The following is a 115,343-nucleotide window of genomic DNA, read 5'->3' on the forward strand; positions in this document are numbered from 1 at the left end:
AGTGCCAGAGCTGTTGGATAAGTTTGTCGAGATTATTTTTGGAAAGTCTGATTTGAACAAGCTAAGTGTGTCCTTCGACAAGCTCAGGATGAGGGAGGTCGGTTGATTGCAGGGCGCCAACTCTTGCAACTATTGCAACGTTAGCAAGTTGTCGCTGCAACCCAAAAAACTTCCCTCATGGTGAGCGTGTCGAACCACGCACACCAGCAAATGCAGCCAAAAGACAAACACTGCCATCAAGACAGATCGCGACGGGTCATCTCGCGGGCAATGCGGTTACTCCCCCTTGTGGGGTCTGAAGGACGGAAGAGACAAGTGACTCGCCCCGGGGCGCGAAGCGTCAGGGAGGGGAATTTTATGAATCAAACATGCCACCCAACTGACACCCTCCTGACAGAAGGTTGTCAGGAGCCCTGCGTTATAAATGTGCGCGAAACGGGCGGGAGGCGCGGACATGGACGGATCAGCACAGATCAATGGCAGTGCGACGGATTTTGATTTCCTCATTGGAAACTGGAACATTCGCAATTTGCGGCTGAAGGAGCGCTTTGCCGGATGCCATATATGGGATGAGTTTCACGCCACATCGACCGTGCGCAAGCTTTTGAACGATACTGCCAATCTTGAAGAAATGGACATGCCGAGCCAAGGTTTTTCCGGCATCACGCTGCGCCTGTTTAACCCGCGCGATGGATCATGGTCGCTCCATTGGGCCGACAGCCGCAGCAACTTCCTGTTTCCGCCGGTCATCGGCCATTTTGACGATGGCAAAGGCGTGTTTTACGGCAATGATACGGATAATGGCACGCCGGTGCGCGTGCGCTTTCACTGGACGCCCTCGCCCAAAGCTCCGCTCTGGGAGCAAGCCTTTTCCAAGGATGGCGGCGAGACATGGGAAACCAACTGGGTGATGAAATTTACGCGCATGCCCGCATAGGCTTCGCCCTCAAATCAAAAGACCCCACCATGGCATCCAGGCACGACAAGCCGAAAAGTAATGGGCCAGCGGCTGAAGATGAGGGAAAAGGTGGAGGCATTTTTCTTGCCTCCGACTTCCCCACCCTCACCCTGAACTTGGCAAGGATTGAGCCTGCCAAACGGCAGGCCGTGCACTGCCATCAAGCAGATTAGCGGCGGGTCATCTCGCGGGCGATGCGGGTGAAATCCGCCTGTTTGATACCGATATCGGCACGGTCTGCCGCGCTCATGCTGTTCAGCAAAGCCAGTGCATTGCGATAATCCGCATCATTGCGGCGACGCCCACGTGTGGCAAAATCAAAGATAAAACTCATGGCCTGATCCTATGGCACTGTTTGGTTGACCATAGGATATGCGGAGATGGCCGGATTGTGCAGTGCAATATTGGAATGGCAGGTATGCTGCACCTTATCGCCCATCACTCTAAATCTTATAAAAAACCAATTAAGACCATAAATGCTGGAACTATCAGTAAAATAATAATAAAATACCCATATACATCGAAGAAGTACTTTATCTTATGCGATATAATAAATGACTTTTGTGATTTATATTTGGGAAATTCATCTATATTTTCTGATATAAAATGATCAATATCAATGCGATCATGATTATATGGATACTTATCAATTATCCGATCGTATTCTTTTGAAAATTCCTTGATATCGACACGCGCACCTGCACCCTCGGCCATAATGTGGACTTCAGCATCGTGGTAGACTATGCTTATCTCGCGTGCGCAAGAATGCATCGCTATAGCCCTCAGCGCAAAGTTTCGGCCACCCTCAATTAAGCTAAAACATATTATCACTATAGATATGAATACAGATAACGCATTTAGTAACTTATACTGTTCTACATTATAAATGTGTAGATCAATCATTCCAATAATTGTTATAAGAATTACATATGCAGAGCCTATCGAGATAGCGTACGATATCCAGACGTTCTTCTTCTCAAGCCGATGATGGCAGGCAAAGCGCGCGCCCCTAGTAGACCACATACGTGCAATTTCAGGATAATCGGCCCAGTTGATCATTTTACCCTCTCCCAAATAGCTTGTAGTGACAGCCTGAGCGCCCTGTCATTTTCCTTGGCAATTCTTTTACTAACCAACAATTGTAGCAACCGCTTTAGTTTAGGATCTGTCGTATGAGATGCAATCCATACCACACCTATCCAGTCCTTCAACCTAAACGGCGCTGATGAGCTAAATGCATAGCTGAGGAACCCTTTCGTGAAACTGCTATTCACACATATTCTCTTTATAAACTGCACGACATCAACTGATGAATGGTGCGGTATTTTTCTCAACTCTTGTATGATTTTTCTGAAATTTACACTGTTATACTGACTCAATAAAGTTATGTATGTAGCTATGCAATGCATATCCTTTTCTCTCTTATAAATTGAATGTATTTTATTTAACTGCAATAATGTAAGCTTAAATTTAGAAATGTACTTAATAGCAGCAATCTTAACGTTATATGAATTATCTTTTTCTAATATACTAAAACATCTCTCGAAAATCTTGTCGCTTTTTCTCGACATATATCGAAAGGCTTCAAGTATCGCACACTCGTGGAATTCATAAATATTCAATTCGCTATCCAAATACGAATATATTGACGTGACGTCGTACGTAAAATCCGGAAATCTTCGGCAACTTCTAATAAATATATCCGAATACCTAGGGTCAGCATTCCTCGTTATCGTATAGTTTAAATTAGGTATATAAGCGGTAGACCCGTATAACAGAAGTGAATTCATCCACATACGTGTTGCACGCTCGAAAAGCCCATCTCTTTGGATAAATCTCTTGTCAATTGCCTGATTCTCGGGCGCGTAAGTACTTCTACCTATTCTTTGTAAACGTTTAATCGCGAGCGAACGATCATTCCCAAAGTTGCGGTACCGAGCTCTAACCTCTATTATTTGATCAATTCGGTCGTCAAACAGGAGCTTCCTGATGTCTACTTGAGACAATACTTTCGTTTTTGCAGTCTGAACACTTAAATGCAACCTTCGCAACGCTGACTCTAACAGCAATATTGATCTGCTTGCATCAACTTTATTCTTACAAAAGACGCGTATATCATCCATATACCTAAGATATATCGTATCATTTAATTCGCCATATTCACTAAGCTTATGATCTACCGGTGAAAGAAATATATTTCCCAGAAAGCTGCTTATACCTGATCCTTGTGGAATTCCCCGACGAGGGCGATGCCCATTTGGAGCAGCCACTGTCCACGAGCATAAGCTATCGATCAAGAAGTTTATTAGCCGAGCCTCATTTGGATGAACCTCGACCATTTGATCTTTTAGGATATCCAAATTTATATTTTCAAAGTAGGCAGCAATGTCTGTTACCGCTAGAAAATGATATCCCTTATGATAGGCCTCTTTAGACTTCTCATCAAACTCTCGCCAATTATACTGCCAAGACGTGAAGGGCGATATTGTTTGGCTTATGAATGTACCCTTAAGGAAAGGAATAGTTATTTCATCCATTTCTTCGAATAGGTTCTCTGGGTCAAATTGTGACTTCAAGCGATAGCTAAGGACTCCACTTAACAGAGTTTTATCAATTTTTGGCGCAAGCAATGAGATTGCGGACCACAGCGAAACGCGATCTCTTATCGATAAGATTGATCCCGGACGGGTGCCGTGGGGGCCTTTAGGAATAGAAATCAAAGCACTTGATGAAAATCTATACTGATCCAGCTGAAGGGAGCGACTAATCTCACCTATATGACTCTGCAAGTTTGCAGCAAAGCATTCTAATCCAAAGTCATCTAGATAAAAGTCTTTCAGCACGTCTGAACGCGTCAAGTGCCAACCTGCATATAGCGTTCTAGGGCGAAGCAAATTGTCAAATAGTTGATTAGCGGGCGCCAAATTATTGCATTACTCCAACTTACTATTGGAACTGTGCTTGAAAATCCCTGATTAAAAACTAACGGCAGACTTTTTCAAACGCTTAGAGCATAAATAGCTAACTATCCCCCCCATTCCTCCTGCTCCACCGTCAGGGGTTTAATACCCGGCGTGGCAGGTTCGGGGCGTTGCGGGTCGATGACGACCGGCGTGGGGGCTGGGCGTGGCGTGGTGCAGGCTGTGGCGGTGCACAGTACAAGCGTGCCGAAAAGAAAGCCGCAGAGAAGGCGCAAGGGCCTTTGGCCGAGGACAATAGCGCGAGGGAAGCGCGGATAGCGGCTCGCCGCTATCCGGTTTTGTCTGGTTTGTGATCCCGGCAATGCGGTTCCACCATCCGGCACAATATTAGTTATCGCTCATCTTCAGCGCCTGAATGAAGGCTTCCTGCGGAATTTCGACCTTGCCGAACTGGCGCATGCGCTTTTTGCCTTCCTTCTGCTTTTCCAGAAGCTTGCGCTTGCGCGAGACGTCGCCGCCATAGCACTTTGCCGTCACATCCTTGCGCAGGGCCGAGATGGTTTCGCGCGCGATCACCGTGCCACCAATGGCCGCCTGGATCGGGATTTTGAACATGTGCTTGGGGATGAGGTCCTTGAGCTTTTCGCAAAGATCACGGCCTCGCTTTTCGGCAGCGCCGCGATGCACCATCATCGACAGAGCATCCACAGGCTCGCCATTGACCAGCACTGACATCTTGACCAGATTGCCCTCGCGGTAATCCGACAGATGATAATCAAACGAGGCATAGCCTTGGCTGATCGATTTCAGGCGGTCATAGAAATCGAACACAACTTCATTGAGTGGCAGGTCATAGGTGACCATGGCGCGCTTGCCGACATAGTTGAGATCGATCTGGATGCCACGGCGGTCCTGACACAATTTGAGGATCGAGCCGAGATAATCATCCGGCGTGAGGATGGTTGCCCTGATCCACGGTTCCTCGATGGTGGCGATCTTCATCACGTCCGGCATATCGGCTGGATTGTGCAGCTCGATCTGCTTGCCGTCGGTCATGTTGAGCTTGTAGACAACGCTCGGCGCGGTGGCGATGAGATCAAGATTGAACTCGCGCTCCAGCCGCTCCTGAATGATTTCCAGATGCAGGAGCCCAAGGAAGCCGCAGCGGAAGCCGAAGCCCAGAGCGGCGGAGCTTTCCATCTCAAACGAGAACGACGCATCATTGAGCCGCAGGCGGCCCATGGCAGCGCGCAAATCTTCAAAATCCGCGGCATCGACGGGGAAAAGGCCGCAGAACACCACAGGCTGCGCAGGCTTGAAGCCGGGCAGGATGGAATCTGTCGGGCGCTTGTCCTCGGTGATGGTATCGCCAACGCGCGTATCGGCCACTTCCTTGATCGAAGCGGTGATGAAGCCGAACTCGCCGGGTCCAAGCTCATCCATGGCAACCATTTTCGGCGTGAACACGCCGGTGCGCTCAACCGGATATTTCGCGCCGGTGCCCATCATGCGGATGGTCTGGCCCTTTTTGAGCACGCCATCAATGATACGCACAAGCACGATGACGCCGAGATAGGAGTCATACCAACTGTCAACCAGCATGGCCTTCAGCGGCTTGGTGCGATCTCCTTCGCGCGGGGGCGGCAGCTGCTTGACGATGGCTTCCAGTACATCAGGAATGCCAAGGCCGGTCTTGGCCGAAATCAGCACAGCCTCGCTGGCATCAATGCCGATGACATCTTCCACCTGCTCGCGGATACGCTCCGGCTCGGCGGCGGGAAGATCGACCTTGTTCAACACCACGACGATTTCGTGGTTATTGTCGATGGCCTGATAGACATTGGCCAGCGTCTGCGCCTCAACGCCCTGCGAGGCATCGACCACCAGCAGCGAGCCTTCGCAGGCCGAGAGCGAGCGCGACACTTCATAGGCAAAGTCGACATGGCCGGGCGTGTCGATCAAATTGAGGACATAGGTCTCGCCATCATTGGCCTTGTAGTGCAGCCGGACGGTCTGCGCCTTGATGGTGATGCCGCGCTCGCGCTCGATATCCATCGAGTCGAGCACCTGCTCCTTCATGTCGCGCAGTTCCAGCCCGCCCGTCGATTGGATCAGGCGGTCAGCAAGGGTGGATTTGCCATGGTCGATATGGGCGACGATGGAGAAATTACGGATGTGATCTAGTGGAGTGCTCATGCGCGCCACATAGAGCATTTTCAGGCGATTTGGAAGGGCGAGCGTAGCGGCAGGCAATATTCGCTGCGAATAGTTTTACCCGGGTATATTGACGGCAGAGTTTTATCCGGGTAAATCCAGGGCGACGTTTGAGCAATGGATGATGATTATGAACAGTGTGAGCGCCTTTCAGGGCAACAGGAAAATCGCAAGTGGAACGCCAGCGGAGGTGGCTCTGACGCTGAAGCGTCTGGACGATAATGGCGAGGCGGTTCTTGTTTTCGATGATGCAACAGGCAGGCAGATTGAATTTGATCTGCGCGGCACCGATGCGGAGATATTGGCGCGGCTGGACAATAGTGAACCGCGCAAGCCGGGCCGCCCGAAACTTGGCGTTACGGCACGCGAGGTAACGCTCCTGCCGCGCCATTGGGACTGGCTCGCAGCGCAACCGGGCGGCGCCTCCGTTACGTTACGCAAGCTTGTGGAGGCGGCGCGGGCCGCAAATGGTGGGCGCGAGGCAAAGCGTCAGGCGCAGGAAAGCGCCGACCGCTTCATGTTGGCCATGGCCGGCAATCAGCCGCATTATGAAGAGGTCACCCGCGCGCTTTATGGCGGAAACTACCAGCGCTTCGCCGAACTGACGGAGGACTGGCCGCGGGATATCCGCGACCATGTACGCGCTCTGGCAGAACCAGCGTTTGATTGGCCGGACTGAACCAGCCTAATACGTTCGTTGAATAAGTGCCTTTTTGGCACGTTTATTGCTCTGTTATCGGCATCCACTTGGCGCGAGGCCCTCAGCCGACACGCCAGTGAATGCCGATTTTTATTTTAAGCGCGTGGCTGGAATATTTTAGCAGCCTAATAATAAGGATTACGTGTTTCATGAAGGATATTTTTCGAGAACGCATTATTCGATCATGCATAATTTCAGCGCTGTTTGCCGTTTTATCAGGCTGCAGCGAGAGTAACGATACAACTTCCGAAACTGCGTCGACCTTTCCAGCCAGCGTTGCGGAAAAGATCGTCGCATCTCCTGCCTTAGTAGATAGCTCGGACGAAGTAGTCGTGGGGATAGTAATGGCAGTTCCCGGCACGTCATCTGCTGTCCCGCCCGAGGCGAGTGTCGTGGTCCAAGACCCGCTCGTTATATTCGATGGTGGGAAGGTGACAACAACAGAACAGGAAATAGCGCCGTTAGCTGTGAAGGAGCGGGAAGAGGTTACACGCTTTGTCACAACCTCGCCCGATACGATTGAAAATCCGACATTCTGGTCTTCACCGGCCTATGAGTATGATCTCGGCAATCTTGTAGCATCCGTGAGCACTGACTCCAGCAGTTTCACATACGGGCAGATTCTGATCACCCCGATCAAGGGATGGATTCGCTATCCCATGAAGTCAGTCTCGCCGACGCCGCCAGGCCAATATCCCGTCATTGTCTTTCTACATGGACAGCACACCCCAGCAGATCCAAATTATCGGGGTTATGATTATCTGGCAGAGAATCTGGCCACTCACGGCTATATTGTACTCTCGATTGACGCTAACGCCATCAACGCTGATGGCGACCAATCCGGTCAGTCGCGGGCGCAACTGGTTTTAGGGACATTGGACCGGCTACGCCAGATTAACGAGCATGGTCAAGTTGACAAAAATGGCAATGCTGGCGCACTGAACAAACTCAAAGGAAAATTTGACTTTGAGCGCATTGGCATTATGGGCCACTCGCGAGGAGGACAAGGTGTTGCAAACACAATCAAATTCAACAAGAACCGTCGAGGTGCCAGCTATGCGGGACTGGCAGTAGCGCTTTCGGTCAATCCAACAAAATACATAACCGCATATCCGGACTTTGCCGATGTGTTTATACCAAAAACAGCTAAAACTGTTGTAAGTCTCGACGAAGAAAAATTCAGAGCAGCGATAGCCAAATACAATATTTTCTATGCAGAAGGTAGTGACACGGCTTCACCCTATGACTTCAGGGCAGCCTTTCTTCTCGCGCCTACAGATTTCGGCGGCAACAAGGATTTGAACGGCGTGCCGCTTGCTGTACTTCTACCCACCTGCGATGGCGACATGCTCAATCTGCAAGGAGCAATCTCCTATGATCACAACAGATTTGGCAATGGCAGCGATACGGCAACACGCTATCAAATAGCGGTTCAAGGCGCCAACCATAATTATTACAATACAACTTGGATCAATGACGATTTCTCCACTACCGCAGGACCTGGCCATTGCATGGCGAACCACACAGATACCATAAGGGTCAGCGATGAAGACCAACGACGCAACGGACTTTATCTTATTAATTCTTTCATGCGCTATCATGTGGGAGGAGAACAACAGTTTGCAAGCTGGTGGAACGGAATGGCCAAACTGCCAGAGGCTGCCTGCCCTGTAGGACGCGGCCCCTGTGACGAACGCGTTATCCTGACAATTCAGCGAAATGAGGGCCAACGCAAACTGATTCAGCACTTCGCATCGGCAGAAAGCCTTAGCATCAATTCGCTCGGCGGCCCGGTCACCTCTACCGGCTTCAACAACTTAGCCCGGTGTGACATGCCTGATGGAGCGCTGATCGCAGGCGATTGCTCACCTGCCCGCATAGCAGGTTTTGAATTCAATAGTTGGGGTGGTTCTGGCCTACGATCCATAGCAGAACATGCTGAACTTTCGTGGACCAAAGCTGGCGCAACAATTACAAATGATCTACTTGGCACTTCGGCAGCGCCCCACGATACTTTGAGCTTCCGCATAGCGGTCGTGCGCCCGATGGGGCAGGAGGTTTTGGTAACCCTGACTGATAATGTTGGTAAGGAAGCGACTATCGAAGCCAGCGATTTCAGTGGTGCGCTCTATAACGCACCAAAAACCAAGGCTGAAGGCCGGCCCATGATTGATGATCCCATCGACAAGCCCTATTCAACCGGGCAGGTTAAGATGCTTCTCAACATGGTGGCGATACCACTGAAAGCATTTGCTGGAATTGACTTAAACAATCTGAAAGAACTCAAGCTGACGTTTCCTAAAGACAGAGGCAAGGTTGCTCTTGCGGACATCCAGTTCCAGACATTGGGACGGGATCAGTTCGGTCCTCGAATGGTCGCTGTCCAAAATAAGAACAACAAAGCGCAATAGTAATATACGATAAGGCCCGGCTCTGAGCCATTTCAGAGCCGGGCCTTTCTCAATGATTGTGCTAATCAGACGCCGATCTTGCCACCACCCTTTTTGGTGATTGCGACGACGGACGGGCGGACGGGCATATCGTCCTTGAAGTCCGGCCAGCGGGTCGAAAGGTCTTCATAATAGGACGGACGGCCAAAACCTTCCCAATCTTCGCCGCCATCAGCGGGATGCTGAACGGCGACCATCATGGTTGCCATATCCGGCAACATGAGCGGACCGCACATTTCTGCGCCGATCGGCACGCGGAAGAAAAGTTTCGAGGTCGCACGGGCAGCACCTTCCGTATCAACCGCCCATAGACCATCGGTACGGCCCGTATCCTTCGGCGAGTTGCCATCCGTTGAAACCCACAGCCGTCCATCAGCATCGACAGAGCAATTGTCCGGCATGCCGAACCAGCCATTCTTTGTGGTTTCGGTGGAGAAAGATGCGCCGACATCGGCAATGGAAGGATCGCCGCACTTGAGCAATATTTCCCATTTGCCCTTTGTTGCGGCGAAATCGCCATCAGCCTCGGCAATTTCAACGATATGGCCGAACGCGTTCTTGGCACGTGGATTGACAGCGTCGATCTGATCGTCCTTGCGTTTGGTATTATTGGTCAGCATGACATAGACCTTGCCGTTGACACCATTCGGCTGGATGTCTTCCGGCCTGTCCATCTTGGTAGCGCCCAACAGATCGCCTGCACGACGGGTTTCAATCAAAACATCCGCTTGCGAGGCGAACCCGTTTTCGGCTGTCAAAGGACCGGTGCCATGCACTATCGGCAACCAGTTAACAGTTCCGTCGGCTTCAAACTTTGCGACGTAAAGCGTGCCTTCGTCCAGCAGGTCCAGATTAGCAGCGCGATCATCAGGATTGAACTTGCCGGTGGTTACAAACTTATAAACGTAGTCGAAACGCTCGTCATCGCCGAGATAAAACACGACTCGGCCATCTTTGGAAACGATCGACTCAGCGCCTTCATGCTTGAAGCGGCCCATGCTGGTGCGTTTCTTGGGGACAGATACCGGATCGTTCACGTCGACTTCGACAATCCATCCGAACCTGTTGGCTTCATTGGGGTCTTTCGAGACATCGAAGCGATCATGGAATTTGCCCCATTCATAACTGCCCTCCGGAAGGCCGAGGCGTTTGTAGTTTGCCGCTTCCTTGCTGTCGGCAGCCAGTTCGCCCGTGAAATAGCCATGAATATTTTCTTCGGCCATCACATAGGTGCCCCAGGGCGTGACGCCTCCAGCACAATTATTAATTGTCCCGAAGACTTTTCTGCCGGAGGAATCTGCATTGGTTTTTACACGGTCATGACCGGCAACAGGACCGGACAATTGCATCTCGGTATTGGCGGTGATGCGGCGATTCAGCTTACCGTCCTTGACGACCTGCCATTTACCACCGGTCTTCTTGATCTCGACAATAGTGCCTCCATGGGCAGCCATCTCGATATCAACACGCTTCTTGTCGGCAGGAGCGACTTCGATCTTGCCCTCAGCAACCTTAACGATGCCTGGGAACATGAGATGTTCATTCGTGTATTCATGGTTGACGACCAGAAGACCATGCTCAGACGAGCCATCTATCGGAATATAACCGACATAATCATTATTGTAGCCAAACTGCTTCGCCTGAGATTCCGGAGTCTGATTACGCGGATCAAACTCTGGAGAATCCACGAAAATTCCATCGCCCCAGCGTAAAAGCACATCCGCATCATATCCGGCTGCAACATGGTGTTTTTCATCAATACCGGCTTCTACTTCCTCAAAACTGAAAGCAGATTTGGTTTCAGCGCGAGCATCATCAGCCAGCATCAGCGCCATCGGGCTGACGGTGGCTGCAATAGCGGAAACCGCGAGTGATCCTTTCAGAAAGCCACGGCGGGAGAATCTAGCTGCAATGAGCTCGCCCATTGTAGGATTGTCGGTCGGATTGTGGCCAGGACCATCATTCTCTTCGAGCTGGCTGGTTCTGAAAACGGGAGTTTGATCATTCATGGCGTGACCTCTGGCTGTCTGGCTGGGTTGCGGATTAGAACCGTTCCAGAATGGCTAGAAGTTCAGCGTAACAAACTGATGACAAGAGTTCAGCTTTTATAGCGGTAGCTACCAACGATTAAAGTCAGAAACCTATTAAGACGCAATCAGCTTACTGAAAGAGTCGAGGTCCACATTGCCTCCTGAAAGGACGACCGCCACCGTCTTGCCCTTGATATCGACTTCGCCAGAAGCCAGCGCAGCAAGACCAACAGAACCGCCGGGCTCAACCACCAGTTTCAAATGGCTTGCTGCCTCGCGCATGGCTTTGCGCACGGCGATATCGGAAACAGCGATGCCGCCGGCCAGATTTTGCCTGTTGATTGGAAATGTGAGATCGCCGGGTTGAGCAGTAAGAATTGCATCGCAGATTGAGCGATATCCCGTCTCATTGCTGCGAATTTCACCAGCGACCAATGAACGGCGCAAATCGTCAAAGTTTTCCGGTTCGACGCCCCAAATGCGCGTTTGCGGAGAGCGCGCTTTTACTGCAATCGAGACGCCACTGATGAGACCACCGCCGCCGCTGGGCACAAATACATCATCCAGCGTGATACCGCGTTCTTTGGCTTCATCAGCAATTTCAAGCCCGATCGTGCCCTGACCCGCAATAATGGATGGGTCATCGTAAGGCGGCACCAAAACCATGCCACGCTCTTCAATGAAGGGGGCGGCAATCACATCCCGACTCTCGGTGTAACGGTCAAAAAACACAACCTCCGCCCCGTAGGAGCGGGTATTATCAACCTTAACCTGTGGCGCATCGCTGGGCATGATGATGACTGCCTTGATGCCGAATATGCGGGCAGAACTTGCGACGCCTTGTGCGTGATTGCCTGAAGAGAATGCAACGATCCCGCGCTCTTTCTCTTCCGGCGTAAATTGACTGATACGGTTATAGGCACCGCGAAACTTGAATGAGCCGGTCCGTTGCAGGCATTCTGGCTTGAAGAAAATACGCGCATTGTAGCGGTCGTTGAGACTTTCCGATTCCATCAGCCGTGTCGGCACAAGCTGCCCGGACAATCTCTTTGCGGCAGCTTCGATATCGGCAATTCCGGCGGCGAAATTCTGATGATCCATGAGCCCTCTCCTGTCAGCTATCCAGTCGATAGCATTCTATAATGCAGCAGGCATCCAAATCATTGTCATCATATCAATCTGGCACGAATACCGCGTTGGCACGCTTTTCCAGAAACTCGGGCAACTCTGCAATCGAGCCAAGGATCGCGTCACTAAGGTGAGCAAGGTCATCCAATGTGCTGTTTCCTGACAGGACGCCTATGGCAAGTCCCGCTCCAGCGGCATGGGCCATTTCCAGATCGTGGGAATTGTCACCCACCATGGCAATCGCTTCGACTGGGAGGCCTGTTTTCGCGGCAAAGAGGTGAAGCTGGTCTGCATGCGGCTTGGCGCGGGCAACGGAGTCATATCCTATGATTGCCGAGAAAAGCGGTGATAGCCCCAAGGCTTCAGCTGTAGCGCGAGCGCCTGCTTCAGAATCATTGGTTGCTATGCCAAGCACGAAACCCCGAGCAACGAGAGCTTCGAGCGTTGCGTGTAATCCATCGATTCCGACAGCGCGGCGCGAGCCTTCCTGAACTGTATAATGATCATAGTCACGAATACATTGCCGTTTTTCTTCGAGAGAAAGCTCGGGATGCCACAGATCAACAACATCATTGATGGTTCCGGCAGCAACCACCGAGCCACCGCGGAACTTTTGCATCTCCCAATCATATCCCCCAGCCTCAACGAGAGCCTTCGCGCGGATTTCATCACCCTTGGCGGCCATGTGCGCCAGTTCCATGGTGATGCCAAACCACGTTTTATTGAAATCGACCAGCGTTCCATCCTTGTCGAACAGAATACCGCGTATCTCTTTAGACTGGGTGGTTCGCATCATGATTCCAGCGAGCCGGGCTTGGCATTTTCAGATCGTCTGCTGCCGAGAAGTTTCAGGAGATCGTCGCCACGGCGGGTATAGCGATGGCCGCGCCTTGTCAGAACTCGGCCAGCCTGTGGAGCGGTCAATATTATATCACCGGCGGGATCCCCCGGCACGGTCACAACAGTGACCAGCTTGTCACCCGCCTTCACTTGAGCACCAATATCGACATGGAACAGGATCATCCCGCCTTGAGGAGCTCTGATCATCTCGACATTTTCAAGCGGCGTGACAGGTCCGTTGAAATCTACCGTCAGTGCAATACTCGTATCGACGATGACGCCGCGATGCACAAGGAACTTGTAAAGACCTTCCGCATCAGACTTTCCAGTATCGATATTGACATCACTGAGGCCACGAAACTCCACTGTGGTGACGGCTCGGGTTTTCTGTTCTGTTTTCGGCAGTTGGAGCACCGGATGCGCGCAAGCTTCTTCAAAAGCTGCATCGGCGGTGCTGTCCCACGAAAGAATAGCGGTAGAGCCGAGGGCGGACGCCAGATCATACATTTCCGGCAAAAACGCCTGGTGGATGTAGAGGTAGCTTTCGCTTTCATCGTCACAATGCAAATCGAGGACAATCTCGTGCGGGAGTGCCTGACGCAGAAGTTCGGCTTTCAGGCGCTCTGCCAGTGGCACCGGACCATCAATGGCGGGCAAGGATGATGTGTCAAAATTCTCCAGAAGGGGAAAGGAACGGTTGAAATTCGTACTGGAGAAAAATTCGAAGCGACCAATATGCTGATGGGCCATCCACTGTGCAGAGCCTATCGGGTTGGCTTGAGGAATGACCGTTATATCCCCGGCAATACGACCTTCCCTGGCAGCTTTTTCCAGCATGGGAATAAGGAAATGCAATGCAGCCTGGCCGGGTAGCTCCGAGCCGTGGAGGGACGATTGCAGATAAGCGCTTGTTGCCTCCCTGTTCTTGCCCTCAAAGCGCAGCACGCGCAACTCAATGCTGTTGCCCGGCACATCGCCAGCCAGCTGTATAGTCTCGGTCTTCATCATGCTATTCCTGGTCTGTTGACTGCTTCTACGTAGTCTATTGTTATTTTTCGCGGCGTTTACGCAGGTGCGCGACGAGTCCTTGCGTGGATGCGTCCTTGTCCTTCGCGCTCACGTCGCCCGAAACAACAGGAAGAAGCTCCGTAGCCAATTCCTTGCCAAGTTCGACGCCCCACTGATCAAATGCATTGATTCCGTAGAGCTGCGCTTCGACAAAGACCCGGTGTTCGTAAAGTGCGATGAGACGGCCAAGCGTATAAGGATCAAGCTTATCGTGGATGATCGTTATCGATGGACGGTTACCGGTGAATACGCGATGCGGGGCAATGCGATTGACTTCTGATTTTGGCAGGTTTTTTGCAGCGAGCTGTGCCTTGGCCTCTTCCAACGTACGGCCCTTCATCAAAGCTTCAGACTGTGCCAGGCAATTTGCCAGCAACATCTGGTGCTGATTATCAAGTTCCGGCTCATGTCCGTTGGCAGCGACAATGAACTCGACGGGAATGGTATCGGTGCCCTGATGCAAAAGCTGGAAGAATGCGTGCTGGCCATTGGTGCCGGGTTCGCCCCAGACAACGGGTCCTGTCGGGCCTGAAACCGGCTTGCCATCAATGGTAACGCCCTTGCCATTCGATTCCATGTCAAGCTGTTGGAGATAGGCAGGCAGACGCGCAAGGCGCTGGTCATAGGGGATCACGGCCCGGCTCGTATAACCGGAGATGGCGCGATGCCAATACCCGACGAGACCAAGCATCATTGGCAGGTTCTTCGAAAGCGCTGCCTTGCGGAAATGTTCGTCCATTGCATGGGCGCCATCCAAGAACCGACCGAAACCTTCCGGGCCAATGGCGATCATCAAAGGCAGGCCAATGGCGGACCAGATTGAATAGCGTCCGCCAACCCAGTCCCAGAAGCCGAAAATACGATCTGCCGGAATCCCGAACGCATCGACTTTTTCAAGAGCTGTCGAGACAGCCGCGAAATGCTTGCCGACAGCCTTCTCACCCAAAGCATCGGCAATCCATTTACGGGCTGCCTTGGCATTGGTGATTGTTTCAATCGTCGTGAATGTCTTGGAGGCAATGATGAAGAGGGTTGTCGACGGCTCAAGCCGGGCCAACGTGTCGGCTATATCCGCGCCATCAACATTGGAAACGAAATGGGCTTTCGGCCCATCGTGATAGGGCGACAAAGCAAGCGTTGCCATGGCTGGACCAAGATCAGACCCGCCAATGCCTATATTGACGATATCGGTGATCGGCTTGTTTTTTGCGCCTTTGATTTCCCCGGAGCGAATACCGGTCGCAAAAACGGCCATACGGTCAAGCACGTCCCTGATGCCCGGCATGACATCCTGCCCGTCGACTTTGACAGGTTTGCCTGAACGGTTACGCAGCGCAACGTGGAGAACGGCGCGGCCCTCGGTATTATTGATGGGTTCGCCCGCAAACATTGCTGTGCGACGGCCTTCAACATTTGCAGCTTTGGCAAGATCACCAAGCAGCGCAAGCGTTTCATCATTGACGAGGCATTTCGACCAATCAAGCAGAAGGTCATCAAGATTGAGGGAATATCGGGAATACCGTTTTTTATCCTCGGCAAATGCATCGCGCATGTTTCTGGGTGCGCCATTCTTCCAATGGGCTTTCAACGCCTGAACCGAACGCTTGATGCTGTTCGCTTGTTCTGAGGCCATAGTCTATCTCCTGAAATAATCGTCTCATGCAAATGTCGCGCAAACCTGCCACTAGAACGACTTTAGTTCAATCGACGAAAGGTGGAATATCTTGGCTTTCCGCGATAAGTGATTGCTATGCCTAAAATCGGGCGATGTATCAGGAGATGCCAAATATGGATTTGACGGGTGAAGAACGGATTGCCGCAAACCGCGCGACTGTCTGGAACGCCCTTAACAATCCGGATATATTGAAAGCGTGCATTCCCGGATGCGAACAACTTGAATGGGTGAGCGAGACAGAACTCGAAGCCACGCTTGCTGTCCGGCTCGGTGTCATCAAACCGCGTTTCAGCGGTGCTATTTACCTCAGCAACCTTAACCCACCCTTTTCCTATACGATAAGCTGCGAGGGCAAGGGAAGCATCGCCGGTATCGCCAAAGGCGGTGCGGATGTCGCCCTTGTAGAGGATGGAAATGAGACGCGCCTGATCTACACAGTGAATGCGCAAGTGGGTGGAAAAATCGCAAAATTCGGCAGTGGCTTGATTGCTTCGACGGCGAGCAAAATTGCCACCCGCTTCTTTGAAAAGTTCAACGAAGCTGTTTCTGCCGCATAACTTCCATGCTGTCGTAATTTCCACAGCTCATGGCGGAAAGCCGTTTGGCTCAGGATCGGCTAAGGCGGATATGCTGACGGCGCGCAATTTTGCGCCGGACAGCCAGTCATGCGCATTTACGATTTCATCATTGTCGGATCTGGATCGGCCGGCTCAGTCGTTGCGAACAAGCTATCGGAAAACGGGCGTTACTCCGTTCTCGTGCTTGAAGCCGGAGGGTCTGACCGGCGATTCTTCATCAGCATGCCGCTTGGCTACGGCAAAACCTTCTATGACAAATCGGTCAACTGGATGTATCGCGCCGAACCAGACCCCGGCCTCGGCGGCAATGCTGACTATTGGCCGCGTGGCAAGGTGCTCGGCGGATCAAGCTCTATTAACGCAATGGTGTATGTGCGCGGCGCACCGGAAGATTTCGACGAATGGCGCGATACCGGAAATCCGGGCTGGGGTTATGCGGACGTGGCACCAATCTTCCGTTCCCTTGAGCACCATGACGGCCCGGCAACCAGCCTGGGAAACGATGGTCCCTTGCATGTTACCGATTGCTCCAGGCTCTTCCATCCTCTGGCTAACAGGATGATCGCGGCAGCACAGGAAGCGGGTCTTTCTTACAACCCCGACTTTAATGGCGCAGCGCAGGAGGGCGTAGGACCTTTCCAGCTCACGACCAAAGGTGGTCGGCGCATGTCAGCCGCCAAGGCATTTCTGCGACCGGCGATGAAGCGCCGAAACGTGACGGTGCTTACGCAAGCAATGGCGACGCGGATCATATTTGATGGGAAGCGCGCTATCGGTGTGCAATTTACCCGCAAGGGCAAAACGGAACTTGCCAAGGCTGGCCGCGAAGTCATCCTGAGCAGCGGTTCGGTCAACACCCCGCAATTGCTTGAGCTGTCGGGTATTGGTGACGCAAATAGGCTTCAGGCGCTTGGAGTAGAGGTTCTATACGATAATCCGCAGGTCGGCGAAAACCTCTGCGATCATCTCGGCATCAACTACACTTACCGGGCGAACATACCCTCGCTCAATCAGATACTGCGCCCGTGGTGGGGCAAGGCTGTAGCCGGCATGGAATATCTATTGCGCCGAACGGGGCCGCTATCGATCAGCATGAATCAGGGCGGTGGATTTTTCCGGACCGATCCTTCCCAACCGCGCGCAAACATGCAGCTCTATTTTCAGGCATTCTCAACCCTTGTGCCCAAAAATGGTGAGCGACCCATTTTGACGCCGGATCCATGGCCCGGCTTTTCTCTCGGCCTCTCCAACTGCCGGCCCACCAGCAGGGGTTCGATTCATATTCGCTCCAATAATGCGCATGATGCGCCGCGAATTATCGCCAACGCTTTTTCCACAGAGCATGATGTTGCAGAAATGCTGGATGCGGTGAAGTTCCTGCGAAAAATCGCAGCCACTCCAACAATGTCCATGCTGATTGAAGAAGAGCTTCTGCCAGGACCGGATTGCAACAGTGACGACGAGCTAATTGAAGATTTTCGCAAACGTAGCGGGACAGTTTATCATCCCGTCTCGACATGCAGAATGGGGCCTGATCCGTCCCGATCAGTCGTTGACCCGCGCTTGAAGGTTCATGGACTATCTGGCCTGCGTGTTATTGATTGCTCGATATTTCCGAACATCATTTCCGGCAATACGAATGCTGCGGCAATGATGGTCGGAGCGAAAGGCGCGCAGATGATTTTGGAAGATCATCCATAGCGCGCCTCCATCATATCAATATCGCGCACCATTTTACTGGCAATCGTGCTTTCCAGCCGCCGAGCCCGAACCAGTCGATAGATTTCCTGCCGCTCCGCTTTAAGCGCGGTAATGCGTAGCCGCTTTTCAATCTCTTCGCTGAGAGCCGTCAATTCACGCTCTTCACCAAGATGCATCCGGCCATCGATGCGCTTGCGGTAAAGCTCCATGATGCGGGTTGCGACGTCTGTAAAAATATCGGCATCCGCACGCCCTGCCGCCAAATCGTGCTGGGCTTTTTCAATAGCCATAATCGCTGCTTCGGCGGCGGCAATACGTGCGTAATCTTCTTCCTTCTGGTGTGAATCCTCCGCTGGGAGATCGATGTTTTTGAGCAGTTTTGGCAAGCATATGCTTGCCGCAACCAGCGACAGAATAATCACACCGGCGGCCAGGAAAATAACGAGATCACGGGCTGGAAAGAGACTTCCATCGTTCAGGAAAAGTGGCAATGTCAGAATACCGGCAAGGGTGATTGCACCGCGCACACCGGCGAATGACATTGTGGCCACAAGCTGCCAACTTGGCCTGACAACTGTCTGCTGACCGTCGGAACGGCGTGAAAGCGCATAACGCCATGAGGCCCATACCCACAAGAAACGAAGCCCAACGAGAGCCGCAAAAATAACGCCTACATAGACTGGCAACCACCAATAGCTGTATCCGTTTGCGTGAACGTTTTTAACCGCGCCCCAGAATATGCTTGGAAGCTGTTCACCAAGCAGAACGAAGATGGCACCATTGGCGGCAAATTGCGCGGTATCCCAGACCGCTGTGCGCCTCACCCGCGTGACTGCCAGCGACTGACTGGAGCTTTCCGCGTAGCTCATCGTGATGCCTGCAGCCACTGCCGCAAGAATTCCCGACGCATGAACATGCTCGGCAAGAAGATAGGCGCCGAAGGGGATGAGCAGACTGATAAGTATCTGCGAGCCGCTTTCCTCACCCAGTCGCCGTGTGAGAAACGCTTTGCCACGCGTGACGCCAATCGTGACGCCAATGCCTATGGCAATGCCTGCAAAGGCGAGCCACAGGAACGTGAAAAATGCTGCCGAGAATGAAAATGCGCCAGTCAACATGGCTGCTACCGCAAAGCGCATGCAAACGAGCCCTGACGCATCGTTCAGCAGTGACTCGCCCTCAAGTATATGCATCATTCGGGACGGAATGGGCACACGGGCGGCAATTGCCGAAACGGCGATCGGGTCTGTCGGCGACACGATTGCCGCCAGGGCAAAGGCAACGGGCAATGGTACGGACGGAATCATCCAGTGAACCAGAAACCCGACACCGAGAACAGTGAAGATTACAAGCCCCAGCGCCATCTCCAGAATGATGCCCTTATCCCTGAACAGTCCTTCCTTGGGTATGCGCCATCCATCGAGGAACAGCAAAGGCGGCAGGAACAGCAAAAAGAAAATATCAGGATCAAGCTCAACGCGGACTTTGGCAACCGAGGCGATCGCCGCGCCCAGACCAATTTGTACCAACGGCAGTGGCACCGGCAAAGGCAACACACGCACAATACTGTCGCTGACAACAACCGCCAGCAGCATCAAAAGGACAATGGTAATCGTTTCCACGGCGAATCCTGTTTCGGGCTTATATTCAGGAGAGAGAAGTGCCGGTGCTTTGTCGAGGTGAACCTTGGCAACTTTGTGCCGAGATGTGGCCAAATGAAAGAAATGGAGCGTTACATTGAAACTATGATGAATAAGATTTTTTACGTTTACGTTAATGTAATTGCTTGCAACAGTATGGCTCTCGCCATAGGAGAGATTGTTGAGTAGCATGGTGTAGGGGAAAGATACCAAGCTAAAAAACTAACTGGGAGGTTAATGTGGCTAAACAGGCGAATCCGGTAACAAAGTCTAAAATTGCGGCGTCCAAGATCGCAACCAAAAAAACGGCACCATCTGCAGCAAAGAAATCCTCCGGAAATGTCAAAGAGGCTGTAGCCAGCGCGCAAGCAATATCCACCAAGAAAGCTGCGGTTGCTGCTAAACCAGCTACGACTGCAAAAATGGCTGCTGCCAACAAAGCAACGGCGAAAGCGCCTGCCTCCCAGAACTCTGCTGAAAGCAAACCGGTAGCTGCAGCTGTAAAACCAGCCACACCCGCAAAAACGCCAGCTAAAAACATATCCAAAGCACCGGCCACTAAAAAAGAACCAGCTATCACGCCTGCTGCAAAGCCGAAAACTGCCGCAAAAGCAGTGCCAGCTAGCAAAGTGACGGCCAAAGCGCCTGCAGCCAAGAAATCTGCTGAAAGTAAATCGGTAGAACCAGCCACACCCGCAAAAGCCCCGGCAAAAAAGATATCAGCGACGCCCACCACTAAAAAAGAACCAACCACCACATCTGCTGCAAAGTCGAAAACTGCCACAAAAGCAGTGCCAGCCAGCAAAGTGACGGCCAAAGCGCCTGCAGCCAAGACGACTGCTGAGAGCAAACCGGCAGCGGCAGCCAATAAGCCGATCCTGCCGACGCCAAAAATGTGGGTGAAACACTATCCCGAGGGTGTCCCGGCGGACATTCCGGACCTGCCTCATCAATCGCTCGGCGCATTCTTTGACGATGCATTCAAAAAATTCAGCAACAAGCCTGCATTTAATTGCATGGGCAAAAGCATGAGTTATGGGGAGCTCGACAAACACTCCCGCTCCATTGCGGCCTGGCTGCAATCTCGCGGACTGGTCAAAGGCGACCGTGTCGCGATCATGATGCCGAATGTCTTGCAATACCCGATTGTGATCGCCGGTATTTTGCGAGCCGGACTAATCGTTGTTAACGTCAACCCGCTTTATACGCCGCGCGAGCTGGAATACCAGTTGAAGGATAGCGGTGCCAAGGCCATCATTGTTCTCGAAAATTTTGCTGCCACGCTGCAGAAAGTCGTCACCAAAACCTCTGTGCAACATGTCGTTGTTACCGCTATGGGCGACATGATGGGCCTGAAAGGCCATCTGGTAAATCTGGTTGTAAGGCGCGTAAAGAAGATGGTTCCAGCATGGTCATTGCCTGGACACATCCCTTTCAAGACAGCATTGGCAAAGGGCGCTTCCATGTCCCTCAAGCCGGTTGATGTCAAAAGCTCCGACACTGCTTTCCTGCAATATACAGGCGGCACAACCGGCATTTCAAAAGGCGCGACTCTCACCCACAGCAATATTCTTTCCAATATAGAGCAGATGAGTCTGTGGTGTGATGTTGGCTTCAGGGCCAAAGGCAAACCCGACAGCATTGTTTATGTCTGCGCGCTGCCGCTCTATCATATTTTCGCGCTTACCGTGAATGCGATGATCGGTATCAAGCAGGGTGGTCTGAATATTCTTATCCCGAATCCAAGGGATATCCCCGCATTCGTCAAAGTGCTGCAGAAGCACAAATTTCATTTCTTTCCTGGGCTGAGTACCCTCTTCAATGGTCTCATGAACAATGAAGAATTCCGCAAGCTAGACTTCAAGGAACTCAGAATGTCGTTCAGCGGCGGCATGGCCATGCAAAGGCCGGTTGCGGATCGCTGGCAGGAGTTGACCGGCAGCCTTATGATCGAAGGTTACGGGCTTTCCGAAACTTCACCCGTTGCCTCGGCCAATCCGCTTGATGCAAAAGAATTCTCCGGCACAATTGGCATGCCCATGCCATCGACGGATTTTTCCATACGCGATGATGATGGCAAGGAACTGCCCTTGCTGGAAGTTGGCGAAATTTGCATCCGCGGACCGCAGATCATGGCAGGTTATTGGAACCGTCCGGACGAGACCGCCAAGGTCATGACTGCGGATGGATTTTTCCGCTCCGGCGATATGGGTTATATGGACGAGCGTGGCTACACGAAGATCGTCGATCGCAAAAAAGATATGATCCTTGTCTCTGGTTTCAATGTTTATCCGAACGAAATCGAAGAAGTGGCCATGGAACATCCAGGTATTGCCGAGGCTGCTGCCGTAGCAATCGCCAATGAGCATTCCGGTGAAGCCGTGAAGCTTTATATCGTGCGCAAGGACAAGACGTTGACCGAAGAGGCTGTGAAAGCATTCTGCGCCGAACGCCTTACAAATTACAAACGTCCGCGCGTGGTCGAATTCCGGGATGAACTGCCCAAGAGCAATGTCGGCAAGATTTTGCGCCGCGAATTGCGGGACTAAAAACAAAGGGAGGGTCTCTTTTATGCAATTGCGATCGGAAAACCGCAACACGCTTTTCCAGGAATTGCTTCGACCCTCCCTTATTTTATGCGGGCTGCCCTACATCAATTCTGTTTCCGTCCCTGTCTTCAAAAACGAACGACCTGAGACCATAATCGTGGTCGCGCAGTCCTTTGATGATACGTAGCCCTTCCCGCTGGCAAATTGCGTGAAGAGCATCAGCATCATCTACGATGATATGCGCCACATTGAACGGTGGTGCGTCATAATCTTTCTGCAAACTTAAGTGCAGCTCGGCACTCTCGCGCTTCAGAATCATAAACCCGACGGGATTTCCGTTTTCGAACGTCTTGGTGAAGCCAAATACCCGCGTATAAAAATCATGTGCGCGGACCATGTCCTTGACCGGAAGCACGGCTGCAATACGCCCGAAGTGAACAGCGTTGGTGGACTTGTCATTCATTTCATAACCTCAAATATCGAAAGCACATTCCATCACTCATGCACAGTGGCGAAGCGATGGCTGTAACTTTCCCAAAAGATCATGAGACGGTGCCCACGCAGTTCCTATAATACGGCAATCTATTACTGGAAAGAGCTTCAGGCCACCTTGTCGCGCACCTGATAATCCTTGATCGCCGCGAAACGGATCGCCTTCCAACGCTCCGCTTCATAGGAAAGCGAGAAGGAATTTTGCGCAAGGAATACTGGATCATTGTCCAGATCATGCGCGATATCGGCGCGATGACCATTGATGAAACGCTGAAGCTCAGCGGGATCATCGGCAGAAATCCAGCGCGCAACAGTAAAGCGTGCTGGCTCAAAGCCTACAGGCAAGGTGTATTCCACCTTTAGACGTTCGGTCAAAACGTCGATCTGCAGGGCGCCGACAACACCAACAATAGCGGGAGAGCCATCATCAGGCAGGAAGAGCTGAACCACGCCTTCCTCCGCCATCTGCTGGAGCGCTTCGCGCAGCTTTTTGGCTTTCATTGCATCATCCAGCCGCACGCGACGCAAGATTTCCGGTGCAAAGTTTGGAACACCGCGGAAAAGCAAATCTTCGCCTTCCGTCAGCGTATCGCCAATACGCAATGTGCCATGGTTTGGGATGCCGACCACATCGCCGGCCCATGCCTCATCCGCGATCTGGCGACTACGGGCAAAGAAAAATTGAGGCGCCGAAAGGCCCATCGGCTTACCGGTGCGCACAAGCTTTGCTTTCATGCCACGTGAAAGCTTGCCCGAGCAAACGCGCAGAAACGCGATCCGGTCACGGTGATTGGGATCCATATTGGCTTGAATCTTGAACACGAAACCTGTCATCTTTTCTTCCGTGGCTTCGACCCGGCGCGTATCGGCATCCTGTGCACGGGGGCTCGGACCAAAATCACAGAAGGCTTCAATGAGATCGCGGACGCCGTAATTGCGCAATGCGGATCCAAAGTAAACGGGCGTCATATGGCCTTCGCGAAATGCCTTAAGATCGAATGGGTTGCAGGCATCACGCGCCAGCGTTACTTCGTCGATCCACGCCTGACGCTCATTTTCGGGCAGGAGACCGGCTGCGCCGGAGGATTCCGGTCCATTGACGGGGCGCGGAGTCTCTTCCGAATCCCGCTGGCGAACCGTATTGTTCTGAAGATTATACGTTCCGGCGAAGCTCTTGCCTCGTCCTATCGGCCAGGTGATCGGTGCTGTATCCAAGGCGAGCTTCTGCTCAATCTCATCAAGGATCTCATAAGGATCGCGGCTTTCACGGTCCATCTTGTTGATGAAAGTGACAATCGGGATATCGCGCATACGGCAAACTTCAAAAAGCTTGAGCGTGCGCGCCTCAATACCTTTGGCGGCGTCAATCACCATGACCGCGCTGTCTACCGCCGTGAGGGTACGATAGGTATCGTCGGCAAAGTCTTCGTGACCCGGCGTATCGAGCAGATTGAAAATGCAATCCTTGTATTCGAATGTCATGACGGATGTCACAACAGAAATACCGCGATCGCGCTCGATATTCATCCAGTCCGAGCGCGTTTGGATGCGATCTTTCTTCGCCTTGACCTCACCCGCAAGCTGAATGGCTCCACCAAAAAGCAACAGCTTTTCGGTCAGCGTGGTTTTACCGGCGTCAGGATGCGCGATAATCGCGAATGTACGACGTTTGGAAACAGGATGGTCAGCAGAAGACATAAATCGGCTCAAAACTAAAGGAAAGGTTGGCGCCTTCTATCAGCCCCAGTCTTTCCCGTCGACCTTCAATTCCAATAGGTCAAACGCTTTCCAGCGCAGGCGTGAATTCATCTGCAATCATGAACGGCTCAATGGCAATGCGTTTGGTATCTTTGACAGTCACGAAACTGTTCGGAGGAACCGGCATCCAATTGCCTGCTTCACCGTCAAGAGGCTCAGAAACAACGCATAAACCCGCATTTGGCGAAAGCGTTGCGGTATAAAGGGACGGCGCAAAGCGATCTGTTGCATAGCGGACCGCATAGAGATGCTGTCCATCGGAAAAAGCTGCTGTCAGCCGAATAAAGGCGGGGATGCCGATACGCTCCGCTTCGGCTTTGATTGTATTGACCGTTGCAGTAAGAGACTGCGCGGGATGCTGATCAAGGCCATGTTGCAGCATGAGCAAGAATATCAGTTCGGAATCCGTTGAACCCAGTTTCTGCGCGTAAATTGAGTCATCCAGACGAGACTCCAAACCACGTCGCAGCCTGTCAAAATGGCCAATCTGCCCGTTATGCATGAAGCTCCATTTTCCCGAAACGAAAGGATGGCAATTCATACGGCTAGTCACCCCGCCGGTCGATGCCCGAACGTGAGCCAGGAAAAGATGCGACTTGATCTGACGGGAAAGACTCCGCAAGTTCTGATCGGACCATGCGGGGAGAATATCGCGGTAAAGCCCAGGTTCGTCACGCGCACCATACCAGGCCACGCCAAAACCATCACCATTGGTACGCGTTTTGGCCTCGTGCGCATCATGGCTTTGCGCAATCAGCGAATGGCAGGGAGAGGCTATAACATCTTCAAGAAACAGTTCAGGTCCAAGATAGGCAGCCCAACGGCACATGAATCACCCGATTTCGTAACATAATATTATCTGTAACTGCACTTGTGCGAATCGCCAGCACGCTGCTGGGATAATAGCAGATTATGTGCAAACAATGGGCCCAGCGCATCTTGTCAGTTGACGGTGTGCGCTGACTGGTGAAAAAGGTCTCTTCATGTCACAGAAAATCGATTCCGCTCACCCGAAAAACCCTGCACTCGGCCTGGTCCGCCTTGACCACGCCAAGGGGCTGGACTTGCCCGCCTACGAAACATCCGGCTCTGCTGGCATGGACCTTCGAGCTGCTGTTCCGGAAGACAGACCATTGCTGTTGCTTCCGGGAAAACGGGCATTGGTTCCCAGTGGCCTGATCTTCGAAATCCCGGCCGGATATGAGGCGCAAATCAGACCTCGCTCGGGTCTCGCTCTGAAACATGGGATTACCTGCCTCAACACGCCAGGTACGATTGATTCAGATTATCGCGGTGAAGTAAAAGTGATACTGATCAATCTGGGCGATGACGATTTCTACGTCGAGCGAGGCATGCGCATTGCGCAGGTTGTTCTTGCACCGGTTGTGCAGCTCAATGTTGAGGAGCGACAGCATGCCAGCGAAACGTCACGTGGCTCTGGCGGATTTGGCTCGACAGGTACTGCATAGCAATTAGGAGGGTACCATGGACAAAGGCAAAACATTTCGTCTGTTGCATCAAGGGCCAGATGTGTTGCTGATGCCCAATCCATGGGATCCCGGCACTACAAAGTTTCTTGCTTCACTTGGCTTCAAGGCAATGGCGACCAGCAGTGCAGGCTTTGCTTTTTCTCGCGGCCTTGCTGACGGGGCCATAACATTCGATGTCATGATGCAGCACTGCCGCGACCTTGTTGCCGCCACAGATCTTCCTGTATCCGGCGATCTGGAAAAGGGCAAAGGCGACAGCGCGGACAGTGCTGCCGAAACGATCTTTGCAGCGGAAGCTGCAGGGCTGGCAGGTTGTTCAATCGAAGATTTCTCCGGGGATCCCGACAAGCCCGTCTATGAGTTTTCCCATGCCGTCGAAAGGGTCGCCGCAGCCGCTGAGGCAGCCCGTGCTTTGAAGCGCGATTTCGTCTTTACCGCGCGTGCCGAAAACTTCTTGCGGGGACAAAATGATCTGGATGACACGATCAAGCGTCTTCAGGCATTTGAGGAAGCGGGAGCGGATGTCCTTTTCGCCCCGGGTATTTCCGACCTTGAGAGTATCAAAATTCTTTGCGATTCAGTCTCCAAGCCGTTGAGCGTTTTGGCTCCTCCTTCGCTGACAGTTAGCGAGCTGGCGGCGGCCGGCGTGAAGCGGATTTCGCTTGGACCAAGGCTCACGACAGCTGCGTTCAGTGCTATCCACGACGCAGCCCGACAGGTGCTCGACAAGGGTACATTTGAATTCGGCACAACAGGCGTAACATTTGGCAATTTACAACAGCTCTTCTCACAGGGTGCAACCAAGGAAGTCTGAAGTATGGCCCGTCCAGACCTGGTGATTTTCGATTGTGACGGCGTGCTTGTCGATACCGAAACCGTCGGCAATCATCATCTGGTCAAGATGCTTGGGGAAGCCGGTTTTAAAACCAGCTTTTCCGAACTCCGCAAAACCTATACCGGCATGCCGATGCGGGCGGTTCAGGAGAAGGTCGAGGCGCTGGGCTATTCATTAGGCGATGATTTTGTCGAACGTTGGTATCAAGCTATTCCCGTTATCTTCGAGAATGTAGAGGCCATCCCCCATATCGAGAGTGTTATTGCTGCTGTTAAGGACGCGGGGCTTCCCTATTGCGTTGCATCTTCCGCCAATGTGGAGAAAATGCACATCACACTCGGCAAAACCGGGCTGATTGATCATTTCGAAAATGTTCTTTACAGCGCATCAATGGTTGCGCGCGGAAAGCCCTTCCCTGACCTGTTTCTCCATGCTGCTGCCAAGATGGGGTATGATCCGAGCCAGGCTGTCGTGATTGAAGACAGTGTGGCAGGAACGGTGGCCGGGATAGCAGCGGGCATGCGCGTATTTTCCTATTGCGGCGATGAGCATGCCGATCATGAAGGCCTGGCTGCAGCAGGCGGCATACTCTTTGACGACATGCGAAAACTTCCTGCCTTGCTGGAAATCAGCTGATGAATAGTCCCCTGAAAGTGATCGATATGCACACGGGTGGCGAACCTCTGCGTATCATTATTGATGGCTATCCCAAGCTGCCAAAGGGAACCATTCTAAGCAAGCGGGCCTATGTTCGCGATCGGCTCGATCATCTGCGGAAGATATTGATGTTCGAACCACGCGGTCATTTCGATATGTATGGCGCGTTGCTGGTTGATACCGATCTTCCCGATGCTGACCTCGCTGTGCTGTTCATGCATAATGAGGGTTATTCTACCATGTGTGGCCACGCCATCATTGCGCTTGGCCGTTATGCCGTTGACTATGGTCTGGTGGCCAAGGTGGAGCCAGTAACCACCGTTCGCATCGAATGCCCTTGCGGTATGGTCGTCGCTTCCGTGGAAGTTCGTGACGGAAAGTCTGGCAGCGTCTCGTTCGAAAGCGTTCCGGCCTTCCTTTTTGCAAGCGACCAGATCGTCGACGTTCCGGATTTCGGCAAGATCAGTTTTGATGTGGCCTATGGCGGAGCTTTTTATGCTCTCGCCGATTGCCATCAATTCGGCCTCGAATTCGGACGCGACGCCGCCTCTGCATTTAAACATGCTGCCACAGTGCTGACCGAGGCCGTGAAAGAAGCAGTCCCGCTTGATCATCCCGATCACAAGGATTTGGCATTCCTTTACGGTTCGATTTTAACCGATGGTGCCGATGAGTGGAATGAAGCGCCGACGAAAAACGTCTGCATCTTCGCTGACGCACAGCTGGACCGTTCCCCGACAGGCTCGGGTGTTACGGCCAGGCTTGCGGCAATGCACGCCAAGGGGCAGATTGTTAAGGGCACAGCCCGGATATTCGAAAGCATTGTCGGCTCGCGCTTTGCGGGTTTTGTTGAGACCACGACGAAGGCGGGGCAGTTTGATGCAATAACCGCGCGTGTTTCCGGGCATGCTTATTACAGCGGTATGGCCGAATTCATCGTTGAAGATGGCGATCCGCTCGGAACTGGATTCCTTATTTCCTGAAGATTCTAAATAGTAAACCATATGGTTGACTATCTTTTATTGCCGTGATACTAAACCACATGGTTGAATTTCATACATCACATCTCGACGCCGTATTTCATGCGCTTTCCGACCGGACACGGCGGGCGATATTGCAGCGACTTACAGCGGGCGAACATTCTGTCAGCGATCTGGCAACGCCCTTTCAGATGTCCCTGGCAGGGGCATCGAAACATATCAAGGTTCTGGAGAGTGCCGGCCTCGTTCGACGGCGCATCGAAGGCAGAACCCATATCTGCCAACTTGAAGCTGCCAAGCTCGCGCAGGCGCAACAATGGTTGAGCACTTATGAGAAATTCTGGACCGCAAGGCTTGATGATCTTGAAGCTATCCTACGCCAGGAAGATGCCGCAGCATCAAAGTCTGCAACCGGGAAAGGAGGAGAATGAAATGAACGAGCACATTGGAAATAATACCCTCGGCGTCGTCACTGCACCGGGAACCGTTTGTATCAAACGGGTGCTGCCGGGTCCCGTCGAGCGGGTGTGGGCTTATCTGACTGAATCGGACAAGAGGCGCAAGTGGCTGGCGAGAGGGCCCATCTCCAGCTTCGTCGGAGGCGATGTGGAACTGACCTTTCACCATTCAGAACTATCGCAAGATCCCGCACCCGAGGAATACAAGAAATATGAGGGTCATACGAATAAGGGGAAAGTGACACGCTATGATCCTCCGCATATCCTCAGTTACACATGGCCTGATGGGCCAAACGAACCTTCGGAGGTGACATTCGAACTTGCCGCCCTGGGGAATGATACGCAACTGACGATTACACATACACGCCTTGCAAGCAGAAATTCCATGGTCAGCGTAGCGGCTGGCTGGCACGTCCATCTCGCGGTGCTGATTGCCCATATGGAAGGGCGGCAGGTCAAGGATTTCTGGGAAAACCACAGTCGTATTGAGCCGGAATACCAGCAGCTCATTGGCAATTGAACAAGCATCTTATGGGAGAGAAAATCATGAGACCTTCTTATGAGGGAAGCCACAATATTGCGATGAAGGTTCCCCCTCATCAGTATGAGGCAACAGTCGCATTCTACAGGGACATCATCGGTTTGGAGCCATTGACCAACCATCTGCCCTATGTGGGCTTTCATTTCGGATCAAATCAGCTTTGGATCGACAAGGCACCCGGTCTCAGCCAGTCCGAGCTTTGGCTGGAAATCGCAGCTGACAATGTCGGCGCTGCCGCCGGACATCTTTCTGAGGCAGGTATCGTGCGTTGCGACGAGATCGAAGAATTGCCGGAAGGGCACAAGGATTTCTGGATCACCAGCCCTTGCCAGATCATTCATCATGTGTCGCAAAAGGGCGAAGGCTGGTAGCTAGAGCAAAATTTTCTCTAGCGTTCAAACAGCCTTTCATGCAGCCAGACGGGCTCACCTGTATAAGTGGTTTCCGCGATTTTGCGGAAGCCATTTTTCTCGGCAATCCGACGTGAGGCGATGTTCTCCGGCGATATGATGCAGCGGGTGCTTGTGGCCTTGAAGAAACCCGTTCCCCAATGAAGCATCTTTTCCAGCGCTTCATTGCCATAACCCTTGCCGTGAATCTCTTGCGATAATACCCATCCCATCTCCGGCGTGTCACCGAAGGGTGGCTCGATTTCTCTGTTGAAATTGGCAAAGCCGACATCGCCAATATAACGACCGGTCGCCTTCTCTTCCAAGGCCCAGAAACCATAGCCAATCGCATGCCACATGCCGATATATTGCAGCAGACGTCCCCATGAGCGCTCGCGGGTGGACGGCTGCCCCGAGATATATTGATAGACTGCGGGCTGGGTCCAAACTTCATGCAGCGCTTCGAAATCATCCTCGCGATGACCACGCAGGATCAACCGTTCGGTTTCAAGAACTGGGACGGAAATTTTGGTCATGCTCAATTCCAATAACTAGAAAACTTTTACCAGAACATCGTTGGCATGACGTTCACTTTCAAGCACAAAATCCACCGTGCCGATCTTTTGAAACAACTTACGTTGGTAAAACCTGTAAGCCGGCAAATTCTGCTGATTCACCGTGAGCCATGCCTGGCGATGGTCACGCGATTGACATGCTTCAACGGCGTGATTGAGCAGGGCGCTTCCAATGCCGCAACCAGCGAAATGTTCCTGTACATAAAGCGTCTCTATTTCCGGCTGGCCGATATGACGAATTGGACATTCCGCTTCAAGATTGAGCCGGACATATCCAACGAGGTGATTTTCCACCTCTGCCACATAGAGCTGTTTTATTCGGTTTTCTATTTCTCCGGCAAAACGTTCAGCAGTAAATTCTGCAAAGACATAGCGCGAGAAAACGTCCCGGATACCCGCCTTGGCATATGTGTGCAGCCATACTTGAATGGAGAGCGCGGCGAGATTTTGCGCATCGGAATGCAAAGCTTCGCGAATGACAATCTTCATGCTTCAAGCTGCTGCAGAGCCGTGGCGATCTTCTGAGCAAGACGCTCCGCAACTTCCTCCTTGCTCATGTCCGGCCATTCTTCAACACCTGAATGGGTCACGATGCGCACGGCATTCCGGTCGCCTCCCATAACGCCCTTGGTGTGACTTACATCATTGGCAACGATCCAATCGGCGCCTTTCTTGTCGAGTTTTTTTTGCGCATTAATCAGCAAATCCTGCGTTTCCGCTGCAAAGCCGATGACCAGCCGCGGGCGCAGTTTGCTATGCCCTACTCCTGCCAGAATATCCGGATTTTCCACCATCTGCAGGGCGGGTGCTTTTTCGCCCGGGTGTTTCTTTATCTTTTCATTCGCTTCATTCGCATATCGCCAGTCTGCGACTGCAGCCACCATCACGGCAGCATCCGCAGGCAGAAGCTGCTCGACCGCATCACGCATCTCACGGGCGGATTCCACATGAATCACTGAGACACCTTCGGGATCCGGAATATTGACCGGGCCGGATACCAGCCGCACCGTCGCACCAAGGCGCGCAAGAGCTGCGGCAATTGCATGCCCTTGCTTGCCCGACGAACGGTTGGCGATATAGCGCACCGGGTCGATTGGCTCATGCGTCGGGCCGGACGTCATTATGATAGTCTTCCCGGATAGTGGCTTTGGCGTGCGGTCGAGTAGTTTTTCGATGGCACCAACGATTTCCATCGGTTCCGCCATTCGCCCTGCGCCACTCTCGCCGCTTTCTGCCATTTCGCCCCTGTTGGGCCCAATGAAACGAATGCCATCCTTTTCCAATGTGGCGCGATTGCGCCTGGTCGCGGCGTGATTCCACATCTTCGGGTTCATTGCCGGGGCAATCAGCACGGGCTTGTCCGTCGCCAACAAAACGGCACTGGCAAGATCATTCGCCAGACCATTTGCCATCTTCCCCATAAGATCAGCCGTTGTCGGAGCCACAACAATCAAATCGGCTTCGCGTGACAGGCGGATATGGCCGACATCGTGCTCGTCTTCCCTGGAGAAAAGCTCGGTGAATACTTTATCCGCCGCCAGCGCACCCACGGCCAGTGGCGTTACGAATTCTTCGGCAGCCTTGGTCAATATGGGGCGAATTTTAGCGCCGCGTTCCCGCAGGCGCCTGATAAGATCAAGACACTTATAAGCCGCTATGCCGCCGCCTATGATCAGAAGAATACGCCGCCCCGCAAGCGATCCTGAAGCTGTTGAAACAGAATGGGGCAAGGTCGCTGGAGTTGACGGCTCATTGTTAAGCTCACCAAGAACAAGTCGGACTTCTTCTTCCATTGAGCGCCCATTCAAGGCCGCGCGAAGTCGCAATCTTTCCTTGGTGGCGTCATCCAGATTTCGGATCGTTATGCTGGCCATTTGATTGCACTCCACAAGAGAACGATTGCAAATGTGCAATCATTGCAATCAACTTAGCGCAAATTCTGTCAGGATAAAAGCTCGTAGGTTATAATGACGAAGCAAATTGCAATCACCCAGAGGGCAATTCGGCCTGATCGTGTGTGCCGCGCTTCGGCCTTGCCGATGGCATGGGCCGTCTGATCATCAAACCGCAAACCCTTTTCAGCCATGCGATCCAGTTCAAGCGACAACCTGTCAGCACGTGCTACCAGATCAGGCGCTTGACGCGCCAGATGCAGCAGCGACATCACACCCTCGCGCGCGTCAACAAGAATACCTTGCGGACCCAAATTGCGTTTGATCCAGTCGCCAACGACAGGCTCGGACGCTTTCCACATGTTGAAATGCGGATCGAGCGTGCGTGAAACGCCCTCGACAACAACCATGGTCTTCTGCAACATGACCAGTTCAGGACGGGTTTCCATGTCAAAGAGTTCCGTCACCTCAAACAGCAATGTCAGCAGCTTTGCCATTGAGATGGTTTCAGCCGGCTGACCATGGATCGGCTCGCCAATCGCACGGATCGCTTGGGCAAAACTTGCTACATCATGGTGATGCGGCACATAGCCCGCCTCGAAATGCACCTCGGCTACACGCACATAATCACGGGTAATAAAGCCATAGAGTATCTCGGCAAGAAACCGGCGCTCTTTTTTGCCGAGGCGGCCGGTAATACCGAAATCCACTGCAACAATATTGCCGTTAGCATCTACGAACAGATTGCCTGGATGCATGTCCGCATGAAAGAACCCATCGCGCAGTGTATGACGCAGGAATGACTGGATCAGCGTTTCGGCGAGCTTGATGAGATTGTGGCCAGCGGCGCGCAACCCTTCAATGTCCGACATTTTGACACCGTCGATCCACTCAAGCGTCAGCACGTCGCGCCCTGTACGCTCCCAATCGACTGCTGGCACCCGGAAGCCCGGATCATCTTTCGTGTTTTCACCAATTTCTGAAAGAGCCGCGGCCTCAAGGCGCAAATCCATTTCAATACGTGTGGTCTGCGCCAAGGTGCGCGTTACTTCGATGGGCCGCAAACGGCGGCTTGCCGGAACGTAACGTTCCTGCCAGCGGGCAACCAGAAAGAAGCTCTCAAGATCATTGTTAAAACGTTGCCGAACACCTGGACGCACAACCTTGACGGCAACCTTTTTGCTTCCTTCACTGGTTTTCACATAAGCGGGATGCACTTGGGCAATAGACGCCGCAGCAATGGGTGGCTCAACATTGACAAAGAGATCGTCGACCGAGCGGCCCAACGATCCCTCAATCGCTTTGATCGAGGCCTCCATCGGAAAGTAGTCGAGCTGGTCCTGCAACAGGGCCAGATCATCGGCGACCTCAGTCCCGACGACATCGGGGCGGGTTGCCAGGAACTGGCCCAATTTTACGTAGGATGGCCCAAGCTTGTTGATGGCCCGGGACATGCGCTCCGAGCGGCGCGCCGTCAGCGCACGGCGGCGAGCGAGAAGGCCTGCAATCTTGTGCCCAAACGCGGGAATACCGCTCAAACCATCAGCGGGAAGTGCGGCTATTACGCCCTCACGAGTCAATATCCACCCGGCTCGCATCAAGCGAAATGTTGCTGCAAAACTACTCATTCAGAAATCACAACTTCCAGCCGGAATGCAGCGCCGCGATGCCGCCGGTGAAATTGCGCCAGCTAACCCGTTCAAAGCCCGCCTTTCGGATCATGTCAGCAAAATCCGACTGTCGCGGAAACTTGCGAATGGACTCCACCAAATACTGATAGCTGTCGGCATCACCTGTTACGGCCTTGCCGATCTTTGGAATGGCATTGAAGGACCAGGCATCATAAAGCTTGTCCAGAACAGGCAGTTCAACTTCGGAAAACTCAAGGCAAAGGAAGCGCCCGCCTGGTTTTAACACGCGATATGCTTCAGACAGGGCGCGATCAATATGCGGGACATTTCGAATGCCGAATGCGATTGTATAGGCATCGAACCTGTTGCTTTCAAACGGAAGCTCTTCCGCATTGGCTTCAACGAATTCGGTATTTTCGGCGAGGCCTTTTTTGGCAGCTCGGTCTTGGCCAACCCCAAGCATGGAGCCGTTAATATCCAATACCGTCGCATGAGCATTGCGCCCGGATGCCTCCACAATCTTGAACGCAACATCTCCCGTGCCACCGGCGACGTCCAGCACCTTCCAATTTGCGGTTTTCGACGGGGACAGCCATGCAATCATCGAGTCTTTCCAAACCCGATGAAGACCGCCTGACATAAGGTCGTTCATGACATCGTAGCGCTTGGCTACCCTATGAAAGACGTCATTGACCCGGGTCTGTTTTTCGCCGTCGCTCACATCCTGAAAGCCGAAGGATGTTTCCATGCCACCCTGTGCACCGGTGCGTTGCTGGTTCATTTTCTTACCTGCCTGTATAATTCGCCGGAACCATAGAATATTGAGACGCAGAAGACCATCGCCTGTTGCGCGACAAAACTGTGCGTCTCCAGCACACACGCTTTGCGATCACGCTCATCAACAGATAAGGTCGGGCAAGTTCAGTTTAAAGGAATCCCCATGGGCGTGACCATCGTTTCCCACCCGCTTGTTCAGCACAAGCTAACTATCATGCGCGACAAGGACACCTCCACCGCCGGATTTCGACGGTTGCTGAAGGAAATATCCCTGCTGCTCTGCTACGAAGTGACCCGCGATCTGCAACTGACAAATATCACGATACAGACCCCCCTGGTGGAAATGGAGTCGCCGGTCATAGAAGGCAAGAAGCTGGTCTTTGCATCGATTCTACGGGCAGGCAATGGTTTGCTTGAGGGCATGCTGGACCTTGTGCCTGCGGCACGCGTTGCACATATCGGACTATACCGCGATCACGATACGTTGCAGCCAGTTGAATATTATTTCAAGGCACCGGAAGATATTGTCAACCGCCTCATCATTGTCGTTGACCCCATGCTTGCAACGGCCAATTCGGCAATTGTCGCAATTCAGAAATTGAAAGATCGCGGCGCCAGCAATATCCGCTTCCTTTGCCTGTTAGCGGCGCCAGAAGGAATCAAGCGCTTTACCGAAGCCCATCCCGATGTACCGGTTTTTACCGCTGCCATAGACAGCCACCTCAATGAAAAAGGCTATATCGTTCCGGGGCTCGGCGATGCTGGCGACCGCATGTACGGCACGAAGTAATTACGCGCCAATGCGGCGCAGGACCGGGTTGACTGTTCGGGGCTTGCGATCCGTAAAACCATAAGCTTTTTCGATAGCAAGCGCCGCAGTCTTCGCATCATCCTGCGTGCGGGCATGGACCCGCGCAACTGGCTCACCCTTCTCCATTTTAGCACCGATGGGTTGTAGCGCTGTGATCCCGACAGCGTGGTCAACGGGGTCTTGCGGTCTGATACGGCCACCACCCAGCGCCACGACTGTGATGCCAATGGCACGGGTATCAATGGATGCAACATAACTGGCAACAGGCGCACTTACTTCGACTGTGATGGGCGCTCTCGGCAGATAATGATCGAGCTTTTCGATAAAGTCGCTCGGCCCGCCTAGACCAGCAACCATGCGTCCGAACACTTCTGCAGCCTTGCCGCTGTTGAGTGCTTCCCGCGTCTTGTCTATTGCGGCCTTCAGATTTGGCGCAAGCCGTGCAGATAAGAGCATTTCTCCAACGAGTGCCAGTGTGACACTTTCCAATCGGGTATCGCGACGATCACCCGTCAGGAAATCAACAGCATTTTTGACTTCAACCGCATTACCAGCGGCCAAAGCAAGCGGCTCATTCATGTCAGTCAAAAGCGCTGTCGTTGGCAGGCCTGCGCCGTTTGCCACCTCGACTATACTGGTTGCCAAGGCCACCGCGTCGCGGTTTCGGGCCATAAACGCACCATTGCCGGATTTCACGTCAAGGACGAGCGCATTCAACCCTGCAGAAAGTTTCTTCGATAGTATCGAAGCCGTTATCAGCGGAATGGATTCCACCGTCGCTGTAACGTCCCGGATGGAATAAAGCCGCTTGTCTGCCGGTGCAAGATTGGCGGTCTGGCCAATAATGGCGCACCCGACTTCCCGCACAACTTTCCGGAACAGAGTGTTATCCGGCTGGCTGATGTAACCGGGGATCGAATCCATCTTGTCCAACGTCCCGCCCGTATGACCGAGACCTCTTCCCGATATCATCGGGACATAGGCGCCGCAGGCAACTGCGAGTGGCGCCAACATCAAGGACACATTGTCCCCAACGCCGCCTGTTGAATGCTTGTCAACAACGGGGCCGGGTAAATCCGACCAATCCAGCACATCCCCTGAATCGCGCATGGCGAGGGTGAGTGCCACTGCCTCCTCGCGTTTCATGCCGTTGAAAAAAACAGCCATGGCGAAGGCCGCAACCTGACCATCGGTAATGGAACCTGCGCTCATGGCATTGACGAAGGCGGTGATATTGGCTGCACTCAGTGTCGCGCCGTCGCGCTTGCGGCGGATAATTTCTTGCGGCAGCTCCATTGGCTAACCTATTTCCTGAATAAGAGAGCGGATGATCTTCTGCAAACGCGCACCACCCTGCGGAGCAACATCCTTGGTCTCTTCATGCGACAGTTCCGCCCCGGTCATTCCAGCACCGAAATTTGTGATGACTGAACAGGCCGCCACGCGCAATCCATAAAACCGCGCGAGAATGACCTCCGGCACTGTCGACATGCCCACAGCATCTGCACCAAGAGTCCTTGCCATACGAATCTCTGCAGGCGTTTCGAATGATGGCCCCGAGAACCACATATAAACACCTTGCGCCAATTTCTCGCCAACCTCACCGGCAGCAATGATCAGGGCATCTTTCCATTGCTGGTCATAGGCTGTTGTCATGCCGACAAAACGTTTGTCAGACGGCTCACCTATCAGCGGATTCAGCCCGGAATAATTGATATGGTCATCAATCAGCATCACGCTGCCCGGTGCCAGATCATGGCGAACCGATCCCGCTGCATTTGTGAGGATCAGCGTCTCAATACCAATCTCAACCAGCGCCGCAATGACTGGACGCATGACCGATGCGTCGCCCTTTTCATAGTAATGCGCACGTCCAGCCAGCATCAGGACCGGCTTGCCCGAAAGGTAGCCGGCAACCACCTGACCCGCATGGCCCGAGACGCCACTGTGCGGGAAACCGGGCAAATCCGAATAGGGAATATGGATCGCATTCTCGACAGCATCAACCAGCGATCCGAGGCCGGAGCCGAGCACCAAAGCAATACGAGGGGCAAGACCGTTCAGTTTTTGAATGAGCGTGGTCGTGGCTGGCGAAATCATGCAGCACCTTTACCGAGCACTTCCGCCTCAAAACCGAAGGGGAATATTTCTTTCATCGTCAGGGTTTGAATGATCCCGTCATTGTCGCAAAGATGGAGCAGCGTATCGGGGCCCGCAAACTCCGCCAAGCGCTGGCGGCACCCGCCACAGGGTGTGCACTTTGCCTTCTTCTCGGCGACGACAGCGATCTCGGTAATCGTGCCTCCACCACCCATCACAAAATGCGAAAGCGCAGTTGTTTCGGCGCACCAGCCTTCCGGATAGGAAACCACTTCAATGTTGCACCCCGAATAGATACGCCCGTCACTGGTACGCAGTGCGGCGCCCACCGGAAATTGCGAATAAGGCGAATGGGTTTTCTGCATGGCGGCGAATGCCGCGTCAAATAAGTCCGTACTCATAGCTATCTTTCCTTGACATAGGCAACACCGCCAGCTTTTGGCGGAATTGCCTTGCCGATGAATCCGGCAAGCAGAATTATCGTAAGAATATAGGGCAGCGCCTGCATGAGTTGCACCGGCACCTCACCGATCAACGGCAGAGTCTGGCCCTGAAGACGGATGCCCAAAGCGTCGAGGAACCCGAATAGGAGGCAGGCATACATTGCCTGGACTGGACGCCATTTTGCAAAAATCAAAGCGGCAAGGGCAATATAGCCTTTGCCTGCGGTCATATCCTTCACGAAGCCAGCGCCTTGCGCTGTGGCGAGATAGGCACCGGCAACACCACACAGAATTCCGCAGCAAATGACCGCGCGATAGCGCAGCCACGGAACTGAAATACCCGCTGTGTCAACGGCCGCCGGATTTTCACCCACAGCGCGCAAACGCAGGCCAAAACGTGTGCGATAAAGCACCCACCATGTCAAAGGCACCAGCAGGAAGGCCAAATAAACGAGGATGGAATGACCTGAAATCAACTCAAAATAGATCGGGCCGATGATCGGGACATCACGCAAAGCTTCGGCTCCGGGCAAATTGATAGCATTGAAGCGCGCCGTATTCGGCAAGGATGGCGTGCGCCCGCCCTGGTGAAACCATGCCTGTCCAAGGATGACCGTCGTTCCCGCCGCAATGAAATTTATCGCAACGCCGGAGACAATCTGATTTCCCCTGTGGGTGATGGAGGCAAAGCCGTGCACGAGGCCTAAAGCCACCGACACGGCAATGGCCGCTAAAAGGCCAAGTCCAGCAGAGCCGTACCATGTAGCAACAGCGCCCGCTGCAAAAGCACCGGCAAGCATTTTGCCTTCAAGGCCGATGTCGAAGATGCCAGCACGTTCGGAATAGAGTCCTGCCAGACAGGCGAGCAGCAAGGGAGCCGACAGGCGGATCGTCGAATCGAACAATTGCAGGATGGTGATGAAGCTTTCCATTACTGGCCACCTCCAGCAATAACGGGCGCTGTCTGGTCTTTTTTAAATGAAAAGCCATGGAAAATGCGCTGCAAGGTTGGCCGAAACATGTGTTCGAGTGCTCCAGCGAAAAGAATGACCAGACCTTGAATAATCACGATCATGTCGCGTGAAATATTTGGCATATCGAAAGCGATTTCAGCGCCGCCCTGATAGAGCATACCGAAAAGGATTGCCGCCAGCACAATACCGACCGGATGGGAACGACCCATGAGCGCAACGGCAATGCCTACGAAACCAGCCCCCGCAACAAAATCAAGCTGCAGGCGGTGCTGCGCTCCCATAATTGGATTCAGCGCCATCATCCCCGCCAGCGCACCTGAAATCATCATGGTGATTATAATGATACGCAGCTCGCTTATGCCGGCATATCGAGCCGCCTTCGGGCTAAAGCCCATTGTGCGGATTTCATATCCAAGCTTTGTCCGCCAGATCAGTACCCACACCAGAAACGCTGCAATGAGGGATACGAGAAAACTGAGATTGAGAGGGGCGGAGCGCATGTTGAGACCCACAGCGTTCAACAACCATCCAAGGCTTGGCAATTGCCCACCCTCTCCAAAAACACGCGTTTCTGGCGATTGGATGTTCATTGGCTTGAGAATTTGCACCACGATATAGACCATGATGCTAGCGGCAATGAAGTTGAACATGATGGTGGTAATAACAACATGCGAACCACGGCGCGCTTGTAGCCACGCGGGAATGAGCGCCCACAAGGCACCGGCTATGCCGGAAGCCACAATTGCCAATGGAAAGACGATCCACCATGGCAGGGTATCGCCGAGGCCAAGACCGACGAAAGCAACGCCGAGACCACCAATATAGGCTTGGCCCTCGCCGCCAATATTGAAGAGGCCGCAGTGGAAGGCAACTGCAACGCAAAGCCCGGTAAAGATGAAATTGGTTGCGTAGTAGAGCGTATATCCAACGCCGTCGCCTGTGCCAAAAGCACCCTTAACCATAAGAACCGCAGCTTCGATCGGGCTTTCACCAACGAGCAAGACGACAAGACCTGCCACGAAGAAAGCGACGATGAGATTGATCAGCGGCAGAAGTCCATAATCTGCCCAAGCGGGTAGTTTTGCAAAAGGCTGGCTCATGGCAGGTTTCCGATAATATGTGCGGATGTCGTGATACGGGCATACTCGCCTTCAAGCAAAGACAGCGCTAAGGCATGCACGTCTTCGGCGACCCATTTTTTGCCCCGGTAGTCTTTGCGATCAATGCTCGCGACAGCATCTTCCGGAACAATCACCTCGAAACCGAGATTGGCAGCCATTCGAACCGTCGCATCAACGGAATTTTCCAGAAGCACGCCCGTGACCACCAGGCTGCGCGCTTGCAATTCATCGAGAACATCCATCAAATCAGTACCAATGAACGCATTGTTTGTGCGTTTGTCGATGACCGGCTCGCCCATCTGCGGGGCAACCTCATCTTTAAATTCATTGCCATGGGTGCCAGGGCGGTACGGCGATGCAGGATCGGTTGAATCATGGCGGATGTGGATGACGGGCAGACGGCGTTCACGCCAAGCGCCGAGTAATTCACCTATACGCGCCTCTGCTTCAGGCTGACCTCGACGCCCCCATTTGGGATCATCAATAGCATTCTGGACATCTATAATAATGAGCGCCTGCGTTGTCATTCAGCGGCCTCCAGCTGTTCGACGCCGGCCATGAGGCAGCCGAGCTCGCCTTCGTCAGCTTCAGCATCCCGCTCTCCAACGATGCGGCCGGCGAACATAACGAGGATACGATCCGACAAAGAACGGATTTCATCGAGTTCCACGGAAACAAGCAGGACCGCCTTGCCCGCATCACGCATTTGAATAATCCGCTTGTGAATGAACTCGATTGCACCAACATCCACGCCGCGTGTCGGCTGGCCGATAATCAGGACACCCGGATCACGCTCAATCTCCCGGGCGAGTACGATTTTCTGCTGATTGCCTCCGGAAAAATTTGCGGTCTTGAGATTGGGGTCACCCGGACGAATGTCGTATTTCTCTATTTTCTTGCGCGCATCTGCTTTGATCGCATCAATATCAAGGAACGGTCCTTTGAGATAAAGCGGATCATCGTGATATCCCAGGATCGAATTTTCATATTCCTCGAATGCGAGGACGAGCCCCATATGGTGGCGGTCCTCTGGCACATGCGCTAATCCGCGATCGCGCAACTCACCCGGATCGGCAGCACCTGTAATATCGATAAGCTGTCCGTCAAGGAGAACGCGGCCTGATACTGCAGCGCGAATTCCGGCAATTGTTTCAATCAACTGTGATTGTCCATTGCCAGCCACCCCAGCGATGCCGACGATCTCACCCGCCCGCACAGTGAACGAGGCATTGTCGACCATGACCACGCCACGACTATCGCGCACGGTCAGATTTTCCACCGATAGTTTCACTTCGCCAGGCTGTGCCTCGCCCTTCTGGACACGCAACAAAACACGCCGTCCCACCATGAGTTCAGCCAGTTCTTCCACCGAAGTTTCGCTGGTTTTTCTTGTCGCTACTACTGCACCTTGGCGCATGACGGATACGTTGTCCGTTGCGGCCATGATTTCGCGTAATTTATGCGTGATCAGGATAATGGTCTTGCCCTGATCCCTCAATTGCTCGAGAATCCGGAAAAGATGGTCTGCTTCGGGCGGCGTGAGAACGCCGGTCGGTTCATCAAGAACGAGAATTTCGGCACCGCGATAGAGTGCCTTGAGAATCTCTACGCGTTGCTGCAGCCCAACAGGCAACTCTTCAATCAGGGCATCGGGATCCACGTCGAGTTCATATTCCTGCTCGAGACGCTTCAATTCAGCACGGGCTTTGGCAATACCGTTCTTCAGAAGCGGTGCGCCCTCTACACCGAGCATCACATTTTCAAGGACGGTGAAATTTTCAACAAGCATGAAATGCTGATGCACCATACCAATGCCCATTCCGATTGCAGCATTCGGATCGGTGATCTTGGTCGTTTTTCCATTGATACGAATTTCGCCGCTGTCCGCCTGATAAAATCCATAAAGAATGGACATCAGGGTCGATTTTCCGGCACCGTTTTCACCGATGATGCCGTGAATCGTCCCTTTCTCAATTGTCAGATGAATATCGCGATTTGCGTGGACGGAGCCGAAACGTTTGTCCACGCCAATAAGTTCGATTGCAGCTACGCTCATATCCCCATCCGCTGTTGATCAGCTCTTGTTGTTTTTCGAAGCTTACGACCCTAACACGGGAATTTTTTCTTTCCAGTCAAGAAAAGCAACATTCAACAGCCGCTATCATCTCTTCATACCTTGACGCAATGGCTATCAACTTGTTCAAATATCAAAACGCGGGACAGAAAAAGAAGCAACGGAGACGGGAATGACAGCCGAAAGTAATGACCGCCTTACGCGGCTTGAAATCCTGGTGACCGAGCAAGAACATACGATTGACGAACTCTCTGGTCAGCTAACCGAACAATGGAAAACTATTGAGGCAATGCGGCGCAAGCTGGACGCCCTGACAGATCGTTTTCTTGTCTTGGAGGAGCAGACCTCCGAAGATACGCCCGTAACCAAACCCCCTCATTATTAAATGATGACAAAAGTAGAGTTGCTCGAAAACCACCCCGAACTCGTGCCATTATGTGCGCGCTGGAATTATATAACCTGGGGCCGTGACGGCGGCCGCAGCCGGGAAGAAATCATTGATAGCTTCCTTGGTTTTCTTAATTCTGAAAGTCGCCAGAAAGCACTTGTCGGCTTTGTGTCCGGCTTGCCTGTGGGCCTGTCATTGCTGATCGACAACGATCTTGAAACGCATCCTCATCTGCAGCCTTGGCTCGCAAGCCTGTATGTTACGCCGGAAATGCGCTTGATCGGCGTTGGCAAGGCCATGGTAGAAGCAACGGAAAAGATTGCACAACAGCAAGGCCATCAGCAGCTTTATCTCTATACGTCTGAGACCGGCTACTATGAACGTATAGGCTGGCAAAAAATAGAAGAGCTAGACGGTGAGAATGCCGGAATGTGGATAATGAAAAAGCCATTAAAAAAGCCGCCGATGATCTGACCGGCGGCTTTTTTCAACTTTGATGCGTCGTTTTATTTGTACGGGCAAGCATTATCTGAAAAATAGCTGTGCACCTTCACCTTGCCGGAGATGATATCGGCCTTGGCGGCTTCGACAGCTGCCTTGATATCATCCGTCAGAAGCTTGGCATTGTTCTCGTCGGCAGCATAGTCAACACCGCCTTCTTTGACGCCGAGATAGCTCACACCGGCAGTAAATTTGCCGTCGGCACCATCCTTGAAGGCGTTATAGGTGGCGACATCAACACGCTTGAGCATCGAGGTCAGAACCTTGCCCGGATGCAACCCGTTCTGGTTGGAATCAACACCAATGCTTAGCTTGTCGGCATCAGCTGCCGCCTGAAGAACGCCAATACCAGTGCCACCCGCTGCAGCGAAAATGACATCAGAACCCTGATCCATCTGTGATTTGGCGATCTCGCCACCTTTTGACGGATCATTCCAGGCAGCCGGCGTATCACCGGTCATGTTCTGGATGACCTTGGCATCCGCATTCGTCGCTTTAACGCCGCCTACATAGCCACAGGCAAAATTACGGATCAACGGAACGTCCATTCCGCCAATAAAGCTGACAGTACCAGTCTTGGAAGCTTTGGCAGCTATGACGCCGACGAGATAGGAACCTTCATTGTCGTTGAATATGACCGAACGAACATTGGGCTGTTTAACTTCAGCATCGATAATAACAAATTTAGTATCGGGGAATTCCGTGGAAACCTTTTCAATCGCGGCAGCAGCGGAAAAGCCTGCAATGACGATCGGCGAATTGCCATCCGATGCGAATTTGCGCAGCGCTTGTTCGCGCTGAGCTTCATTCTGGATTTCGAATTCGCGATATTTCACGCCGGAATCAGCTGCATATTTTTCAGCGCCATTGAATGCAGCTTCGTTGAATGATTTATCGAATTTGCCGCCCAGATCATAAATCAAAGCGGGTTTGTCGTCCGCAGCGTTCGCTGCTCCAAGTGATATCAGGGGCAATGCCGTAGCAGCCAGGAGACCAAGAACAATACGCTTCATTTTATAGCAACCCTCTGGATTTTGTTTGAGGACACAACTTTCCGCTGTGCCCTAGACCATTGCGGCGAGGCATTCAACCCGCCGCACCTACGTCAATCTTGCATGCCATTAAGCAAAATTCACGCGGAATTTTGCCAAGTGATCAAAATTCAGATCGAAACCCGTTTTACCCAGGTTAATTCACTGCTCTGGCACTCGGTATCGGGCAAGAGACTCCTGTTCCACGCAGCCCGCAATAACCGTCGGGATTCTTGGCCAGATATTGCTGATGATAGTCCTCGGCATAGTAAAATATCGGTGCTTCGAGAATCTCGGTGGTGATAGTTCCGCGCCCTTTGGCCGTTAGTGCGCTTTGGTAATCAGCGCGGCTTGCCTCAGCCACAGCCTGTTGCTCTGGTGTGAAAGTATAGATTCCGGAACGGTATGTTGTACCGACATCATTGCCCTGCCGCATGCCTTGGGTTGGGTCGTGCTCTTCCCAAAATATCGTCAACAGCTCTTCATACGAAACGATCGCCGGATCGAATACCACCAGTACCACCTCGTTGTGGCCGGTCAGACCGGTACACGTTTCCTGATAGGTTGGATTTGGTGTAATTCCGCCAGTATAGCCCGCGGCAGTCAGATAGACGCCGGGCACTTGCCAGAACAGACGTTCAACGCCCCAAAAACAACCCATTCCGAACATGGCGGTTTGCAGATTGTCAGGCCAAGGGCCTTTTAATGGGCGCCCATTAACAAAATGCGTTTCTGCGGTTGCAATTGGCGATGAACGGCCAGGCAACGCCTGCTCTGCCGTCGGCATTTCGGATTTCTTGCTCAGCATGCTGAATATGGACATTGCGTTACCTCCGGTGGATGGGCTTCGACGATGCTTCAGCGGGCAGCGAACCTGCCTGTTTTGTCGGCGCGTCTGTAACCTATCGCGTATAACAACAGCGCGAGAAGAGCGAAGACGAGAACTGTCGGCGCGTCCAGTACCCAAAGCATCAACGGGTCCCAGAATATGCTGTATAAATGGGTTCTGATGCTTGTTTCGACAAGTGCAAAAGAGTTGGCTGAAACCGATTGCCAGCTATCTCTCAGCGACGTGATGACCAGGTTGGATGCGCCAACTGATCTGGCGGCATCCAGCACAGCGGCAATAATAGCCAGGCTAAGGCAGATATAGGCTAAAAGCCTGAAAATAAGACGTAGCAATATTCTTCTCCAAGGGCGAAACGTCCTTCACCTGAAAGGATGTTGGATCGCTTGATCTTCTATCCTCTAACGCAAAACCCCGGAAACCGGAATCGCTTTTCTGGACATGATTGCGATCCGTTGCGACGTGAACAGAATTGCGCGCCGTGTACCTCCGAGGAGCCGTCAGCCATATCTATACCTATAACCCATTGTAATTAAATGATAAAATGGTGATTTTGCCGTAAATCAAAAATATATTGAATTAGGAGTTGAACAAGTGCTTGTTCTGGCTATAGTGCGCGCCGCACAGGGTAGCTGCCGACTAACCATCGTATAGCGCTGTGTCTGTATCGAAGAATGAGTGGCCGATGGTTGACGGTGCTCTTGCAGCCGGTCTTTTCGGTTGCACATAATTAGCCCGATCAGTTATGTGCTGGGCGTATTGCGGAGAGGTGGCCGAGTGGTTGAAGGCGCACGCCTGGAAAGTGTGTTTACGTTAATAGCGTAACGCGGGTTCGAATCCCGCTCTCTCCGCCATTATTCCAATTTTATGCAGAACTATCCGTTAGTTGAGAGCATCCAGCTGGCCGTCACTCAGAATTTGATCGAGTTCTGAAGTTGTGGGGAAAGCGGAGCGTGTACCAACTTTCGATATAGTGATTGCCGCTGCCTGAGACGCATGTTCGAGCGCTTTTCTATCAAGTTGGCAGCCGCGTTTTAAAGATGATGCCAAAGCGACGGACATGAACGTATCGCCAGCTCCGGTCGTATCGACAACCATACCAGGTGATGCAGCCACTACGATAGTTTCCCGCCTGTTCACCAGCAAGGCACCTTCACTCCCCAAAGTTAGAACCACCTCTTGAATTCCTTTTTGCAGGAGATATTTGGCGGCAGCTTCACCTTTAGCACCTGTTAAAGCCTGCGCTTCCCCGCGATTGAGAAACACTATATCCACCAACGCCCAAATATCCGAGAAAAATGACCGCTGTGGCGACGGATTGAAGGCGGTGATCATGCCAAGCGATTTAGCGAATTGAAGAATTCCTACCGTCGCCTCGGGGGAAAGATTTCCCTGCAGAATGGCAAGATTGCCTGGTTTGGCTTCCGCCAGAGCGGGCGCAACATGTGAAGCGCATAGCCTTTGAGCAGAGTCCGTTGTCGTAACGATCGCATTTTCTCCGTCTGGCAGGCGGAAAATAAGAGAAATGTCGCTCGATATCCCCTCGATGCTGATGAGTTCGCTGGTCAAGGGCTCCCCCTGAAGATGTTTGCGGATCGTAGCAGCTCTCGAGTCCTGCCCCACCGGAGCCACAAGTACCGTGGGAATGCCGCAGCGCGCCATTACGACAGCCTGGTTTGTCCCCTTTCCTCCGAGATCGTGCGCGCCCACATGCCCAAGGATCGAAGCGCCGGAGATAGGAAGCTCATCGACAATGATCGTTTCATCCATGGCAATATTGCCGATTACATAGGCACGCATGCGGTCACTTCCTTGAAGTCAGAGATATGGCGCGTCGTGAAAATCAATTTCAAGCTGCATCGCGTAGCCAAAAATACTGCTTAGCCGGACGCACAAGCCTTCAGGGAGCCCCTGCTCACCTGCCATATCGAGCTGATCCTTGAGCCACGTGGCCTGATCCGCAAATGCCTGATCCACATGCATTGCAACCCATTCCTTTAAAAGCGGGTCACTGATGTTGCAGGCAGACGCCTCCTTCGACCAAGTCCAGTACATCCATTCTGCCGCAAACATTGCTGCGATAATATCGAGAAACTCACCGTCCTTGGCGATGGCGAGCATGCCCGAACAAAAGTTTTTGACGGCCGGTATACTGGTATCGAACGATGAGGGATCGATACGACGGCTGGCAAAGGTCCGCTCGAAATAAGCCATCTGGTCATTTGCAAGAGCGATAACGACTGCTGCAAGCCAGCGCTTTTGCTCGATGGTCTGCGCTTTTGCCACAGAGAAAGCAAAGATGGAAATTGCCGTATCAACAAAAGCCCCCTCATAAACGAGGTAGCGCTCGAATACAGTATTGCTCAATACATCGTTCTTGATGTCCACGACAAAGCGATGATTGATCATCTCTTCAAGAACGCCCGCGTTTTCGCGAAGAATACGTTCGGAGAGGGTTTCGGTTGCCATCGGTTCAGGCCTCCAAACCTGGCTCCGCCGCCTTGCGGAATGCCTTTACGCGATCGATATCCACCGCATTCCACCACACGCCATCATACTTGAGTGATGAGGCAACAATAACGCCATTGGTGCGACCAAGAATATCTACGATATTGTCCTTGGTTACGCCGGATCCAACGAGCAGTGGAAGGTGCGTAGCAGAGCCGATTTCGTCGATCTCTTCCATCGTTGCACTGTTGCCCGTCCGCTGGCCTGTAGCAATGATGCCATCTGCATCAAAGAATGCCAGATCGCGGGTCAGTTCCTCGATTGAACGGTCGGCAACAATAGCATGGCTGCCATGTTTGACGTGGCTGTCGGCAAATACCTTGATATGCTCTGCCCGCAGCATGGAACGGTAACGCATGGCTTCGGCGGCGCGTCCTTCCATGAACCCTTCATTCGCCACATAGGCATTGGCCCACTGGTTGACGCGGATGAATTTTGCTCCGCCTGCCATGGCAATGGCGAATGCCGGAATTGGTGCATTGGCAAGGACATTGATCCCAAGTGGAACGCCAATGGCGCTTGCGATACGGTCCGTCACCACGGACATGAAACCCGTTGTTTCAGGACCGATATCGTCCGGCTTCGAAAATGGAATGTCGCCGTGATTTTCGATGACCAGACCATGCAAGCCGCCTTCAATGCAAGCTTCGGCATCGCGCATGCACGCGTCATAGATCACATTCATATCGGCGCCCCTATATCGTGGAGAACCGGGAAATGCCGGGCAATGGATCATCCCGATGAGCACCTTATTGGTGCCGAATATTTCCTGCACAGCATTGGATTCGCGATCCGATATTGCTTGCATGTTTTTCCCTTTCATGGAGACTTCATATCTGTCTGCTGGTTGTCCCAGACGCCTGTCTTCAGTCGCGCGTTAGCCAACCGAGAATGTTTTTCCAAAGCCTGCCATAACCTTCCCACTCGCAGAATGCAGGCGATAGCCAATGCGGGCCAATATCCGATGTCCATGCCGCGGTCTTACCTTTGCCGAAACGTCCGAGAACCAGAAGCGGATGCCCGCCCTGATCGTCAGGCAGGCGTGCGATTACCTCCACATCTTCCCGATCGCGAAGCTCGACCTCGTTGACACCGAGAAGCAACGGCCATTCGCCATCGAGCCCGGCCATAACTGGGTGATCCGGTAGTTCGATCTTCGGCGTCGTTCCTTCCGGTATCTCGACACGATCGTCGTAAGGAAGGCAGGTAACAGGAAGGACGTCTTCCACCGCAGTGCGCCGCCAGCGGGCCTTCCCATCAATGCCTTGAAAGGAGAAGTATCCGCCAACCATCAAGAGCGAGCCGCCCTTTTCGACCCAGGCCTTGATCAGCTTGAGGCGGTTAGGGACTGTGCGGGAATGCAGCCAGACATCGGGTGGCAACAGCAGCGAGTTTGCACCTATGTCGGAAAGGATGATGACGTCATACACGTCCAGACCGGCCATTTCGAAGGGAAATTTCTCAACCGCTTCGTGCGCGGGCATGTAGGTCAGTTCGAAATCGCTACCCGCGAGCGCCTTGACCAATGGTTCGGCACCAAGATGAAAGGTAACGCTGCCGAACTGATCGAAACCTTTGTAATGTGTTGCAGAACTAACCCAGCTCTCGCCAACGAGCAGTACTTTCTTTGTCATCGTCTTACCATTCTTTCTTAAAATTTCCGGGTCCTTCCCAAGACTCCGGACAGGCAACTCGCGTTAAACACCTGCGTGAAAAACTGAGCGGGGGTTGGCTCGCATCATTTGATCGAGAGCCGCTTTATCCAGACCGTGGCGTTGCAGCCGCGGCAGAAAATGACGCAAGACATAGGCATAGCCATTGCCACCGTATCGGGTCAGCATCATCTTGAGGAAAACGTCGTGAGACAGCAGCACCCGGTCGAGATGACCGACATCTGCGAGGCGGACAATGGCCCGTGCTGCCTCTTCATCACTTGGACACTGGACCTGCTGATCAGCATAGAAGAAGTCCATGCCGATCATATCATATTCGAGGAAAGCGCCGCGGGCGGCGAGTTCGCTCTGATAAGCAAAATCGTCATGGGAAGGGTTCATATGGCACAGAACCGTATGCCGCAGGTTCGCACCCTCTTCCGCAACGATATCGAGGACGCGGTGGCCCAACCTGAACCAGCCAGGCAGATGCACCATAAGCGGCAGGCCGGTTCGCACCTGCGCCTGAGCAGCGCCACGCAATGACTTCTCTTCATCAGCAGTGAAGTCCGAAGAGACGCCGATTTCGCCGATCAATCCGATCCTGACATCGGTCCCGTCCACTCCCTCCACCGCCTCGCGGACAATCTCCGTCGCTATATTTTCAACGGTCATTGCCGCAACCTCAGGGGGGTGCGAGGAGCCAAGATAATATCCGGCTCCCATCACCACATTGAGGCCGGACGCCTTGGCAATACGCCTCAAGGCAAGCGGGTTCCGGCCGATACCCCGGCAGGTTGGCTCTACAACTGTCTGCCCACCCTCAGCGACAAAGGCCTTCAGCTCCGTTACCGCCAGCGGTTCATCATCAAGCGTAATATTATGCTTGTTGACGAAAGGATCCTGCTTCAACTCGCCCAGTATTTCGATGCAGACAAAACCGCCTGCAAGATATTGGCGCTCCGGGGTCTTCGGCGCATGCCACCAGCACCGGCAGTCGTTCAGAATATGCTCATGCATCAAGGTAATGCCAAGCTTCTCCGAGGCTATCGGCCCGTTGACGGTCATCACCTTGCCGGAATGGATATGGGCTTCCGAGAGATCTTTGCTCATGGAAGTCAGCCTTTTCTGCCGAACCGGAAATTCGCGGTGAATATCCGGGTATTCAACCAGATGGCGACAAGGATAATTGCGCCTGTGACGATCTGTGTGAAGAAGGGCGAGATATGCATCAGGATCAAGCCATTGCCGATGACCGCAATGGTGAACGTTCCAAGCACCGTGCCTATGATTGTCCCCCGGCCGCCCATCAAGGAAGTTCCCCCGAGAACGACAGCGGCAATCACTTGTAGTTCAAAACCCACAGCAGCGTTGGACGAGCCTGACCCCAGCCGGGCTGCAATCAGCAGACCCGCGATCGCACATGCCACGCCGGATATGATGTACACTGATGCGATGATCCATCTGGCAGGCATGCCGACACGGCGGGCAGCTTCCATGTTGGAGCCGACGGCCACAACCTGACGTCCGTATTTTGTCGACCGGATCGCCACATAACCTAGAAAGGAAATAACGACGGCAATGATCGCGGGTACCGGAAACCCGGCGACGATACCCCGTCCCAAAGCAAAGAACCCCGGCGCATCCTGAATTGGGATAGAATAACCTTGGGTGAGATAAAGGGCAAAGCCACGCAGAATCGAGAGTCCTGCCAGCGTGACGATAAATGCCGGGATGCCCTGATAGGCAATGAACCAGCCCTGTGCAAATCCTAATCCACCGCCCAGTACGATCATTGCAACCACCACAACAGGCCACGGAAAGCCCATCGCCATCACAACAGCGGCGACTGCATTGATCAGCGCAACCTGAGAACCAACGGAAAGATCAATGCCTCCGGTGATGATGACGAAGGTCATGGCGATGGCGACAATCAAGATCGGAGCAGCCTGCCGGATGATATTGAGAATGTTTCCGGAGGTTAGAAAAGTCTCGCTGCCAACTGAAAAGAAGATCATGCAGGCGGCAAAAAACACAGCAATCGAAAGAACCTGCGCATGCTCGCCGAAGAAATCTGCAATGCGCGACCCCTGGCCACGCTCTGTATAAACGGTCATTGTCTGGCTCCCTCACCGACAATCAGCTTCACGAGGTCTTCAAGATTAGTGCCGCCGATCTGCCGCTCGGCAACCTTCGTGCCCTCGTACATGACGGCAATCCGGTCACAGACCCGAAAGAGGTCTTGAAGACGATGTGTAATGAGAATGACCGAGACGCCCTGCGCCTTGACCCGGTTAATCAGTGCCAGCACCGCTTCAACCTCGGCAACTGCAAGTGCCGATGTAGGCTCGTCCATGATCAAGACCTTGGGCTTGAACGATGCGGCGCGGGCAATGGCAATGGCCTGACGCTGCCCGCCTGAGAGTTGCGCGACCTTACCCGTCAGCTTTGGAATTCTGATTTCCAAAGCGTCCAGCATCGCGCGCGCTTCGGTCAGCATTTTCTTGCTGTCGAGAAACATGCCCTTGCTGAGTTCACGGCCCAGAAAGAGATTGCCGACAACGTCGATCTGGTCGCAGAGGCTGAGATCCTGAAATACCATTTCGATGTGCCGATTGCGCGCATCGGCGGGTCCGGACAGACGAACTTCCTCGCCTTCGATCGCCATCGTGCCGCCATCGGGAATATAGGTTCCTGAGATGATCTTGGTTAAGGTGGATTTCCCTGCCGCATTGTCGCCGACCAATCCAAGGCATTCGCCAGGAAAGATATCTAGATCGACACCGCGTAAGGCTTGGTGCGAACCAAAGGATTTACGGATACCGCGCAACGAGACGCGGGGATTGGAATCAGTCTCGCCGCTTGTTCCACCTCCGGAGGGAGCGCCCCCTCCGGAGTGAACGACGGCCGCTACCTGCCGGCCGTTCTGGTTCATTTGAAGACAGCCCTGTATGGATCGACATTGGCTTTTGTCACGATGGTAATCGGCACGGAAATGTTCTGATCAACAGCCTGGCCGGCAGCCACCTTCTGCAAGGCATCCACAGCCGCTGCTCCCATTGCCGACGGGTCCTGCTGGATGACAGCTGCAACGAATCCGGCATCAATGCCTGCGATGGCTTCCGCCGTCAGATCCCAACCGAAGACCTTGATCGTATCCTGTTTGCCCTGGCTTTGAACAGCAGCAATGGCTCCCATAAGTGCCGGTTCGCCTGTCGCGTAGATCGCAGTCAGGTCAGGATTGGCGGTGATAAGGTTTTCTGCCGCCGAAAGCGCATTGTCCTGAACGTTCTGTCCATCAACGACTCCGGCAATCTCGATACCATCAGTACCCTTGATCGTCTTTTCAAAACCTTCCTGACGGACATTCTGAATGTAGGAGTTCAACGCTCCAACGACGCCGATCTTTGCTTTGCCGGCCATGTTTGTCTTGACGTAGTCAAGGAAGAACTTGCCCATGTCGGCACCCGCCGTCGCGTTGTCCACGCCGATCTGCGCTTTTTGCGGGCCCGCCGGCAAGATGGCATCGATAGCGACAACGGGAATACCCGCATCCGCTGCCTGCTTGACTGCAGGCATCAGTCCGTTGACGTCGATAGCAACTACAGCAAGGCCAGAAACCTTTTCCTGAATATAGGTTTCGATAGCGCTGTTCTGTGCCGTTGGTTCATTATTGGAGTTGAAAATCACCAGCTTCACACCGGCTGCATCGGCCGCTTTCTGTGCGCCTTCGTTCATCTGGTTGAAGAAAAGCGCCTGCTGGTTGATCTGAACCAGCGCGATCGTCTTTTTCTCCTGAGCCACGGAGGCCGAAACGGCACAGCTTAATATGGTAAACCCTGCCAGCGCGATCATCATTCTTCTTGTTAGATTCAAAGTCATGTTCTCATCCTCTGTTGTTTTTAGCCGTCGCTTTTTTGTTATTTCGCTGGCGGAGCAACGGAGTTCCGCACCACGATTTCGACAGGCAAAAGCTCTTCCGAAGCGGAGGGTTTCCACTCTTGCCAGTTTGTTTCCAGAAGCAGTTCCAATGCCCGACTGCCAAGCTGCCGGACTGGCTGGCGGATCACCGTCAGCGGAGGCGCGAAGAGATGCAGGGGCCCGACATCATCGAAACCGATCATCGATACGTCGCCCGGAACTGAGACGCCCCTATCTTTGAACACTTCCAGCAGGCCAATGGCGATTTCATCCGAGCTGGCAAAAATCGCGGTGGCCTCATGGCGTTCTTCGAGGAAACGCAACGCAGCCTGACGGCCGTAATTGATGGTATATTCACCGGCGTAGCGGTCCACCCGGGCCAGACCTGCATGGTGCTCGCGAAGAGCTCTCATCACGCCATCGAAACGGCGACGCGCACTAATCATGCGCTCATCTCCACCGATAAACAGGACATGCCTGTGCCCATGGCCAGCCAGATGCAGTCCAGCAAGATATCCGCCATGATCATTGTCACAGAAAAGCTTTGGCGCTTTGGAGCCAGGGATATCTTCGTCGACCACAATGACTTTGCTGGAACGATTGATCAGATTGGCAAGCGCGCCGTCGTCAGGATGGTTTGTGACAAAAATCAAGCCATCGACATGATTCCGCTCGATGAGCTGGAGATATTCTATTTCCCGGCCCGGTCGGTTAAGCGTTGCATGCAGCGAAACAGCCAACTTTTTCTCGTCCGCAGCCTGCTCCACCGCTGCCACGAATGTAGAGAAGAATGGATTGGCGATTTCCGGTACTACCAGACCAATCGTATCGGAGCGCCCCATGCTCAACCGCCGCGCATGTGGGTTTGGAACGTATTTGAGCGTGGTGATCGCATCTTCGATGCGTTTCTTGGTGTTGTGGGGCAGATCAAGGCTGCCATTTACGAAGCGCGAGATCGTCGTCACTGACACACCCGCAGCGGCGGCTACATCTTTCAAACTTGGCATCGTTCGCTTAACCAAGAGCAAAATCCCATTGTAAAGCGGTTTAGTAAACCGATTTACAAGAATGATATCACTTTCCGTTGGTTGTCAATTACGTTTTCTTGCAGCTTTTAAATTATTCGCACACCGCGACGTTCATCGTCGCCAGTACGCTGTCGCTGACCCAGCTCTCAAGCAAACCAGCACCACCGGCTGAATGGACTGTCTCCAACCAGGTACACTTTGTCCTAGTCACCTTGACCACGACGCGATGCACGGGTGATTGAACTCACCCCGGTCCCTCTAAAAAGTTTGTCTTGACGGCTTTCAACAGTGAGGCGACACTTGCAACAATGGCAGGACAAGAGAAAACGATGGATGAGCCAAACCGCTGGCGTCACATGGCGAGCGCACCGAAAGACGGCAGTCGCATCCTTGTAACAATCCGTCCATCCGAACAGGGACAGGCGGAAGTTGATCTCGCTTACTGGTCTAATGGTGATCAGTTCGGTGCTGAAGGTTGGCGCGCCTCCGATTCCTCGCCTGGCCGCATCGTCGAATATGCCGAACCGGAACTGAAGTGCTGGATGCCGATGCCCTCAGCTAATTTGAATCGTACATCCATGCCCCTACCTTGGGAAGGCGACGACGCGAAGCAGCTAGACGGTTCAGGAATTTAAGCACTCGCGTCGATTCGAAAAACCGACATGCGAAGGGCTGCTTTTCCCATCCCGACTGGTCATTGAATGGCTACATCATCTTCGGCAGCGCGATTGCCAACGCATCCACAGCAATGCGTACCTTTAACGATAAATGAGGCGTCTGCAGCCACATCGCATAGCAATCGTAAGGCAGCCCGGGCTGATCGGATAAGAGTTGGACAAGCGTCCCTTCTTGCAGACGGTCCCGCACCAGCCAGCTTGGCAGCCAGGCCAGTCCTATCCCGCTGCTGGCAGCGTCGGCAATAGCATCGAGGTCGTCGAGACGTATTCGATTGATCGGCACCAGCGTCTCGCCTCCCGGAAAACTCCATGGGGGTATCCGGCCGGAACGGCGGTACATGATGGCCTGGTGTTGATTGAGATCAATAATCTGTTCAGGTTTGCCATGCTTTTCGAGATAAGACGGCGACCCGCATACGATCATTTCTTGACGTGCGATACGGCGCGCGATCACACCGGCCCTGTCTTCAGGGGCACCCGTTCTAACCGCCAGATCGAAACCGTTTTCCGCAAGATCGTAAAAGTCATCATTATAGGATAAATCCAGCTCCAACGCGGGATATTTCCGCGCCAGTTCCAGCAAGACAGGCGTTACGCAACGCCGCCCGAAATGCACCGGCATCGTCACGCGCAATTTTCCGCGAGGCTCCAAAAGCTGATCAGCCGCCTGTGCATCGGTTGCATCCACTTCGGCAAGAATAATGTGGCAACTCTCATAATAGACATGTCCAAAATCCGTCAGACTTTGGCGGCGTGTCGTCCGGTTGAGGAGACGCAAACCAAGTCGCTCTTCGAGAAAGCGGATGTGCTTTCCAACCATTGGTCCCGACAGGCCGAGTTCTTCAGCGGCTGCCGCAAACGAGCCCAGATCTACGGCTTTAACAAATACGGCCATACTCAGAAGACGATCCATATTCGAAACTCTCAGTTTCTACTGCATTACTTTTAAGCATATTTATCGCCAATCCAACTCCTGTCATACCCTATTCAATTCAAATAATTTGGAGTTTTGACTTATGGCTCGCGTCGTTCGCTTTCATGAATTTGGTGGCCCGGAAGTTCTACGCATCGAAAACGTTGATCTACCAGCACTTGGCCGTGGCGAAGTACGTCTTCGCATTAAAGCGCTGGGTCTCAATCGCGCTGAAACTCTGCTACGCATGGGACGCTACATTGAAACCCCATTCTTGCCTTCAGGGTTGGGATTGGAAGCTGCGGGTTTTGTCGAAACGGTAGGCGAAGGCGTAGATGATTTTGCACCAGGTGACATTGTCAGCGTTATTCCGCCCGTCTCAATGGTTCGTTGGCCTGCTTACGGCGAAGTCGCAACTTTTCCAGCAAGGCTGCTCGTCAAGCATCCGCCATCGCTTGGCTGGGTAGAGGCTGCCGCTCTCTGGATGCAATATCTTACCGCCTATGGTGCTTTGATCGATATTGCCGGCTTGCATAAGAATGATTTTGTGGTCATCACCGCAGCATCCAGCAGCGTTGGACTCGCTGCAATCCAGATTGCAAACATGGTAGGCGCCACGCCAATTGCGGTTACGCGAACATCTAGCAAAGCGCGTGCATTGCTTGACCATGGGGCGGGCTACGTCATTGCCTCGCAAGAGGAGAATCTAGAGAGACGCTTGGAGGAGATTACGCAGACCAAAGGCGTAAGGGTGGTGCTGGACGCTGTTGGCGGCCCCATATTTGAACCACTGACCGCTGCAATGTGCGACGGCGGCATTCTTATCGAATATGGCGGGTTAAGCAACGAACCCACCCCCTTTCCATTGTTCAATGTCCTAAGCAAACGACTAACGTTACGCGGTTATCTTGTTCACGAAGTTATCAATGATCAAGACAGACTGGATACTGCGAAGTCATTCATTCTGGCCGGGTTGGCATCTGGCGGTTTGCGGCCGGTCATCGCAAGAACATTTGCATTCAATGATATTATTGAAGCGCACCACTTTCTCCAGTCAAACCAGCAATTCGGCAAAATCGTCGTGACGCTTTGAGTATGCCTAGAATGTACGGATAATCCGCGTAACATCCTCGTTGAACTTCCCGATGATTTCCTGCGCGGCATCCCGCTCCTTGCGCAGCTCTCCCAGACGGTCTTCTTCTTCACCCATTTGCGCCAGATATCTGCTTTGAAGATCGCCATTGGGTACAGCTCGCAAGTTCTCGCGGGTACGATCCTGAGATTCAGCTACCTGATCATACTCTCGTTGAACGCGGTCAAGCGCCTCTTGGGCATCGACCTGCTTCATTCGGGCTTCCGCCAATTCTTTCAGCTTGGTTTTTACCTCCGGATCTTCCGCGGCATCAGCCCAACTTGTTATCATCTGAGGAGCGGCATCCGATAATGCAAATTCTTCAGCCTGAGTTTGCTCACTGACCGTTTCTACATTGCGCGTTTCGCCTGCCTTCAAGGCAATACGAACGCGGTCATGGGTCAGCGTCGAATCGGCGGTATTTTCGGCCCTGAATGTCCAGCCCGGGCGTTTCTCCTGCTCGATGAGCACAGTGCGATCACCATCAGCTGCACCATTCACTGTAAATATAGTTACTTCCCGTAACAGCGTCTTTGCATGAATGATTCCATCAACGACCTTTATCGAAGTGATCATCCTTTGAGGTTTCGTGTCGGCACCCACTGAAACCTTTTGATCAAGCGCAAAACTGGCAGCCCGCTTTTCGCCAGATGGCATTCCAGCTATCTGAGCATCTCCCACATAGCCGGACTTGCCATTATAGACGGTCAATATGCCTTGCGGAAAACTGGAACCACTATCATTTTCAAGCATGACAGAAGCTGTCGGGTGCTCACCACTGCGACCGACCTGATAGACCGAAACCATTTCAACCTTCACGTCCTTGTCAAGCAAAGGCACGGAAATTGTTTCGCCGTTCTTCAGATCAAATTGACCTGGAAGGGAGAAGTTGGACGTAACCTCCTGCTCCTCAATGGCGGTTTGCTGTGCGGCTGGAGCCATTTCGATTGGCCTTTGTGGCATCTGCATCTCTGGAGCGGGGGCTGCATAGCCGGCTGCCGCATCCTGCTCTTGTGCCAGCTTTTGTCTGCGAGAGGTGCCCAGACTTGCAATTGCAGGATTTTGCGCGGATGTATCGACGACAAGTTCAGCCCGGTCTTTCCAGTAGCGCCTGTGAAGCGCCTGCTTCAGCGTGACGGGTTTCCCCGATGAAAGCACGATAGAAACGTCGTTCCAATCTTCGCCAGAAGCGTTCTCGAATATGGCCCAGGCCTGTAGCCGCGCCGTGCCATTTTCACCCGTCACCATGCGGTAACTGGTTTTCCAGATCGGGGCCGAGACAACATATGAAATGTCTACGGTGCGGGTACCCTGCCCATCCAGCTCGATTTTAATTGTGCGGGAGCCATCCACGGCTCCCTTGCCTGCGACAAGAGTTGCGTCGGCTATTTTAGCGTTCAGAGTCTTGTCCAAAATTTCAACAGATACTGAACTGTCGAGCGGGACCGTCGTGATGTCTCCCTTGACGGTAAGTATGGAGAGAACCGCATTTTGTGCACCGTTTGCGCCGGTTTGATATTCGACACCAAGTATGTTGCCTTCGAGCTCGCGCGCTCCCGCTATGCGGATGCCCGTGCCCTTTACGGCATTCAGCAATCGGGGAAGCGAGTTCAGATCATCAACGCTAAAGGGCAGTGTACGAAACGTTTCTTCCAGCGGATTAGGACCCGCCAATGAGAGATTTTTAACCTTGCCATTGGCATCTCTGATGATGAGACTTTTCAGGATGTCATCTACCTGATCCAGCGGAACATTGATCGTAATCTCGCTATTATCGCCAACATTGGCGGAGCGAACAATTTCCGACAGGCCGCCCGATGATAGCGTCACGGATTTTACGGGTCCGTTCACGGCGGCCAATGCAGTCGTGCAGATCAACGGAAAAAGCAAAACCGGCAAAAGCTGACGTTTCAATGCCATGGACAGTTCTCCCCAATGTGTCGAAGTGACAATCACGCCCCTATCTGGGAAAGGTGAAGAATTTAAGATTTGGCAGGCTCAGTCTCAATCTTCTGCATTCTCTCGGCTGCTCGCGCAGCAAAAGATTCCGATCCGCTATCTTCTACGGGAAGGAAAATGCTGCAAAGGAAGCTTATTCCAGCGATGAAAATGAACAGACCCGCCAGCGGTGCCCACTGGACACCATAGGTGTGAACGAGCCAGACACCGATAACCGGCGTAAGACCACTGAATATTGCACCGCTAAGTGAAGAGCATAGCGAGATGCCTGTATAACGCAGATGGACCGGAAACGCCCGGGTCAGAAACGGTGCCATAACTGCGTAATGGGCGGCGAGAAACACGGTTGCGACCAGAATAGCAATGTAAATATTGGTTAGATTACCGGTAATGATGAGCATCATCATTGGTACCGCAAAAAGCAATGCCGCTCCGGACATGGCAATCAGGAGAAAGCGCTCGCCAAACCGCGTAGCAATGTATGAACCGGCAGGAAATGCAAAGAGCTCAATAACGCCGACCCATGAAACAAGCTCCAGCATGTCAGAGCGGTTGATTCCAAGCGATGTTGTTGTGAATGTCATCATCAATGTGGTGATGAAATAGAAGCCTGCGACACCGAGCAGACAAAGTCCCATGCCAAGCACCAGCGACTTCTTTTTCGTTAGAAAAATTTCCTTGGCCGGGATGACGTTTTGTACCGTCTTCTCTTTCAATCGCTCTTCAAGCTCAGGACTCTCATTGATGCCCGCGCGAATGATGAAAGCAAAGATGATCAATATGCCGCTAAGCAGGAAGGGGATTCGCCAGCCCCAACTCAAAAAGTCTTCTTGCGGCAGATCAGACACTGTACGGAAGGCCAGCGTTGCAAGAATAAGCCCAATCGGGCTTCCATATTGCGGTGCTGAGGCGAGAAAAGTCCGCCAGCGAGGTGGAGCATGTTCGGCGGCAATCAGCACAGCACCACCCCACTCGCCCCCGACTGCCACGCCCTGTACGAGGCGCAGCAGCACAAGCATAACTGCCGCCGACATACCGATGGAGTGATAGCTGGGCAAAACACCGATCAGCACTGTTGCGGCGCCCATCAGCAGAAGAGTTATGATCAAAGAATTCTTGCGTCCGACCTTGTCGCCAAAATGGCCGAAAAGAAGCGCGCCGACAGGTCTTGCCACAAATCCAATAGCGAACGTGCCCAGGGACGCAAGCACCCCCATCACAGGATCTTGCGAGGCAAAGAAGACATCCCCGAAAACCAAAGCAGCAGCAGTGCCGTAAATATAAAAATCGTACCACTCAATCATGGTGCCGACAAAGGCACCTATTGCGGCACGAATTGGCTGGCGTTTTGCTGCGATCTGATTCATCTACTTTCCCCGGTGACGATATAGTGACCGCAGTCACTCATATTGTTCTATTAGCCTGATAGGCGGCCATGAAACGTGGCGCAGCTTCCGATACGGCGCTGAGCGAATAACCACCTTCCTGCACGATTGCGGTAGGCAAGCCAGCGGCTCCCCAGATTGCTCCTATTTCGGCATAGGCCGCTGTCGTCACGGTAAGCCGGGAAAGTGGGTCTTCGTGGTGCGCATCCCATCCAGCTGAGATAACAAGCGCCGAAGCACCATGATCGGCCACTGCGGCCGCAAGCCTGCGATTGGCATCAATGAAGGCATCATCACCGCTGCCTTCCGCCAGCGGTAAATTGAGGTTCGCACCAAGGCCGCTACCGGCGCCGGTTTCATCCGCATAACCACTATAGTGGGGATAGTAGTTGGAAGGATCGGTATGGGTTGAACCAACGAAAACATCATCACGGCTGTAGAATATGGCCTGTGTTCCGTCGCCGTGATGTGTATCAAAATCAATGATTGCCACACGCTCGTGCTGCTGACGCAAATGTTGCGCAATGATTGCCGCATTGTTGAAGTAACAAAATCCTGCGGCGCGATCGACATAGGCATGATGGCCCGGAGGGCGGCAAAGAGCAAAGGCTGCCTTCTCGCCACTCAACAAAGCATTGGCAGCAGAGATCGCCGTTTGGGCAGAGGCATAAGCCGAAACATAAGTGCTTTCCATCATGGCGCAGGAAAGCCCGTTAATGTACCAGCCAGCCTGTCCAAGCACACCAACAGGTCTTGGTCTTGGACGGGTAGCGTAGTTTTGATCTGCGCCTTGATACGCACTCACATTCGGCAGAACTTCAGGGCCATGATTTGGCAGTTGCATGAACCGGTCATATGCCGTCTGTAAAAACTCGACATAGTGGTCCGCGTGAACGGCAAGTATGGGATTAAGTCCCGCGTCACCGGTCGCTTCTTGCGAAAGTCCAAGATCAGTCAGCGCTTTTATCAGGGTTTGGGCACGTTCCGGATTTTCCAGCGGGTCGGTAATTCGGCCATTTACCATATATTGTTTAGGCTGATGAGCCATTTGCTGGCTGGAAAAGAAAAGTTTCATGATACTCATTTTCGATGCTATTTGCCGTGAGTCGGCTCAGAGCCTATTCGCTGGGGCCAACAATGCAAGTTTGGACTTGCAATAATGATCAACGCGCTCTCACTAACCTGCGATTGCTTGCTCCAATGTTGATCCATGATTGCTCTCCCGAACCATAACTGCAATGTCTAGGAGCTACGGAAGATTTCCCGTTCAGAATGAGCTGCCCACGGCAAATATAGTTGGATGAATTGACTGACACGGACACAGACTCGAGTTCAGGGGAATCAATTTACTGGAAGCAGAATCTATTGGTCTGTCTTCTCGGGTCGTTCACAACAATTGTTGCGATGACTTTGATACTGCCTTTTTTACCGCTCTACATAGAACAGTTGGGGGAGACAGGTCATGCCGCGATCGTCCAATGGTCTGGCATCGCCTATGGCGCAACCTTCTTCACCGCCGCTCTGGTCGCTCCATTGTGGGGCCGTCTTGCAGATATCTATGGACGCAAGCTGATGCTGATCCGCGCCAGCCTTGGCATGGCCATTGCCATGTCTTTGATGGGCATGGCCACAGAGGTCTGGCATCTCATTGTCCTTCGGCTGCTCACCGGCCTGCTTGGTGGTTACGCATCCGGATCGACTGTCCTTGTAGCCACACAAACGCCCAAAGCGAGAACTGGCTGGGCTCTGGGTACGCTTGCCTCGGGCATCATGGCAGGAAACCTTATCGGGCCTCTGATTGGTGGCGGCCTGCCTCCGCTGATTGGCATCCGCGCAACATTCTGGCTGATAGGTGGGGTCATCTTTGTCACATTTCTCGCAACAAGCCTCTTTATCAAGGAAGAAAAGCGGCCGCCCAAAAGCCAGACGCAAAAGCAGAACAGCGGATGGAAGGCAATCCCGGACAAGCGCCCGGTAATTGTCATGCTACTGGCGGGAATGCTTTTGATGCTCGCTACCATGTCCATTGAACCCATCATCACAGTCTATGTAGCACAACTCGTAGACAACCCGGCCCATGTAACCATGGTTGCAGGTATCGTGATGTCTGCGGCAGCGCTAGGCAGCGTGTTGTCCGCATCCAGACTGGGCAGACTGGCGGATCGTATCGGGCACTGGAATGTTATCGTTGCAGCTCTCGGCATATCTGCCCTGCTGCTGATCCCTCAGGCTTTTGTGACCGAGGGCTGGCAGCTGGTCATTTTGCGCTTTCTGATGGGACTATCTCTTGGAGGGCTCCTTCCCTGCATAACCAGTGTTATCCGCCACAATGTTCCAGATAGAGTTGCGGGCAACATTCTTGGCTATGCGACATCCTCGCAATATGCAGGCCAAGTCATCGGTCCGCTCATGGGAGGATTTGTCGGTGGGCATTTCGGCATGCGAGCGGTTTTTCTTGGCACGAGCATATTACTTGCCGGCAGTGCGCTTTATGGATGGATCATCCGGCCCAAGCCCTAACGAGGCAGCTAACCACCCTGCTTTGCTGCTTCATGCAAGGCCGATCCCTCGAAACGATAGAACAACTTTTCCGGCTTCGGGACGCCGCCTAACCCTTCATAGAAGGCACGCAAGCGCGGGTTGTCGCGATCGGCTGTCCAGTCGATGCGTGCATGGCCCCGCTCAAGCGCCAATTTTGCCAGCCCCTGTATCAGGCTTTTTCCCACGCCGGATCCGCGGTGTTGCTTTGAAACAAAAAGCTCTTTGAGAAACAGGCCAGACCCAAGACCGGGTCCCGGATAGACTGGCGTGATCGCAGCAAAGCCCACAATCTCTCGCTGGGTGGCAACAAGAATTTCTGTACCTGTTGGCATCGAGGCCAAGCCTTCGAGTATTTTCTCGCGCGGCGGGCATGGTACATCGTAGTGCGCTTGCATTTCCTCGAATAGAGCAGCCAGGGCAGCGTGGTCCGATGCGCTTGATAGTCTCACTTCCAACAATTCAACGAACTCCAGGTTACAAGAATGGCAACTTCACATTGCCATTCTTGTATAATTTCATAACCGAAATCTATTCGCCCATGTTGACCGTGATTGGCGACAGCTTGTTGGCTTTGAGACCGTATTTGTCGAGAAGAGCGTCATAGGTTCCGTTCGTCTGCAGCTTTTCAAGCGCCACTTTCACGGCATCGCGCAATTGTGGTTCGGATTTTAAAACCGGAATACCAGCCAATGATTGGCTGAACGCATCGCCAATTGTAACATATGTGTCAGGTTCGAGCTTTTGATTATAAGGTAGAGTTTCATTTCCCTGAGCGGCTGCCTGCAAACGCTGGCTTTTGATTTGTGTTCGGGCATCAGCAGACCCTTCCGTACCCGTCACGTTGATTGCAGGCTTGCCCTTTGCAACGCAATTTTTCTCGCTCCAGGCGGTAATTTGCGCTGGCCAGTCGGTTGAGCGGCTGGCACCGACGGACTTTCCGCAGAGATCATCTACTGTCTTGATTTCTGCCGCCATAGCCTTGGACGTATAGAACTGAGCACCCGACTTCATGTAATCAACAAAGTCGGCAGTTTCCTGACGGGCCTTCTTGTCGCTCATTCCGGCCATTGCCAGATCAACGCGGCCTGTCTGCAAGGAGGGTAGCATTTGGGCGAAAGCGATTTCCTGCCACTCGACCTTTACGCCAAGCTCTTTGCCTATTGCTTCACCCAGATCAATATCGAAGCCCTGAAGCTCATTTGTAGCCGGGTCCTTATAGGTGATCGGCGGATAGTTTGGCATTGTCGCGATGACGATCTTGCCAGCGTCCTTGATACGCGCTGGAAGTTCCTGTGCTGCAGCCGGAAGGCTGACGACGATGGCAGCGCCCAATAGGGCAATCGTTTTATAATTGTTCATATTCTGTGTTCCTCTTTTATGTTTATGATATTTCAAGCCAATACGGCTGCGATAAAATCCTGTGTACGCTTTTCTTTCGGGTTACTGAGAATCTCTTGTGGTGTTCCGCTTTCAATGATCTTACCTCGATCCATGAAAACAACGCGGTTGGCGACTTCGCGCGCAAAGCCGAGTTCATGGGTGACCACAACCATGGTCATTCCGCTGGTCGCCAGATCACGCATAACATTGAGAACGTCGCTGACGAGTTCTGGATCAAGCGCTGATGTGGGTTCGTCAAACAGCATGAGCTTTGGCTTCATCGCCAATGCCCGGGCAATGGCGATGCGCTGCTGCTGGCCGCCCGAAAGCTCGCTGGGATAGGCGTTTTTCTTGTCCGTTAGCCCCACTTTTTCGAGCAAAGCCATCGCTTCCGGAATGACCGCGCTTTTGGTGCGCCGTTGCACAATGACAGGGCCTTCAATTATATTCTCAAGAACTGTCATGTGTGCGAACAGATTGAAGCGTTGAAACACCATGCCACTTGAAAGCCGCTGCCGCGCAATTTCCGTGTCATTAAGTTGATAAAGCTTATCGCCTTCTTGCCTGAAGCCGATGAGTTCATCGTCAATCCATATTGCACCGGAATCAATTCGCTCAAGCTGATTTATACAGCGCAGCAATGTGCTTTTTCCTGATCCCGACGGACCAATAATGCACAATACTTCACCATGTTCGATTTCCAGCGAAACCTTATCCAATGCCTGAAAATCACCGAAAAATTTGTTGAGATCGACTGCAACCACCATCGAAGACATCGTTACACTCCCTCCGCTTCCGTGGGTGTCACGCGCTTGACGTCACGGCGGCCCTGGCTTTTCGCATAATGCTTCTCAAGCAGATGCTGTCCGATAGAAAGTATGGTCACCACAACCAGGTACCAAATGGCGGAAACGATCAGCAATTCCATCACCCGGTTATTTGCATAGTAGACAGACTGCGCATTGCGCAAGATTTCTGCATAACCGATCACGCTGGCGACTGATGTGAGCTTGACCATGCTGATGACTTCGTTGCCGACTGGCGGAATGATAACCCGCATCGCCTGGGGAAGGATGATCCGGCGCAGCATGGTAAGGCGGGTCATGCCAATAACTTTCGCCGCCTCGATTTGACCGTTGTCGACAGAGAGAATCCCTCCGCGCACCACTTCCGCAGTATAAGCCCCTTGATTGATGCCCAGTCCAAGCAGGGTCGCCATGAATGGGGTCATGAAATCGACGGTGCGCATTTCAAACAGACCGGGAATCCCCAATGTCGGAAAAATCAGTGCGAGGTTGAACCAGAGGAGCAATTGCAGAAGTAGCGGTGTCCCCCGGAAAAACCATATGTAGAATACGGCGACATATTTGAGCACCGGGTTCGGTGACATAATCATGATGGCAAAAACGACGCCGAGAAAAAGCCCCAGCGCCATAGCACAAATCGTCATCAAAATTGTGTTCCAGAGCCCCGACAGAATGGCGGGAGCTGTGAAAAACTGGGCGACTACCGGCCATGCGATCTGCCCCTGAGCGAATGCTTTGACAATTAAAGCCAGTGCCAGAATGATAAGGCTGGCAGCCAACCAACGTCCGTAGTGTCGCCGGGGCTGATGATGAAGATGAGCAATCGAATATTTTGCCGGAGGAATGGAGATGGTGCTATCGACGTTTGCCATATCTCTTACCTTTCAAATCGGGGACCGGAATAAAGTTTCAGCCACTCCTGTTGCTTGTTCAACAGATCACGCAGCCGCCCGATTTGTTCTTTAACCCTGTCAGGTGCCGTTCCGCCATAAGCTTTGCGTGCTTCAATGGCCGCTTTCGCGCTTAATGCTGACTTGATGGAAGGATGCAGCCGCGCATCAACAGTGGCTAGATCGTCATCACTCAAATCCTCCAGACCAATCGACCGGTCCTCGCAATACCGCACCAAGGCCCCTGTAATTTCGTGTGCTTCCGAAAATGGCACACCATTTTTTGCCAACCAGTCAGCAACTTCGGTGGCCAGTGTAAAGCCTTCGACCGAGTGCTGCTGCATCCGGTCGACATTCACTCGCATTGTGCGGATAAGTCCGGTCATCGCGGGAACGACCAGTTCCAGCGCATCGATCGTATCAAACGCTGCATGTTTGTCTTCGGCCAAGTCACGATTATAGGCGAAGGGCAAACCCTTCAATGCGACCAGCATCGTCGTCAAACTACCGATCAAACGCGATGCACGACCGCGCGTCAGCTCCGCAATATCGCAATTTTTCTTTTGCGGCATGATCGATGAACCCGTTGCATAGGCATCATCCATTTCGATCCAGCGGAATTGCCGCGACGACCACAGGAATAATTCCTCGGCGAGACGCGACAAATGGACACCGAACATTGCCATGACAAAAAGGAATTCGGCGACGTGGTCACGGCTGCCGACCGCATCGATGGAATTCTCGCTTGGAGCGTCATACCCAAGTTCCTGCGCGGAGATTTCCGGATGCATTGCAATGGCGGAGCCTGCCAGTGCCGCTGCACCCAGGGGCGAGCGCGCTGCACGGCGATCCCAGTCCTGTAACCGCTCAAAGTCACGGGCAAAGGTTTGAGCATGCGCAAGCAATTGATGCGCAAAGCTGACAGGTTGCGCCGGTTGCAGATGTGTGAAGCCAGTCGTCACTGTCTCGACATGCTGATTTGCCTGCCCAATCAATGCTGATTGGAGATTCAATATATCCAAACCGATCCTGTGGGCCACATCACGCAGATATAATTTCAGATCATTGGCGGCCTGATCATTGCGTGACCGTCCTGCGCGCAGCTTCCCCCCCAATATGCCAACGCGTTCTCCCAATACTCGTTCGAGAAATGTATGTATGTCCTCATCGGCTGGAGAAGGAATGACAGCGCCTGATCGATGCTCTTCTCCAATTGTCTGCAAGGCTGAACATACTTGTTCGGCTTCCGAAGCGGTCAGGATGTTGGCACGAACAAGCTCGCGGGCATGAGCAGCCGAGGATGCAAGATCGTAGGGGACGAGTCGGAAATAGCTGCTTTCTGATCTTGATAGTGCTGTAAGCTCTGCAGATGGGCTCGCTCTGAAGCGGGCGCCCCACAGACGCGCGGATTGCTCAGCCATAATATCGTTCCCTTATTCTTGTTATTTTGAAGCTTATGGTTGTGCTTTAAGCGCGACAAACGAAATTATTTCGCGTAACCATTCCAAAATGGAATACCCTGCCACCAATAACTAACAGGCAGTCGAAATGGTTACCGGCCGCAACTATCCATCTACGCGCGCATTGCAAGTGATCGTCACGATTGCAGAGCAGGGAAGCACTACGGCCTGTGCAAGAGCTCTGAACATGACCCAGAGTGCTGTCAGCAAGCAACTTCAGACGCTCGAACAAATGGCAGGAACTGCGCTTTTCACGCGAACTCCCTATGGGCTATCCGCTACGGAAGCAGGCCGGATTTATGTCGCTGAGGCACGCGTGGCCTTGGGCGCTCTGGAAAACGCCACCTTGCGTATTGCTGCTTTGGGTTCATCACCAAATGCGATCAAGCTGCATATCCTGCCGATCATGGGAGACCGCTGGGTAATTCCCCGCTTCGCCGGGTTTGCCGATGAGCACCCCGAAATAGACGTTGAACTATCAACCTTTGCCACAACTGACTTGATCAACCAGGCAGACGCAGCATTTCGGTTTGGAGAGGGCGATTGGCCCGGACAGAACAGCTATTATTTGTTTGGGCGTCAGGTCGCGCTCGTGGGAGCGCCACACTTTCTTGCCAAAAATGGCGGCATTCAAAAGGCCGCGGATATTCGCTCATTTCCCCTTCTCGACCACAAACATACGCCCCTTCGCTGGAGCGAATTCGCTTCTGCTCACAAGATCACAAATTTCACTCCGGAACGCATTACCCACTTTGGCTATTATGCTCTCGTCATTCGTGCTGCAATAGCAGGGCAAGGTCTTGCCTTGGTGCCACGCGGCCTGATTGCCGACGAGCTTGAATCGGGCAAGCTTGCCAACCCGCAAGGCTTTGGTTTTAAAAGCAATTATGGCTATTGGCTGACCTGTCCTGATGACCGCCCTCAACGTCCTGCCATGCAGCTTTTCCTGAAGTGGCTCCTGGAGGAAGTCGGCTCGATGCCCCCGGAAATGCGATAACAAAAAAATCATCGAATTGTCATGGAACCCAATGAACTCCAGACACATTGAAGTGTCAGTCTGGCGGATGATCATCCCGTCTGACGATTCTACATATGGAGGAAGTGATGAACGACAAGCGTTTTCCCATCCCTGTTATGATTACTCTTGGAGAAACCGGACAACGGGCGGTATCCAGCGTTTGGGAAGCGATCGAATGCCTTCGCAGTCTTTGGCCCGTGAAAAACGGGCCGGGTTATCGTCGCGCCTTGCAGGCATGTATGGACGCTCTCGATGGCTGGAAACCTGCTCATAAGGCCCGGCACGCCTTTATCCGCGCCGCTCGCGAAGCGGGCGTTTTTCTCGATACAAGGCTGCATCAATAGTGGCTGGGCGGCACCTCCGCCGCCTTAAAGTCTTTCTTATATAAATCAGTCAGCTTATGTGCGCCCGCGACCGCGGGCGTTTTGCGTTGAGTTCGTTGGAAAATATGGTGGGAGGCAAAGGCACCATATTGCGGATGATATCGGCACCCTTTTCACCAATCATGATCGTTGGCGCATTGGTATTTGCCGACGGAACACGCGGCATGATTGAACTGTCACAGACGCGCAGTCCTTCCATTCCATATACTTTCAACTCCAGATCAACGACAGCCATGCTGTCTGTTCCCATCTTGCACGTGCCGACCGGATGATGATCCGTCTTGGCGTTGGCGCAGCCATATTCGAAGAGCTCTGCGTCGGAGTTGTATTTCGGCCCCGGCAAACGCTCGGCGAGAACATAAGGCTTGAGTGCCGCTTGCTGCATGATTTCACGCGCGAGCTTCAGCCCTTCAATCGACATCTGGCGGTCATGAGGATCGCTCCAATAATTCGGATCGATTAGTGGTGCAGCAGTCGGGTCGCCGGAACGCAGGCGCACTGTTCCACGCGAACGCGGATGTAAATAGGCTGAGTTAAGGGTAACGCCTGCATTCTTCAAACGCTCTACTCCAGCCTCAATACCTGAGCCGAGTCCCAGGTGAAACTGAATATCTGGCGAACGCGCATCCGCGTCTGCATACCAGAAACCACCTGTTTCGAAGAGGCTTGAGGCAACCGGGCCAGAGCGGAACATCACATATTGAAGTCCTGCCCACAATGTACGGTGGAGCTTGGCGACGCCGTCATAGGTATGATCGCCAGTGCACTCGCTGATAACAAAAAGATCAAGGTGGTCTTGCAGGTTTTCACCAACCCCCGGCAGATCGTGCACCACTGAGACGCCTGCACTTGTTAGGTGATTAGCAGGGCCGATACCTGATTGCAGCAAAAGCTTGGGCGATCCTATTGCACCGGAACTGACCACAACCTCGCGATCTGCACGGATCACCTCGCGCCTGTTTCCTGTTATGACCTCCACACCAACAGCCCGCATACCCTCAATGACAATCTTCGCCACTTGTGCGCCAATACGTACCGTCAAATTCTTCCGGTTCTTTATGGGGGCGAGATAGGCCATCGAAGCGGAAGAACGCCGCCGATTGCGCTGGGTCAATTGGTAAAAACCAACGCCCGCCTGTTGTTTTCCGTTGAAGTCATGATTGTAGGGAATACCGAGTTCCTGCCCCGCCCGAATATAGGCATCGCAGATTGGCAATGTGGCAGCGGGCATCGAAACACCGAGCGGGCCGCCATAGGAGTGGTAATCATCGGCAAAGCGCTGATTGTCTTCAGCTCTCTTGAAATAAGGTAGAATGTCCCGATAGCTCCAGCCCGTGCAACCATCCTCCTTCGCCCACAAGTCGTAATCTGTTGCATTGCCGCGTGCATAAAGCTGCGCATTGATACTGGAACCGCCGCCAATGACCTTGGCTTGTGTATAGCGCAGAACGCGATTTTTCATGTGCTTTTGGGGCACGGTTTCCCAGCCCCAGCTGGCGACACCCTTTGTCATTTTGGCAAAGCCTGCCGGCATATGGAAAAGTGGGTTCCAATCACCCCCACCCGCCTCAAGCAGGAGAACCGAAACATCTTCCTCCTCACTCAACCTATTGGCTAAAACACAGCCTGCAGGGCCGGCGCCAGTAATGATGTAGTCAAAGCTTTTCATGTCAGAGCCTGCTTATTGAAAGGGCACCATCGGCATTGATAACGGAGCCCGTTGCAAAATCGAAATCTCCGCTGGCAAGTGCCACTGCAATACGGCCAAGATCATCCGGCTCACCCCAGCGCTTCATAGGCACTAGACCCTCGGAGATCAGCTTGTCGTATTTTTCGGCGACCGCAGCAGTCATGTCGGAGCGGATGATACCGGGGCGAACATCAAAAACACTGATGCCATGCTGCGCCAGTCTGAGTGCAAGCCCTTGCGTAAAGGAGGCGAGTGCCGCCTTTGTCATGCAATAATCGAGCCGTTCAGGCGATGACATTGCCGCCGACACAGAAGTTACGTTGATGATCGAGCGTGGATTTTCGACAGCTTTGTCTTGAAGCATTGCGCGAACAACAGCCTGTGTGAAGAATACTGTCCCACGCAGGTTAACGTCAAAAATCGCATCGTAATTTGCCGGGTCAAGATTAAGGAAATCACCCCGGACCTTCGAACCAATCCCTGCATTGTTGACCAAGCAATTGATCGGACCCAATGCACCGATAACGGTTTCCACCGCTTCGCCATGTGCAGAGAGATCGGCAATATCACTTTGGATAAATACTGCCTTTGCACCAAGATTTTGCAATGCTCCAATTGCAGATTCGCTGGCATCATCCGCGGCTATATCGGTGATCGCCAGATCAAACCCTTTGGATGCCAATGCCTTGGCAATCCCAAGACCGATGCCTCGGCGAGCCCCTGTCACGAGTGCAACCGGTCGCCGCATCAGTTCAGCTCCTTGGCAATAATGTAATCTGCTACGCGCAATGCTTGTGCGGCAATCGTCAGCGCAGGATTGACCGCAGCAGAGGTTGGCAAGAACGCGGCATCAACCACAAATAGGTTCGGATGTTGATAAGCGCGGCAATAAACATCCAGCGATGCAGTCGCTGGATCGTTCCCCATGCGCACTGTTCCGCACTGATGAGATGGGGTCTTGCGATCGAATGCTTTCGAGATAACCAGAGGGAAACCTGCTGCCCGAAGCACTGTTTTTATCTGCGCAACCAGTTTGAGATGTGCTGGCCAGTTGCTCCTTATCCACTGCAGAATGATTTTGTCACCATCAATTCGGACGCGGCTTTCCGGCTTTGGTACGTCCTCGCTCATGGCTAGAAAATCCACCGTATGAGCGCAGAACCTTTGCAGCAGCCACTCCGGAACAAGTTTCAAATCTGATTTCAAAACGGGTGCACTAATGCGGCCAAGGAGTTGAACATTGCCTAGTGGCGCGCCACCTTTTCCGTCCGAGAGATAAAAATCGTTGAAGCCCAAGGTTTTTTGATAAACGGAATCATTTCTAAAGCGCGGATCAAAGCCAATGACAGCCGAAAGATTATGATTCATGAAATTGCGCCCGACCTGATCGGAGCGATTAGCCAACCCTGTTGAATTGGCATCATTGGCAGAACGCAAAAGAAGAACCGCAGATTGCACCGCACCTGCGGACAGAATCACAAGCTTCGGCTTGATCGAAAAGCGTTGACCGCTGCGTTCATAGTGGACAGCAGTAATCATTTTACCATCAGCGGCTGTTTCAAGCCGGATGACGCGGGAGTTCGTCTGAAGCTGAACGTTTGCATGCTTCAACGCAGCGGCCAAAGCAGTGGTTTCAGCGTCCATTTTTCCATTGAAGCTATTAGGATGGGCATCCCAAGGGGTCTTCCCGTGTGAAAGCCATGTGTCGATATCGACACCGAGCGGCAACGAGAACGGATGAACGCCAACACCTTTGAGCCGCTGGCGAAGCAAGCCGATAGGCGCTTCATCCGGCACTGGACTGAAATCATATGGTCTCGAATGTTCCGGCTCAGTCGGGTCTTCACCAAGTGCGCCCCGCACCTGAAATAACGCCTCGGCTTTGCCGTACCAAGGCTCAAGCTCCTCATAGGAGAATGGCCAGGCCGGAGAAACGCCCTCCATATGCTGCATTTCCTTGAAATCCTCAGCACGATACCGTGTAAGCACCGCACCATAAAATTTCGAGTTGCCACCTACATTGTAGTAGTTGCCGGGATTGAAGGCTTTCCCCTGCTCGTCATACCAAGTCTCATTCGGTCGGAAGACGCCTTGTTGAAAAATGGCTCGTGGGTCACGGTTTTCGGGGCGTTCGGGAAGATGATCGCCCGCTTCCAGAATAAGTATGTCAGCACCTGACGCGGCAAGTCCCGCCGCCAAGGTGGCGCCGCCCACGCCAGAGCCTATGATAACGATATCAGCAGTTGTCCGCGGTTGCATATCCATTGACATGAGCCCTGACCCATCAGCGCCTCAATCAGGCACCGATACGGAGTTGTGATGTTGGGTCAAAGAAAACGGCTTTATCCAAATTAAACGATAGCTGTGTCTTTTGCCCCGGCAGAATACGCGCATCGGCGCGTAGACGCGCCACCACTTCCTTACCGCCGAGCTTGGTCACAGCAAAAGTATCGGATCCTGCAGGTTCCACCACTTCGATCAGGCATTCGCCTTCGACCAAAGATGCTGCGTTCCTGTCTGCACCGTCCGGGTCGGTGAGTGCTTCAGGGCGGATGCCGAATACAACCTCCTTGCCATCATAAGTTGCGAGCGCCGCATTGGTCTTTTTGATTGGGAGCCTTAATGGTGCTGCATCCGGACGCTCCAGAGATACGTGAAGGTCTGATGCTCCTCCATCAATCTTCGCATGAAGCAGATTCATCGCGGGCGAACCCATGAAATCCGCTACAAAAAGATTGGTCGGATTATTGTAGATTTCCGCTGGCGTTCCGAACTGCTGCAAAATTCCGTCCTTCAGAACGGCGATTTTGGTAGCGAGCGTCATGGCCTCGATCTGGTCGTGGGTGACATAAACAATCGTGGTTTTCATACGCTGATGCAGGCGTTTGATTTCCGTGCGCATATCAACACGCAGCTTGGCATCCAGGTTCGATAGCGGCTCGTCGAAGAGAAACACTTGGGGGTTACGCACAAGCGCCCGCCCCATGGCAACGCGCTGACGTTGACCACCGGAAAGCTGGCTTGGCTTGCGATCGAGCAAATGGCCAATCTGCAACATGTCGGCAACCTGTTTGATTGCCTTTTCGCGTTCGAGCTTCGGAACACCGCGAATTTCCATACCGAAGGCAATATTACCACCAACTGTCATGTTGGGATAAAGCGCATAAGACTGAAAAACCATGGCAATATCGCGCTTGGAGGGATGCAGCCCGCTGATCGACTTTCCCTTAATGGATATGTCGCCCGACGTGATCGGTTCAAGGCCAGCGATGGTATTGAGAAGCGTGGACTTGCCGCAACCGGATGGACCGACGAGAACGAGAAAGCCGCCCTCATCAATCTCGATGTTGATATCCTTCAGGATCGGCACATTGCCGTATGATTTATGCAGGTCTTTGATTTGGAGAAATGACATTGAATTATCCCTTCACGGCGCCGGACATGAGGCCGCGGACGAAATAGCGTCCGGAGACGATGTAGACGATGAGAGTTGGCAGCGCAGCGAGAATGGCGCCAGCGAAATGCACGTTATATTCCTTCACACCCGTGGATGAGTTGACAAGATTGTTCAGGGCAACCGTCATGGGCGTGCTGCTGAATCCGGAAAACGACGCACCAAAAAGAAAGTCATTCCAGATATTGGTGAATTGCCAGATCACTGACACAACAATGATCGGGCCAGAGGAAGGCAGCAGAATGCGCCGGAATATCTGGAAAAAGCTCGCGCCATCTATCTGTGCAGCACGCACAAGTTCTGTTGGAAATGCTTCATAATAATTGCGGAAATACAGCGTCGTGAATCCCAGCCCATAAATGACATGAACAAGAATCAATCCCTGAATAGTGCCCGCCATGTTTAATATGCCGAGGACACGCGCCATCGGAATGAGCACGATTTGAAATGGTATGAAGCAACCGAGGAGCAGCATGCCGAACATTACATTCGAGCCGCGAAACTTCCACTTTGTCAGAACGTAGCCATTCAATGCGCCGAGGATTGTCGAAATCGCAACGGCGGGAACAACCATGATAATCGAATTGATAAAGTAAGGCCGAAGGCCCGTTGGCTGCACGCCGATCTGGGCGGTTGACCAAGCGGACAGCCAAGGCTCGATTGTCCATTCGCGCGGCGGAGACAACATCCCACCCTGCCGGATTTCATCAAGCGTCTTGAGCGAATTCACCACCATTACATATAGCGGCAGGAGATAGTAAAACGCGAACAACAACAATGCCGCATAAATGAGAATACGCGTAAGCTTGCCGCTAGAGATCGCATTATCGGGGCTGGGAGCACTCATTTGTTGCCTCCCCGGATTTCCGAGTAAAGATAGGGAACAATGATCGAAAAGATCATGATCAGCATGATGATTGCCGACGACGCCCCTATGCCCATCGAGTTACGAGTGAATGTATAGGAATACATGAAGGTTGCAGGCAATTCGGTGGCCTGCCCCGGTCCGCCGCCTGTCAATGCTATGACCAGATCGTAAGCCTTGATAGCAAGATGGGCGAGCACGACGAAAGCGGAAAGAAACACGGGGCGCATCAGCGGAATGATGATACGGCGGTAAATCATGCTGGTCGATGCGCCATCGATCTGTGCCGCCTTGATGATTTCATTATCAACACCGCGTAGCCCTGCAAGGAACATGGCCATGACAAAGCCTGACGATTGCCACACAGCTGCAATGACAACCGTATAGATCGCCATCTTTGAATCCTTGATCCAGTTGAAGGAAAAACTCGCCCAGCCCCATTGATGCATGGTGTTTTCAAGCCCGATGCCCGGATCGAGGAACCATTTCCATGCAACGCCGGTCACAATGAAGGATAGCGCCATGGGATAGAGATAAATCGGGCGCAGGAAACCTTCAATGCGGATTTTCTGATCCAGCAGAATAGCCAAACCAAGCCCGATAACCGTGCAAATAATAATGTACAAGGAGGCGAAAATGCCGAGATTGGTGATGGCGCGCCACCAATGCGGTAGGGCCCACAATTTGCGGTAATTTTCCAAACCGACGAATCCATAAGTGGGCAGCATTTTGCTGTCCGTAAAGGACAAGACGCCCGTATAGGCAATGAACCCATAGACGAAAATCAATATGATCAGGAAGCTCGGTCCTAATACCAGCTTCGGTATAAGGTCCTGTATGCGGCTGCGGGTATCCATAGCCTCACCCCTTCAATTAAGTATTATTATCGTTGCCGCGCATTGCGGAAAACTGTTCGGGGCGAAATCGCCCCGAACAGAGATGTATGCTCACTTGGCAGCGTCAACGGCGGAAACGAGTTCCTTGACAGCATCTTCAGACGACAGATCGCCGTTGAACTGGCGTGTTACCACGTCATAAATCGCATTCTTCACGGCAGCCGGGTTGGCATGGCCGTGAGCCATCGAACCATAGAGCGTGCCTGCCTTGTTGGCTTCGGCAAGATCCTTGATCGCCTTCTTGCCGCAAGCATCAAAGTCTGTATCCGGAACATCGGTACGGGCAGGAGCAGAACCCTTGACCACGTTGAACGCTGACTGGAAGACAGGGTTTTCGATTGCCGATGCCATAACGAGCTGGGGCTTGGCCTTTTCTTCACTGACCTTAAACATTGCAAACTGGTCAGAGTTGAATGTCACAGACCCTTGGGTGCCGGGGAAGCGCATGCAAACAAAATCCTTGCCTGGCTCCTTCTTGGCTTTGACAAATTCACCCTTTGCCCAGTCACCCATGAACTGAAGGCCGGCCTTGTTCTCGATGATCATGGCGGACGCAAGATTCCAGTCGCGACCAGAGAAATTGTCATCCACATAGCTGCGCAGCTTGGTCATGCGGTCGAAAGCTTCCTTCATTTTCTCGCCGCCGAGAGCAGCCGGATCAAGATCAATGAATGCGGCCTTGTAGAAGTCATTGCCGAGCGACAGAACGACAGCATCGAAAATCGTTGCGTCCTGCCAAGGCTGACCACCATGAGCGACTGGCGTAATGCCCTGCTCCTTGAATTTGTCGAGAAGAGCAATCAACTCGTCCCAGTTTGCAGGTTCCTTGCCACCGGCCTTGTCCAGCGCTGCCTTATTGATCCAGATCCAGTTGGTCGAATGCACATTTACCGGGGCTGCAATCCAATGGCCGTCATATTTCGAGAACTTCTGCAGAGCTGTCGGGATTACATCGTCCCATTTTTCTTTCGCTGCAACTTCATCGAGATTGCCCAGCGCGCCTTGCTTTGCCCAATCGAGAATGTCAAAACCCAGCATCTGCACCGCTGTCGGAGCATTTCCCGCTGTGACGCGAGCACGAAGAACTGTCATGGCTTCTGTACCGCCACCGCCAGAGACAGGCATATCAGACCAGCTGATACCCTTGCCTTCCAAATCCTTCTTCAGCACTTCCAGTGCTGTCGCTTCACCACCGGATGTCCACCAGTGCAGAACCTCAACGTTTTCAGCAGCGCGAGCTGCTGTTGCAACACCCATCAGCATGGCTGCTGCGGCAACAGTATTCATCAACTTTTTCATTTAGTCCTCCCGTGAGAAAAAAGAGATAAAAATCCAACAAACCGACTGAAGTTCCCCCAAGTCCGGAACATTCATACAGCATGCAGAATGGCTCTTACAATCGATTTAATTGGTCGACCATACTACTTTCCTACTACCTATATGCATGTTCAATGTCTTGGTTTCCGTGTAGTCCTCGACGGCATGCCGCCCGAGTTCCCGGCCAAGGCCGGATTGCTTGTATCCCCCAAATGGCAGCTCCGATGCGCCATCCATGAAGGTATTCATCCATACTGTACCCGCCCGCACCCGGCGTCCCACGCTCAGGCAGGTGTCGAAGTCTCGACTCCAGACGCCTGCGGACAGCCCATAGTCAATGGAATTGGCTATACGAACCGCGTCGTCCAAAGTATCGAATGTCAGAACTGATAAAACGGGCCCGAAAACCTCCTCGCGCGCAACTGCCATTTCGGGCTTCACCGCAGAGAGAATTGTCGGCGACATGAATTGCCCCATACCCAGGTTTAGCGGCTCGCCGCCGTGGCTGATATCTGCTCCTGACGAGGCGGCATTGCGAACATAATCATTGATTTTCGTCAGGTGTTCAGGCGTGATAATGGCCCCAACCTTGGTGTTAGGATCAAGCGGATCGCCGACTTTCACGCGAGCGGACAAAGCCGCGACGCGGGCCACAACGTCATCCGCGATGTCCCGATGGACAATCAGGCGCGACCCGGCATTGCAGCACTCACCTGCATTGAAATAAGCTCCGAAAACCGCCGCATCGATAAAGTCATCCAGATTTGCATCGGGGAATACGATCTGGGGATTCTTGCCGCCCAGCTCCAGCGATACTTTTTTCAAAGTCTGTGCAGCATTCGCCATCGTTAGCCTACCAACCCCGGTCGAGCCGGTGAAGGAAACCATGTCGACATGGGGGTGCGTCGTCATCGGCGCGCCAACTTCAGGACCTGTTCCGACAATTATATTGACGACACCCGAAGGAACGCCTGCCTCCATGAGTATTTCGCCAAGCAGCAATGTCGACCCGGATGTAAGCTCCGATGGCTTGACCACTGCGGTGCAGCCCGCAGCGAGCGCAAATGGCAGTTTTTGACTAACGATCAGGAATGGAAAGTTCCAAGGCGTAATGATGGAGACAACGCCAATAGCCTCGCGCAGGACAACGCCCAATGTTCCGTCACCAAGTGTGTTGTAGCTTTCGCCATGAAGATCACGACCAAGTGCAGCAGCATAACGCCAGATATCCACTGCACCGCCAAGCTCGGCATTTGCCTGACTTATCGGTTTTCCTGACTCAATGCAGTCAAGATAAGCAAGCTCGTCGGCACGGGCAGCGATGAGATCGGCTGCTTTAAGCAATATATTAGAGCGTTCTGCGCCCGTCATATACGGCCATGGGCCAGTATCAAACGCAGAGCGCGCGGCAGCGATTGCGCGCTCTGCGTCAACTTTCGTACCCGCCTGATACCGTGAGACCACAACGCCATGTCCCGGACTTTTGCGCTCAATAACATCGCCCGCAGCGCCATTGGTCCATCTGCCATCAATCAGCATCTGGAATTCACGCACCTTGAAATTTTCAAGTGCTTGTGGACGTACCAGAACTGTCATTACCATTCTCCTTTGAACGCGGGCTCACGCTTTTCGGTAAATGCCGAAACACCTTCTTTCAGGTCCGCTGTCTTTGCTACGAGGATCGAGCCTAGGGCTTCGACCGCTGTTCCATTGTCTTCGCCATTGGCAGAAGCGATCATGAGTTTTGCCACTTCGATGGCGGATGGTCCGCGTTTGGCAATGCGTTCTGCATAAGCCCTGGCGGTATCGAGCGCAGTGCCTGTTTCAACCACATGATCGACAAGCCCTAGGGCGTGTCCTTCGTCAGCACTGAAAACCTCGCCACCCAAAGCCATCCGCCGCACAGCCTGCGCGCCAAACCGCAATGTGAGGCGCTGCGTGCCCGACCAGCCGGGGATCATTCCCAAGCCAGTTTCCGGTAGACCAAGCTTGATATGCGTTTCTGCAATACGGATATCCGCAACCGCAGCAAGCTCGAGCCCACCACCCAGTGCATGCCCGTTAAGCGCTGCAATCAGCGGCATCCGCACAGTCGCAAGGCGCTCGAAAACGCGATGACCAAAACGGACCCAGGCATGTCCGAATTCATTTGGCGTCATTGCTGCCCAAGCCTTGATATCACCGCCAGCGGAAAACGCTTTTCCCTCTCCTGTCAGGACTGCGACACGTACCCGGCCATCAGCTTCAACTGTGTCACAAGCCGCGCTCAACTCCTTCAACATGTCGATGTCCAGAGCGTTCAGTTTTTCGGGCCGCGCAATGGTTATGATTGCGACATGACCGTCAATTGAAACGTGGATACGAGCCTCAGTCATGGAGTGTCCTCGGCTTTTTCTGTGGCAGTTTCAGACCAAATGGCTCCGAGGCAAACAGATGGGCGTCCATTAGTTTCAGATCGCGCGCAACAACCAGCGGGAAATCGGATTGATCGAGAATATGCGCTTGCAGATCGACCCCCGGCGCGATTTCCGTCAAAACCAGGCCTTCTGGCCGTAGAACCATAACGCAGCGTTCTGTCACGTAAGTGATGTCCTGACCCTGTTCTATCGCCCGGCGGCCGGAGAAGGTGACATGTTCGACTTCGTTGACAAGCTTTTTAAGCTTGCCTTCCTTCTCGATAACAAGTTTGCCGTTTTCGATATGGACTTTCGCACCGGCATTAAACATGCCCGAGAAGACAATCTTCTTTGCCCTTGCCGTGATATCGACAAAGCCTCCGGCACCCGCCGTAACGTGAGGACGGAAACTGAGCTTTGAAACATTGACCGACCCGGACTTGTCGATTTCCAGAAAAGAAAGAAGCGATGCATCGAAGCCCGCGCCTTGGAAATAGGTAAATTGGTGCGGTGAAGGAACAAAAGCTTCGGCATTGGATGCACAACCGAATGCGAAGTCCAGCAGCGGGATGCCACCGACCGGCCCTTGCTCGATCACCCAAGTGACAGTGCCATGCAGGCCTTCTTCAAGCAGAATGCGAGGCACATTTGCTGAAATACCGAAACCGAGATTAACGGCGCTGCCTGCCTCCAATTCGCAGGCAACCCGGCGTGCAATCACTTTTTGAATGCCGAAATCAGCAAGGGCAAAATCCTCAAGCGGATGAGAAATTTCTCCGGAAATTGCCGGATCGTAAATGGTTTGCGTGGTTTGTTTCTGATCTGGATCTACAATAATATAATCGACCAGAATGCCGGGCACGCGCACATCATGCGGCTTCAAGGACCCGCTTTTGGTAATTCGCTTTACCTGCGCAATAATAATTCCGCCGTTGTTGCGCGCGGCCAATGCTTGATCAAAACCACCAAGATAGGCGCCCTCATGTTCGTAAGTCAGATTGCCGCGCTCATCGGCAGTCGTGGCACGAATGATAGCAACCTGCGGAATAACAGGCTTGAAGAACAACCATTCCTCACCCTCGAAATTAACCTTCCGGACGAGTGCTTCTTTCGCGGCTGAGGCATTCATAGCGCAGCCCTGCCGGTCCGGATCGACAAATGTATCCAAACCAATCTTGGTCAATACGCCCGGACGTTTGGCGGCGGCTTCGCGATGCATATCAAACAGAATGCCGGACGGAACATTATAGGCCGCAACCTCATCACTACCGATCATTTGCCAGATCAAGGGCGGCTCAGAAGATGAAGGTCCCGACGGATAGGAACCACCGATAATCTTTTTCAGCAGGCCCTTCTTCGCAATGTAATCGACGCCCTTAATGCCACTCATATCACCGGCTGCGATTGGGTGCAGCGTGGTGAGGTCGCGCGGATGCCCCGTTGCATCGAAACGGGCACCAATTGCCTTTAGCATCAGATCTGGACAGCCGAGACCACTTGATGAAGATACCGAGACAACGGCTCCATCAGGGATGAGTTCTGCAGCCTGTTCTGGTGTTATGTGCTTGTTCATACTTCTTTTTCGTTCTTCTCAAAGACCAGGATCAATTGGTTGGGTCACCCCGGTTTTCGCCGCTTCCGCTACAGCCAGACCCGCAGCCAGCGACCAAAGTCCATCTTCGCCGTCTGCTGCCGGTTTGCCGTTTCCGGCTATTGCTGCGTGAAATTTGGCGATGCCAGTTTCGTAAAGGTTTTGGTGATCGAGTTTTAATTCGAATTCGCCATCGGCATTGCGCAATGTCACGATGCCGACGGGCTTTTGCGACATCACATTACGGCCAACGAGAGATCCTTCAGTGCCATGCACCTCGAATCCGGTATCGGCGTATTTGGTTGTGAACCCGTCATGAAACATGGCGATCAAGCCGGATTTGAAGCGCATGATGCCCATAACGGCATCAGCAAGATCAGCCTTAGCCAAACCGCTTTGTTGAGTGGAAGCAATGACTTCTACCGGATCATCGCCCAAAACATAACGCAACGTATCCGTATCGTGTACGGTGATGTCGAGGATGACTCCCCCACCCGCATCCGGGCGATCAAGTCGCCAGCCCTGCAAATGCGGCGGCAAGTAAACAGCGTGAAATACCCTCGCCGCCAGTGGCTTGCCGATCTTGCCGGCGGCAATCGCATCACGCATGGCTGTATGGGTCGCGGCATTGCGCAGATGATGGTTGGTGGCGAAGACAACATTCGCAGCTTTGCACGCGGCCACCATCGCCTTCGCATCGTCCAGACTGGTCGCCAAAGGCTTCTCGCAAAGCACGTGTTTTCCGGCCTTTGCCGAAGCCAGAACCTGATCTTTGTGCAGCTCGTTGGTAGTCGAAATATAAACGGCATCAATGGGTTGTCCGCTCAGTAATTCGTCCAGCGCCGTAACCGAATGAGCAATGCCATGATCGGCGGCATATTTTGCACCGCGCTCGGCATTGGCGCTCATGACTGAAACGATCTCGCCGCCATTGGCGCGGATTGCATCGATCACCCATTCATGCGCAATCGTGCTGGCCCCGATCAATCCCCAACGTATCACTCTATTTCCTCCAATTGCTTTACAGGTGCACCGCAGCTCTGGCGAACGACGAGCCGTACCGAAGTCGTGATCGCCTCCTGATCCCGTTGCCCCGAATTGATTTGCTTGAGCAGCAGCTGGGCTGCTCGCTGGCCCATTCCCTGAGGATCAACAGATACAGTTGTTAATGCCGGCACCGCAGTCTTCGCCTCGATCACATCATCGAAGCCTATGATTGCAAAGGATTTTCCGGGCTCAAGGCCATGGGCTCGCAGACCATCGCAAACACCAAAAGCCACAGCATCATTCAAGCATAGTGCTGCTGTTGGGCGCTCTGGAATAGTCATTAGACGCTCCAATGCGACGACTCCGCCAGCGCGTGAAGGCGCCGAATGAATGGTGTATTTTTCTTCCGCCGCGATGCCCGCATCCTGCAACGCATCGCGATATCCGCGAAGCCGTTCACCAAACACGGCTGTATCCTGGAAGCCGCCCATGAAGGCGACCCGGGAATGTCCCAGCGAGATCAAATGGCGCACAGCCGCTTTTGCACCGGCATAATTATCGGACAGAAGTGTCGATACTTTTGCGCCGGGCAGATTACGCACAACGACCACAACCGGAATGTCGCCGCCCACTAATGCTTTGATATCACTAGCTTCTGTTCCCCGCGCCGGTGACAGGATCAACCCTGCAATACCGTTCTCCCGCATGGAAGCGATGACCTCGCGTTGGCGGTCGACGCTCTCGCCGCTATGGGCAAGGAACTGAACATAACCAGCCGATTGAACCACCATATCCATCCCGACGGCCAGTTCGGCGAAGAAACTATTGGTCAAATCATTGACGACAATGCCAACGATTTTCGATTTGGACTGACGAAGATTGGCGGCGCCGCGATTATAAATATAGCCAAGCTCCTTGATGTGAGCATTGACCTTTTCACGGGTAGTCTCGCTGACGAGAGGGCTTTTCTGGAGGACCAACGACACAGTGGATTTCGACACACCAGCGGCGCGCGCTATATCCACGATGCTTGTTCTGGTCCGGCTCAAAAGCATATCCTCCAACCTATGCGATATATAATTGGAACGTTCCAAAAAGGTCAAGTGAATATTTAACATAACCTAACACACCAATTATTCCATTTATGGTAGAAATTTTTGGGGAATTTTCGTGCATTCTTCGGCAAAAATCCGCAGCTTTTTGGCCATACGCTCCCATTACACGCCGACCTTCATCCAATTTCCATTTATTGCTTGTATTTTGGATCGTTCCAAAATATTTGTGACTTGTTCGATGGGAGCCAAGCAATGACCCACACCTTGAAGTTGCCAGATCAGGATAGTGCAATCTGCGATTACAAGCTGATAGGCACCCCAATTGCCTTTCCAGCCAGCCCGCCAGTCTTCAATCGCATTGCATACGCAGCTGCGCATATTGTTTCTGATCCGCTTCGGGATTCGACACCTTGGGGTTCGCCAGCCATTGATTGGGATGCAACCTTGGCGTTTCGTCACCACCTCTGGTCACTTGGTTTCAAGATTGCAGAGGCGATGGATACAGCGCAGCGCGGCATGGGGGTCGATTGGCCAGTTGCACGCGAGTTGATCCGCCGGTCACTGGCAGAGTCGCGCACTGTTCCGGGTGCTGATCTTGCCTGCGGTGCCGGTACAGATCAGCTTGCACCCGAAAACGCCAAGACGCTACAGGACGTCATCGACGCCTATGAAACCCAGATTGATTTTATTGAGGCTGAAGGTGGACGCGCAGTAATGATGGCCAGCAGAGCGCTGGCCCGCATAGCTCGCTCAGCGGAAGACTATCGCGCTGTCTATGGAAATATTCTCGCGCAGACGCGTGAGAAAGTCGTGCTGCATTGGCTGGGTGACATGTTTGATCCGCAACTTGCCGGTTATTGGGGTTCCTCCTCTTTCGACAAGGCGCTGGAGACAGTGCTCGCGATTATCAATGACAATAGAGACAAGGTCGAAGGCATCAAGATTTCCCTCCTCGACAATGCCAGCGAGATCGAACTGCGCAAACGCCTGCCGGAAGGCGTTCTCTGCTTCACCGGCGATGACTTCAACTATGCGGAACTGATAGAAGGCGATGGGGAATGCTACAGCCATGCTTTGCTCGGCATTTTTGATGCGGTAGCCCCCTCGGCCTCCAAAGCGCTAGCTCATCTCGCCAAAGGTGAAACACAGGCATTCCGTTCAATCATTGAGCCTACTGTTCCGCTCTCGCGCAAGATTTTCGAAGCCCCCACACAATATTACAAAGCCGGCGTTGTATTCCTCGCCTGGCTCAACGGCCACCAGCCACATTTCATCATGCCCGCAGGTATGCAATCGGCACGCGGCATTGTTCACTATGCGGATATTTTCCGTCTCGCCGATCAGGCAAACGTTCTGGACAAGCCTGATTTAGCAGTGGCCCGCATGACGAGCCTGATGCAGGTCTACGGATTGTAAAAATGGGATAACGACCATCTAAGCCAAAAAGAGCATTGATTTTTGTAATGTTATTTAATAACTAAACGCTTTTCCTATAGACGGCACGGCGGAATTTTCTGCCCAAGCATCGTCAATTTTCGTCAGCTCTTTCCAATCCAAAGGAGGTCGACGCGCTGATCCATTTGCGCAGTAAAGGCACGTGCTGGAGTACGTTTAACCATCCGTCCCAAGTTTATTTTAAATTTTGCATATTTCCGGAGTTCATTATGAAGATCGACTTTTTGAGCAATTCAAACCGCTCACCGCTTTCGTACCATAGTTCTTACGTTCCCTCGAAGAGAACAGGCCATCTCAAGTTTTGGAAGGCCGCAAAATTAGCATCAATTGCCGGGATCGCTTGCTTTTGCCTCAATCCTCTCGCCCAGGCAGACCCTGCCCCAGTCGTAAGTGTGGTCGGTAAACAAGGAGACAACGGTCAGGTAGGAGATGATAGCCATGATGACAAAGAGGAGCTTGGCGGAACCGGAGGATCAGGCGGTGTGGGCGGTGTGGGCATAACCATTTTGCAATCAAACGATCCGACCTATAATGGCAATGTTATCGGGGGTAATGGTGGCATAGGTGGGCAAGGCGGCAAAAAACACCATATCCACACGAAAGAGGAAGCTGGCCACTCCGGAAAACACCTTGAAATGAGAGGTGGCTCAGGCGGTTACGGTGGAACCATGGCTTTGGCGATGTGACGCCGCAGGCAAGCCTTGCCTTCAACGGCGGGCAGGGCTTTACGGTTGAAGGCACCGGCATTGCCAAGGATGCCGCTCTCATCGAGGCGGGATTGGACTTCGGCATTAGCAAGGCCACCAGCATCGGTGTCAGCTATACCGGCCAGTTCTCCAGCCAGTCACATGACAATGCCATCAAGGCCGATCTGAGCGTGCGGTTTTAGGATGGTAATAGAGGGCGGCAGATGAGGCCGTCCTTGTTGCTTCTATTCTAGGGCAATCGCAATATACCAAAGAAAAAGGGCGGCGCCGAAGCGCCGCCCCCTCCCCTCAATGCCTCAAGCTTACTTGTTCCAGCTCTTGACCAGTTCGTCATAATTGATGGTCTGGGGCTTTTCTTTTTCGTTTTCGATCTTCAACTGTGGTGCGAGGTGGCCATTCTTGACCGCATCGGCATTCCAGTAGGCAAGATCATGTTCTTCAGCCATTTTCGGTCCGATATCGCCCTGAATGCCAGCGCGTTCCAGACGTTCCATGACCTTTTCCTGCTCGGCGCAAAGCGAGTCCATCGCTTCCTGTGCAGTCTTGGCACCGGAGGATGCATCGCCGATTGCCTGCCACCATAGCTGAGCCAGCTTTGGATAGTCAGGAACGTTGGTGCCGGTTGGCGACCACTGAACACGGGCAGGCGAACGATAGAACTCGATCAGACCACCAAGTTCCGGAGCGCGCTTGGTGAAGCTTTCATGCTGGATGGAGCTTTCGCGGATCAAGGTCAGACCTACATGGCTCTTCTTGACGTCCACAGTCTTTGATGTGACGAACTGGGCGTAGAGCCAAGCTGCCTTGGCGCGATCATCCGGTGTCGACTTCAGCAAGGTCCAGGAACCCACATCCTGATAACCAAGCTTCATGCCGTCTTTCCAGTAAACGCCATGTGGCGAAGGAGCCATGCGCCATTTCGGCGTGCCATCATCATTCATGACCGGCAGGCCCTTTTTGACCATGTCGGCAGTGAAGGCCGTGTACCAGAATATCTGCTGGGCAACATTGCCCTGTGCAGGAACGGGACCGGATTCCGAGAAGGTCATGCCCTGCGCTTCCGGCGGTGCATAGGCCTTCATCCAGTCAAGATATTTCTGGATCGAATAGACGGAAGCCGGGCCATTTGTATCGCCGCCGCGCGCAACGCAGGAGCCGACCGGCTGTGACTTTTCGTTGACCTTGATGCCCCATTCATCGACGGGCAAACCGTTTGGAAGACCCTTGTCACCATTGCCTGCCATGGAGAGCCAGGCATCGGTGAAGCGCCAACCGAGCGATGGGTCCTTCTTGCCATAGTCCATGTGACCATAGACTTTCTTGCCGTCGATCTCGCGACCGGTGAAGAATTCGGCAATGTCTTCATAGGCTGACCAATTGACCGGCACACCGAGGTCATAACCATACTTCGCCTTGAAGTCGGCCTTGTTCTTTTCGTCGTTGAACCAGTCATAGCGGAACCAATAAAGGTTCGCGAACTGCTGGTCCGGCAACTGATACAGCTTGCCATCAGGAGCAGTCGTGAACTTGGTGCCGATAAAGTCAGCCAGATCAAGACCAGGATTGGTAACGTCCTTGCCTTCATTGGCCATCCAGTCGGTCAGGCTGCGCGCCTGCTGGTAGCGCCAATGCGTGCCGATCAGATCGCTATCATTGACGTAAGCATCATAGACGTTTTCGCCGGACTGCATTTGTGTCTGCAGCTTCTCAACGACATCGCCTTCACCGATGAGATCATGGGTGATCTTGATGCCGGTAATATCAGTAAATGCTTTAGCCAGAGTTTTGGACTCATATTCATGGGTGGTAATCGTTTCCGAAACCACCTTGATATCCATGCCTGCGAAAGGCTTTGCAGCATCGATAAACCACTGCATTTCCTTTTCCTGCGCAGCCCGATCAAGGGTCGACATATCGCCGATTTCCTTGTCGAGAAAAGCTTTGGCTTCGTCCATGCCCGCACGGGCACTTCCCGCCCCCAATAGCAGCGCAAGTGCTGTTGTTGTCGTTAGAATTCGCGTTCGCATTTCAGTCCTCCCAGAGTTGCGATTTGCAGGTGTTGAATGACTGGCGGATGCCAGACCTTCAATTTAGGGCATCGGATTTCAGTCCGATGCTTTAGACAAAGCGGAATACGCCAATGGCGTAGACCACAGAGATTGCTAGAGCCCACCAGATATTCGGGCCAACAAGACCGAGCCAGGCGAGGTGGATAAAAGCACTGCCGAGCAGCGACACGAAAAGCCTGTCGCCGCGCGTGGTTTCAAAGCGTAATATGCCGATGCGCGGATTGCCGCCCGGCGAGGCATATTCCCAGACCGCCATCAGCGATATGAGCGCAAAGATGGTCAGGAAAAACAGCGCTGTCGGAAATGTCCAGGCCATCCAACCGCCACCTGCAAGTGCTCCGAACCAATCCCGCGCACCGCTTTTCAACGGCACAGCTGTGACAAGCAGGCCCGCCAAGATTGCATAGGCCGCAAGAACAGCGAGAAGCGCCAGAGGCCAACGCCGTGTGTTTTCCATTACACCCTCCCCAGGGCAAAGCCCTTGGCGATATAGTTGCGGACGAAGTAGATCACGATGGCGCCGGGAATGATGGTCAAGACGCCGGCCGCAGCCAGCACGCCCCAATCCATGCCCGACGCAGAAACCGTGCGCGTCATGATAGCAGCGATTGGTTTTGCCGCAGTCGTCGTCAACGTGCGGGCAATAAGCAATTCCACCCATGAGAACATGAAGCAGAAGAAGGCAGCAACGCCGATGCCGCTTGCGATCAGCGGAATGAATATCTTCACGAAGAAGCGCGGAAAGGAATAGCCGTCAATATAGGCGGTCTCGTCGATTTCCTTTGGCACGCCCGACATGAAGCCTTCCAGAATCCACACAGCCAGCGGCACGTTGAACAGACAATGCGCCAGAGCAACGGCGATATGCGTATCGATCAAGCCGAAGGCCGAATAAAGCTGGAAGAATGGCAGCGCAAAAACAGCTGGCGGTGCCATGCGATTGGTCAAAAGCCAGAAGAACAAATGCTTGTCGCCGAGGAACCGGTAGCGCGAAAAGGCATAGGCCGCAGGCAAGGCGACCAGCACCGAAATCACTGTGTTCATGCCCACATAAATGATCGAGTTGATATAACCCTTATACCATGAGGGATCCGTGAAGATGACCGCATAGTTCCGCAAGGTCGGACTTTGCGGCCAAAGGGAAAAGTTTCCCAAAATCTCCTGATTGGTTTTGAAGCTCATATTGATGAGCCAATAGATCGGCAGCATCAGGAAAAAGATGTAAAGCGTCGGGATCAACCACCAGAATTTCGATTCATCCCCGCGCTTGCGCATGCGGCGGGCAAGAGCCTTATCCATTCTGGCCTGTTCAGGGCTGACACTAACTGCGGTACGGGCGACAGATTCTGACATCTCAGCGCTCCGCATCATAATTGGTCATGACGGTGTAGAACACCCATGACATCAGGAGGATAATAAGGAAGTAGATGAGCGACATGGCTGCCGCCGGTCCAAGATCGAACTGGCCAACCGCCATCTTGACCAGATCAATGGACAGGAAAGTGGTCGAGTTGCCGGGACCACCACCTGTGACGACGAAGGGTTCGGTATAGATCATGAAACTGTCCATGAAGCGCAGCAGAACGGCGATCAAAAGCACACGGTTCATCTTTGGCAACTGAATGTAGCGAAACACTGCCCAGCGCGATGCACCATCAATCTTTGCCGCCTGATAAAAGGCATCGGGGATCGAAACCAGCCCGGCATAGCACAGCAGCACGACCAGGCTGGTCCAGTGCCAGACATCCATAATGATGACCGTGAACCAGGCATGCAGCGGATTCTGCACATAATTATAGTTGATCCCGAGGCGTTCCAGCGTATGGCCGAGCAAGCCGATATCAACACGCCCGAACACCTGCCAGATCGTACCAACCACATTCCACGGAATAAGCAACGGCAAAGCCATCAGCACGAGACAAACCGGAACACCCCAGCCCTTGCGCGGCATATTCAGCGCAATGACGATCCCCAGCGGAATCTCGATGAGAAGGATAATGAACGAGAAGAAGAGGTTGCGACCAAGAGCCGAATGGAAGCGCTCGGAAGTGAGCATTTCCGTGAACCATTCTGTGCCGGCCCAGAAGAACTGGTTATTGCCGAACGTATCCTGCACTGAATAATTGACCACGGTCATCAGCGGGATTACCGCCGAGAAAGCCACGAGCAGCAAAACCGGCAGGACCATGAACCAGGCTTTATTGTTCCAGGTTTTTTCCATGATTATAACCCTCCCACGCGCCAGCTATCGGCATAGATATTTATGCCCTTCGGGTCGAAGGTGATGTGCGGATCGGCAGGGATATCCTCGCCTTCGCCAACGATGACGGCAATGTCCTGATTTTCGAGTCGGGTACGCACGATCTTGTGTCGTCCAATATCTTCCACTTTGGCAATTTTTACCGGCATGCCGGAACGACCGATGCGGATATATTCCGGGCGGATACCAAGCTCGATTTTCTTCGCATCGGCGGGGGTAACAGGTGTAGGAAGTTGTATTGCGTGCGCACCAATTTGCGCCATTCCGCCTGCAAGCTTGACCGGCATGACATTCATGCCTGGCGAGCCGATGAAATAACCAACGAAGGTATGCTTTGGCCGCTCGAACAATTCTTCTGGCGTACCGATCTGCACGATCTCGCCATCATACATGACGACGACTTTCTGGGCGAAAGTCAGCGCTTCCGTCTGATCATGTGTGACATAAACCATTGTATAGCCAAAACGCTGATGCAGCTGCTTCAATTGCGAGCGAAGAACCCATTTCATATGGGGGTCGATCACGGTCAGTGGCTCATCGAAAAGGATAGCGTTCACATCAGACCGGACAAGGCCGCGACCGAGCGATATCTTCTGCTTCTGATCCGCCGTCAGACCACGGGCTTTCTTGCCGGACCAGCTCGCAAGATCGATCATCTCCAGCGTCTCGCGCACCTTGACGTCGATCTCGGATTCCGCAACGCCGCGATTGCGCAGGGGGAAGGCAAGATTATCGTAAACCGTCATGGTGTCGTAGATGACCGGGAACTGGAACACCTGTGCGATATTGCGTTCCTGCGTCGAAAGATTGGTGACATCCTGACCGTTGAACAGCAATTGTCCATGGGACGGATGGATCAGGCCTGAAATGATATTGAGCAGCGTGGTCTTGCCGCAACCGGAAGGTCCCAGCAGCGCATAGGCACCGCCATCTTCCCAGCTGTGGTGGACCTCGCGCAGCGCATAGTCCTTATCCGACTTCGGATTAGGAGCGTAGGCGTGGCGGATATGGTTGAGATCAATACGTGCCATTATCTATGCCGCCAGTTTCTGGGCGCGGCGAATGGAATTGCCGTTGCCATCGAAGATCATCAGGTTGCGCGGGTCGATGAAAATGTCGATTTCTTCATCGGGCGTGTAAATGTGGATGCCGTGAGCGAGCATTGTCCAGCGCGCATCGGCGAAGGACAGATGGACGAAGCTTTCCGAACCGGTAATTTCAGTGGCTGTCACGCGGGCCTTCAATCCGATTTCATCGGCACTGCCGCGAACCGTATTGATGTGGTGCGGCTGGAAGCCGATCGTATAGGTGCCGTCAGCGATATCGGTCAGATGCGACGGGATCGGCAGGGTAACGCCGCCTTCCAGCTGAAATGCCTTGCCGAACTTTGCCAAGGCAATTGTGTTCAGCGGCGGGTCGGCGAAGGTCTGCGCCGTGATAAGATCATCCGGTTTGCGGAACACATCAATTGTGGAACCAAACTGCGTTACCCGCCCCTCGGAGAGGGTTGCCGTGCTGCCGCCGAGCAGCAAGGCTTCATGAGGCTCAGTGGTCGCATAAACAAAGATCGTGCCGGATTCGGCAAAAATGCGTGGCAATTCCTGACGCAGCTCTTCGCGCAGCTTATAGTCAAGATTGGCCAAAGGCTCATCGAGCAGCACCAGCTTGGCGTTTTTGACGATGGCCCGCGCAAGCGCAGTGCGCTGCTGCTGGCCGCCGGACAGGCTAAGCGGCGTGCGGTCGAGATAGGGCGTAAGCTTGAGGATTTCAGCGGCCTTGCGCACTTCGCGATCAATAGTTGCCTTGTCAGCACCGGCAACACGCATTGGCGAAGCAATGTTCTCATAGACCGTGAAGGCCGGATAATTGATAAACTGCTGATAGACCATGGCAACCGAGCGCTTTTGAACCGGAACGCCCGTCACATCCTGACCATCGAACCAGACAGAGCCGGAAGTTGGCACATCGAGACCTGCCATGATGCGCATGAGGCTGGTTTTGCCGGACAGAGTGGGTCCAAGCAACACATTCAGCGTCGCATGTTCCAAAGTCAGCGATATATCGCTGAGGTGGAGCTTGCCGCTCACCATTTTGGATACATTTCGCAATTCCAGCATTACTTCTCCTCCCGAAGCACTTCCACCCAAACAGAAACGGGAAGCGCTCTAACTCTTTGCCTTTACGCAATTCCGGACGGAAAACCGGTTCCCACCTTCCTGGAATTGCTCTTGAGCCGATGCGCGTTACCGCGCCTCAGCAGTATATTTATTCTGCAGCCATGGCGCGCCGCCTGTCGACTGCACCTTCCATGAATTGATCGAGAGCAGCCGCTTCATCAGCGCTCAAATGCAAGCCTCTTTTGGTCCTGCGCCACAGCACATCCTGCGCGGTAAGCGCCCATTCATGCTCAATTTGATAGCGTATTTCCGCCTCGTAAAGATCCGATCCAAAATGCTTACCCAAATCGCCAAGCGATTTTGCATTTCCAAGCAGCACACGTGCCTTGGTGCCATAAAGCCGGAAAAGCCGATGTGCATGGGCAGCTGTCAGAAACGGATAGTCAGACTTCAATATCTGCAATTCACTGTCGAATGCGTTTACTGCGAAATTCCCGCCGGGCAGCGTACCGGTTGCCGTCCATGGCTTACCACGCTTGCCAAGCTGGTCTTCAATTTTCTCAAGCATATGCTCGGACAGACGCCGATATGTGGTGATCTTGCCACCAAAAATGTTCAGGATCGGCGCCCGGCCCTCCGACGCATCGGTTTTCAATACGTAATCGCGCGTTGCTTCCTGCGCTTTGGACGCACCATCATCATAAAGCGGACGCACACCCGAATAGGTCCAGACCACATCTTCGCGCTTCACCGGCTCGACAAAATATTCGCTGGCCGCTGCACAAAGATAATCAATTTCGGTATCGCTGATTTTCACGTCCGCCGGATTGCCGTGATAATCCTGATCGGTTGTACCAATCAGCGTGAAATCCTGCTCATAGGGAATGGCGAAGATAATACGCCCATCTGTATTCTGGAAAAAATAGGCCCGTGGATCGTCGAACTTTTTCTTTACGACGATATGGCTGCCCTGCACCAGGCGTACATTATGCGCATCATTGCTGCCCACTACGCCGGTCAGAACTTCATCAACCCAAGGTCCGGCAGCATTGACGACGAGCTTTGCCTGCACATCTTCCTTGGCGCCGGTCAAAGTATCCTGCAATGTCAGCGTCCAATGATCGGCACCGCGCATCGCACTTACAACTTTTGTCCGCGTGCGGATGACCGCACCTCGATCGGCGGCATCGCGGGCGTTGAGCGCCACGAAGCGCGCATCATTAACCCAGCAATCGGAATATTCGAAAGCCTTGGTATAAAGCGACTTCAACGGCTTTGCGGCCGGATCGCGCGTCATATCCAGAGTACGGGTTACCGGAAGCTTCTTGCGTCCGCCAATGTGATCATAAAGGAAAAGACCAAGCCGCAGCAGCCATGCCGGACGCAGGCCTTTATGATGCGGAAGCACGAAACGCATGGGCCAGATAATATGCGGCGCGCAGGCCCAGAGAACTTCACGCTCCATCAACGATTCGCGCACAAGGCGGAATTCATAATGTTCGAGATAACGCAAACCACCGTGGATAAGCTTTGTCGAACCGGAGGAGGTGCCGCTGGCAAGGTCGTTCATCTCGGCAAGGAAAACCGAATAGCCGCGGCCCACAGCGTCACGCGCAATGCCGCAGCCATTAATGCCGCCGCCTATAACGAAGATATCGTAAACCTGACCCTTCAATTTCCCCACCCTCATTTCGCAACGCACCATCTCTTCGCATATGCGAAATGAAAATGCTATAATTGCGAAAGCAATACGAAACTAAAATGAACTATAGCGCGCAATGGAAGAGCGCACAAGAGCCGGTTTCAGACAGATGTTTCGATCAATCTGACGTCTGCATCGCTGCATATCCGGCGTATTGCCTCACTTTCGCAGCGGTCGGTAATGAAGGTGTTGACCTGCGACAAGTGGCCGATGCGAACGGGTGCAGTGCGCTCGAACTTGGTCGAGTCCGAGACAAGGATCACGTGGCGCGCATTGGCCATGATCGCCTGCGCGACTTTGACCTCGCGAAAATCAAAATCAAGCAAGGCGCCATCACTGTCGATTGCCGAGGTTCCTATAACAGCGAAATCCACCTTGAACTGGCGGATGAAATCGACCGCTGCCTCGCCGACTATACCGCCATCGGAGCCACGCACGACACCGCCGGCAATGACCACCTCAATATCGGGGTAAATTCGTAACCTGTTGGCAACATTTATATTATTGGTGATTATCATCAGACCTTTACGGTCCAGCAATGCCTGCCCAACAGCCTCTGTCGTCGTGCCGATATTCACAAACAGCGATGCATTGTCGGGGATCAACTCAGCGGCAGCTTTACCTATGGCTTCCTTCTCGCCCGCTGCTATCAAGCGCCGCGCCTCATATTCAAGATTTTGCACCCCGGATGGAAACAATGCGCCGCCGTGAATTCGGTTGAGAAGGCGCTGATCACAGAGGTCGTTAAGGTCTTTGCGAATGGTTTGCGGCGTTACATTGAAATGCATTGCCAGATCATCAACAAGGACGCGACCATGCTCCTTGGCCATCTCCAGAATTTCGGCATGTCTGGGAGCGAGGAACATGGAACCAGCTTTCATTTTCGTTTTTGTAGTGTCTATACGAAAACGAAAATTGCTGTATGTCAATCGTGAGTAAAGCGAAAGGCATTTTAAAGGTGGGTGGGAATTACTGCCTGCATGATTGGTGTGCGTGGTTCGACAAGCTCACCATGAGGGAAGTTGAGGATTGCAGGAGTCAAGATTTGCACCGCTGGCCGTTAATCATGCAGCCCATTACCTTCCCTCATGGTGAGCTTGTCGAACCACGCACGAAGCTGCTGCAGCACCTAGAGCAATTCCAGGAAAAGTGTGTAGCGGTTTTCCGTCCGGAATTGCGTAAAAACAAAGACTTAAGAAGCGTCATTTTAAATCTATCAAAACGCAAAACGCTCTAGGCAGTAGCGCCCTCGATAATGTCAAAACCAGTATTGATAATGGTTTTTTCCGGGGGACGCTCGCGGCTTTCAAGCAGCTTTTCCGCCGCAGTTTTGCCAATCAGAAATCGCTTGGAAAGAATAGTTGAGAGCGGCAGAGGCATTGCCTGCCCGATATCCAGCCCATTGAAGCCGAATATGCCGAGCCTCTCTTTGATGACAATTCCCGCATGGATGCAGTAGAAAATACCGCCCATAGCCATGTCGTCATTAGGGAAAATCACCACATCCAAATCGGGATGGGCTGCAAGCAGTTTTTCCAGAAGCTCCCGCCCGGCTATTGTCGAGCCGCCGCCGGGGACACGCATTTCGCCGACGAGCGAAAGACCAGCCTCCCTTAAGGCTTCACACAGCCCCTGATAGCGCGCCTTTGCACGGTCATCGGAAATCAACATATGACCGGCATAGCCAAATCTTCGGTATCCGCGCTCAATAAGGTGCCGCCCGGTTTCATAGCCAGCCTGCCGATGTGACATGCCGACAGCTATATCCACAGGATCGCCATCAATGTCCATAAGCTCCGCAACGCGGAACCGGCCCTGCTCGAGATGTTTTCGCGCTGTGGGCGTGTGATGCAAGCCGGCCAGAATCACAGCGGCTGGTTGCCAGGCAAGAAATGACAGAAGAATACGCTCTTCAATCAGCGGATCATAATCGGTAACACCAATGACCGACTGAAACCCTGTTTCGGTGATAGCAGTGTGGATTCCGCGCAGGACATCGGGAAAGACAATGTTCGACAATGATGGCAAGAGCACAGTCATCAATGTCGAAGCGGCGGAAGCGAGGCTCCCCGCAGCGCGATTGGGAATATAGCCAAGCTGGGAAATGGCGGCCAAGACGCGTGTTCGCGTCGCATCCGCAATGGGACCTTGATTGCGAACGACGCGCGAAACCGTGATCTCACTCATGCCAGCCAGCCGCGCCACATCCGCCAAAGTCGGTGCACCGGCGTTTCGATTGGCATTTCTCTTGCGGGTCATAGGCTCGAATCCAGAGCATTTTCCAAGAATAATGACAGCGCTACCATAAAACGCTTGATGAACGCTAGTCAGTGTGCATAACTTTATGACAGCGCTAACATACAAATGTTCAGTCGCTGGCTTGTTTTCACAATTCCGGACGAAAACCGGGTCCATTCTGCTGGAATTGTTTTAAGCCCGGGAGGGGCTTGAGGGAGGAATACCGCATATGCATGTTTTGGTGATCGGCGCAGCCGGAATGGTTGGCCGCAAGCTTCTGGACAAGATCGCTGCCGAACCCGGCGCGCTTGGATCCGACATAGACAAGCTGACACTGGTTGATGTTTTCGAACCCGTGGCACCGGCAACCTTTGCCGGTATTGCGCAGACAATTGCCGCTGATTTGTCCGATCCCGGTGTGGCAGACAGGCTCGTTGCCGCCCGTCCGGACATGATCTTCCATCTGGCAGCAATCGTTTCAGGCGAAGCGGAAGCGGATTTCGAGAAGGGCTACAAGATCAATCTCGATGGCACGCGCTGGCTTTTCGAAGCCATCCGCATTGAGGGCCAAAAAGCGCCTTACAAGCCGCGTGTTATATTTGCCTCCTCCATCGCGGTTTTCGGCGCGCCTTTCCCCGACAAGATCGGCGACGAGTTTTTTACGACACCACTCACGAGCTATGGCACGCAAAAAGCAATTTCGGAGCTTTTGCTTTCAGACTACAGCCGCAGAGGTTTTTTTGACGGGATCGGCATTCGCCTGCCCACAATCTGCATTCGCCCCGGCAAGCCGAATAAAGCGGCATCGGGATTTTTCTCCAATATTCTGCGCGAGCCGTTATCGGGACAGGAAGCAATTCTTCCCGTCGATGAGAATGTGCGGCACTGGTTTGCCAGCCCGCGTTCGGCGGTCGGCTTCTTTATCCACGCCGCAACGCTAGACCTTGAACAGGTCGGTCCAAGGCGCAATCTTTCCATGCCCGGCCTTTCGGCGCTTGTTGGCGAAGAAATTGCCGCTCTTCAGCGCGTGGCCGGTGACAAGGCAGTCAAACTCATCCGCCGTGAGCCCGATGCCACGATCCAGAAAATCGTGTCCGGCTGGGCAACGGATTTTGATACGTCGCGAGCCAGCAAGCTTGGTTTCAAGGCAGAGACCGCCTTTGACGACATTATCAAAGCGCATATTGACGACGAACTCGGCGGAAAGATTCCAGCATGAGCGTGATCGATTCGGGCAAGGGAAAAATTGCGCTGGTGACAGGTGGCGGCACAGGCGTCGGCAAGGCCATCACAACTGCGCTTCTTGGGGTCGGCTATACGGTGGTCATTTCCGGCAGGCGCCAAGACGTGCTTGACGATGCGGCCAATGCTTTGGCCAAAGATACTGGCGGCACGGTCAAGCCGATCACCGCGGATGTCAGCGATCCCCACTCTGTCGCAGCGCTTTTTGAGGCGATCAAGAGCGAGTATGGGCGGCTGGACCTTCTGGTCAATAATGCGGGTATCAATGTCCCGAACATTGCCATGGAAGAGCTGACTTTCGAGCACTGGACCTCAATCGTCGGCGCCAATTTGACAGGTGTATTTCTTTGCACCCAGCAGGCGATGAAGCTGATGAAAGCACAATCGCCCCGAGGCGGCCGCATTATCAATAATGGCTCGATTTCAGCCCAGACTCCGCGCCCCAATACAGCGCCCTATACGGCGACGAAACATGCCGTGACCGGCATGACCAAATCGACGGCGCTGGATGGCAGACCGTTCGATATTGCTTGTGGGCAGATCGATATTGGCAATGCCACGACTGAGATGACATCGAAAATGGCGGGCGGCGTGATGCAGGCAAATGGCGAGATCGCCAGTGAGCCAACCATACCGGCGCATCACATTGGCGATGCTGTTGTCTATATGGCAAGCCTGCCACTGGACGCGAACGTACTGACAATGACGATCATGGCAACTAAAATGCCGCTGGTCGGACGCGGGTAAAGCAGAGGGGCAGCGCTTTGGGAGAAGTGATGTCCAAACATAATTTCTGGAGGAGAGCGCATGGCATCGGTTGAATTCGCCGACGTACGAAAATCATTCGGTACCCACCCGGTCATCAAGGGTGTGGATATCAAGATTGAAGATGGCGAATTCGTCATCCTTGTTGGACCATCGGGCTGCGGTAAGTCCACCTTGCTGCGAATGCTGGCCGGGCTGGAGAATATCTCGGCAGGAGAAATCAAGATCGGCGGCCAAGTTGTCAATGGTCTCGCTCCAAAGGAGCGCGACATTGCCATGGTCTTCCAGAACTATGCGCTTTATCCGCATATGACTGTTGCCGATAACATGGCTTTTTCGCTGACGCTGAAACGCGCATCAAAGGCGGAAATTGAAAAACGCGTAAAGCCTGCGGCGGAAATTCTCGGCCTCACCCCGCTGCTGGACCGTTTTCCGCGCCAGCTTTCCGGAGGCCAGCGCCAACGCGTTGCCATGGGCCGCGCAATTGTGCGCGATCCGCAGGTTTTCCTGTTTGACGAGCCCTTGTCCAATCTGGATGCCAAGCTGCGCGTCGCCATGCGCGCTGAAATCAAGGAACTGCACCAACGGCTGAAAACCACCACGGTCTATGTCACGCATGACCAGATCGAAGCCATGACCATGGCCGACAAGATCGTCGTCATGCATGATGGTCTGGTCGAGCAGATCGGCGCGCCGCTTGAACTATATGATCAGCCGGCAAATCTTTTTGTTGCCAGCTTCATCGGCTCGCCTGCAATGAACATGATCAAAGGCAAGCTCGATCCAAACAGCGCGCTGAAATTCAAGACCGATAATGGTGTCGAATTGCCCGTTGCCAAAGCGCCGGAGAGCGCCAAGGGACGCGCATTGATTTACGGTTTGCGGCCCGAACACATGACAATCGTCGATGGCGGCATACCTGCCGAAGTGGTGGTGATTGAGCCAACGGGTTCAGAAACGCAAATGATCATGCGGGTTGGCGGCGATCTCGTCACCGGCGTTTTCCATCAACGCATCAATGCAAAGCCGGGCGAGACAGTCGGCCTCTCCATACATGCGGAAGCGACCTATCTGTTCGATGCAGAGACCGGCAAGCGCCTGGTCTAGAGCTCTAGCATAAGCGGTGCCTGCCGGTCGGTAGCAGGTCTTCGTCATAAAGCACCGACATAGCCCGTGGCCCAGAATGTGGGAGCATTTTGAAGGCCTTTTACAACCAAGGAGGAGCAAGAATGACCATTAACAGAAGACATCTTCTCGGCGCATCAGCCGGACTAGTCGCTGCCGCAGGGCTCAACCGTTTCGGGCTTACGCCTGCCTTTGCTCAAGCCGCAGCACCAACCTACAAACCGGAAGAAGGCGCTACATTGCGCCTGCTGCGCTGGGTTCCATTTGTTCCAGCCGAAGAAGCCGCATGGCTTGCCAACACCAAGAAATTCACTGAGGCGACTGGCGTGCAGGTACGGGTCGACAAGGAAAGCTGGGAGGACGTTCGTCCGAAAGCTGCCGTTGCCGCCAATGTCGGCTCCGGCCCGGATATGGTGATGAGCTGGTTCGATGATCCGCAGCAATATCCGGACAAGCTGGTCGATGTGACTGAGCTTGGCGAATATCTGGGTGGCGCGCATGGCGGCTGGTATGCCGGCCTTGAAGGCTATGCCAAACGCGACGGCAAGTTCATTGCGCTTCCGCTTTGCGCCATCGGCAACGCGGTCGTTTACCGCGACAGTCATATGAAAGCCGCGGGCTTCCAGGAGTTTCCGAAGGACACTGCAGGCTTCCTTGAATTGTGCAAGGCCTTGCAGGCAAAAGGCACACCGGCTGGCTTTCCGCACGGCAAGGCAGTGGGCGACGGCAATAATTACGCTCATTGGTTGCTTTGGAGCCATGGCGGCATGATCGTCGATGAAAGCGGTAAAGTTGTCCTCAACAGCCCTGAAACGCTCGCATCGGTCAAATATGCGCAGGAACTCTACAAGACCTTCATTCCAGGCACGGAAAGCTGGCAGGATGTCAATAATAACCGCGCCTTCCTTGCACGGCAGGTATCGCTGACGGCAAATGGCGTGTCGGTGTATTATGCCGCCAAGAAAGATCCGTCCATGGCGGATATCCTTGAAGACATGCGTTCGACAAACCTGCCAATCGGTCCGGTCGGCAAGTCGATCGAGCTGCATCAGACTTCAACGATTTCGATCTTCAAGCACACAAAGTTCCCGGAAGCTGCAAAGGCCTACCTGCAATTCATGTATCAGGCCGAAAATATGAACGCCTGGATCGAGGGTGCCAGCGCCTATTGCTGCCAACCCTTGAAGGAATATGCAAGCAATCCGGTGTGGAAGTCCGTTCCGATCCACGAAGCCTATGCGCGGGCTTCCGAAACGCTTCGCCCGAACGGTTTTGCCGGACCGCTGGGAACAGCATCGGCGGGCGTGATGGCCGATTACGTGCTCGTCGATATGTATGCGACAGCCGTGACCGGTCAGATGACCGCAGAGGATGCCATTGCACAGGCGGAGAAGCGCGCAAATCGCTACTACGCCACTTAAGCAGCCATAAACGCCTTCCGCCGTCCAACGCGGCGGAAGGCTTTCTTGTTTCGCAATTCCTGACGGAAAACCGGCTATTGCTTTTCCTGGAATTGCTTTCGAAGCCGACGCAACCGGAGATATCCGATGACAATGACGCCGACTGCAAAACGAAACTCTGCCTTTGGCACAATGGCCCGCAGCAATACTGCGGTCGGCCTGTTCTTCATGCTGCCTGCGGCAGTGTTCCTCATCTGCTTTTTGACCTATCCACTCGGACTGGGCGTATGGCTCGGCTTTACCGACGCAAAGATCGGTCGCGACGGCGTCTTTATCGGCATCGAAAACTATCAGGCGCTTGCCAATGACTCGGTCTTCTGGATGGCCGTTTACAACACCGTTCTCTATACTTTTATCGCGTCCATATTGAAATTCGGTTTCGGCCTCTGGCTGGCGATGATCCTCAACGAACATCTGCCGTTCAAATCATTCTTCCGCGCCATTATTCTCCTGCCCTGGGTGGTTCCGACGGTATTGTCCGCCCTCGCCTTCTGGTGGATTTATGATGCGCAGTTTTCGATTATTTCCTGGTCGCTGATGCAGCTTGGCTGGATCGACGGTCCCATCAATTTCCTTGGTGATCCCAACAACGCGCGTGCCTCGGTGATTGCCGCCAATGTCTGGCGCGGCATTCCTTTTGTGGCGATCTCGCTGCTTGCCGGCCTGCAAACAATTCCGCAATCGCTGCATGAAGCAGCATCGCTGGACGGCGCGACAGGTTGGCAGCGTTTCCGCTTTATAACCTTGCCCATGCTCACGCCCATCATCGCTGTGGTGATGACGTTCTCGGTGCTTTTCACCTTCACCGATTTCCAACTGATCTACGTGCTGACCAAGGGTGGCCCGGTCAATGCAACGCATCTGATGGCAACCTTGTCATTCCAGCGCGGCATACCTGGCGGACAGCTTGGCGAAGGCGCGGCGATTGCTGTTGCGATGATTCCATTCCTTCTGGCTTCGATCCTGTTCTCATTTTTCGGCCTTCAGCGCCGCAAATGGCAACAGGGCGGACAAGATTGAACGGGAGGGAGACAATCATGAGCATTTCCGAGCAAACAAACGCCCAGCCGCTGAACGACGAAGCGCAGGGCATGAGCTATCTCAACCGGTTGCCACGGCGCATTGTCGTGCTTTACCTTCCTCTGCTGGTCTTCATCATCGTATTGCTATTTCCATTCTATTGGATGGCAATCACCGCGGTTAAGCCCAATGACCAGTTGACGGACTATAATAATTACAGCCCGTTCTGGGTGGTGAAGCCAACGCTCGACCATATTAAATATCTGCTGTTCGAAACCTCCTATCCAGGCTGGTTATGGAACACGATTGTCGTATCGGTCTGCGCGACCGTGCTGTCGCTTGCCGCATCTGTTTTCGCCGCCTATGCGATTGAGCGTGTGCGCTTTTCCGGCTCTCGCCCGGTTGGCCTTTTGATCTTCCTTGCCTATCTGGTGCCGCCGTCGATCCTGTTCATCCCGCTGGCGGTGATCGTGTTTAAATTTGGCATTTACGACACCAAATTCGCACTGATCTTCACCTATCCGACCTTCCTCATCCCCTTCTGCACATGGCTGCTCATGGGCTATTTCCGGTCCATACCCTTCGAGCTTGAGGAAAGCGCTTTGGTGGACGGTGCGTCGCGCTGGCAGATTCTGGTCAGGGTCATATTGCCGCTGGCAGTGCCTGGACTGATATCTGCCGGTATTTTTGCCTTCACTTTGTCTTGGAATGAGTTCATTTATGCGCTGACCTTCATCCAATCCTCTGAGAACAAGACTGTCCCGGTCGGTGTGCTGACGGAGTTGGTGCGAGGCGATGTTTTCGAGTGGGGTTCACTGATGGCGGGCGCACTGTTCGGGTCGCTGCCCGTTGTCATCCTCTACTCATTTTTTGTCGATTATTACGTTTCTTCCATGACCGGTGCGGTCAAGGAATAAGTCCCCCAGGAGTTACTTAAATGACCAGCAACAAAACCCCGAAAAAACTGCGTTCTCAGGAATGGTTCGACAATCCTGACAATCCGGGGATGACCGCGCTTTATCTTGAGCGCTATCTGAATTACGGCCTGACCCGCGGTGAATTGCAGTCGGGCAAGCCGATCATCGGCATCGCACAGACCGGTTCGGATATTTCACCTTGCAACCGGCACCATATTGAGCTGGCCAAGCGCGTGCGTGACGGTATCATTGCTGCTGGTGGCATTCCTTTCGAGTTTCCGGTTCATCCTATCCAGGAAACCGGCAAGCGCCCCGGCGCAGCACTCGACCGCAACCTTGCCTATCTCGGCCTCGTTGAAGTTCTCTTCGGCTATCCGCTTGATGGCGTTGTTCTCACCATCGGTTGCGACAAGACCACGCCAGCCATGTTGATGGGCGCCGCCACGGTGAACATTCCAGCTATAGCGCTGTCAGTCGGACCCATGCTGAATGGCTGGCATCGCGGCGAGCGCACCGGCTCCGGCACCATCGTCTGGAAGTCACGCGAGAAGCTCACCTCTGGCGAAATCAACTATGACCAGTTCATGGATATTGTCGCATCATCGGCGCCGTCGGTCGGGTACTGCAATACGATGGGCACGGCTACCACCATGAATTCGCTAGCCGAAGCACTTGGTATGGAATTGCCGGGCGGCGCAGCCATCCCCGCGCCTTATCGCGAACGCGGCCAGATTGCCTATGACACCGGCAAACGCATCGTCGACATGGTACGCGAAGATCTGAAGCCATCCGATGTCATGACACGGGCCGCCTTCGAAAATGCCATCGTTATCAATTCCGCGATTGGCGGATCGACAAATGCACCGATCCATCTGAATGCCATTGCACGCCATCTCAATATTCCGCTGGACAATGATGATTGGCAGGAAATCGGCCATGACGTGCCGCTTCTGGTCAATTTGCAACCAGCCGGTGAATATCTGGGTGAGGACTATCATCGCGCGGGCGGCGTGCCTGCCGTGGTTGCCGAACTGATGAAGGCCGGGAAACTTCCGCATCCGGGCGCTGTGACGGTCAACGGCCAAAGCATCGGCACCAATTGCGAGCATGCAGAAAACCTTAACACGGACGTGATCAAGACCTATGATGCGCCGTTGAAAAAGAAGGCCGGGTTCATCAACCTCAAGGGCAATCTCTTCGACAGCGCCATTATGAAGACCAGCGTCATTTCCGAGGAATTCCGCCAGCGCTATCTATCCAATCCGGATGACTTGGAAGCCTTTGAAGGCATTGCCGAAGTTTTTGACGGACCGGAGGACTATCATCATCGGATCGACGATCCGGCGCTTGGCCTTAGCGAGAACAGCATTCTGATCATGCGCGGCACTGGGCCGATCGGCTATCCAGGTGCGGCAGAGGTGGTCAATATGCAGCCGCCAGCCTATCTGCTGAAGCAGGGTATCCATGCGCTGCCTTGTCTTGGCGATGGCCGTCAATCCGGCACATCCGGTTCCCCATCCATCCTCAACGCCTCGCCGGAAGCGGCGGTCAATGGCGGACTTGCGCTCGTTCGCTCCGGCGATCATCTGCGCATTGATCTCAACAAGGGCACTGCAAACATCCTGATCGACGATGAGGAATTGCAAAAGCGCAAGGACGATCTGATCGCTGCGGGCGGCTATAAATATCCGGCAAGCCAGACGCCGTGGCAGGAAATCCAGCGCGGCATGGTCGGTCAGCTTGATGAAGGCATGGTTTTGAAACCTGCCGTTGACTACCAGCGCATTGCTCAGACCAAGGGGCTTCCACGCGATAATCACTAAATCGCCGGACGCCCTGACAGATGCAAAAGCCATATATCGGGAGGAAGCATGGCGAATTCCATACGGCGCTATGAGGGGAGGCACGCGGTTATAACCGGCGGTGCCTCCGGCATAGGTTTCAGAACAGCAGAGCGGATCGTGTCGGAGGGCGGCACGGTCACTCTGTGGGACGTCGATGCAGCAAAGATCGAGGAGGCAAAGGCAGCGCTTGGAGCCTCCTCCCACGGTGTCAGTCTTGATGTGTCCGATCCTGACCAGGTCGAGAAGGCCACGCAGGAAACCGTATCCGCCTTTGGCAAGATCGACGTGCTTGTCTGCTCGGCGGGAATAGCCGGACCAAATGCCAAGGTTGCCGACTACCCCATTGATCAGTGGAAACAAGTCTTTGAAATCAATCTGCACGGATTGTTTTATTGCAATCGATTTGTCGTGCCGGTCATGCAGAAGAACGGCTATGGCCGGATCGTCAATGTTGCTTCCATTGCGGGCAAGGAGGGCAACCCCAATGCCTCGGCCTATAGCGCATCAAAGGCTGCGGTCATCGGCCTGACAAAATCGCTGGGCAAGGAACTCGCCGGTGATGGAATTACCGTCAACGTGATAACACCAGCTACCGTTGATACGCCCATCCTCCAGCAATTGAAGCCGGAGTTCATTGATTACATGCTTTCGAAGATTCCGATGCAGCGTTTTGGCAAAGTTGATGAGCTTGCCGCGCTGATTACGTGGATTGCCAGTGAAGAATGTTCATTCACGACCGGAGCAGTATTCGACATTTCCGGTGGCCGTGCTACATACTAGGCCACTACCCACCAGTGAAGAGAAGGTTGACCAATGAAACTCTTGCGTTATGGCCCGCTCGGCCAGGAAAAACCCGGTCTTGTCGACAAGGACGGCAATGTCCGCGATCTTTCCGGCCACGTGAAGGATATAGCCGGTGAAGCAATTTCACCCGAGGGCTTGAAGAAACTCGCTGCGATCGATCCCGCTTCACTGCCACTCGTTGAAGTAGACCGCTATGGCGCCTGCGTTTCTGGAACCGGCAAATTTATCTGCATCGGCCTGAACTATTCCGACCATGCGGCAGAGACTGGCGCAACCGTGCCGCCGGAGCCAATCATTTTCATGAAGGCCACATCGGCGATTGTCGGCCCAAATGATAATGTGGAAATTCCCCGCACCTCGCTGAAGACAGACTGGGAAGTCGAGCTTGGCGTTGTAATCGGCAAACATGCCAAATATGTCAGCGAAGATGAGGCAATGGACTATGTTGCGGGCTATTGCCTGATCAATGATGTTTCCGAGCGCGCCTTCCAGGCTGAACGTCAAGGACAGTGGACCAAGGGTAAGAGCTGCGACACATTTGGCCCGACAGGCCCCTGGCTTGTGACCAAGGATGAAATCAAGGACCCGCAAGACCTGAAGATGTGGCTGGAAGTCAATGGCCATCGCTATCAGGACGGCACATCGGCGACGATGGTCTATGGCGTGAAGTATCTGGTTTCCTACCTGTCGCAATTCATGAGCCTGCATCCGGGCGACATCATCTCGACCGGCACACCTCCCGGCGTTGGCCTTGGCCAAAAGCCGAATGTGTTCCTCAAGGAAGGCGATATCATAACGCTCGGTATTGAGGGTCTGGGCGAACAGCGCCAGCAGGTCGTACAAGCTTAATTTAACCTGCACATCAGTTCTGCGTGGTTCGACAAGCTCACCATGAGGGAAATTGAGGATTGCAAGATCAATCTTCGACGTTGCAAGTGTTTTTGCAGCCCAATCCCAGTCCTCATGGTGAGCCTCGTCGAACCACGCACAATTGTCTCCGCCTTTTGGCGGCAAAGGAGTACAAAATGTCCTCAGCTACAAAAGCTGCCCATCCCCCACGGAAGGCTCCAGCGGGTGCCAGCAAGGTTCGCTACATCATTCTCGCGATGTGCTTTCTTGGTCTGACAATGAATTATCTTGACCGCGCCAATATGAGCGTGGCTTTGCCCTATATCGATGCTGAACTTGGCCTCAACCTCAGCAATGCCGAGAAGGGCCTGATCTTCGGCGCGTTCTTCTGGGCCTATGACGGCATGATGCTGATCGCTGGCTGGTTTACCGATAAGGTCGGCGCGCGCCGGTCCTTTTCTCTTGCTGCCGTCTGGTGGTCTGTATTCACGGCGCTGACACCGCTCGCCACGACTTTCTGGGGCTTCTTCGGCATGCGTTTTGCTTTGGGAGCGGGTGAGGCCCCGGCCTACCCAAGCGCAACCAAGGCCGCATCGCGCTGGTTTCCAAAAAGCGAGCGCGCTTTCGCTACCGCAGTCATCGACTCCGGCTCACGCGTTGGCACTGTTCTCGCATTGCCTATCGTGACCGGCATTATCGCGCTCGCGACCTGGCATTATTCCTTCATCATTCTCGGTGTGCTTGGCCTGGTATGGGCATTCTTCTGGTACATGATGTATCGCGACCCTGCCGACCATCCGGGCGCAAACGATCTGGAGCGTCAATACATCACCGATAATGGTGGGCGCACGGAAGAGAATGACGATGCGGAAGCGGTAAAAATCCGGTGGCGCGACCTTTTCCGTTATCGCACCGTTTGGGGCATGATGATCGGCTTCTTCTGCCTGAACTTCGTCATCTATTTCTTCCTGACCTGGTTCCCCGATTATCTGAAGAATGCGCGCGGCCTCAATCTGGCCGAGCTTGGCACATTCGGGATGATCCCAGGCCTTACCGCTGTTGCTGCGGCATGGGCGGCAGGCATCTGGGCCGATCGCGCTATTCGCAATGGTGCCGACGTGACGACAATCCGCAAGATCATCATGGTTGGCGGTCTGCTTGGTGGCGCGGCCATTCTACCCGCTGCAATGGTGACATCGCTCTATATGGCGCTGATCTTCCTTGCGATTTCCTACAGCAGTCTGGCTGTTGCGGCCACGGCAATCTGGTCGCTGCCAGCAGACGTTGCGCCAAGCTCGCATCATGTGGCATCAATTGGCGGCATCCAGAACTTTGCCTCAAACATTGCAGGCATTATCAGCCCGTTCCTGTTTGGCTATCTGCTTGATGTGTTTAATGGAAACTATATTCCGTCATTCGCTCTGGCTGCCGGCGTCGCCGTCATCGGCGCGTTCAACTACGCATTTGTCGTAGGCCGTGCGGAGCCACTTCCAGTTCTGCCAGCACGCGGCTAAAAACATTAAGGGCGGTGCTTTGCACCGCCCTTTTTCATAGGTTTTTATGCATTGCCCGAATGCGAAGCCGCTTCGCACCTTTGCTGGAAATGCACTTAGTAGTCTTTTTCGAAGAACAGACCAGCGCCGGAATCGCCATCGCTGCCAACAGCACCCTTGGCTTTCAGATTGGGCGTAATGTCGAGGTTGATTGTACCCTTGGTGTTACCACCGGCACCTGCCTCGACCCCCAGATAAATATTATCCCTGATATAGCGCCCGGCGCGAACGCCTGCATTGCCTTCGCTGTCAGTGACGACATCAAGGTCATCAAGGCCCGTGCTCTTGCGCAGGCTGTCGATGAGCGACGAGTTTGAACCACCTGCCAGTTCCGCAGCGGCAGTTGCCAGACGCGCAATTTGCAACGGCGTCAATTCGCTGATTGAGCGGTTGAAGATCAAGCGCGCCATGACTTCATCCTGCGGCAGTTCCGGCTGCGACGAGAAGACAATCTGCAAATCGGATACGCGACCCTTTACAGTCACACTGACGGTTATGTCGCTGCTTTGGGTAGTGGCAACGAAGTTGATTTCAGGATCAAGATCGCCAACCAGCGTGACCTGACCTTCCGTGAAGGTGATGCGCTGGCCAAGAATGCCAAGACGGCCACGGATGAGATCAAAACCGCCTACAGGCTGAACATTTGTGGCAGGACCGGTCAAACGCACGGAACCGCCGATCTCCGCATCAAGGCCGCGACCACGTACGAAGATCTTGTTGGGCGCTGTAACATTGATATCGAGCCGCACCACACTTGGACGCGATGTCGGTGTTGCGACCTCGCGCTGATCAGCCTTGGCACGCTTAAGTGTTTGCTGAACCTTCTTCGAAGCATCTTTATGCTTTACGTCGATAACCGCCGACGGACCGCCAAAGGTTTCCGGAACAGTGATTTCGGCGCGATCAATATTGATATTGCCAGCAATGACGGGATCACGGGTCAGAGGACCATTGATGCCCAGCGCGCCCGTCACAGTGGCGACAACAAGATTGCCGTCGGCATAGCGCGCCTTGTCGAGCTTGATATCAATATTAGCGGGGAAATTCGCAGCAGCATCCGTTGAGATCGTACCTGTCGCGCTGACGGTACCACCTGTTGAAATCCCGGCCGTCAGCGTGCGGATTGTGACAGTCGTGCCCTCCATGCTGCCAAGCAGGGTAATCCGCTGCAAGCGCAGATTCGATTCCGGATCCATGATTTCCGCACCATTGGCCGAGAACATGCCACGAATCTGTGGTTGGGCAAAGCTGCCGGTTACATTGGCCGTGACATCAATATTGCCCTTGGCCTGTGTTCCGCGATCTGCGAGGAAGCGGTTAGCCAGAGACAGCGGAATATTTCCGGTGACATTGATGCCAAGTCCGTTGCCGGAAATGGGAACTTCACCACTGGCTGATACTGTAAAGCCCTGCGGTCCATCGACCTTTGCAGAAGAAAGTGAAAGGCGCTCATTGGCGAAGCGGCCTGCTGCCGTCAGTTGCAGAGGGGCTAGCCCTGCTTCCTGCAAGGGCTTGGCGGAAATGCTCGAACCCTTCAGGTCAAACTCCGCATTTGGCTTTTGCAATGTGCCTGTAACACGACCGCGGCCGGAAACAGCGCCCGCGAGGTTCTGATCTTTGACAATGCCGTTGAGAGTCGTCAGCGGGAAACTCTTCAGATCGAGATCGACGCCAAGCTGGCCTTGTGCCAAAGGCACCGATCCGCGTGCCGAAGCGTCCAGTCCATTTGCCCCGGTCAAATGGGCATCGACATTTAACTGGTCAGTCGTTGATGTGCCTTTGGCATCAAGATTAAGCGCTTCAAGACCCGCTTTCTTCAGTGCTGCTGCCGTTATGCCGCGCGCTTGCATGTCGAAATTGACGTCCGGCTTCTCGCGCGTACCACCGATCTTGGCGGTGCCATTGATTTCGCCGCCAAGACCAAGATCCGGCTTGATCGTATTGGCGATATCTAGCGGCAGTTTCTCAATCGCAACCGCAAGATTGAGCGTTTGGGCAACTTCACCACTGATGGTCACCTTGCCATTGCCGATATCAAGGATGATGTCACCAAATGAGACATCACTACCAGCAACATTGATTGCTGCGGGCTGTACGAGGCGGGCAGCAAGCTTGTCACGTATCAGTTCCGCCTTTGCCAGCGACAGCAGATAACCTTTATCCGTGGGTTCAAGAACGCCGCCAAGGGATGTTTTCGCGCCGTTTTTCAGCGCTGCATCAAGAGTGAAATTCGTAGCCTTACCGCTCTGGTTCGCCTGGGCGTCAAGGCTTGTAATATCAATTCCGGAGGCCGAAATATTGGTTGCGCTTACCGTGCCGTTGGCGGCTGGAACATTGAAAATATCCTGTGCCACAAGCGCAATCTCTGCTTTGCCAATGGCAACATTATTAGCCTTGAGACTATCGATCTGTCCTTTGACATCGAGGTTCTGCTTATCGTCATCATGCGATAGCGCAATCGTCGCATCGGCCTTGCCTGTCGCTTCGACTAGGAAGAGCGCAGCGGCGGTGGACACATCGGCGGAACTCAGCGTCAGATTGCCTTGCAGCAATCCTCTTTTGTCTTGCGTAACATCACCGCGCAGACGCGTTCCACCCGCGATAAACAACAAATTGCTGAGGCGTTTCTCATCTTTGCGTAACGCGATCTCGGTGGAAAGATCCGCACGGATGCCATCGAGAAAAGCCAAGCCTGAAAGCTTGCCGTCAATATTGTCTTCAAGCAGCGTTCCATTGAACGAAATATCGCCTTCGGTCAGCTTGCGTCCCGATAATGTGCCCTGCGGCACACCCGCATTAAAGGCAAGGGCGATGATCTTGTCCTGACCGCGCGCGCTGCCCTTTACCTTCAATGCCCCGCCCGCCTTCTCCGAAAGAAGTGCCAGATCGGTAAGGTCGAGGCCAAAGTCGAAATTGGCGGCACCGCTGGCAAATGTTCCATTGGCGGTGACAAGCGTCTGCGGATTTTCGATCTTGAAATTCTTGGCACTCAGTCCGTTTTCGCCACGGGCGAGGCCGCCGGTGATCCGTGTTTCGCCCGCCAGCACTTTATCGGCTGCATCAATGCCAAGCTTCATACCCGTAGCATTGCCGTCCAGCATCAGATCAAAACCGCCTGTCAACGCCTCAACAAGACCGTTGGCTTTCAGGTCCAGCGAACCGGCCAATTCCCGGCCGGCAAGCGCCGAGAAGGGCGAGATGCTTGAAGCTTTAACAAGAATATCGCCGCGATAGGCGAATTCGCTGATCGTGCCCGTCAGAGAAGCACTCAATCCATTGGCCGCGATCAAGGCCTGCTTAAGATTGACAGGGGTACCAGCCTTCCAGTCGCCATTGATCTTAAGCTGGACAAGATCACCGAGGGCTTCAGCTATATCTGCCCGTTTTGCGGTGATACCGGAAATGTCGCCGTTTAAATCATAGGTCAGCGAACGGGCCGCAGGGTCATCAATATTTTGAGCCAAGCCTTTGGCGACAAGGTTGGCCGATTTGGCGGCAAACATTTCCGTTGTCAGGTTGGTGACTTCCAAAGTGCTTGACCAGGCATCATTTGCATTTGCATTCGTGCCGAAATCGACGGCGAAGACCGCCTTATCCACAGTGGTCTGACCGCCGGCAACAGGCAGGATAACCTTCTTGCCCGTTGGGTCGGCTATCGTTGCGTCGACCTTCAATCGGCGCAGGAACCCGTCATTCGTGGTCTCACCTGTGGCATCAACCAGCAGCGCATTGCTTTTGATACTGAGACGGTCAAGCGCAAATCCACCGGCATCACGTACCACGCCATTGACCACCAAAGCAGTGTCATTACCGAAGAAATCACGAAATATCGGCGGGATAAGGGCTGCAACTTCGCCGTCCAGCGTCGTCTTGAAACCAAGCCCGTCAGCCTGGCGATCAATCTTGGTATTGCCGGTAAGAACGCGCTTGCCCGCTGCGTCGAGGGTCAACTGCAAAGCCAGATCGCTTAATGGGCCGGAGCCCTTCAACGCCATGACAACAGGCGGGCGTCCTTCAATATTAAGAAGGTTGGCCATAATGCCATTCGCCGGTTCGTTCAGCAAAAGGTCGAGATCAAGCTGCTGGCTCTCATTGGCATAAGCGGCTTTGATCGTGAAATCGCCGCCTGGACCATCCAGACGCTTTATCTGCAAATTGGAATCGAGCGAGCCGCCGTCAAGCGTCAGATTTCCCGCAACGGAAATCTCTGATTTCAGGCCAAACACTGTATCGCCAAACGCTACGCGACCAATCTTCAACTCCTGAAGAATAACCGCAAGCGGCAGTTCCGGCAGGCTGAAACCTTTCGCTTCCGGCGAAGGCAAACCTTCGTCCGGTAGCGGCTTGCGCATGACATCGATGGAGTCTGCCACCAGCGTATTGATATCCAGACGTCCACGCAGCAGCGCAAGGCGGCTCCAGACGATGCGGGCATTGGTGATCTTCAGCCAGATACCTTGGCGATCCGCAACCGTGATGCTGCCAATATTTGCTTCGGAGGAAAGCACGCCCTGAATTTCAGAGATCACAATCTGACGATTTGGTGTCGATAGCTGGTTTTCAACAAAGCTGAGAAAATATGACTTCTCTGCCTCGGCGCTGGCAGGCGCAGGCGACTGCGCCACGGACGGGCCGACGATAAGGAGCAAGAGAAGGGTTGCAAGTATCCGGATCAAAACGCCTGTCCTATGCCAACGTAGAAAGCAAAACTTGGATCGTCATCGGTCCGGTCAAGCGGAACGGCAACATCAAGCCGGATCGGACCAAGGCCGGTATTATACCTTATGCCCGCGCCAACACCGAGCCGTAGCTGCTCTGCAAAATCCGGGAAAGATTCTTCGCCGACATAGCCCGCATCGACAAAGCCGACCGCGCCGATCGTATCGGTAAGGCGCACGCGTGCTTCCACCGAGCTTTCGACAAGCGAGCGTCCGCCGATCACATAATTATCGCCATCGCGGCTGACATTCACGCCAATATTGCGATAGGCATAGCCGCGAACTGAACCACCCCCACCAGCAAAGAACAGTTGATCCGGTGGCAGCTCGCCGATTTCAGCGCCAACAATCGACCCAAGCTTCAGACGCCCGGCGAAGACGAAACGATCATCGGCACCGAAACCGTAATAGGTGCGCCCTTCCGCCGTAAATTTGGTGGCGAAGTTGCCATATTCTACTTCGTAGAATGGCGACAAAAGCCCCTCAAGATAATAGCCATTCTTTGGATCAACCTTGCTGTCGCGGCTGTCATAGGTCAGCCCGCCAAGAACACCCACTGTCAGGAAATCACGGCTTCCGAAGAAATCATCTTCAAATTTCGACTTCGACACACTCGCAGTGAGTTTGCCGGAAAGCTCGTCCGAAAATATATGGGTTAAGCCAGCTTCAGCAGTGACTGAAGTCTGCGTATAGGCATCCAGAACCTTGCGCTCGCCAATCAGCGAGGAAATGAAGTCTGTATCCGGCGTCCAGACACCAGGCTTGGTGAAACTGACACCCAGCATGTAATTATAGTCCTGTGGGTCGTAGGATTGCCCGCCAATGCCACCGATTTTGGCATCGAACCGCAGACGCTCGGCCCGGCCAAAAAGATTGCGGTGCTGCCAATAGGTCTCAAAACCGGCGCCGTCCAGGGTCGAATAGCTGCCACCAACACCGAAGCGGCGCAGCTTCTGCTCCTGAACGGCTACAGTAATCGGCAAAAGCCCATCGCTTGTGATGGCGTCTGCTTCTTCGATACGGGCCGAGCGGAACACCTCAAGTCGAGACAGACGCTTTTTGGCGCGCTCGATCTCGTCAGGATCATATTCGCGTCCGGGCTCCAGACCCGTGATGAAGGCGACAAACTCAGGATCCATGCGCTCAGTACCGGTGACCTGCGTCTGGCCGAACGATGCGCGGCGACCGGGATCAACATCGATAATCGCATCAACTTTGCTGTTGTCGTGATCGGCGGTGACGTTGCGCGAAACGATCTTCGCCTTGGGATGGCCCTGCTCGCGCCATGCATCAACAGCAAGGCGCTCTGCCTTTACGATTGACGTGGAGCGGGCAATATCGCCCACCGCGAACCCCTGATTTTCAGGTAGGTCGACAATATCCTTCTTGTCGACCGGCGGCGGAGCGACATTCTTGATGCGTGCGGTAGAGAAAAGAAACTGCGGTCCCGGATCGACCGAAATTGACACGGCTGCGGGATCTGGCAAAACCGTATCGGGAGGAAGATCACTCGCCTCACGCCCATCAACTTTAATGCTGATATTGCCGCCATAACGACCATCGGCGTAAAGCGCGCCAAGAATACGGCGATAATCACCTCTGGCTTTGGCTAGAAGCCCTGCGGCACCGGAGGCAGGCTTGTCCTTATCAGCGACAAGGCTGGAAGCACCTTCGACGAGCTTTTTGGTCTCTTCGTTTTCTTCGTTGGCGATTTCTACGGTATATTTTTGCGGATCGGCAATGACGGAATCCGCGTCATCGTCTTTTTTCTCTCCCCAAAGATGAATGCCGAAGATTTCGAACGCGTGCGCGGGCGATACAAGGGCTGAGCAAGCCAGCAATGCGGCGGCAAACAAACTGGCCTGTGGGCGCTTGAAGTCCATCAACCAGTATAATCCCTAACTCAAACAAAATGACACAAACCAACAGGAATGATTACCCCATATCCCGTGATCGTTAAAATTCGCCTCTCTAGCTTAAGAAAACGATAACATGGTGGTTAATACAGGCCAACCCGCAAAGGCATTACACAACCCATCCGAAACTGTCGTTGTGACCATATCGCCACAAAACAGGCGTTTACGAGGGAACCCGACGCGGTCACTTTTTATTGGCGGCTGTATTGTTTATTAAATCGGCTGGAAAGCTCCGCGTGAAAACCTGTGATTGCGCTATCCCTGCAACCCAAATAGATTAGCCGCAACCAATCAGTCCCTCCGGAGCATATGAATGAAACCCGTATTCCTGCAGTTGCAATGCTTCCCTGGCAAAACCTATGAAGTTGCGGCTGCCCTTTTTGAGCGCGAGATCGTCTCGGAACTCTATTCGACCAGCGGCAATTTCGATCTGCTGGCGAAGATATACATTCCCGAAGACCAGGATGTCGGCAAGTTCATTAATGACAATGTGCTCGACATCCAAGGTATTGCGCGCTCGCTGACGACCATGACTTTCACGGCATTTTGACCCTCGGGCAGCAATTTTAAGCGGATAACCGAGACATTAAGTCTCGTTTCATGCGATAATAATGTCCCCTATGTAATGTTTGCAATAAAAACACCGCATTCGGGTAACAAAATTCCATTCTTTGCCTAAGAAGCTGTTCTTCTATAGATTGTTTCTTTTGCAATTCACTATCAGGATAGTTTGAAAATGCCGCCCTATCGTTCACGTACAACCACACATGGCCGCAACATGGCCGGTGCCCGCGGCCTTTGGCGCGCCACCGGTATGAAGGACGAGGATTTCGGCAAGCCAATTATTGCCGTCGTAAACTCGTTCACTCAGTTCGTGCCTGGCCACGTGCATCTGAAAGATCTTGGCCAGTTGGTGGCGCGTGAAATCGAAAGCGCGGGCGGTGTTGCCAAGGAATTCAATACGATTGCAGTCGATGACGGCATCGCCATGGGACATGATGGCATGCTCTATTCGCTGCCATCGCGCGAGATCATCGCCGATAGCGTTGAGTATATGGTCAATGCCCATTGCGCCGACGCTATGGTCTGCATTTCCAATTGCGACAAGATCACGCCCGGCATGCTGATGGCAGCCTTGCGGCTGAACATTCCTGTCGTTTTCGTTTCCGGCGGCCCGATGGAAGCCGGCAAGGTTACCTGGGATGACAAGGAAAAGAAGCTCGATCTGGTTGATGCCATGGTTGCCGCTGCTGATGACCGCATTTCCGATGCGGAAGTAACGGCTATTGAGCGTTCTGCCTGCCCGACTTGCGGTTCCTGCTCGGGCATGTTCACCGCCAATTCGATGAACTGTCTGACCGAAGCACTGGGCTTGTCACTACCGGGCAATGGTTCAACGCTGGCTACCCATGCGGATCGCCGTCGCCTGTTTGTCGAGGCCGGGCACCTCATTGTTGATCT

At 53.3% G+C, this 115,343-nt stretch carries 108 protein-coding genes and 1 tRNA gene (1 of these 109 running past the window's edge); 39 read left to right on the forward strand and 70 right to left on the reverse strand.

The genetic code is table 11. The annotated features are described in order from the left end of the window. The first annotated feature begins 454 nt into the window (after positions 1-454). Positions 455-937, forward strand: a complete 483-nt coding sequence (locus ACTJI9_RS10140; protein WP_115054756.1) for a hypothetical protein — start codon at positions 455-457, stop codon at positions 935-937. Between the two features lie 190 nt (positions 938-1,127). Here ACTJI9_RS10140 and ACTJI9_RS10145 read toward each other — a convergent pair whose 3' ends face one another. The 3 genes from ACTJI9_RS10145 to ACTJI9_RS10155 all read right to left on the reverse strand — a co-directional run bounded on the left by ACTJI9_RS10145 (position 1,128) and on the right by ACTJI9_RS10155 (position 3,816). After that, on the reverse strand, positions 1,128-1,292 hold the full coding sequence (locus ACTJI9_RS10145; protein WP_307282110.1) for a hypothetical protein: 165 nt from the start codon (positions 1,290-1,292) through the stop codon (positions 1,128-1,130). 116 nt (positions 1,293-1,408) lie between these two features. Continuing rightward, positions 1,409-2,017 carry an SLATT domain-containing protein gene (locus tag ACTJI9_RS10150; RefSeq protein WP_440807737.1) on the reverse strand — a complete coding sequence of 203 codons (609 nt, stop codon included), beginning with the start codon at positions 2,015-2,017 and terminating at the stop codon, positions 1,409-1,411. Then, positions 2,014-3,816, reverse strand: coding sequence for a reverse transcriptase domain-containing protein (locus ACTJI9_RS10155; protein WP_440807739.1), 1,803 nt, complete (start codon positions 3,814-3,816; stop codon positions 2,014-2,016). Before ACTJI9_RS10155 ends, ACTJI9_RS10150 begins: the two co-directional genes overlap by 4 nt. 233 nt (positions 3,817-4,049) lie before the next feature. Between ACTJI9_RS10155 and ACTJI9_RS10160 the strand changes: the two genes are divergently transcribed. Further along, positions 4,050-4,232, forward strand: coding sequence for a hypothetical protein (locus tag ACTJI9_RS10160; protein ID WP_440807742.1), 183 nt, complete (start codon positions 4,050-4,052; stop codon positions 4,230-4,232). Between the two features lie 34 nt (positions 4,233-4,266). Here the strand turns inward: ACTJI9_RS10160 and lepA are convergent, their stop codons facing one another. After that, complete coding sequence (gene lepA, locus ACTJI9_RS10165; RefSeq protein ID WP_307282096.1) at positions 4,267-6,075, reverse strand: translation elongation factor 4; 1,809 nt, start codon at positions 6,073-6,075, stop codon at positions 4,267-4,269. 148 nt (positions 6,076-6,223) lie between these two features. On the opposite strand from lepA, the gene ACTJI9_RS10170 reads away from it, so the two are divergent. Further along, positions 6,224-6,772 (forward strand): DUF2239 family protein, encoded by a 549-nt coding sequence (locus ACTJI9_RS10170; RefSeq protein WP_440807744.1) that lies wholly within the window; start codon positions 6,224-6,226, stop codon positions 6,770-6,772. Between the two features lie 365 nt (positions 6,773-7,137). Then, positions 7,138-9,204 carry an alpha/beta hydrolase family protein gene (locus ACTJI9_RS10175; RefSeq protein ID WP_440807746.1) on the forward strand — a complete coding sequence of 689 codons (2,067 nt, stop codon included), beginning with the start codon at positions 7,138-7,140 and terminating at the stop codon, positions 9,202-9,204. A gap of 65 nt (positions 9,205-9,269) precedes the next feature. On the opposite strand, the gene ACTJI9_RS10180 is transcribed toward ACTJI9_RS10175, so the two are convergent. The 5 genes from ACTJI9_RS10180 to pgi all read right to left on the reverse strand — a co-directional run bounded on the left by ACTJI9_RS10180 (position 9,270) and on the right by pgi (position 15,942). Further along, positions 9,270-11,252 (reverse strand): PhoX family protein, encoded by a 1,983-nt coding sequence (locus ACTJI9_RS10180; RefSeq protein WP_337354026.1) that lies wholly within the window; start codon positions 11,250-11,252, stop codon positions 9,270-9,272. Between the two features lie 135 nt (positions 11,253-11,387). After that, positions 11,388-12,374 carry a threonine ammonia-lyase gene (locus tag ACTJI9_RS10185; RefSeq protein ID WP_307282083.1) on the reverse strand — a complete coding sequence of 329 codons (987 nt, stop codon included), beginning with the start codon at positions 12,372-12,374 and terminating at the stop codon, positions 11,388-11,390. 73 nt (positions 12,375-12,447) lie between these two features. After that, positions 12,448-13,194, reverse strand: coding sequence for an HAD family hydrolase (locus tag ACTJI9_RS10190; RefSeq protein WP_337354368.1), 747 nt, complete (start codon positions 13,192-13,194; stop codon positions 12,448-12,450). Then, entirely contained in the window at positions 13,194-14,246 is a 1,053-nt protein-coding gene (locus ACTJI9_RS10195; protein WP_440808457.1) for a peptidase M14, read from the reverse strand. Before ACTJI9_RS10195 ends, ACTJI9_RS10190 begins: the two co-directional genes overlap by 1 nt. A 43-nt stretch (positions 14,247-14,289) precedes the next feature. Then, positions 14,290-15,942 (reverse strand): glucose-6-phosphate isomerase, encoded by a 1,653-nt coding sequence (gene pgi / locus ACTJI9_RS10200; protein ID WP_440807749.1) that lies wholly within the window; start codon positions 15,940-15,942, stop codon positions 14,290-14,292. A gap of 155 nt (positions 15,943-16,097) precedes the next feature. Between pgi and ACTJI9_RS10205 the strand changes: the two genes are divergently transcribed. Together ACTJI9_RS10205 and ACTJI9_RS10210 are read left to right on the forward strand one after the other, a co-directional pair. After that, complete coding sequence (locus ACTJI9_RS10205; RefSeq protein WP_115054748.1) at positions 16,098-16,541, forward strand: CoxG family protein; 444 nt, start codon at positions 16,098-16,100, stop codon at positions 16,539-16,541. Between the two features lie 108 nt (positions 16,542-16,649). Then, positions 16,650-18,263: a GMC family oxidoreductase gene (locus tag ACTJI9_RS10210; RefSeq protein WP_354342833.1), complete on the forward strand. Its 1,614-nt coding sequence runs from the start codon at positions 16,650-16,652 to the stop codon at positions 18,261-18,263. Here ACTJI9_RS10210 and ACTJI9_RS10215 read toward each other — a convergent pair. After that, positions 18,254-19,885, reverse strand: coding sequence for a Na+/H+ antiporter (locus tag ACTJI9_RS10215; protein WP_115054825.1), 1,632 nt, complete (start codon positions 19,883-19,885; stop codon positions 18,254-18,256). The two genes, ACTJI9_RS10210 and ACTJI9_RS10215, sit on opposite strands and share 10 nt — an antisense overlap. 232 nt (positions 19,886-20,117) lie before the next feature. Next, positions 20,118-20,735 carry a hypothetical protein gene (locus ACTJI9_RS10220; protein WP_440807754.1) on the reverse strand — a complete coding sequence of 206 codons (618 nt, stop codon included), beginning with the start codon at positions 20,733-20,735 and terminating at the stop codon, positions 20,118-20,120. On the opposite strand from ACTJI9_RS10220, the gene ACTJI9_RS10225 reads away from it, so the two are divergent. Next, the gene (locus ACTJI9_RS10225; RefSeq protein WP_440807757.1) at positions 20,710-22,452 is read left to right on the forward strand and encodes a long-chain-fatty-acid--CoA ligase; all 1,743 of its coding nucleotides are present in this window, start codon (positions 20,710-20,712) and stop codon (positions 22,450-22,452) included. The two genes, ACTJI9_RS10220 and ACTJI9_RS10225, sit on opposite strands and share 26 nt — an antisense overlap. 85 nt (positions 22,453-22,537) lie before the next feature. On the opposite strand, the gene ACTJI9_RS10230 is transcribed toward ACTJI9_RS10225, so the two are convergent. The 3 genes from ACTJI9_RS10230 to ACTJI9_RS10240 form a co-directional block, all read right to left on the reverse strand. Beyond that, on the reverse strand, positions 22,538-22,915 hold the full coding sequence (locus tag ACTJI9_RS10230) for a VOC family protein (RefSeq protein WP_336440454.1): 378 nt from the start codon (positions 22,913-22,915) through the stop codon (positions 22,538-22,540). A 137-nt stretch (positions 22,916-23,052) separates the two neighbouring features. Continuing rightward, positions 23,053-24,642, reverse strand: coding sequence for a peptide chain release factor 3 (locus ACTJI9_RS10235; protein WP_115054744.1), 1,590 nt, complete (start codon positions 24,640-24,642; stop codon positions 23,053-23,055). 79 nt (positions 24,643-24,721) lie between these two features. Then, positions 24,722-25,531 (reverse strand): class II glutamine amidotransferase, encoded by an 810-nt coding sequence (locus ACTJI9_RS10240; protein ID WP_115054743.1) that lies wholly within the window; start codon positions 25,529-25,531, stop codon positions 24,722-24,724. A 154-nt stretch (positions 25,532-25,685) separates the two neighbouring features. Here ACTJI9_RS10240 and dut point away from each other — a divergent pair, with 154 nt between their 5' ends. The 7 genes from dut to ACTJI9_RS10275 are packed head-to-tail and all read left to right on the forward strand — an operon-like array spanning position 25,686 to position 30,034. Further along, entirely contained in the window at positions 25,686-26,171 is a 486-nt protein-coding gene (dut, locus tag ACTJI9_RS10245; protein WP_307282058.1) for a dUTP diphosphatase, read from the forward strand. A gap of 16 nt (positions 26,172-26,187) precedes the next feature. After that, a complete protein-coding gene (locus ACTJI9_RS10250) occupies positions 26,188-27,006 on the forward strand; it encodes an isocitrate lyase/phosphoenolpyruvate mutase family protein (protein WP_115054741.1) in 819 nt (272 codons plus the stop codon). A gap of 3 nt (positions 27,007-27,009) precedes the next feature. After that, positions 27,010-27,663 (forward strand): HAD family hydrolase, encoded by a 654-nt coding sequence (locus tag ACTJI9_RS10255; RefSeq protein ID WP_440807761.1) that lies wholly within the window; start codon positions 27,010-27,012, stop codon positions 27,661-27,663. After that, on the forward strand, positions 27,663-28,667 hold the full coding sequence (locus ACTJI9_RS10260; RefSeq protein ID WP_440807764.1) for a proline racemase family protein: 1,005 nt from the start codon (positions 27,663-27,665) through the stop codon (positions 28,665-28,667). Before ACTJI9_RS10255 ends, ACTJI9_RS10260 begins: the two co-directional genes overlap by 1 nt. Positions 28,668-28,726: 59 nt before the next feature. Next, positions 28,727-29,095: an ArsR/SmtB family transcription factor gene (locus tag ACTJI9_RS10265; RefSeq protein ID WP_440807767.1), complete on the forward strand. Its 369-nt coding sequence runs from the start codon at positions 28,727-28,729 to the stop codon at positions 29,093-29,095. 1 nt (position 29,096) lies between these two features. After that, on the forward strand, positions 29,097-29,642 hold the full coding sequence (locus tag ACTJI9_RS10270; RefSeq protein ID WP_440807769.1) for an SRPBCC family protein: 546 nt from the start codon (positions 29,097-29,099) through the stop codon (positions 29,640-29,642). A 26-nt stretch (positions 29,643-29,668) separates the two neighbouring features. Then, positions 29,669-30,034 carry a hypothetical protein gene (locus ACTJI9_RS10275; RefSeq protein WP_440807771.1) on the forward strand — a complete coding sequence of 122 codons (366 nt, stop codon included), beginning with the start codon at positions 29,669-29,671 and terminating at the stop codon, positions 30,032-30,034. A gap of 17 nt (positions 30,035-30,051) precedes the next feature. Here ACTJI9_RS10275 and ACTJI9_RS10280 read toward each other — a convergent pair whose 3' ends face one another. The 5 genes from ACTJI9_RS10280 to ubiE all read right to left on the reverse strand — a co-directional run bounded on the left by ACTJI9_RS10280 (position 30,052) and on the right by ubiE (position 34,931). Beyond that, complete coding sequence (locus ACTJI9_RS10280) at positions 30,052-30,588, reverse strand: GNAT family N-acetyltransferase (RefSeq protein ID WP_440807773.1); 537 nt, start codon at positions 30,586-30,588, stop codon at positions 30,052-30,054. 15 nt (positions 30,589-30,603) lie between these two features. After that, on the reverse strand, positions 30,604-31,116 hold the full coding sequence (locus tag ACTJI9_RS10285; protein WP_440807776.1) for an N-acetyltransferase family protein: 513 nt from the start codon (positions 31,114-31,116) through the stop codon (positions 30,604-30,606). Further along, positions 31,113-32,501: a bifunctional phosphopantothenoylcysteine decarboxylase/phosphopantothenate--cysteine ligase CoaBC gene (gene coaBC, locus ACTJI9_RS10290; RefSeq protein WP_440807778.1), complete on the reverse strand. Its 1,389-nt coding sequence runs from the start codon at positions 32,499-32,501 to the stop codon at positions 31,113-31,115. Before coaBC ends, ACTJI9_RS10285 begins: the two co-directional genes overlap by 4 nt. A 68-nt stretch (positions 32,502-32,569) precedes the next feature. Next, a complete protein-coding gene (gene ubiB / locus ACTJI9_RS10295) occupies positions 32,570-34,147 on the reverse strand; it encodes a 2-polyprenylphenol 6-hydroxylase (protein ID WP_440807781.1) in 1,578 nt (525 codons plus the stop codon). A 7-nt stretch (positions 34,148-34,154) separates the two neighbouring features. Then, the gene (gene ubiE, locus ACTJI9_RS10300; RefSeq protein WP_115054731.1) at positions 34,155-34,931 is read right to left on the reverse strand and encodes a bifunctional demethylmenaquinone methyltransferase/2-methoxy-6-polyprenyl-1,4-benzoquinol methylase UbiE; all 777 of its coding nucleotides are present in this window, start codon (positions 34,929-34,931) and stop codon (positions 34,155-34,157) included. A gap of 159 nt (positions 34,932-35,090) precedes the next feature. On the opposite strand from ubiE, the gene upp reads away from it, so the two are divergent. Continuing rightward, positions 35,091-35,717, forward strand: coding sequence for a uracil phosphoribosyltransferase (gene upp, locus ACTJI9_RS10305; RefSeq protein WP_115054730.1), 627 nt, complete (start codon positions 35,091-35,093; stop codon positions 35,715-35,717). Here the strand turns inward: upp and deoA are convergent, their stop codons facing one another. Genes deoA through ACTJI9_RS10340 form a run of 7 tightly spaced genes read right to left on the reverse strand, consistent with a single transcriptional unit; the run spans position 35,718 to position 42,432 of the window. After that, positions 35,718-37,034: a thymidine phosphorylase gene (gene deoA, locus ACTJI9_RS10310; protein ID WP_440807785.1), complete on the reverse strand. Its 1,317-nt coding sequence runs from the start codon at positions 37,032-37,034 to the stop codon at positions 35,718-35,720. Positions 37,035-37,037: 3 nt separating this feature from the next. Then, positions 37,038-37,838: a purine-nucleoside phosphorylase gene (locus ACTJI9_RS10315; RefSeq protein WP_440807788.1), complete on the reverse strand. Its 801-nt coding sequence runs from the start codon at positions 37,836-37,838 to the stop codon at positions 37,038-37,040. After that, complete coding sequence (locus ACTJI9_RS10320) at positions 37,835-38,239, reverse strand: cytidine deaminase (RefSeq protein WP_115054727.1); 405 nt, start codon at positions 38,237-38,239, stop codon at positions 37,835-37,837. Before ACTJI9_RS10320 ends, ACTJI9_RS10315 begins: the two co-directional genes overlap by 4 nt. A gap of 2 nt (positions 38,240-38,241) precedes the next feature. Continuing rightward, on the reverse strand, positions 38,242-39,213 hold the full coding sequence (locus ACTJI9_RS10325; protein WP_336440464.1) for an ABC transporter permease: 972 nt from the start codon (positions 39,211-39,213) through the stop codon (positions 38,242-38,244). Beyond that, positions 39,213-40,355, reverse strand: coding sequence for an ABC transporter permease (locus ACTJI9_RS10330; RefSeq protein WP_336440465.1), 1,143 nt, complete (start codon positions 40,353-40,355; stop codon positions 39,213-39,215). Before ACTJI9_RS10330 ends, ACTJI9_RS10325 begins: the two co-directional genes overlap by 1 nt. After that, a complete protein-coding gene (locus ACTJI9_RS10335) occupies positions 40,352-40,903 on the reverse strand; it encodes a cysteine hydrolase family protein (protein WP_336440466.1) in 552 nt (183 codons plus the stop codon). The genes ACTJI9_RS10330 and ACTJI9_RS10335 overlap by 4 nt, the downstream gene beginning before the upstream one ends. Then, positions 40,900-42,432 (reverse strand): ATP-binding cassette domain-containing protein, encoded by a 1,533-nt coding sequence (locus ACTJI9_RS10340; RefSeq protein ID WP_115054723.1) that lies wholly within the window; start codon positions 42,430-42,432, stop codon positions 40,900-40,902. The genes ACTJI9_RS10335 and ACTJI9_RS10340 overlap by 4 nt, the downstream gene beginning before the upstream one ends. Positions 42,433-42,622: 190 nt before the next feature. On the opposite strand from ACTJI9_RS10340, the gene ACTJI9_RS10345 reads away from it, so the two are divergent. Together ACTJI9_RS10345 and ACTJI9_RS10350 are read left to right on the forward strand one after the other, a co-directional pair. Then, entirely contained in the window at positions 42,623-42,835 is a 213-nt protein-coding gene (locus ACTJI9_RS10345) for a SlyX family protein (RefSeq protein WP_115054722.1), read from the forward strand. Beyond that, positions 42,836-43,312: a GNAT family N-acetyltransferase gene (locus ACTJI9_RS10350; protein ID WP_115054721.1), complete on the forward strand. Its 477-nt coding sequence runs from the start codon at positions 42,836-42,838 to the stop codon at positions 43,310-43,312. 32 nt (positions 43,313-43,344) lie between these two features. Here the strand turns inward: ACTJI9_RS10350 and ACTJI9_RS10355 are convergent, their stop codons facing one another. The 3 genes from ACTJI9_RS10355 to ACTJI9_RS10365 form a co-directional block, all read right to left on the reverse strand. Continuing rightward, entirely contained in the window at positions 43,345-44,352 is a 1,008-nt protein-coding gene (locus ACTJI9_RS10355) for a BMP family lipoprotein (protein ID WP_115054720.1), read from the reverse strand. A 175-nt stretch (positions 44,353-44,527) separates the two neighbouring features. Further along, positions 44,528-45,193 carry a peptide-methionine (S)-S-oxide reductase MsrA gene (gene msrA, locus ACTJI9_RS10360; protein WP_115054719.1) on the reverse strand — a complete coding sequence of 222 codons (666 nt, stop codon included), beginning with the start codon at positions 45,191-45,193 and terminating at the stop codon, positions 44,528-44,530. A gap of 35 nt (positions 45,194-45,228) precedes the next feature. After that, entirely contained in the window at positions 45,229-45,552 is a 324-nt protein-coding gene (locus ACTJI9_RS10365; RefSeq protein ID WP_115054718.1) for a hypothetical protein, read from the reverse strand. A 428-nt stretch (positions 45,553-45,980) separates the two neighbouring features. Here ACTJI9_RS10365 and ACTJI9_RS10370 point away from each other — a divergent pair. Then, positions 45,981-46,071: transfer RNA gene (locus tag ACTJI9_RS10370), tRNA-Ser, on the forward strand. Positions 46,072-46,099: 28 nt separating this feature from the next. On the opposite strand, the gene ACTJI9_RS10375 is transcribed toward ACTJI9_RS10370, so the two are convergent. The 9 genes from ACTJI9_RS10375 to ACTJI9_RS10415 form a co-directional block, all read right to left on the reverse strand. Beyond that, the gene (locus ACTJI9_RS10375; RefSeq protein ID WP_440807793.1) at positions 46,100-47,017 is read right to left on the reverse strand and encodes a ribokinase; all 918 of its coding nucleotides are present in this window, start codon (positions 47,015-47,017) and stop codon (positions 46,100-46,102) included. An 18-nt stretch (positions 47,018-47,035) separates the two neighbouring features. Beyond that, the gene (locus tag ACTJI9_RS10380) at positions 47,036-47,686 is read right to left on the reverse strand and encodes a TenA family protein (protein WP_440807796.1); all 651 of its coding nucleotides are present in this window, start codon (positions 47,684-47,686) and stop codon (positions 47,036-47,038) included. Between the two features lie 4 nt (positions 47,687-47,690). Beyond that, positions 47,691-48,533 (reverse strand): BtpA/SgcQ family protein, encoded by an 843-nt coding sequence (locus ACTJI9_RS10385; protein ID WP_115054696.1) that lies wholly within the window; start codon positions 48,531-48,533, stop codon positions 47,691-47,693. 58 nt (positions 48,534-48,591) lie between these two features. After that, positions 48,592-49,359 (reverse strand): glutamine amidotransferase, encoded by a 768-nt coding sequence (locus tag ACTJI9_RS10390; RefSeq protein ID WP_440807798.1) that lies wholly within the window; start codon positions 49,357-49,359, stop codon positions 48,592-48,594. Positions 49,360-49,422: 63 nt separating this feature from the next. Beyond that, complete coding sequence (locus ACTJI9_RS10395) at positions 49,423-50,490, reverse strand: phosphotriesterase family protein (protein ID WP_307281989.1); 1,068 nt, start codon at positions 50,488-50,490, stop codon at positions 49,423-49,425. A 5-nt stretch (positions 50,491-50,495) separates the two neighbouring features. After that, complete coding sequence (locus ACTJI9_RS10400) at positions 50,496-51,494, reverse strand: ABC transporter permease (protein WP_307281986.1); 999 nt, start codon at positions 51,492-51,494, stop codon at positions 50,496-50,498. Continuing rightward, on the reverse strand, positions 51,491-52,312 hold the full coding sequence (locus tag ACTJI9_RS10405; protein ID WP_336440472.1) for an ATP-binding cassette domain-containing protein: 822 nt from the start codon (positions 52,310-52,312) through the stop codon (positions 51,491-51,493). Before ACTJI9_RS10405 ends, ACTJI9_RS10400 begins: the two co-directional genes overlap by 4 nt. Further along, entirely contained in the window at positions 52,309-53,259 is a 951-nt protein-coding gene (locus tag ACTJI9_RS10410; protein WP_115054691.1) for an ABC transporter substrate-binding protein, read from the reverse strand. The genes ACTJI9_RS10405 and ACTJI9_RS10410 overlap by 4 nt, the downstream gene beginning before the upstream one ends. A gap of 38 nt (positions 53,260-53,297) precedes the next feature. Further along, positions 53,298-54,320: a LacI family DNA-binding transcriptional regulator gene (locus ACTJI9_RS10415; RefSeq protein ID WP_440807805.1), complete on the reverse strand. Its 1,023-nt coding sequence runs from the start codon at positions 54,318-54,320 to the stop codon at positions 53,298-53,300. A 335-nt stretch (positions 54,321-54,655) separates the two neighbouring features. Here ACTJI9_RS10415 and ACTJI9_RS10420 point away from each other — a divergent pair, with 335 nt between their 5' ends. Beyond that, complete coding sequence (locus tag ACTJI9_RS10420; protein WP_115054819.1) at positions 54,656-54,961, forward strand: hypothetical protein; 306 nt, start codon at positions 54,656-54,658, stop codon at positions 54,959-54,961. Between the two features lie 70 nt (positions 54,962-55,031). Here the strand turns inward: ACTJI9_RS10420 and ACTJI9_RS10425 are convergent, their stop codons facing one another. Further along, positions 55,032-55,916 carry a LysR family transcriptional regulator gene (locus tag ACTJI9_RS10425; RefSeq protein ID WP_440807808.1) on the reverse strand — a complete coding sequence of 295 codons (885 nt, stop codon included), beginning with the start codon at positions 55,914-55,916 and terminating at the stop codon, positions 55,032-55,034. A gap of 103 nt (positions 55,917-56,019) precedes the next feature. Here ACTJI9_RS10425 and ACTJI9_RS10430 point away from each other — a divergent pair, with 103 nt between their 5' ends. Beyond that, positions 56,020-57,009 carry a zinc-dependent alcohol dehydrogenase family protein gene (locus tag ACTJI9_RS10430; protein ID WP_440807810.1) on the forward strand — a complete coding sequence of 330 codons (990 nt, stop codon included), beginning with the start codon at positions 56,020-56,022 and terminating at the stop codon, positions 57,007-57,009. Positions 57,010-57,015: 6 nt separating this feature from the next. Here the strand turns inward: ACTJI9_RS10430 and ACTJI9_RS10435 are convergent, their stop codons facing one another. The 3 genes from ACTJI9_RS10435 to ACTJI9_RS10445 all read right to left on the reverse strand — a co-directional run bounded on the left by ACTJI9_RS10435 (position 57,016) and on the right by ACTJI9_RS10445 (position 61,476). Beyond that, positions 57,016-58,968 carry a DUF4139 domain-containing protein gene (locus tag ACTJI9_RS10435; protein WP_440807813.1) on the reverse strand — a complete coding sequence of 651 codons (1,953 nt, stop codon included), beginning with the start codon at positions 58,966-58,968 and terminating at the stop codon, positions 57,016-57,018. Between the two features lie 62 nt (positions 58,969-59,030). Further along, a complete protein-coding gene (locus ACTJI9_RS10440; protein ID WP_115054686.1) occupies positions 59,031-60,374 on the reverse strand; it encodes an MFS transporter in 1,344 nt (447 codons plus the stop codon). Positions 60,375-60,411: 37 nt separating this feature from the next. Continuing rightward, positions 60,412-61,476, reverse strand: coding sequence for a histone deacetylase family protein (locus ACTJI9_RS10445; RefSeq protein ID WP_440807816.1), 1,065 nt, complete (start codon positions 61,474-61,476; stop codon positions 60,412-60,414). Positions 61,477-61,697: 221 nt separating this feature from the next. On the opposite strand from ACTJI9_RS10445, the gene ACTJI9_RS10450 reads away from it, so the two are divergent. Beyond that, positions 61,698-62,912, forward strand: a complete 1,215-nt coding sequence (locus tag ACTJI9_RS10450; protein ID WP_307286319.1) for an MFS transporter — start codon at positions 61,698-61,700, stop codon at positions 62,910-62,912. Between the two features lie 8 nt (positions 62,913-62,920). Here ACTJI9_RS10450 and ACTJI9_RS10455 read toward each other — a convergent pair whose 3' ends face one another. The 5 genes from ACTJI9_RS10455 to argH form a co-directional block, all read right to left on the reverse strand. After that, positions 62,921-63,382 (reverse strand): GNAT family N-acetyltransferase, encoded by a 462-nt coding sequence (locus ACTJI9_RS10455; protein ID WP_370878849.1) that lies wholly within the window; start codon positions 63,380-63,382, stop codon positions 62,921-62,923. Between the two features lie 79 nt (positions 63,383-63,461). Beyond that, a complete protein-coding gene (locus ACTJI9_RS10460; protein ID WP_115054684.1) occupies positions 63,462-64,292 on the reverse strand; it encodes an ABC transporter substrate-binding protein in 831 nt (276 codons plus the stop codon). 32 nt (positions 64,293-64,324) lie between these two features. Next, the gene (locus tag ACTJI9_RS10465; RefSeq protein WP_115054683.1) at positions 64,325-65,089 is read right to left on the reverse strand and encodes an amino acid ABC transporter ATP-binding protein; all 765 of its coding nucleotides are present in this window, start codon (positions 65,087-65,089) and stop codon (positions 64,325-64,327) included. A 2-nt stretch (positions 65,090-65,091) separates the two neighbouring features. Then, positions 65,092-65,991, reverse strand: coding sequence for an ABC transporter permease subunit (locus tag ACTJI9_RS10470; RefSeq protein WP_115054682.1), 900 nt, complete (start codon positions 65,989-65,991; stop codon positions 65,092-65,094). A 5-nt stretch (positions 65,992-65,996) separates the two neighbouring features. Beyond that, positions 65,997-67,430 carry an argininosuccinate lyase gene (gene argH, locus ACTJI9_RS10475; protein WP_440807820.1) on the reverse strand — a complete coding sequence of 478 codons (1,434 nt, stop codon included), beginning with the start codon at positions 67,428-67,430 and terminating at the stop codon, positions 65,997-65,999. 127 nt (positions 67,431-67,557) lie between these two features. Here argH and ACTJI9_RS10480 point away from each other — a divergent pair, with 127 nt between their 5' ends. Both ACTJI9_RS10480 and ACTJI9_RS10485 read left to right on the forward strand, forming a co-directional pair. Further along, complete coding sequence (locus tag ACTJI9_RS10480; RefSeq protein WP_307281952.1) at positions 67,558-68,466, forward strand: LysR substrate-binding domain-containing protein; 909 nt, start codon at positions 67,558-67,560, stop codon at positions 68,464-68,466. A 107-nt stretch (positions 68,467-68,573) separates the two neighbouring features. Then, entirely contained in the window at positions 68,574-68,831 is a 258-nt protein-coding gene (locus tag ACTJI9_RS10485) for a DUF982 domain-containing protein (protein WP_115054679.1), read from the forward strand. Positions 68,832-68,880: 49 nt separating this feature from the next. On the opposite strand, the gene ACTJI9_RS10490 is transcribed toward ACTJI9_RS10485, so the two are convergent. The 12 genes from ACTJI9_RS10490 to ACTJI9_RS10545 all read right to left on the reverse strand — a co-directional run bounded on the left by ACTJI9_RS10490 (position 68,881) and on the right by ACTJI9_RS10545 (position 83,115). Further along, positions 68,881-70,539 carry a GMC family oxidoreductase gene (locus ACTJI9_RS10490; RefSeq protein WP_440807823.1) on the reverse strand — a complete coding sequence of 553 codons (1,659 nt, stop codon included), beginning with the start codon at positions 70,537-70,539 and terminating at the stop codon, positions 68,881-68,883. 1 nt (position 70,540) lies between these two features. Continuing rightward, complete coding sequence (locus ACTJI9_RS10495) at positions 70,541-71,308, reverse strand: 3-ketoacyl-ACP reductase (RefSeq protein WP_440807826.1); 768 nt, start codon at positions 71,306-71,308, stop codon at positions 70,541-70,543. Beyond that, positions 71,308-72,819: a GMC oxidoreductase gene (locus ACTJI9_RS10500; RefSeq protein ID WP_440808460.1), complete on the reverse strand. Its 1,512-nt coding sequence runs from the start codon at positions 72,817-72,819 to the stop codon at positions 71,308-71,310. The genes ACTJI9_RS10495 and ACTJI9_RS10500 overlap by 1 nt, the downstream gene beginning before the upstream one ends. A 37-nt stretch (positions 72,820-72,856) precedes the next feature. Beyond that, a complete protein-coding gene (locus tag ACTJI9_RS10505; RefSeq protein WP_440807829.1) occupies positions 72,857-73,975 on the reverse strand; it encodes an ABC transporter ATP-binding protein in 1,119 nt (372 codons plus the stop codon). 4 nt (positions 73,976-73,979) lie between these two features. After that, on the reverse strand, positions 73,980-74,861 hold the full coding sequence (locus ACTJI9_RS10510) for a carbohydrate ABC transporter permease (protein WP_115054674.1): 882 nt from the start codon (positions 74,859-74,861) through the stop codon (positions 73,980-73,982). After that, positions 74,858-75,736 carry an ABC transporter permease subunit gene (locus ACTJI9_RS10515; protein WP_115054673.1) on the reverse strand — a complete coding sequence of 293 codons (879 nt, stop codon included), beginning with the start codon at positions 75,734-75,736 and terminating at the stop codon, positions 74,858-74,860. The genes ACTJI9_RS10510 and ACTJI9_RS10515 overlap by 4 nt, the downstream gene beginning before the upstream one ends. A gap of 90 nt (positions 75,737-75,826) precedes the next feature. Next, entirely contained in the window at positions 75,827-77,074 is a 1,248-nt protein-coding gene (locus ACTJI9_RS10520; protein WP_115054672.1) for an ABC transporter substrate-binding protein, read from the reverse strand. A gap of 105 nt (positions 77,075-77,179) precedes the next feature. Continuing rightward, a complete protein-coding gene (locus ACTJI9_RS10525; protein WP_337354054.1) occupies positions 77,180-78,688 on the reverse strand; it encodes an aldehyde dehydrogenase family protein in 1,509 nt (502 codons plus the stop codon). After that, positions 78,688-79,467, reverse strand: coding sequence for an enoyl-CoA hydratase/isomerase family protein (locus tag ACTJI9_RS10530; RefSeq protein WP_440807834.1), 780 nt, complete (start codon positions 79,465-79,467; stop codon positions 78,688-78,690). The genes ACTJI9_RS10525 and ACTJI9_RS10530 overlap by 1 nt, the downstream gene beginning before the upstream one ends. Further along, positions 79,460-81,061 carry an acyl CoA:acetate/3-ketoacid CoA transferase gene (locus tag ACTJI9_RS10535; protein WP_440807837.1) on the reverse strand — a complete coding sequence of 534 codons (1,602 nt, stop codon included), beginning with the start codon at positions 81,059-81,061 and terminating at the stop codon, positions 79,460-79,462. The genes ACTJI9_RS10530 and ACTJI9_RS10535 overlap by 8 nt, the downstream gene beginning before the upstream one ends. 18 nt (positions 81,062-81,079) lie before the next feature. Then, positions 81,080-82,081, reverse strand: a complete 1,002-nt coding sequence (locus ACTJI9_RS10540; RefSeq protein ID WP_307281933.1) for a Gfo/Idh/MocA family protein — start codon at positions 82,079-82,081, stop codon at positions 81,080-81,082. Then, complete coding sequence (locus ACTJI9_RS10545; protein ID WP_307281928.1) at positions 82,078-83,115, reverse strand: LacI family DNA-binding transcriptional regulator; 1,038 nt, start codon at positions 83,113-83,115, stop codon at positions 82,078-82,080. The genes ACTJI9_RS10540 and ACTJI9_RS10545 overlap by 4 nt, the downstream gene beginning before the upstream one ends. A gap of 258 nt (positions 83,116-83,373) precedes the next feature. Here ACTJI9_RS10545 and ACTJI9_RS10550 point away from each other — a divergent pair, with 258 nt between their 5' ends. The 3 genes from ACTJI9_RS10550 (at position 83,374) to ACTJI9_RS10560 (ending at position 85,465) form a co-directional block, all read left to right on the forward strand. After that, a complete protein-coding gene (locus ACTJI9_RS10550) occupies positions 83,374-84,537 on the forward strand; it encodes a dihydrodipicolinate synthase family protein (RefSeq protein WP_440807839.1) in 1,164 nt (387 codons plus the stop codon). A 248-nt stretch (positions 84,538-84,785) separates the two neighbouring features. After that, complete coding sequence (locus ACTJI9_RS10555) at positions 84,786-85,262, forward strand: hypothetical protein (protein WP_440807841.1); 477 nt, start codon at positions 84,786-84,788, stop codon at positions 85,260-85,262. After that, positions 85,259-85,465: an autotransporter outer membrane beta-barrel domain-containing protein gene (locus ACTJI9_RS10560; protein WP_440807844.1), complete on the forward strand. Its 207-nt coding sequence runs from the start codon at positions 85,259-85,261 to the stop codon at positions 85,463-85,465. The genes ACTJI9_RS10555 and ACTJI9_RS10560 overlap by 4 nt, the downstream gene beginning before the upstream one ends. A 120-nt stretch (positions 85,466-85,585) precedes the next feature. Here the strand turns inward: ACTJI9_RS10560 and ACTJI9_RS10565 are convergent, their stop codons facing one another. From ACTJI9_RS10565 to ACTJI9_RS10600, 8 genes are all read right to left on the reverse strand, one after another. Next, a complete protein-coding gene (locus ACTJI9_RS10565; RefSeq protein ID WP_440807846.1) occupies positions 85,586-87,310 on the reverse strand; it encodes an ABC transporter substrate-binding protein in 1,725 nt (574 codons plus the stop codon). 91 nt (positions 87,311-87,401) lie between these two features. After that, positions 87,402-87,809, reverse strand: coding sequence for a DUF2160 domain-containing protein (locus ACTJI9_RS10570; RefSeq protein WP_307281917.1), 408 nt, complete (start codon positions 87,807-87,809; stop codon positions 87,402-87,404). Next, positions 87,809-88,627, reverse strand: a complete 819-nt coding sequence (locus ACTJI9_RS10575; RefSeq protein WP_115054815.1) for a carbohydrate ABC transporter permease — start codon at positions 88,625-88,627, stop codon at positions 87,809-87,811. The genes ACTJI9_RS10570 and ACTJI9_RS10575 overlap by 1 nt, the downstream gene beginning before the upstream one ends. Before the next feature lie 79 nt (positions 88,628-88,706). Further along, a complete protein-coding gene (locus tag ACTJI9_RS10580) occupies positions 88,707-89,573 on the reverse strand; it encodes a carbohydrate ABC transporter permease (protein ID WP_115054661.1) in 867 nt (288 codons plus the stop codon). Positions 89,574-89,575: 2 nt separating this feature from the next. Then, a complete protein-coding gene (locus ACTJI9_RS10585) occupies positions 89,576-90,643 on the reverse strand; it encodes an ABC transporter ATP-binding protein (protein ID WP_440807850.1) in 1,068 nt (355 codons plus the stop codon). A 3-nt stretch (positions 90,644-90,646) separates the two neighbouring features. Beyond that, complete coding sequence (locus ACTJI9_RS10590; protein ID WP_440807853.1) at positions 90,647-91,729, reverse strand: ABC transporter ATP-binding protein; 1,083 nt, start codon at positions 91,727-91,729, stop codon at positions 90,647-90,649. 148 nt (positions 91,730-91,877) lie between these two features. Continuing rightward, positions 91,878-93,419, reverse strand: coding sequence for a glycerol-3-phosphate dehydrogenase (glpD, locus tag ACTJI9_RS10595; RefSeq protein ID WP_440807856.1), 1,542 nt, complete (start codon positions 93,417-93,419; stop codon positions 91,878-91,880). Positions 93,420-93,532: 113 nt separating this feature from the next. Next, positions 93,533-94,297 (reverse strand): DeoR/GlpR family DNA-binding transcription regulator, encoded by a 765-nt coding sequence (locus ACTJI9_RS10600; RefSeq protein ID WP_115054813.1) that lies wholly within the window; start codon positions 94,295-94,297, stop codon positions 93,533-93,535. 56 nt (positions 94,298-94,353) lie between these two features. Here ACTJI9_RS10600 and ACTJI9_RS10605 point away from each other — a divergent pair, with 56 nt between their 5' ends. Continuing rightward, complete coding sequence (locus ACTJI9_RS10605; RefSeq protein ID WP_440807859.1) at positions 94,354-94,668, forward strand: hypothetical protein; 315 nt, start codon at positions 94,354-94,356, stop codon at positions 94,666-94,668. On the opposite strand, the gene ACTJI9_RS10610 is transcribed toward ACTJI9_RS10605, so the two are convergent. Continuing rightward, complete coding sequence (locus tag ACTJI9_RS10610; RefSeq protein ID WP_307281906.1) at positions 94,665-95,690, reverse strand: LacI family DNA-binding transcriptional regulator; 1,026 nt, start codon at positions 95,688-95,690, stop codon at positions 94,665-94,667. The two genes, ACTJI9_RS10605 and ACTJI9_RS10610, sit on opposite strands and share 4 nt — an antisense overlap. 208 nt (positions 95,691-95,898) lie before the next feature. Here ACTJI9_RS10610 and denD point away from each other — a divergent pair, with 208 nt between their 5' ends. The 10 genes from denD (at position 95,899) to ACTJI9_RS10660 (ending at position 107,209) form a co-directional block, all read left to right on the forward strand. Then, positions 95,899-96,888 (forward strand): D-erythronate dehydrogenase, encoded by a 990-nt coding sequence (gene denD / locus ACTJI9_RS10615; RefSeq protein ID WP_354342932.1) that lies wholly within the window; start codon positions 95,899-95,901, stop codon positions 96,886-96,888. Further along, positions 96,885-97,658, forward strand: coding sequence for an SDR family oxidoreductase (locus tag ACTJI9_RS10620; RefSeq protein WP_115054656.1), 774 nt, complete (start codon positions 96,885-96,887; stop codon positions 97,656-97,658). Before denD ends, ACTJI9_RS10620 begins: the two co-directional genes overlap by 4 nt. Before the next feature lie 60 nt (positions 97,659-97,718). Continuing rightward, positions 97,719-98,783 carry an ABC transporter ATP-binding protein gene (locus tag ACTJI9_RS10625; RefSeq protein ID WP_440807863.1) on the forward strand — a complete coding sequence of 355 codons (1,065 nt, stop codon included), beginning with the start codon at positions 97,719-97,721 and terminating at the stop codon, positions 98,781-98,783. A gap of 122 nt (positions 98,784-98,905) precedes the next feature. Then, positions 98,906-100,222, forward strand: coding sequence for an ABC transporter substrate-binding protein (locus ACTJI9_RS10630; protein WP_115054654.1), 1,317 nt, complete (start codon positions 98,906-98,908; stop codon positions 100,220-100,222). A gap of 171 nt (positions 100,223-100,393) precedes the next feature. Beyond that, the gene (locus ACTJI9_RS10635; protein WP_370878848.1) at positions 100,394-101,281 is read left to right on the forward strand and encodes a carbohydrate ABC transporter permease; all 888 of its coding nucleotides are present in this window, start codon (positions 100,394-100,396) and stop codon (positions 101,279-101,281) included. A 17-nt stretch (positions 101,282-101,298) separates the two neighbouring features. After that, positions 101,299-102,198, forward strand: a complete 900-nt coding sequence (locus ACTJI9_RS10640; protein WP_115054652.1) for a carbohydrate ABC transporter permease — start codon at positions 101,299-101,301, stop codon at positions 102,196-102,198. A gap of 20 nt (positions 102,199-102,218) precedes the next feature. Further along, positions 102,219-104,021 carry an IlvD/Edd family dehydratase gene (locus ACTJI9_RS10645; RefSeq protein ID WP_115054651.1) on the forward strand — a complete coding sequence of 601 codons (1,803 nt, stop codon included), beginning with the start codon at positions 102,219-102,221 and terminating at the stop codon, positions 104,019-104,021. A 48-nt stretch (positions 104,022-104,069) separates the two neighbouring features. Next, on the forward strand, positions 104,070-104,822 hold the full coding sequence (locus tag ACTJI9_RS10650) for an SDR family NAD(P)-dependent oxidoreductase (RefSeq protein WP_307281891.1): 753 nt from the start codon (positions 104,070-104,072) through the stop codon (positions 104,820-104,822). 33 nt (positions 104,823-104,855) lie between these two features. Then, the gene (locus tag ACTJI9_RS10655) at positions 104,856-105,695 is read left to right on the forward strand and encodes a fumarylacetoacetate hydrolase family protein (RefSeq protein WP_115054649.1); all 840 of its coding nucleotides are present in this window, start codon (positions 104,856-104,858) and stop codon (positions 105,693-105,695) included. A 176-nt stretch (positions 105,696-105,871) separates the two neighbouring features. Continuing rightward, positions 105,872-107,209, forward strand: coding sequence for an MFS transporter (locus tag ACTJI9_RS10660; RefSeq protein ID WP_440807867.1), 1,338 nt, complete (start codon positions 105,872-105,874; stop codon positions 107,207-107,209). 95 nt (positions 107,210-107,304) lie between these two features. Here ACTJI9_RS10660 and ACTJI9_RS10665 read toward each other — a convergent pair whose 3' ends face one another. Together ACTJI9_RS10665 and ACTJI9_RS10670 are read right to left on the reverse strand one after the other, a co-directional pair. Then, complete coding sequence (locus ACTJI9_RS10665; protein WP_440807869.1) at positions 107,305-111,924, reverse strand: translocation/assembly module TamB domain-containing protein; 4,620 nt, start codon at positions 111,922-111,924, stop codon at positions 107,305-107,307. Further along, positions 111,921-113,849 (reverse strand): autotransporter assembly complex protein TamA, encoded by a 1,929-nt coding sequence (locus ACTJI9_RS10670; RefSeq protein ID WP_440807871.1) that lies wholly within the window; start codon positions 113,847-113,849, stop codon positions 111,921-111,923. Before ACTJI9_RS10670 ends, ACTJI9_RS10665 begins: the two co-directional genes overlap by 4 nt. Positions 113,850-114,195: 346 nt before the next feature. Between ACTJI9_RS10670 and ACTJI9_RS10675 the strand changes: the two genes are divergently transcribed. Next, positions 114,196-114,432, forward strand: coding sequence for an Lrp/AsnC ligand binding domain-containing protein (locus ACTJI9_RS10675; RefSeq protein WP_008127661.1), 237 nt, complete (start codon positions 114,196-114,198; stop codon positions 114,430-114,432). 186 nt (positions 114,433-114,618) lie between these two features. Further along, on the forward strand, positions 114,619-115,343 hold the 5' portion of the coding sequence (gene ilvD / locus ACTJI9_RS10680; RefSeq protein ID WP_115054645.1) for a dihydroxy-acid dehydratase. The gene runs 1,129 nt beyond the window's last position; 725 of the gene's 1,854 nt are visible here — the first part of the coding sequence; its start codon is at positions 114,619-114,621; its stop codon lies off the right edge, out of view.

This window comes from Phyllobacterium sp. 22552, assembly GCF_052044585.1.
Classification (GTDB): Bacteria; Pseudomonadota; Alphaproteobacteria; order Rhizobiales; family Rhizobiaceae; genus Phyllobacterium; species Phyllobacterium ifriqiyense.

Coding starts and splice junctions, on each gene's coding strand:
- ACTJI9_RS10670 (WP_440807871.1), bottom strand. CDS start 113,849: ATGGACTTCAAGCGCCCACAGGCCAGTTTGTTTGCCGCCGCATTGCTG.
- ACTJI9_RS10260 (WP_440807764.1), top strand. CDS start 27,663: ATGAATAGTCCCCTGAAAGTGATCGATATGCACACGGGTGGCGAACCT.
- glpD (WP_440807856.1), bottom strand. CDS start 93,419: ATGAGGGTGGGGAAATTGAAGGGTCAGGTTTACGATATCTTCGTTATA.
- ACTJI9_RS10495 (WP_440807826.1), bottom strand. CDS start 71,308: ATGCGGCGACCGGTTGCACTCGTGACAGGGGCTCGCCGAGGCATCGGT.
- ACTJI9_RS10325 (WP_336440464.1), bottom strand. CDS start 39,213: ATGGAAAGCTTCATCACCATCCTGCAATTGTTCGATTCGACGATCCGC.
- ubiB (WP_440807781.1), bottom strand. CDS start 34,147: ATGAGTAGTTTTGCAGCAACATTTCGCTTGATGCGAGCCGGGTGGATA.
- ACTJI9_RS10275 (WP_440807771.1), top strand. CDS start 29,669: ATGAGACCTTCTTATGAGGGAAGCCACAATATTGCGATGAAGGTTCCC.
- ACTJI9_RS10270 (WP_440807769.1), top strand. CDS start 29,097: ATGAACGAGCACATTGGAAATAATACCCTCGGCGTCGTCACTGCACCG.
- ACTJI9_RS10575 (WP_115054815.1), bottom strand. CDS start 88,627: ATGCGCAAGCGCGGGGATGAATCGAAATTCTGGTGGTTGATCCCGACG.
- ACTJI9_RS10330 (WP_336440465.1), bottom strand. CDS start 40,355: ATGAGCCAGCCTTTTGCAAAACTACCCGCTTGGGCAGATTATGGACTT.
- ACTJI9_RS10425 (WP_440807808.1), bottom strand. CDS start 55,916: ATGGATCGTCTTCTGAGTATGGCCGTATTTGTTAAAGCCGTAGATCTG.
- ACTJI9_RS10605 (WP_440807859.1), top strand. CDS start 94,354: ATGTCAATCGTGAGTAAAGCGAAAGGCATTTTAAAGGTGGGTGGGAAT.
- ACTJI9_RS10640 (WP_115054652.1), top strand. CDS start 101,299: ATGAGCATTTCCGAGCAAACAAACGCCCAGCCGCTGAACGACGAAGCG.
- ACTJI9_RS10255 (WP_440807761.1), top strand. CDS start 27,010: ATGGCCCGTCCAGACCTGGTGATTTTCGATTGTGACGGCGTGCTTGTC.
- ACTJI9_RS10375 (WP_440807793.1), bottom strand. CDS start 47,017: ATGCGTGCCTATGTAATCGGCAATATTGCCATGGATGAAACGATCATT.
- ACTJI9_RS10645 (WP_115054651.1), top strand. CDS start 102,219: ATGACCAGCAACAAAACCCCGAAAAAACTGCGTTCTCAGGAATGGTTC.
- ACTJI9_RS10210 (WP_354342833.1), top strand. CDS start 16,650: ATGCGCATTTACGATTTCATCATTGTCGGATCTGGATCGGCCGGCTCA.
- argH (WP_440807820.1), bottom strand. CDS start 67,430: ATGGCTGAGCAATCCGCGCGTCTGTGGGGCGCCCGCTTCAGAGCGAGC.
- ACTJI9_RS10465 (WP_115054683.1), bottom strand. CDS start 65,089: ATGTCTTCGATGGTGGTTGCAGTCGATCTCAACAAATTTTTCGGTGAT.
- ACTJI9_RS10140 (WP_115054756.1), top strand. CDS start 455: ATGGACGGATCAGCACAGATCAATGGCAGTGCGACGGATTTTGATTTC.
- ACTJI9_RS10485 (WP_115054679.1), top strand. CDS start 68,574: ATGAACGACAAGCGTTTTCCCATCCCTGTTATGATTACTCTTGGAGAA.
- ACTJI9_RS10520 (WP_115054672.1), bottom strand. CDS start 77,074: ATGAAAAAGTTGATGAATACTGTTGCCGCAGCAGCCATGCTGATGGGT.
- ACTJI9_RS10190 (WP_337354368.1), bottom strand. CDS start 13,194: ATGCGAACCACCCAGTCTAAAGAGATACGCGGTATTCTGTTCGACAAG.
- ACTJI9_RS10175 (WP_440807746.1), top strand. CDS start 7,138: ATGGCAGTTCCCGGCACGTCATCTGCTGTCCCGCCCGAGGCGAGTGTC.
- ACTJI9_RS10655 (WP_115054649.1), top strand. CDS start 104,856: ATGAAACTCTTGCGTTATGGCCCGCTCGGCCAGGAAAAACCCGGTCTT.
- ACTJI9_RS10405 (WP_336440472.1), bottom strand. CDS start 52,312: ATGAACCAGAACGGCCGGCAGGTAGCGGCCGTCGTTCACTCCGGAGGG.
- ACTJI9_RS10335 (WP_336440466.1), bottom strand. CDS start 40,903: ATGACAACGCAGGCGCTCATTATTATAGATGTCCAGAATGCTATTGAT.
- ACTJI9_RS10630 (WP_115054654.1), top strand. CDS start 98,906: ATGACCATTAACAGAAGACATCTTCTCGGCGCATCAGCCGGACTAGTC.
- ACTJI9_RS10505 (WP_440807829.1), bottom strand. CDS start 73,975: ATGTCATTTCTCCAAATCAAAGACCTGCATAAATCATACGGCAATGTG.
- pgi (WP_440807749.1), bottom strand. CDS start 15,942: ATGGCCTCAGAACAAGCGAACAGCATCAAGCGTTCGGTTCAGGCGTTG.
- ACTJI9_RS10355 (WP_115054720.1), bottom strand. CDS start 44,352: ATGAAGCGTATTGTTCTTGGTCTCCTGGCTGCTACGGCATTGCCCCTG.
- upp (WP_115054730.1), top strand. CDS start 35,091: ATGGGCGTGACCATCGTTTCCCACCCGCTTGTTCAGCACAAGCTAACT.
- ACTJI9_RS10320 (WP_115054727.1), bottom strand. CDS start 38,239: ATGAGTACGGACTTATTTGACGCGGCATTCGCCGCCATGCAGAAAACC.
- ACTJI9_RS10500 (WP_440808460.1), bottom strand. CDS start 72,819: ATGCAACCGCGGACAACTGCTGATATCGTTATCATAGGCTCTGGCGTG.
- ACTJI9_RS10315 (WP_440807788.1), bottom strand. CDS start 37,838: ATGATTTCGCCAGCCACGACCACGCTCATTCAAAAACTGAACGGTCTT.
- ACTJI9_RS10660 (WP_440807867.1), top strand. CDS start 105,872: ATGTCCTCAGCTACAAAAGCTGCCCATCCCCCACGGAAGGCTCCAGCG.
- ACTJI9_RS10620 (WP_115054656.1), top strand. CDS start 96,885: ATGAGCGTGATCGATTCGGGCAAGGGAAAAATTGCGCTGGTGACAGGT.
- ACTJI9_RS10400 (WP_307281986.1), bottom strand. CDS start 51,494: ATGACCGTTTATACAGAGCGTGGCCAGGGGTCGCGCATTGCAGATTTC.
- ACTJI9_RS10515 (WP_115054673.1), bottom strand. CDS start 75,736: ATGGATACCCGCAGCCGCATACAGGACCTTATACCGAAGCTGGTATTA.
- ACTJI9_RS10555 (WP_440807841.1), top strand. CDS start 84,786: ATGAAGATCGACTTTTTGAGCAATTCAAACCGCTCACCGCTTTCGTAC.
- ACTJI9_RS10490 (WP_440807823.1), bottom strand. CDS start 70,539: ATGAAAAGCTTTGACTACATCATTACTGGCGCCGGCCCTGCAGGCTGT.
- ACTJI9_RS10145 (WP_307282110.1), bottom strand. CDS start 1,292: ATGAGTTTTATCTTTGATTTTGCCACACGTGGGCGTCGCCGCAATGAT.
- ACTJI9_RS10570 (WP_307281917.1), bottom strand. CDS start 87,809: ATGGAAAACACACGGCGTTGGCCTCTGGCGCTTCTCGCTGTTCTTGCG.
- ACTJI9_RS10550 (WP_440807839.1), top strand. CDS start 83,374: ATGACCCACACCTTGAAGTTGCCAGATCAGGATAGTGCAATCTGCGAT.
- ACTJI9_RS10340 (WP_115054723.1), bottom strand. CDS start 42,432: ATGAGCGTAGCTGCAATCGAACTTATTGGCGTGGACAAACGTTTCGGC.
- ACTJI9_RS10280 (WP_440807773.1), bottom strand. CDS start 30,588: ATGACCAAAATTTCCGTCCCAGTTCTTGAAACCGAACGGTTGATCCTG.
- ACTJI9_RS10435 (WP_440807813.1), bottom strand. CDS start 58,968: ATGGCATTGAAACGTCAGCTTTTGCCGGTTTTGCTTTTTCCGTTGATC.
- ACTJI9_RS10345 (WP_115054722.1), top strand. CDS start 42,623: ATGACAGCCGAAAGTAATGACCGCCTTACGCGGCTTGAAATCCTGGTG.
- ACTJI9_RS10535 (WP_440807837.1), bottom strand. CDS start 81,061: ATGAACAAGCACATAACACCAGAACAGGCTGCAGAACTCATCCCTGAT.
- ACTJI9_RS10195 (WP_440808457.1), bottom strand. CDS start 14,246: ATGAAGACCGAGACTATACAGCTGGCTGGCGATGTGCCGGGCAACAGC.
- ACTJI9_RS10625 (WP_440807863.1), top strand. CDS start 97,719: ATGGCATCGGTTGAATTCGCCGACGTACGAAAATCATTCGGTACCCAC.
- ACTJI9_RS10580 (WP_115054661.1), bottom strand. CDS start 89,573: ATGGAAAAAACCTGGAACAATAAAGCCTGGTTCATGGTCCTGCCGGTT.
- ACTJI9_RS10180 (WP_337354026.1), bottom strand. CDS start 11,252: ATGAATGATCAAACTCCCGTTTTCAGAACCAGCCAGCTCGAAGAGAAT.
- ACTJI9_RS10420 (WP_115054819.1), top strand. CDS start 54,656: ATGGATGAGCCAAACCGCTGGCGTCACATGGCGAGCGCACCGAAAGAC.
- ACTJI9_RS10590 (WP_440807853.1), bottom strand. CDS start 91,729: ATGCTGGAATTGCGAAATGTATCCAAAATGGTGAGCGGCAAGCTCCAC.
- ACTJI9_RS10350 (WP_115054721.1), top strand. CDS start 42,836: ATGATGACAAAAGTAGAGTTGCTCGAAAACCACCCCGAACTCGTGCCA.
- msrA (WP_115054719.1), bottom strand. CDS start 45,193: ATGTCCATATTCAGCATGCTGAGCAAGAAATCCGAAATGCCGACGGCA.
- ACTJI9_RS10650 (WP_307281891.1), top strand. CDS start 104,070: ATGGCGAATTCCATACGGCGCTATGAGGGGAGGCACGCGGTTATAACC.
- coaBC (WP_440807778.1), bottom strand. CDS start 32,501: ATGGCCAGCATAACGATCCGAAATCTGGATGACGCCACCAAGGAAAGA.
- ACTJI9_RS10205 (WP_115054748.1), top strand. CDS start 16,098: ATGGATTTGACGGGTGAAGAACGGATTGCCGCAAACCGCGCGACTGTC.
- ACTJI9_RS10230 (WP_336440454.1), bottom strand. CDS start 22,915: ATGAATGACAAGTCCACCAACGCTGTTCACTTCGGGCGTATTGCAGCC.
- lepA (WP_307282096.1), bottom strand. CDS start 6,075: ATGAGCACTCCACTAGATCACATCCGTAATTTCTCCATCGTCGCCCAT.
- ACTJI9_RS10285 (WP_440807776.1), bottom strand. CDS start 31,116: ATGAAGATTGTCATTCGCGAAGCTTTGCATTCCGATGCGCAAAATCTC.
- ACTJI9_RS10385 (WP_115054696.1), bottom strand. CDS start 48,533: ATGCAAGCAATATCGGATCGCGAATCCAATGCTGTGCAGGAAATATTC.
- ACTJI9_RS10675 (WP_008127661.1), top strand. CDS start 114,196: ATGAAACCCGTATTCCTGCAGTTGCAATGCTTCCCTGGCAAAACCTAT.
- ACTJI9_RS10460 (WP_115054684.1), bottom strand. CDS start 64,292: ATGAACAATTATAAAACGATTGCCCTATTGGGCGCTGCCATCGTCGTC.
- ACTJI9_RS10390 (WP_440807798.1), bottom strand. CDS start 49,359: ATGACAAAGAAAGTACTGCTCGTTGGCGAGAGCTGGGTTAGTTCTGCA.
- ACTJI9_RS10510 (WP_115054674.1), bottom strand. CDS start 74,861: ATGAGTGCTCCCAGCCCCGATAATGCGATCTCTAGCGGCAAGCTTACG.
- ACTJI9_RS10610 (WP_307281906.1), bottom strand. CDS start 95,690: ATGACCCGCAAGAGAAATGCCAATCGAAACGCCGGTGCACCGACTTTG.
- ACTJI9_RS10410 (WP_115054691.1), bottom strand. CDS start 53,259: ATGACTTTGAATCTAACAAGAAGAATGATGATCGCGCTGGCAGGGTTT.
- ACTJI9_RS10240 (WP_115054743.1), bottom strand. CDS start 25,531: ATGTGCCGTTGGGCTGCCTATCTTGGACCTGAACTGTTTCTTGAAGAT.
- ACTJI9_RS10440 (WP_115054686.1), bottom strand. CDS start 60,374: ATGAATCAGATCGCAGCAAAACGCCAGCCAATTCGTGCCGCAATAGGT.
- ACTJI9_RS10635 (WP_370878848.1), top strand. CDS start 100,394: ATGGCCCGCAGCAATACTGCGGTCGGCCTGTTCTTCATGCTGCCTGCG.
- ACTJI9_RS10430 (WP_440807810.1), top strand. CDS start 56,020: ATGGCTCGCGTCGTTCGCTTTCATGAATTTGGTGGCCCGGAAGTTCTA.
- denD (WP_354342932.1), top strand. CDS start 95,899: ATGCATGTTTTGGTGATCGGCGCAGCCGGAATGGTTGGCCGCAAGCTT.
- ubiE (WP_115054731.1), bottom strand. CDS start 34,931: ATGAACCAGCAACGCACCGGTGCACAGGGTGGCATGGAAACATCCTTC.
- ACTJI9_RS10525 (WP_337354054.1), bottom strand. CDS start 78,688: ATGACAGTTCTGGTACGTCCACAAGCACTTGAAAATTTCAAGGTGCGT.
- ACTJI9_RS10150 (WP_440807737.1), bottom strand. CDS start 2,017: ATGATCAACTGGGCCGATTATCCTGAAATTGCACGTATGTGGTCTACT.
- ACTJI9_RS10565 (WP_440807846.1), bottom strand. CDS start 87,310: ATGCGAACGCGAATTCTAACGACAACAACAGCACTTGCGCTGCTATTG.
- ACTJI9_RS10600 (WP_115054813.1), bottom strand. CDS start 94,297: ATGTTCCTCGCTCCCAGACATGCCGAAATTCTGGAGATGGCCAAGGAG.
- ACTJI9_RS10530 (WP_440807834.1), bottom strand. CDS start 79,467: ATGACTGAGGCTCGTATCCACGTTTCAATTGACGGTCATGTCGCAATC.
- ACTJI9_RS10480 (WP_307281952.1), top strand. CDS start 67,558: ATGGTTACCGGCCGCAACTATCCATCTACGCGCGCATTGCAAGTGATC.
- ACTJI9_RS10265 (WP_440807767.1), top strand. CDS start 28,727: ATGGTTGAATTTCATACATCACATCTCGACGCCGTATTTCATGCGCTT.
- ACTJI9_RS10380 (WP_440807796.1), bottom strand. CDS start 47,686: ATGGCAACCGAAACCCTCTCCGAACGTATTCTTCGCGAAAACGCGGGC.
- ACTJI9_RS10395 (WP_307281989.1), bottom strand. CDS start 50,490: ATGAGCAAAGATCTCTCGGAAGCCCATATCCATTCCGGCAAGGTGATG.
- ACTJI9_RS10470 (WP_115054682.1), bottom strand. CDS start 65,991: ATGGCAAACGTCGATAGCACCATCTCCATTCCTCCGGCAAAATATTCG.
- ACTJI9_RS10445 (WP_440807816.1), bottom strand. CDS start 61,476: ATGAGTATCATGAAACTTTTCTTTTCCAGCCAGCAAATGGCTCATCAG.
- ACTJI9_RS10585 (WP_440807850.1), bottom strand. CDS start 90,643: ATGGCACGTATTGATCTCAACCATATCCGCCACGCCTACGCTCCTAAT.
- ACTJI9_RS10235 (WP_115054744.1), bottom strand. CDS start 24,642: ATGTCTTCTGCTGACCATCCTGTTTCCAAACGTCGTACATTCGCGATT.
- ACTJI9_RS10250 (WP_115054741.1), top strand. CDS start 26,188: ATGGACAAAGGCAAAACATTTCGTCTGTTGCATCAAGGGCCAGATGTG.
- ACTJI9_RS10170 (WP_440807744.1), top strand. CDS start 6,224: ATGAACAGTGTGAGCGCCTTTCAGGGCAACAGGAAAATCGCAAGTGGA.
- dut (WP_307282058.1), top strand. CDS start 25,686: ATGTCACAGAAAATCGATTCCGCTCACCCGAAAAACCCTGCACTCGGC.
- deoA (WP_440807785.1), bottom strand. CDS start 37,034: ATGGAGCTGCCGCAAGAAATTATCCGCCGCAAGCGCGACGGCGCGACA.
- ACTJI9_RS10185 (WP_307282083.1), bottom strand. CDS start 12,374: ATGGATCATCAGAATTTCGCCGCCGGAATTGCCGATATCGAAGCTGCC.